This is a genomic window from Pseudomonas sp. UFMG81 (genome assembly GCF_015354575.1).
GTDB lineage: Bacteria > Pseudomonadota > Gammaproteobacteria > Pseudomonadales > Pseudomonadaceae > Aquipseudomonas.
Genome location: NZ_JACAFQ010000022.1, coordinates 1 through 115,026, shown reverse-complemented (window position 1 = coordinate 115,026; position 115,026 = coordinate 1). Strand labels below are relative to the sequence as shown.

The window sequence follows — 115,026 nt, the reverse complement described above, 5'->3', positions numbered from 1 at the left end:
GAGCAGTTGTTTATCGAGAACTACATCCCGTTGTTCGCCGCCGATGGTGACCAGGTCACCGCCATGGTCGAGGTGTACAAGGAGCCTCACGACCTGATCGTGCGTATCGAGCATGGCTTGATGTTGATCTGGCTGGCTGTCGCGGTGGGCGCCGGGCTGGTCTATGCCGGCTTGTACGGCATCATGCGCCGGGCCGCGCGGGTGATGGCGGTGCAGCAGAAGCACCTGATCGGCAATGAAACCTTCGTCGCCCTGGGCGAGGTGTCTTCGGCGGTGGCCCACAGCCTGCGCAACCCGCTGGCGAGCATCCGCTCCAGCGCCGAACTGGCCCAGGCCTTCGACGAAGGGCCGGCGCAGAAGCACGTCAATGACATCATCAGCCAGGTCGACCGCATGTCGCACTGGGTGCGTGAATTACTGCAGTCGCTGCGCCCGCTCAATGACGAAGCGGTGCCGGTCGACCTGGCTCAGGTCCTGTGCGAGAGCCTGCAGGCCTATGCCGTGCCGCTGCGACGGGGCAGCGTGCAGGTATGCCTGGCCGAACTGCCGCCGGTGCAGGTGCTGGGCCATCCCGCACTGCTGGGGCAGATCTTCAACAGCCTGATCGCCAACGCCCTGGAATCGATGGAGCAGGGGGGGGAGTTGCGGGTGGAGGTGGCGCGTCATGACCGGCGCCACCTTACCCTGCGCCTGTCAGATACCGGCAAAGGCATGAATGAGCAGCAGCAACGGTTGGCCTTTCGGCCGTTCTACTCCACCAAGCAGGGTGGGCTGGGGGTGGGGTTGATGCTGGTCAAGCGGATCATGGAACGTTTTGGTGGGTCGGTGAAGCTAAGCAGCGGCGAGGGCACTGGCACGCGGGTTTCGTTGAGTTTCCGGCTGGCTCAGAGCTGAAGCTGTTTATCTTAACTATCTTTTAACGTATTGAATATTAACGAATTAATGTTTTTGGGTAATAAACACCCAAATGTGGGGAATTATTCCAGATTGAAGTTCATGAATATCTTATAGCCTATTGATTCATATCGTTTTTTAGCAGGATTTCGATTACTGGCTGATTTCTTGCTTTTCCCCTTGAAACGACCTCGGCGACTGCCATGGTCCTGCTACCCCCGGTAGCAGCGCCAGAGTGGTCCTCCTCAAGCGGCATGCAGGCAGGAGCGAAGCGATGCAGATGCTGGAGAACCAAAGCGTCGACAAAGAGGCTTCCCCGCAAGTGGGGCCGGCCATGCCGCTGCACCAGTTCAACCTGCTGCGCTGGTTCTCGCTGGTCAGCCTGCTGATCATCGCCTCGGTGGCCGGTGGGTTGGGCTACGTGTCGACTCGCTTCGTGGTGCGTGACAGCGTCGAGCGCGACGCCATGCTCACGGCGCAGTTCATCCAGGCCATGGCCCAGGCCGAAGTGCGCCATTCGCAATTGCCCCCAGGCACCACGATGGGTGAGCTGCTCGACCCACGCCTGGACCAGCAGCACTTGCAGTTCAGCCCGCAACTGGCCGAATCGACCCGTGAGGAGTTCCTCGACCATGTCGAGCACCTGCCCGACACCTTGCTGGCCAACGTCTATGCCCGCGACCGCACCGTGGTCTGGTCGACCAACGCGAACCTGATCGGCAAGCGCATCGACGAGGACGACGACCTCGAACACGCCTTCCGCTCGCGCAAGTCGGTCTCGGCCAGCTACCACAAGGCCGACGAGGACCGTGAAGAGCAGAAGTTCGAGCGCGAGCCGCGGCACCTGTTCATCGAGAACTACATTCCGCTGTTCGACAGCCAGGGCGAGCAGGTGCTGGCCATGGTGGAAATCTACAAGGAGCCGCAGGACCTGGTGCGGCGGATCAAGCGCGGCTACGTGCTGATCTGGGGTTCGACCCTGGCCGGCGGGGCGCTGATCTATTTCGGGCTGTTCTGGATCGTGCGTCGCGCGGCGGGCATGCTGCACCACCAGCAGGACCGTCTGGTGGCCAGCGAAACCTATGCCGCCCTGGGCGAGATGTCCTCGGCGGTGGCCCACAGCCTGCGCAACCCGCTGGCCAATATCCGCTCCAGCGCCGAGCTTGCGCAGTTGATCGCCAACCCGGTGGCGCAGAAGAACATCGGCGACATCATCACCCAGGTCGACCGCATGTCGCGCTGGGTGCGCGACTTGCTGGTGTCGCTGCGCCCGACCAGCGACGAGCCCGAAGCGGTCGACCTGGTGGCGTCCATCGAAGACACCCGGCAGACCTTCGCCCCGCAAATCGAGCGCAACGGTGTCAGCTTCAGCTTCAGCGGTCCCACAGAACAATGGGTGGCCAGCCAGCCACTGCAGCTCACGCAGATTCTCAACAGCCTGTTTGCCAACGCCCTGGAGGCCATGCCCCGTGGCGGCGAGCTACGTGCTGAGGTAGTGGTGGACGGGGAGCGGGCGCAACTGACGGTTTGCGACACCGGCAAGGGCATGAGCGAGCAGCAGCGGCGCATGGTGTTCAAGCCGTTCTTCACCACCAAGCAGGGCGGCCTGGGTGTCGGCCTGGCCCTGGTCAAACGGATCATGGAACGCTTCGGCGGCTCGGTTGAACTGAGCAGCCGTGAAGAGGAAGGAACCCGCGTCAGCCTCATTTTCGATATCGCAGCGGGAGGGGACCATGTATCACAACATCCTGGTAGTCGAGGATGATGAAATCCTTGCCGAAAACATCAGCACCTACCTCAAGCTCAAGGGCTTCGAAGTCAGCGTGTGCCATAGCGCCGAGCTGGCCTTGGAGCAGGTGGCGCGGGCCCAGCCCGACGCGGTGCTCACCGACAACTCGCTGCCGGGCATGAGCGGCCACGACCTGCTGCGTACCCTGGCGGCCCAGGCACCGGAGCTCAAGGTGATCATGATGACCGGCTACGGCAACGTCGAAGACGCCGTGCTGGCCATGAAAGAGGGGGCCTTCCACTACCTCACCAAGCCGGTGGTGCTGGCCGAGCTCAAGCTCATGCTGGACAAGGCCCTGGCCACCGAGCGCATGGAGCGCACCCTGTCGTTCTACCAGGAGCGCGAGGCGCAGAAGTCGGGGTTGCAGGCGCTGATCGGCGAGTCGCCGGTGATGCTCGAGCTCAAGCACACCCTGCGCCAGCTGCTCGACGCCGAACGGCGCATGGCCAGCGACGACCTGCCGCCGGTGCTGGTGGAGGGCGAGACCGGTACCGGCAAGGAGCTGGTGGCCCGTGCCCTGCACTTCGATGGCAGCCGCGCCAAGGGGCCGTTCATCGAGTTCAACTGTGCCTCGATCCCGGCCAACCTGCTGGAGGCCGAGCTGTTCGGGCATGAGAAGGGGGCCTTCACCGATGCCAAGGAGCGCCGCGTCGGGCTGGTCGAGGCGGCGGACGGCGGCACCCTGTTCCTCGACGAAATCGGCGAGATGGACCTGGTGCTGCAGGCCAAACTGCTCAAGCTGCTTGAAGACCGCAGCATCCGCCGGATCGGCGCAGTGAAGGAGCGCAAGGTCGACTTGCGGGTGATCAGCGCCACCAACTGCAACCTCGAGCAGATGGTCCAGCAGGGCAAGTTCCGCCGCGACCTGTTCTTCCGCCTGCGCATCATCGCGCTGAAGGTGCCGCGCCTGTATGCCCGGGGGCAGGACATCCTGCGTCTGGCCCGGCATTTTCTCGCCCATCACGGGCGCCGCTACGGTAAGCCGGGCCTGCGTTTCTCGGCCGAGGCCGAAGCGCTGATGCTCAGCTACAGCTGGCCGGGCAACGTGCGCGAGCTGCGCAATATGCTCGAGCAGACGGTTCTGCTGGCACCCAGCGAGGTGATTGGCGCGCACCAGCTGAACCTGTGCATGACCCTGGTCGACGAACCCATCGTGCACACCGCGTCGGTGCTGCCGTTCGAGGCGCCACGGCATGAGCCGGAGAATACCGGCAGCTTGCCGGACATGGAGCGCGACATGGTCTGCCGCACGTTGGACCGCACCGACTGGAACGTCACCAAGTCGGCCAGGTTGCTGGGGCTGTCGCGGGACATGTTGCGCTACAAGATCGAAAAGCTCGGGCTGACCCGGCCTGATAAGCGTCAGTGGTGAGCCCGCGAGGACTCATCGCTGGCAAGCCAGCTCCCACAGCGGTCGTGCAAGCCATGCACATAACTGTGGGAGCCGGCTTGCCGGCGATAGGGCCGCAAGGTCTTCAGGGCTTGCCACCGCTGCCTGCATCATTGCCCCCGCGCCCCATCCCTTCCGAGCCACTACCCCCCATCCCCGGCAAATCACGGTCATCGTTCTGCTCGGCCGGCGGGCTGTCCGGGTCATTGCCCTTGATCCGTGGGTCGGTATCCCGCGGCATGGGCTTCTCGATCGGGTTGAGGGTACTGTCCACGCCCGGCTGGGGGGCCGGGTTGTGCGGATCGTCGGGGTAGGTGGCGCCGGTCCCGGCGGCCAAAGCCAGGGGTGAGGCGAGCAGGGCGGCGAGCAGCAGGGCATGTTTCATGGGGCAGGCTCCTGTCGATGGAAACAAAAAAGGCCCTGCCAGCGCAGGGCCTCTTGCTCACTTGGGCCATGCCCTCATCGAACAGGTGCCATCACCCCGATCAGCGGTCACACCACCATCGACAGCAGCATGATGAAGATGATGCCGACCACCGACAGAATGGTCTCCATCATGCTCCAGGTCTTGAAGGTCTCGGCCACGGTCATGTTGAAGTACTGCTTGACCAGCCAGAACCCGGCATCGTTGACGTGAGACAGGATCAGCGAGCCGGCGCCAGTGGCCAGCACCAGCAGTTCGCGATTGACCCCCGGCACCAGGTCGATCACCGGGGCGACGATGCCGGCGCCGGTGATGGTGGCCACGGTGGCCGAGCCCGTGGCGATGCGGATCACCGCCGCCACCAGCCAGGCCAGCATGATCGGCGAGATCTCGGCCTGCACCGCCATCTGCCCGATCACGTTGCCCACGCCGGTATCCACCAGCATTTGCTTGAAGCCGCCACCGGCACCGACGATCAGCACGATCGCGGCCGTGGGGGCCAGGCTCTGGTCGAGCATCTTCATGATCTGCTGGCGGTTGAAGCCGCGTGCCGAGCCGAAGGTATAGAAGGCCAGCAGCAGGGCGGCGAGCAGGGCGGTGATCGGGTGGCCGATCAGGTCCATCCACTGGCGCACGATGTGCTCGGCCGGTAGCACCACGTCGGCGAAGGTCTTGAGCAGCATCAGCACCACCGGCAGCAGCACGGTGATCAGGGTGACGCTGAAGCTTGGCAGGTTCTTCTGGTCCGATTCGCGGGCGATCTGGTCCATCAGCTCCTGCGACGGGTTGCCGGGGATGTAGCGGGAAATGAAGTTACCGAACAGCGGGCCGGCGATCACTGCGGTGGGCAGGGCCACCAGCAGGCCATAGAAGATGGTCTTGCCGATGTCGGCGTGGAAGATACCGATTGCCAGCAGCGGGCCCGGGTGCGGCGGCACCAGGCCATGCACCACCGACAGGCCGGCCAGCAGCGGGATGCCGATCTTCACCAGCGACACCCCGGAGCGCCGGGCAACGATGAACACCAGCGGGATCAGCAGCACGAAGCCGATCTCGAAGAACAGCGGAATACCCACCAGGAAGGCGGCGAACATCATCGCCCAGTGCACTTTCTGCTTGCCGAAGGCGCGAATGAGGGTCTGGGCGATCTGGTCGGCACCGCCGGAATCGGCCATCAGCTTGCCAAGCATGGTGCCCAGGGCGAGGACGATGCCGACAAAGCCCAGTACGCCGCCGAAGCCGTCCTGGAACGACTTCATCACCTTGGCCACCGGCATGCCGGAGGTCAGGCCGAGAAAGCCCGCAGCCAGGGTGAGGGCGACGAAGGGGTGAACCTTGAAATGGGTGATCAGCAGGATCAGCCCGACGATGGTGACCAGTGCGTCGAGCAGCAGGAAGGTATCAGTAGCCAGTCCGAACATGGGTTGTATGCCTCGGTCTTGTCGTTGTTGTTTTGGCGTTGCTTATGTTTATGCAGCATTTGCTTGATGAGACAGCGCTGTCTTTGGTGAGCCGGTAACCGCCGGTTCAGGCGGTCCGCGCCAGGCTCCGCTCACCGCAGGGCTTTAGCCATTGATCGGCGGCCTCGGCAAGGGCTGCGACCGGGTGCGTGGCATCCAGCGCCAGGGTCAGGGGTTCGCCGTGGGGTGGCTCCAGGGCGGCGAACTGGCTTTCGATCAGGCTGGCCGGCATGAAATGGCCGGGGCGGGCGAGTACGCGCTTTTCGGCTTCCTGCGGGGTCAGTTCGAGGAATACGAAGCACAGCGTCGGCACGGCTTCGCGCAGCGTGTCGCGGTAGCGGCGCTTGAGCGCGGAGCAGGTGAGGATGGGGCGCTCGCCTGCGGCGAGGGTGGCCTGCAGTTCCTCGCCCAGGCGCAACAGCCAGCCGGCGCGGTCGTCGTCGTCGAGGGGGATGCCGGCGCTCATCTTGGCGATGTTGGCGGCGGGGTGGAAGGCATCGCCTTCGATCAGGCGGCCGCCGCTGCGGGTGGCAATGGCGGCGCCGATGCTGCTTTTGCCGCAGCCAGCCACGCCCATGACCACGATCGCGGACAGGGAAGGGTTCATCTGTACCTCCTGCTGGGTGAGATAGCGCTGTCTTTGCAGCAACGAGTGAAACCCGTCAGCGCCACCCTCCCGGGTGTTATTGGTCTTGTCTTGTGCAGTATGGACGCGCCTTGAGGGGCTGCTACCAAGATTGCATTGCCTGCGTCCTGAGACAGCGCTACCTTAGTGACCGTTCCCCATTCCTGCAAGTAGTAAAATTACAACATCCATGGCACGTATCGGTTCGCGCACCACAGGTCGCCCCACCCTGGCAGAAGTCGCCAGGCTTTCCGGGGTTTCCCCCATCACCGCCTCCCGCGCCCTGCGCGGCGTCAGCACTGTGGCGCCGGAGCTGGTGGAAAAGGTCATGGCCGCGGCGTCCAGCCTGGGCTATGTCGCCAACCCGGCGGCGCGGGCGCTGGCTTCGGCGCGCAGCCAGTCGGTGGTGGTGCTGATCCCGTCGCTGTCCAACCAGCTGTTCATCGACACCCTCGAAGCCATTCACGAGGTGATGCGGCCACGCGGCCTCGAAGTGCTGATCGGCAACTATCACTACGATCTGGCCGAAGAAGAGAACCTGATCCGCAACTATCTCGCCTACCAACCGTGCGGCATGCTGCTCACCGGCTTCGACCGCAGCGAAGGTGCGCGGCAGATGCTCGCCGCCAGCGGCGTGCCTTGCGTGCACATGATGGAGCTGGGCGGTGCGGCTGGCGCCTTGTCGGTGGGCTTCTCACAGCACCAGGCCGGGCGCGCAGCGGCGCGCCACCTGATCGAGCGCGGGCGGCGGCGCCTGGGGTTCATCGCCGCGCAACTCGACCCGCGGGTAATGCAGCGCGCCGAAGGCTTCCGCCAGGCCCTGGCCGAGGCGGGGTTGCAGGCCCAGGAACTGGAGATGCTGGACCCGCAACCTTCCTCCATCGGGCTGGGCGGTGCGCTGTTCAGCCGCCTGCTTGAACAGGCACCCGATGTCGACGGCATTTTCTTCTGCAACGACGACCTGGCCCAGGGCGCGGTGCTCCAGGCCTTGCGCCAGGGGATCGAGGTGCCTCGGCAGGTGGCGATGGTCGGCTTCAACGACCTGCCAGCCTCAGCGCACATGGTCCCGCCGCTGACCTCGATCCGCACCCCCAGGGCGGCCGTAGGGCGCGGCGCGGCCCAGGCGTTGCTGGCGCTGCTCGACGGCAAGCGGGTGGCCTGCGAGCAGCAGGACCTCGGTTTCGAGCTGATGCAGCGCGAGAGTTCCTGACCGGGCACGCTATAGTCATTGGCGGTTGACGCTCAATGACAAGGAATTTCAATGTGTGCAGCCAGGAAACAGACTGAAGACGGCCTGTTCGCGCTGACCAGCGAACGGCGCGCGGTGGCGTTGTTCCGCCTGGTGCTCGGGTTCATGGCGGCGGTAATGCTGGCGTTCGTCGCGATCGAAGGCTGGCGGATCTGGCGCGACTACCGCCAGGTGTACAGCAACGCCGAGAACGCGGTGAGCAACCTGGCCCGGGCTACCGCCCAGCACGCCGAGGATGCCATCCGCCAGGTCGACGCCATCACCGCGGCCCTGGCCGAGCGCCTGGAGGGCGACGGCTTCGCGCACATCGACCGGCCACGCCTGCACGCGCTGCTCAAGCAACAGGCGCAGATCATGCCGCAATTGCACGGCTTGTTCGTCTACGCGCCGGATGGCAGCTGGATCGTCACCGACCAGGACGCCATCCCCCCCAACGCCAACAACGCCGACCGTGACTACTTCATCTACCACCGCACCCACCGGGGCCGCCAGGTGCGCATCGGCTCGGTGGTGCGCAGCCGCTCCACGGGCGACCTGATCATCCCTATCTCGCGCCGCCTGGAGCACCCCGATGGCCGCTTCGCCGGGGTGTTGCTGGGCACCATCAAAGTCGACTGGTTCGTGCGCTACTACGGTGACTTCAAGATCGACGAGCGCGGCGCGCTGGTGCTGGCCAAACGGGACGGCACCATCCTCGTGCGCCGGCCCTTCGTCGAACAGGTGATCGGCCGCAGCCTGGCTGGCAGCGAGATCTTCCGCCAATACCTGCCCTATGCCAGCGAAGGGGTGGCCGAGGCGGTGGCAGTGGTCGACGGCACCCCAAGGCTGTATGGGTTCCGCGCATTGTCGAGCTACCCGCTGGTGGTGGAAGCGGGCTTGTCGCGTGAGTCGATCATCGCGCCATGGCGCCACGACATGCTCAAGTCGTTGGGCGTGCTGGTGCTGCTGCTGGTCGGCCTGGCCGGTTTCGGCTGGATGGTGCTGCGCCAGTTGCGTGAACGCATTGCCATCGAACGCGCCCTGCACCAGGCGCACCAGACCCTCAAGGCCCTGGCCATGACCGACAGCCTGACCGGGCTGGGCAACCGCCGCCGCCTGGATGCGGTGCTGGAGCCAGAGATTCGCCGGGCGCACCGCCAGGGCTATGCGTTGGCCCTGGTGATGCTCGACCTCGATTACTTCAAGGCCTACAACGACCGCTACGGCCACCCGGCGGGCGACCAGTGCCTGCGCCGTTTCGGCGACTTGCTGCAACAGGTGCTCAAGCGCCCGGGGGACCTGGCAGTGCGTTATGGCGGTGAAGAATTCACCCTGTTGCTGCCCGCGACCGATGCCCAGGGCGCCAGCCTGATCGTCCAGGAGATCCTGCAATTGCTGCGGCGCCAGGCCATCGAGCATGGCGGCAGCCCGCTGGGGCAGGTGTCGGTAAGTGCCGGGATCGCGGTGGGCGCGCCAACGCTGGAGACGGTCACGCCGCAGAACTTGATCGCGGCGGCGGATGCGGCGTTGTACGAAGCCAAGCGCCAGGGGCGCGATCGCTATTGCCTGGCAGGGCGCGTGACGGTGGCCGCTGCGCCCTGAGCAGCGCTGTCGAGCGCCAGGCGCATGGCGCAGCGCCCCTCCAGGCCGTGGGCGCGCTCCGTGGCGAGCACTCCACGCAAGCGCACGTCCAGTTGTTCGGCCGTTAGCACGATGAACCCGTAGCGGCCGTAGAAAGGTGCATTCCATGGCACCTCGGCGAAGGTCGTCAGGGTCATGGCGCACAACCCTCGCTCGCGGGCCGCCTGCACCGCCCGATCCAGCAACCGCCGCCCGAGCCCTTGCCCCTGGGCATCCAGGTACACCGACAACTCATGGATGTGCAGCGTGTCACCGGCCAGCGCCGCGCACAGGAAGCCCAGCGGCCGGTCTTGCGCATCCACCGCCACCCAACTGCCGTTGCCCGCGACGAAGTCGGCGTGCGCGGTGCTGTCCATCACGTCACTGTCGGCCAGCCAGGCCAATGCCGGGTACTGCCGGAATGCCTGGGCGGCGGAGCGCTCGATGTCGGGAAGCCAGGCAAGGTCACTGGCAAGGGTAGGGCGTATGCGCATGGGCACGGGTCAACGGCTGCAGGCTGGGGAGTCACAGGGTACCTGAGTGCAGGGGGGTTGCAACTACAGTGTTATAACGTAACATTTAATGCCACCTCATCTTGCCAGAGCGCCCCTCATGATCCGCAGAAACCCATCCGGCCATCTCCCTGTCATCGCCGAGTCGGCCTATATCGACCACACGGCGATCATCTGCGGCAAGGTGATCATTCAGGACAACGTGTTCGTCGGCCCTTACGCGGTGATTCGCGCCGACGAGGTGGACGCCAGCGGCGACATGCAAGCGATCGTCATCGGCGCCAACTCCAATATCCAGGATGGCGTGGTGATCCACTCCAAGTCCGGCGCGGCGGTGCGTATCGGCCAGTACAGCTCGATTGCCCACCGCTCCATCGTGCATGGCCCGTGCGTGGTCGGCGACCGGGTGTTCATCGGTTTCAACAGCGTGCTGTTCAACTGCACGGTCGGCGACGGGTGCGTGGTGCGGCACAACTCGGTGGTCGATGGCCGTGACCTGCCGCCGGGCTTCTATGTGCCACCCACCGAGCATATCGGCCCGCACACCGACCTGGCCGGCTATCCGCCCGTCAGCGTCTCGGCGTCGGCCTTCTCCGAAGATGTGGCGCGCACCAACATCGACCTGGTCCGGGGCTACAAGGCCCTGCAGAACGAGTTCTGAGCATGGACACACTGCTGATACGCAACGCGCGGCTGGTCAACGAAGGGCGTGAGTTCGACAGCGACCTGCTGGTCAGGCGCGGGCGCATCGAACAGATCGAAAGCAGCCTCGTCAACTGCCAGGCCACCCGGGAGATCGATGCCCAGGGCGCGTACCTGCTGCCAGGCATGATCGACGACCAAGTGCACTTTCGCGATCCGGGCGCGCCGCACAAGGGCAGCATCGCCAGCGAATCGCGCGCGGCAGTGGCAGGGGGCATCACCAGCTTCATGGACATGCCCAACACCTACCCGGCGACGCTGACCCTGGACGCCCTGGCGGACAAGAAGCGCCGTGCGGCCGCCGGCTCACGGGCCAACTACGGCTTTCATTTCGGGGTGAGCCGCGACAACCTCGACACCATTGCCGCCCTCGACCCGCGTGAAGTGGCGGGGATCAAGGTGTTCATGGGCGCCTCCACCGGTGACCTGCTGGTGGATGAGCCACAGGTGCTGGAAAAGCTGTTCGTCTACGCGCCAACCCTTGTCCTTGCCCACTGCGAACACACCCCAAGCATTCTGCAGAACGAAGCCTGGTGGCGTGACCGGCATGGTGAGTTCATCCCGCCGGCGGCGCACCCGCTGATCCGCGATGCCGAGGCGTGCTATCGCTCATCCAGCCTGGCCGTCGAGCTGGCCCGGCGTTTTGGTACCCGGCTGCACGTACTGCACCTCACCACCGCCCGGGAACTTGCGTTGTTCGAACCCGGGCCTGTGACCGGCAAGCGCATCACCGCCGAAGTGTGCCTGCACCACTTGCACTTCGACGACAGCGACTACGCCAGCCTCGGCCACCTGATCAAATGCAACCCGGCGATCAAGACCGCCAGCGACCGGCAGGCGCTGCGCCGGGCGCTGGCCGAGGACCGTATCGACGTCATCGGTACCGACCATGCCCCACATACATTGGAAGAGAAACGTCGCGCCTACGCCCGTGCACCGGCCGGCCTGCCGCTGGTGCAGCACGCGTTGCCGGCGGCGCTGGAGCTGGTCAGCGAAGGGGCGTTGAGCCTGGCGCAGGTGGTGCACAAGACCAGCCATGCGGTGGCCGAGTTGTTTGCCATCCGTGAGCGAGGCTATTTGCGCGAAGGCTATTGGGCCGACCTTGCCCTGGTCGAGCGCCTGCCATCGCCGCGCCCGGTAGCCACAGAGCCGATCCTGGCCCATTGCGGCTGGACGCCATTCCAGCGGCACAGCTTCCACCATGTTGTGCGCAGCACCGTGGTCTCCGGGCAATTGGCCTGGCATGAGGGCCAGGTGCAGGAGGCTTGCCAGGGCTTGCCATTGATGTTCGAGCGTTGACCCGTTCGCCGGCAAACAGATACCTGAAGGAGCGATTCCCATGACCGAAGACGAACTGCTGCGCCAACCCGCCAGCGCCTATATGAACGAACCCCAGCGCCAGTACTTTCGCATCCTGCTGCTGGCCCAGCGTGACGCGCTACAGGTTCGCATCGACCAGGAGTTCCGCGCCTTGCGCGAACAGGAAGTGCACAGCGACCTGGCCGATATCGGCAGCGCCGAAGAAGAGCGGCACTGGCAACTGCGTACCCTGGAGCGGGAAAAAAAGCTGCTGGACAAGATCGACCAGGCGCTGGAACGCCTGGCCCGGGGGGATTACGGCTGGTGCGAGGAAACCGGCGAGCCGATCGGCCTGCGCCGCCTGCTGCTACGGCCCACCGCCAGCCTCAGTATCGAGGCCAAGGAGCGCCAGGAGCTTCGGGAGCGGCACCTGCGCGCAGGCGGCTAGTCGCAGCTCACGGCTTGGGCCTGCAATTGCCAGCGCACCGCGCTTACGCCTTTTTCCAGGCTCACCCGGCTGACCAGGCGCTCCAGCGCGGCGGGCGCCTGCGGGCTGCCGAGCAACTCGGCGCGCACTTCCAGGCGCGCTGGGTCGGCCAAATCCTCGCTGTGTAGCGATTGCAGGCGCAGGCCTGGGTCACTCAGGCTGTGCAGCATCAGGCTACGCACCTGAATCTCGTCCTCGGCGCGGCAGACGATGCGCACCTCGAAGCGCTGCTCGACCTCGCTGGCCGGCAGCACCTCCTGGCGATCGAGACGCTGGGCGATGTCGCGCAGCAAGATGTTGGCGCATAGCACCACCAGGCTGCCCAGTGCTGCCTCCAGCAGCAGCCCCAGGCTGCACAGCACACCCACCGCGGCGGTGCACCAGAGGGTCGCGGCGGTGTTCAGGCCACGCACGTTGAAGCCATCGCGCATGATCACGCCACCGCCGAGAAAGCCGATGCCCGACACTACATAGGCGGCGATACGCGAGGCATCGCCGGGAACCATGCCCGGCACGGCCTGGGTCATCAGCACGAACAGGCAGGCGCCGGTGCTGACCAGCGCGTTGGTGCGCAGGCCGGTCAGGCGCTGGCGCAGTTGACGCTCGGCGCCGATCAGCGCGCCGAGCAGCAGGGCCACGCTCACGCGCAGCAGAAAGATTTTCCAATCCATAGCGAACCTCGTTCCATGGGCCAATGCCCATGCAGGCGCCGCTTAAATGGCGGCACTAAATGAAAACGGTGAATGCGCAGGACCACGTGCCGACACGCCTGCAAAAGTGGCGGGGCGGGGAAGAGGAGGAAGGTTCGGCCATTGCAGGCCAGGAAAACCACCGTCTACCGAGTGCGGCGAGACAGGGGCAGGGACGCTGCCGGACTAGCTCGCCGTGTGGGCCTGTCGCAAGCGACTGGGGCTACTGTCCAATGCAGGGGTCTCCTGTGTGGGGGATGCGTGAATGCGCGGCGGACCATACGCCTTGACCTGGATGGGGTCAAGGCGCGGCGCATGACGATTGTGTTACACCAGCCGTTGGCAGACGAAGGCCTGGGTCTGGTAAGGGAAGGCAATGTGCGCGCGGCCCTTGAGGTCCGGGTGGCTGTCGATCAGCGCTTGCAGCTGGCCCATGACCTGGTCCTGCCTGGCCTGGGGCAAGGCGGCGATGAAGCTGACCGAGCGCAGGCGCTCGAGGATCACCGTTTCCGGGCTGCCTTCGTGGACATGGGGCAGGGTGGTCAACTGGGGCGCGCTGAACCAGCGGCCATCGAAAGCCTCACGCCAACGCCCGGTATGAAAGCGCGGCGTGTCGCCTTCGTAGGGGGTGATGACGGCGGTGATTCGCGCCACCCAATCCACCGACTCGTCACGCACGTTCCACACCAGCCCCAGGCGGCCGCCGGGTGCCAGCACGCGGTGGATCTCGGCCAGCGCGGCGGCGTCGGCGAACCAATGGAAGGCCTGGGCGCAAACCACCACCTGCTGGCTGGCGTCGGCGACCGGGATATGCTGGGCGCTGCCGTCCAGCACGGTCACGCCCGGCAGTTGTTCAGCGAAGCGCTCGCGCATGGCGGCCACCGGTTCCACCGCCGTGAGCCTGGGCGTGAGCGGGCAGAGCAGGCGGGTGAACTTGCCAGTGCCGGCCCCCAGGTCCAGCACTGCCGTGTCGCGGTCAATGCCCAGGCTGCCTTGCAGCCAATCGCGCAACGCGGCGGGGTAGCCCGGCCGGCCCTGCTCGTAGTTGCCCGAATGGCGGGTGTAGCCGGTGCTGGCCGAGGCGTGTACATCCTTCATGGAAAATCCCTCCGAATGACCTGTGGGCAATGTTACCCTTGCGCCTTTCGTTGCCAACCCCCGGACCGTCCCATGCTGTTCAATCTCGCCGTGCTGTTCGGCACCCTGGTGGCCATGGAGGGCGTCGGCACGCTGGCCCACAAGTACGTCATGCATGGCTGGGGCTGGTGGCTGCACCGCTCGCACCATGAACCGCAGCTGGGCATGCTGGAAACCAATGACCTGTACCTCGTCGCCCTTGGTTTGATCGCCACCGCGCTGGTGGTGCTGGGCAAGGCCGGGCATGCACCGTTGCAGTGGGTGGGTGGCGGTGTGGCGGGGTATGGGTTGGCCTATGTGCTGGCCCATGACGGCGTGTTTCACCGCCACTGGCCGCGGGCACCGAAGCCGGTCAACCGCTACCTCAGACGCTTGCATCAGGCGCACCAGTTGCACCATGCGGTGAAAGGGCGCCAGGGCAGTGTGTCGTTCGGGTTTTTCTATGCACCGCCGTTGCGGGTGCTGAAGAAACAGTTGCAACGCCGACAGGGCTAGGAGCATGTGGCGGCCCTATCGCCGGCAAGCTGGCTCCCACAGAGCGTGTGCCGGCGATAGGCCTTCGGATCAGCGCGCAACCTCGCTTTCACCGATCTTCTCGGCACCACGCCCCCGGCTCACCCACCAGCCAAATGCCCCCGCGGTAAAGAACATGATCAGGCTGTAGATCGCCGCCGGCACCGCCATGGTGGCGTTGTTCAGCAGCGACGGGCTTAGTGCCAGGGCGATGGCCAGCGTGCCGTTGTGAATGCCGATCTCCATGCCGATGGCGATCGCCTGGCGTTTCGGGATGCTCAACAACCGTGGCAGCCAGTAACCCACCCCCAGGCTCAGCAGGTTGAACAGCAACGCCGCGCCACCCACGATCGGCGCGTACTCGACCACTGTCTGCCAGTCCTTGGCCAGCGCCAGGACGATGGTGAAGGCCAGGAACAGCGCCGCCACCAGCTTCATGGGTTTCTCCATGCGCCCGGCGAAACGCGGCGCCCAGTGGCGGATCAGCATACCCAGCGCCACCGGCAGCAGGACGATGGCGAACACCTGCATCACCTTGGCGAATTGCAGGGGGATGGCCTGGTCCGATTCCATGAACCAGATCAGCGACAGGTTGACCAGCAACGGCATGGTGAGGATGGCGATCAGCGAGTTGACCGCCGTCAGGGTAATATTCAGCGCCACATCGCCATGGGCCAGGTGGCTGAACAGGTTGGCGGTGGTGCCGCCCGGTGAGGCGGCCAGCAGCATCAGGCCCACCGCCAGCGCCGACTCCAGGCCGAAGCCGTTGGCGATCAGGAAACACACCAGCGGCAGCAACAGGATCTGGCAGGCCAGGCCGATGACTACCGGTTTGGGGTATTTCACCACCCGGGCGAAATCGGCCAGGGTCAGCGACAGGCCCAGGCCGAGCATGATGATGCCCAGGGCCAGGGGAAGGATGGCGGTCAGCAAAGGCGAGGCAGTCATGGGTGGGTTCTCGGCCGAAGGATGCGAGGAGTCTAGGCGTGGTCTGAACGATAGCTAATTGCATCACTGGGTACTTGGTAACCGTTTGTTACCAAAGCCCCGTACCCCAGCGGCCCCCCGTCGCGTTGCGATGCCGCGCCGCGCGCAGTAGCATTCGCGTTTTGCCGAAGGATTAGTCTGTCATGCCGTTCCAGCAAGGTCTGCTTGCCACCCCGGTGCCGGCCCATGCCCGTCACCTGTTCTTCGCCCTCGATGCACGCGAGGCCCTGCCAGCCGTGCTCGACCAACTGATCGCCGAAGTCGACGGCCAGAGCCTGGTGCTGGGCATTGGCGCACCACTCGTCAAAGCCCTGGGCCGCGAAGTGCCAGGCCTGCGCAGCTTCCCGCAGCTGGACGCGGTGGTGGAGAACCCGGCGACCCAGCACGCGCTGTGGTTGTGGTTGCGTGGCGAGGAGCGTGGCGAGCTGTTCCTGCGTGCCCAGGCCCTGCAAACGATGTTGGCCCCGGCACTGCGCTTGGTCGATAGCGTCGATGGCTTCCTGCATCGCGGTGGCCATGACCTGACCGGTTACGAAGACGGCACGGAAAACCCGGTGGACGAGGACGCCGTGGCAGCGGCCATCGTCCCAGGGACGGTCGCCGGCCTGGCGGGCTCCAGCTTTGCCGCCTTCCAGCTGTGGAAGCACGACCTGAACTACTTCAAGGCACTGCCCCAGGACGAGCAGGACAACATCATTGGCCGGCGCCTGAGCGATAACGAAGAGCTCGACGATGCTCCTGAATCGGCCCACGTCAAACGCACCGCGCAGGAGAGCTTCGAGCCCGAGGCGTTCGTGGTCCGCCGCTCGCTGGCCTGGGCCGACGAGCGTGGCGCGGGGCTGGCCTTCGTCGCCCTGGGTCACTCGCTGGATGCATTCGAGGTGCAACTGCGGCGCATGAGCGGCCTGGAGGATGGCGTGGTCGATGGCCTGTACCGCTTCAGCCGGCCGCTCAGTGGTGGCTATTACTGGTGCCCGCCACTGGCTGAGGGTGGTGCGGACCTGCGTCTGTTGCTCGGCTGATCCACGCCTGCTCGGGTTTTGCCGGCCTTTGGCTGGCAAAACCCGCACCCTTGCTGCTCCCCACACCCCTTGCGCCCCAAATAAGCGCTCACCGCTTGTTTAGCGCCACCGGTCCGGCCAATCGGCAATAAACCGAATCCCCCGTTATCGCCGTACTCCCAAGCCATGTACGGCACAGCGCCGTGCACTCCCTTCGCTACAGAGGTGCAAGACCATGGCCAACAAAGACCACGAAAAAATGGGCAACCAGGGCGGTACCAAGAATCCTGGCAACTTCGCCAACGACCGCGAGAAAGCCTCAGAGGCCGGCCGCAAGGGTGGCCAGAGTTCTGGTGGCACGCGCCCTGGCACCGAACGCCCAAGCACCGAGTCCGGCCGCAAGGGTGGCCGTTCGTAAGTGAGGACTGGCAGCGCCGGGTCGTACCGGCGCTGCGCTGTTGTCCCGATACCGGAGGCACCCGCCATGCGCATCGCCCCCCTTGTGTACCTGCTGGGCAGCCTGAGCTTGCTGGGCGGTTGCTTCGACCGCAACGACCATCCGGCCAAGGATGCCGACCCCAGCAAACCTTCTCTGCAGATGCAGCAACCGAATCCGCCCACCACCAACCCCTCCCCAGAAACGAAGCCGCAGAATCCCTGAGCGAGGTGCCGGGCATGACGGTCATGACGCGCAAGCCCGCAGGCAGTGCACGGTTGCGTTATCACGCCCTGCTGGCAGGCCGCGACAGCGACACCCAGGCGTGGCTGGCGGGGCAGTTATGTCAAGTAACGCAGCGCCGTGACGACCTGCCCGACGACCCCGAACAACTCGAGCACTGGGCCGCGCGGCACGCCGCCATGGTGGCCCACCAGCACGCCGACTACCTGATGCAACGCCGCCAGGGTGCGCCGCGCCGCTACTTCGCCAACCGCGCCCAGGCGCTGTGGTTCCTGCAACAGGTGGCGCCCACCAAGGCGGTCGATGGCGCCTGGCTGCACGGCTGTTTGCGTCATTGGGGGGATCCGCGCTACCACGGCTTGATTCGTACTTACCTCGAAGAGCTGGGTGATGGCGACCCCTGGTGCAACCACGTGCTTATCTACCAGCGCCTGCTCAGCCGCCTCGGTTGCCTGGAGGGCCTGCCGCTGGATGATTCGCGCTACCTGCAAGGCGCGCTGCAATTGGCCCTCGGCCAGGCGGGCGAGGGCTACCTGCCCGAAGTCATCGGCTACAACCTGGGCTATGAACAACCACCGCTGCACTTGTTGATCACAACTCACGAACTGGCTGAGCTAGGGATCGACGGTCATTACTTCCAACTGCATGTGACCATCGACAACGCCGCCAGCGGCCACGCCCGGCGCGCATTGCAGGCGCTGCGCCAGTTGCAGCCGGAACAGGGCCAGGCAGCGTTCTACCAACGGGTGCGCCTGGGCTACCGGCTGAACGACCTGGGCGTCGACACACCCAGCTTGATTGCCAGCTTCGATCTACAGGGCGAACTGCTCGCAGCATTGGAGCGTAAGCGCGTGTTCGGTCAGTTCATGCACGCCGATCGCTGCCGCTTGCAGGGCCGCACCGTCAACCAGTGGCTGGCAGCGCCCGAGGGCTTGCCCGGTTTTCTCCAGGCGCTACAGGCCCAAGGCTGGATCGAGCGCAACCAGGACCCGCGCCGGTGCCGCTTCTGGCAACTGATCGACGGCCCCAAGGCCAGCATGTTCGGCGTGTTCAGCGCCTACGAAAAACAACTTTGGCACGATTGGATCGCCGCTGATTGGCAGCGGCCGATGCGCCGGGTGGCGCCTGGCCAGTGGGAAAGCGAACTGACGCTGGAAACCCCATGCGAGACCGTGCAAATGGACGGGTTTGTGCACCTGATCGCCGCCATGGCCGGTAACCGCCATGCCGAGCCCCCAGGCCTGCGTGCCACTCGCGCCTATATCCGTGCCACCGGGCTCACTGGCGGAGGACCTTGCTGATGCTGCTCGACCAGGACCAGACCCGCGCCGACCAGGCGCTGCTGCAATTGGGCCGGCGCTTGCGCGCCGACGGTTATCGCTTCACCTGTGTCTCGCCGGCCACCCAGGCTCGGGTCAACGCCCGCGACCAAGGGCAACGGGCGCGCGACCTGCGCGACGTGTTTGGTTGGAGCCGGCCGTTCCCGGCCTCGCTGATCAGCGCCGATCAGTTGCAACACCTGCAGGCGGCCGATGTGGTGCGGTACGACGGCGAGCTGCTGCGCAGTACGGTGCGCTGGTCCAGCCTGGACGACCTGCTGCTGGTGCATTCGGCCTGGCCCACCGACCACCAGGACGCGGTGTTCTTCGGCCCCGACAGCTACCGCTTCGCCCAGGTGATCCACGACCACCTGCGGCACTGCCCGCGCCGTGTGCAACATGCCGTGGACATTGGTTGCGGCAGTGGCGTGGGGGCGTTGTTGATTGCCCGTGCCGCCCAGCACGCCCAGGTCAGCGCGGTAGACATCAACCCGCTGGCCCTGCGCTTCACGGCGATCAATGCAGCACTGGCCGGGGTGGCCAATGTGTCGGTGGAGCCGAGCGACCTGTTGGACGGTATCAGTGGTGTGTTCGACCTGATCGTCGCCAACCCACCGTACATGCTCGACGCGGCTCGGCGCACCTATCGCCACGGCGGCGGCATGCTGGGCGCTGCGCTGTCGTTACGCATCGTCGAGCAGGCCCGGGAGCGCCTGGCGCCCGGTGGCACCTTGTTGCTGTACAGCGGCGTGGCCATCGTCGCGGGGCGCGATGCCCTGCTCGAAGCGGTGCGCCTGCGCCTGGCGGGACCAGCGTTCAGCTGGAGTTACCGGGAGATCGACCCCGACGTGTTCGGCGAACAACTGCTCGAGGCGGGCTACGAGCAGGTCGAGCGTATCGCCGCGGTGGCCCTGACCGTCACCCGCAACGGCTGACATGGCCATGGGCGCGGCGTGCACGTTCGGCATCGAGGAGGAATACTTGCTGGTCGACCTCGCCAGTGGGCGGGTACTGGCCAGGCCCTCCCACGCGCTGGCGCGGCGCTGCCAACAGGCGCTGGGCGCGTACTTCGCCGAAGAGATGTTCCACTGCCAGATCGAGCTTGCCTCGCCCGTATTCGACAACCTGCACCAGGCCAGCGAATGCCTGGGTGAACACCGGCAACGCCTGATCGGCCTGCTGGCCGAGGAGGGCGCGGGCCTGTACTGCGCTGCCAGCCACCCCAGTGCCCACTGGCTGCGTCAGCACCCGCGCGGTTCGCCCCACGTTCGCCAGCTGTTCGACGACTATCAATGGGTGGCCCGGCGCAGCTTGCTGAGCGGCCTGCATGTGCACGTCGGTGTGCCCGCCGGCTGCGATCGCATGGGTCTGATCAACCGTTTGCTGTACTGGCTGCCATTGCTGCTGGTGCTCAGCACCTCGTCACCGCTGTGGTGCGGCCACGCCACCGGCTACCAGAGCTATCGCCGGGTGGTGTGCGGCGAGTGGCCGCACATGGGGTTGCCCGAGCCACTGCCCGACTGGGCCGCCTACCAGCGCTACCGCGCCCTGTTGCAACGTACCGGCGTGTTGGCCGCCGACGGCGATTTCTGGTGGGCAGTGCGCCCGTCACGGCGCTTTCCCACCGTGGAGCTGCGCATCTGCGACGCCTGCCCCCGGCTGGAGGATGGCCTCGCCATTGCCGGATTGTTTCGCCATCTGGTCGAACAGTGCGCGGCGCCCCGCGGCGTTGCCTCACGGATCACCCGGGAACTGCGCTGGATCACCCAGGAGAACTACTGGCGCGCGTGCCGTTATGGCCGCCAGGGCAGGTTCATCGGCGTAGATCAGCAACAACCGGTGAATGCCGAAGGCTGGCTGGCGCAGCTGCGCGCCGAACTGCCCGCAGCCACCCTTGATGCCGAGCGCGCCTTCAACCATTGCGCGCGCATCCTGCGCGAAGGTACCAGCGCCGAACGCCAGCTTGCTACCCTCGCCGAGGCCCGCCGGCAGGGCCTCGACCAGCGCCATGCGCTGCGGGCCGTGGTGACGCAGGTGCTGCGCGAGGCAGATGCAATACCGACCTCACACCCAGCACAGGAGCCTCTCCCATGGCCAGCAAACCCCATGACCAGTACAGCCTGCAAAACCCCCTGACCCAGTACCCCCACCCGCCATTCCCGGCCCAGGGCCAGGCTGCGCCGGGGCTGGACGCTGAAATGAAGCCCAAGCCGGATCACGGTGAAAACACCTACAAGGGCTTGGGGCGCCTGGTCGGGCGCCGTGCACTGATCACCGGCGCCGATTCCGGCATCGGCCGGGCGGTGGCCATTGCCTTTGCCCGTGAAGGCGCCGACATCGCCCTCAACTACTTGCCCACCGAGGAGCGCGACGCCCGCGAAGTGGTGCAACTGATCGAGGCCGAGGGCCGCAAGGCCCTGGCCATGCCCGGCGACCTCAAGGACCCGCGCTTTTGCAGCCAGCTGGTCGACCAGGCCCACGAGCAGCTCGGCGGCCTGGATATCCTGGTCAACGTCGCCGGCAAGCAGAAGGCGCGCAAGGAAATCGGCCAGATCAGCCACACCCAGTTCGACCACACCCTCAAGACCAACGTCTATGCGCTGTTCTGGCTGTGCCAGGCGGCGGTGCCGCTGATGCCGGCGGGGGCGACCATCATCAACACTGCGTCGATCCAGTCATACCAGCCGTCGGCCACCTTGCTCGACTACGCCACCACCAAAGCCGCCATCGTCGGCTTCACCAAGGCCCTGGCCAAGCAGGTGATCGAGCGCGGCATCCGCGTCAACGCCGTGGCCCCGGGGCCGATCTGGACCGTGCTGCAACCCAGCGGCGGCCAGCCGCCGGAGAAAATCCCCGAGTTCGGTGCCCACACCCCCTACAAGCGCCCGGGCCAGCCCGCCGAATGTGCGCCGTTGTACGTGCTGCTGGCCAGCCAGGAGTCGAGCTACATCACCGGCGAAGTGTTCGGCGTTACCGGTGGCAACCCACTGCCGTAGGGCCAACCGGGCAAAACCTTCACGGCACGGTGCAGTCAGTTGCTGTAAGGGGCCTGTGCAGGGCCGCGTTCTACACACAGGAGCCAAGCCAATGGCCAGGGCAATCTGGAAAGGCGCGATCAGCTTCGGCCTCGTGCACATCCCCGTCTCGCTCAGCACCGCAGTACGTAGCGAGCGCATCGACTTCGACTGGCTGGACCAGCGCAGCATGGAGCCGGTGGGCTACAAGCGGGTGAACAAGGTCACCGGCAAGGAGATCGACAAGGCGCACGTGGTCAAGGGCGTGGAGTACGAGAAGGGCCGCTACGTGGTGATCAGCGAGGAGGAGATCCGCAAGGCCCGGCCCGAGGCGACCCAGACCATCGATATCTTCAGTTTCGTCGATGCCGGCGAGATCCCCTTGCAGCACTTCGACACACCGTACTACCTGAGCCCCGATCGGCGCGGCGGCAAGGTCTACGCGCTGTTGCGCGAAACCCTGGACAAGACCGGCAAGGTGGCCTTGGCCACCGTGGTGCTGCACACCCGCCAGCACCTGGCGCTGCTGCGCCCGCTGGAGGAGGCACTGGTGATGATCACCCTGCGCTGGCCCGACGAGGTGCGCGGGCTCGAAACCCTCGAGCTGGACAAGAGCGTGACTGCGGTCAAGGTCGACAAGCGCGAACTGGACATGGCCAAGCGGCTGGTGGAGGACATGAGCGGGGCGTGGGCGCCGGGGCAGTATCACGACGCATTTCGCCAGACGATCATGGACCTGGTCGAGGAGAAGGCCAGCAAAGGCAAGATTGCGACGGTGGAAAAAGCGCAAGGCGAGACGGCCGCCAAGAGCGCCGATATCGTTGACCTCACCGAGCTGCTCAAACGTAGCCTGGGTGGCAAGGCCAAGCCCAAGTCCCCCGCGCCCAAGCGCACGCGCAAGGCGTCCTGAGCATCTGCTGGGCCTTTGTAGGAGCGGCCTTGCCGGGGCGCCGGACCGGTCGGAAAGGGCTGCGAAGCGGCCCCAGGATTCTGTTGATTGGTAAACATGGCTGGGGCTGCTTGCGCAGCCCTTTCCGACCGGTCCGGCGCCCCGGCAAGGCCGCTCCTACAAAAGCTGCTCCTCCAACCCTCGCAGGTAATCCCCAAAACCTTGCGGTGCCCGGCTGTCCCGCCGGCTGCTGGTCGCCACGCTGTGCATCGCAGTCCAAACGATGTGCGCGCCACTGGCCTGTAGCGCCAACACCAGGTGCACATCCTCATGGGCGGGCAGCGGCAGGAAACCCCCGACCCGCTCATAGGCGCTGGCACAGACCCCAAGGTTGGCCCCATGGATATGCCGATGCCCCTCGCGTGCGTCGTAGCGGCTGCGGTACAGGGCACGCACGGCCGCGCCTTGCCACGGCTGCCAGCGATCGATATGTACTGTGCCGCACACCGCATCGGCATGCCATTGCACTTGCGACAGCAGCCAATGGTGCGGCACACGGCTGTCAGCGTCGGTAAAGGCCAGCCATCGGGCGCCGCGCTCGAGCATCAATGCAGCGCCCGCGCGGCGGGCGATACCGACATTGCCTGCGTCAAGTTCCAGCAGGTGCACGCCGTGGCGCCGGGCAATGGCAAGGCTGGCATCGCGGCAACGGTCGAGCACCACCAGGATCTCCACCTCGAGCCCCGCGGCCCGCGCCTCCCGGGCGGCCAGTTGCACCGCGCGCAGGCAATGGCCAAGGCGCCGAGCCTCGTTGTGGGCGGGGATCACCACCGCGATCACGGGCAGCTCTCGTCGAGGTCGACCACGCTGGGCTGGCACGACCAGTATTCGAGCAAAAAATCCGCCTCTTCATGGCGCAGCAGCGGATACAAGGGCAGGTGACGGGCCAGCGCCTCATGCACCTGGCGCCCTCCCTGCGGGCAGCCGATGATCGGGTGAAGCCAATGGCAGGCGAGCAGGGCGCCGTCGGGGGCGAGGCTGGCCACTGCGCGTTCGATCACCTGCAACCAGTCGGTGGGGCCCAGGTAATAGCCGACCTCACTCAGCACCACCAGGTCGAACTGCCCGCCCGGCCAGTCGCTGGGCAAGCGCGCCTGTTCGACGCGGGCATGGCGTACCCCCGCCAGGCGCTGGCGGGCGAGGGCGACGGCGGTGGGGTCGATGTCCTGGCACAGCAATTCGCTGCAGCGCTCGGCGAGCAGCGCACTGAGCTCGCCATTGGCGCAGGCGGGTTCGAAGATACGCCCATAGCACTGACGCGGCAGGCTGGCCAGCAGCAAGTCGCGCTTGCGCCGTTCGTACCAGCGGGTGCGAAATGCCCAAGGATCGTCGTTTTCGGCATACAGGTCGGCGAAGTACCGCGCATCGAGGCTCATGGGCAGGCTTTCCTTCATACAAAGACCAGTTCGAAAGGCTGCAGCAGGCATTCCACCAGGCGCGCCGGCAGCACGGGCGGGTGTTCGCCGTCGGGCTCCAGCTGGCTGGCATGGGCGGCCAGCGCCGCGCGCTTGCGCGCCAGGCGGGTTTCGTCGAGCTGCACCCGGTGGGCGCGCGGCCAGGGCAAGCGGTTGTCCTCCGGCGCGGCCCAATGCCAGGCCCAGACCGGCGCTTCAACCAGCTGGGCCTTGCGCGCCTGGGCGGCCTGGGCGCAGGCGCGGCCGACCGCTTCGTGGTCGGCATGGCCATCGCCGCGCCAGGTGCACAGCAGCAAGTCGTCAGGCTTGAGCAGTTGGTTGAGGTGGTTGACCAGGAACGCTTCGTCACGCGCCAGGGCGCCGTCCTTGAGATTGAGCCGGCGCCAGTCCAGCTGAGTCAGGTCAAGATTGAGCTGTTGCAGGGCATGGCGACTTTCCTGCGGGCGCTGGCGGCGCAGGCGGTGCTCGCTCCAGTGCCGGGAGTGCGGATGGCTGGCCTCGCCGTCGCTGGCGGAGATCAGCAGCAGGTCCTGTTCGCGGCCGCCGAAGCCGGCGAGCAAGCCGCCGGCCATGAGGATCTCGTCGTCCGGGTGCGGCGCCACCAGCACCAGCCTGCGGCCCGGCGGGCACAGTTGTTCGGGCGTCAGCCAGCCAGCGCGGGCCAGGTGCGCGGACTGTTGCCAGGCACTACAAGACGTGCTCTGGCTGGTTTGGATCAGATCGTCGCTCATAGCTGCCAGGCCCCCGCCGGTACTTCGGCCACCTGTTGGCCCAGTTGCGCCAGGTCGCGCTCGGCATGGCTCTGGCGCAAGTACACCGGCAGGTCGGCGCTGAGCCGGGCGAAATGGCTGTTGCGGCAGAACGGTGTGGCGCCCAGGGCGCGGCCGACGTGGTGGATCACCTGGTCGACCGCCTGTTCCACCTGGGCGCGGGTGCGGCGCACTTCGAAACCGGCGTCGGCGCCGGGCTGGCGGTCGATCCAGGCGGCGCATTCGCGCAGCGCGGCGCGGGCACCGTAAAGCGCGGCATCCACGGCGCCCAGATGCGCATCGGCATGCGGGTCGGGGCGCGGCTTGCGGCAGTGTTCGCGCAGGTAATCGGCCAGCGCCTCGGCGGCGCCGTACCAGCAGGCGGCGATGCCTCCGCCGCCGTGCCAGAAGCCCGGGCGCGACAGGTATTGCCCCGGGGCACCGATGGCGATGCCGGGGGCGTCGTCGAAGTCGATCTCCACGCTGGTGGTGGTGGCCATGCCCAGGGCCTGCCAATGGTCAGCCCGGATCCGCTGGCCGGGGTGCGACAACTCGATGGCCACCAGTTGCGGCTGGTCGTCGGCGGCCCAGGCGGTGATCAGCGCACGGTCGATCTGCAGCGCGCCGGAACACCAGGCCTTGCGCCCCTGCAAACGGACCTGATCGCCGTCGCGGGCGACAATGCGCGCCCGCGCGTCCGGTGGCTCGGCCGCCCACACGCCCCAGATGCCGTCGCCCACCCTGTGCGCCGCGTGGCACTCGGCAAGGATCGCCAGGGCGTCGGTATGCCCCTCATAGAGCTTGGCCAGCGACAGGTCGCAACCGGCCACCCGCGCCAGTGTCTGCCAGCGTTGTAGCGTGTGGCCCTGGCCGGGCAGCGGCAGCAGGTCGAGGTGATCGGCCTGCAGCGCTTGCAGCAGTTCGGGTAGCCGGGTGTCGAGGTCGAGCGCCTGGGGGCGGGCGCTGAAGTGGCGCAGCAGGCGGTCGAGGTGGGTCAGGTCGAAGTCCTGGACGATGCTCATCGATGGGTTCCCCCTGGTTGCTGTCAGGCCAGCCCAAGTTGCTTGCGCATGCGCGCGGTGATCGACTGGCGCACCTTGCCCATCTGCGCCCACGGGTCATCCACTTCGCCCAAGCGCTCGTGCAGGTTGCCGACATGCCACTGGTTGGCGCCTTTGAGCTGGTCCAGCTCCTCGCGCCAGATCGGTACCGACACCGGCAGGCCATCGCGGGCGCGCAGCGAGTAAGCCGAGACGGTGGTAGCGCCTTTACCGTTGCGCAGGTAGTCGATGAAGATCCGCCCGACCCGGTTTTTTGGCCCCGACACGGCGCTCAGGCGCTCGGGGAATAGCCCAGCCAGGTGCTCGACGATGGCGTGGCTGAAGTCCTTGACCTCGTCCCAGCCGGCACGCCGGGTCAGCGGCACCACCAGGTGCATGCCCTTGCCGCCACTGGTCTTGAGGAACACCTTCAGCCCCAGTTCGTCGAGCAGGGTCAGGGTGAGCTGGGTGGCTTCGAGCATGGCCTTCCACGGCAGTGCCGGGTCGGGGTCGAGGTCGAGGATGAAACGGTCGGGGCGCTCGAAATCCTTGGCGGTGGCGTTCCAGGTGTGCAACTCGAGCATGTTCATCTGCACCGCGCCCAGCAGGCTGTCGGCGCGATTGAGCAGCATCGCCCCCTGGCCAGCCTGGGCCTTGGTGTAGGTGACCACACCGGGCAGGTGCAACTGACCGGCGTTCTTCTGGAAGAACAGCTCCCCGGCCAGGCCGTCGGGTGCGCGCACCAGGGCCACGGGGCGGTCCTTGAGCTGCGGCAGCAGCTTTTGTGCGACCTGGGCGTAGTACTCGGCGACCTGGCGCTTGGTGGTGCCGGTGGTGGCGTCGATCACCCGGTCAGGGTGGGTCAGGCGCAGGTTGCCCAGCGCACCGCGCTGGGTCTTGGTCGCTGGGCGGGAAGGCATGGCGCGCTCCAGGTCGATGGCGGTGGCGGGCTTGTCGTCGCGCAGGCCATGGAACACCGAGTGGCGCACGATGCCTTCGCGGGTCATCTGCGCATACGCGACCTCGGCCAGCAGGTGCGGCTTGAGCCAGTGCACACCGCGGGCTTCGCTGCCGGTCGGCGGGTTGGCCAGTGCGGGCTTGGCCGTTTCCAGGGGTTTGAGACGGGCGTGGAGGCTGGCCAATGTGGTGGCGCTGAAGCCAGTGCCGACTTTGCCGGCATAGCGCAGCTCGCCCTTGTCGGGGTCGTGCAGGGCCAGCAGCAAGGCACCGAAGGCCGTGCGGCTGCCCTTGGGGTCGGTGTAGCCGACGATCACGAACTCCTGGCGCTGCTTGCACTTGAGCTTGATCCAGTCGCTGCTGCGTCGGCCCACATAGGAACTGTCGGCACGCTTGCCGATCAGGCCTTCGAGTTGCAGCCGGCAGGCGCTGTCAAGCAGCGCGTCCACGGGTTGGTCGAAGGTAGCGGAAAACGTGAGCAGCTCAGACGCATTGTGTTCCAGCAGCTGTTCCAGCGCCTCGCGGCGCTGGCTCAGCGGCAACGGACGCAGGTCGGCGCCGCCCAGGTAGGGCAAGTCGAACAGGTAATAGCGGATGCCCGCGTCCTGGCCGCTGTCGAAGGCATTCTGCAGGGCCTGGAAGTCCGCCACGCCGTTGTCGTCGGCCACCACCATCTCACCGTCGAGCCAGGCTGAATCCAGCCCCAGGGCCCGCAGCGCGGCAATCTGGCTGGGCATCCTGGCGCTCCAGTCATGGCCATTGCGGGTGAACAGGCGCACGTCATCACCGTCAATGCGGGCGAGCATGCGATAGCCGTCGAACTTGACCTCGTAGCGCCAGTCGCCGCTGGGCGGAGCGTCCACCAGGGTGGCCAGCTGCGGCTCCAGCCGCTGCGGCAAAGTGGCCTTGCGTGCCTTGCGCGCGGGCTTGGCCATGCCGGCCTGACTCGGCACCAGCGTGCGGTCGCTGAGCACGCTGTCGGGCTGGGCCTGGAGAATGTCGTAGGCGTCTGCGCCGCGGGCCTGTTCGTCGTTGGACTTGACCAGCATCCACTGCTCCTTCTTGCCGGCCAGGTGGGTGCGGAACAGGTTCCAGGTGCCCGAGAGTTTCTCGCCCTGCAAACGAAAGCGCAGCTTGCCCTTGGCATAGCCCTGGCGAGGGTCGCCCTCGGGCTCCCAGATACCCCGGTCCCAGACGATCACGTCGCCTGCGCCGTAGTGGCCTTCGGGGATATGCCCTTCGAAGTCGGCGTAGTCCAGCGGATGGTCTTCCACGTGCACGGCCAGGCGGCGCACCTTGGGGTCCAGTGACGGGCCCTTGGGGATCGCCCAGCTTTTCAGGGTGCCATCGAGCTCCAGGCGAAAGTCGTAATGCAGGTGGCTGGCGTCGTGTTTCTGGATGCAGTACTGCAGCGCATGGGCCTGGCGGCTACGGCCACGTTTGCCGGCGGGCTCGGGGGTGGCGTTGAAGTCGCGCTTGCGCTGGTAGTCCTGCAGGGGCTTGGCCATGGCGGGCTCCGAAGGGGCCGGGTGTTTGAATTGGGAGGCGGCGGGGGCGGGCAGAGTTCAAAAAGCCGCCTGGGAAAAACGCTGAATCATTGGCCCATCGGTGCAGTCGACTGGATGAACCTTCGATGCAGAGCCGGCATGGACCGACGATGTGATCGATGAACAGAACCAGGAGAAACCGTGATGAACGAGCAACGCTGTGCCTGTCACCACTGTTCCTGCACCGTGGACGCCAATGCCCTGGTGCAGGACGGCAAGGCCTACTGCTGTGAGGCGTGCGCCAGTGGCCACCGTCATGGCGAACCCTGCCGCATGGCGGACTGCAAATGCGGCGAGGCCAGCCAACCCAACGAGGCCAGCGTGGACAATGCGCTGGACGAGACCTTCCCGGCGAGCGACCCGATTTCGCCGTGAAACCACCGGGCCGCTCTGCGGCCCATCGCCGGCAAGCCTCCCACCATGAAGCTTGCACGTCCCCTGTAGGAGCGGCCTCGTGCCGCGAATGGGCCGCGTAGCGGCCCCAAGGATTTCAAGTACACCTCAAGACTGCCGGGGCCGCTTTGCGGCCTTCGCGGCACAAGGCCGCTCCTACAGGCTTCAATGGGCCTGCCACAGCCCATCGGCACGTTCGCAGTCGCTGCGGGCCTGGGCCAGGCTCGGGGTGTCGTAGTAGTAGGTGATGACCCGCGCATCGTCGGGCAACGCCGGGCGGGTCGAGGGCTGGTCACGGCCGGTGGCCTCAGGGTTGGCCAAGGCCTCCTGGGTCAAGGGCGCGATGCAGCGGCCCAGGCTGCCATCGGCGCAGCGCGGTACCCGGCGCTTGTCGCTGCTGACCATGGCCTTGCTCTCGTTGCTGCACGACCAGGCGATGGCTTCGGCCGGCATGCCGGTGAAGCTGTAGCAACTGTGTTGCACCACCGGCTGCACCGCACTGCTGGAGGAGCGGTTGAACACTTCGCAATCATCCGCCAACGCGGGCAGCCCGGCGCCGAGCAGGAGCAGCATGAACACGATTCGCATGGGTCACCTCCACAGTTTCAGGGTTTCTGTGCTGCCGCCTGGCGGTGTTGGCGCAAATGCCGGGCGCGCTTTTCCAGCAACAGGTAGGTGAGCACTGCCAACAGCAGCGGGATCAGGTAATACAGCGTGCGGTAGCCGAGCAGCGCTGCGACCAACGTGCCTTGTCCAAGCTGGCCGTGGAGCAGGGCGAGGAACACGGTTTCCAACACCCCCAGCCCGGCCGGGATGTGCGCTACCACCCCGGCGATGCAGCTGATCAGCAACACCCCCAGCACCGAGGGATAGAACAGCTCGCTGGGCAGCAGCAGGTGGATCAGCGCCGCCATCAACGCCCAGTTGCTCGCGCCCAGGGCTAGCTGGCACAGCGACAGGCGCAACGAGGGCAGGGTGACCTCGTGGCCGCGCAGGCTGAAGGTGCGGCGTGTGGCGAAGGCGCAGGCCAGCAGGTAACCCAGGGCGACCGCCACCATCAGCACGCCGATCAGGCGCAGGCCGCCGGCGCCCACCGCCCAGCTGGCCGGCAACTTGACGAAGCCCGCAGCGAACACGCTGCCCGCCAGCAGCAGGTAGCCCATCCAGTTGGTCAGCAGCCCCAGGGTGAGGATGCGGGTGATGGTTGCGGTGTCCAGCCCCAGGCGGCCATAGAGCCGGTAGCGCAGGGCTACGCCGCCGACCCAGGTGGTGAAATTGAGGTTGAAGGCGTAGCAGACGAACGCCACCGGCAGCACCTGGCGGGCCGGCAACCCATGCCCGGTGTAGGCGCGGGCCAGCAGGTCGTAGCTGGCGAACACCAGGTAACTGCACAAGGCCAGGCCTAGCCCAAGCGCCAAGGTGCCGGGTTTGTAAGCCAGCAACGACTGGTGCACCTCGTGCCAGTCCAGGTTGCGGGCCAGCAGGAACAGCAGGGTCGGGATCAGCACAAGGAACAGCAGGGTAGCCAGGCGCTTGCCCCAGGTCTTCCAGCGTTTGCCGTCCATCAGGTCTTGCCCCCGTTATAGCTGGCTGGGGTATCGCTATCGGGTTGCAGCGACGTGAGCCGTTGCCGGTGCGCCGGGAACCAGCCGGCGATGCGCGGGAAATAACGGGTGAGGTGGAAGCCCAGGAAGATCAGCGGGGCGCGCCACCAGTAGCCGCGCACCATGCGCTCGAGGGTCACCGCCTTGCACTGCTGCTCGACCAGCTGCATCAGGTGCTGGTGCAAGCCGTGGTTGAAGGCGCGGTCGCGGATCATCAGGTTGGCCTCCAGGTTGAACGACAGGCTCAGCGGGTCGAGGTTGCTCGACCCGACGGTGGCCCAGTCGTCGTCCACCAGCGCCACCTTGCCGTGCAGCGGGCGCTGGCAGTACTCGTGGATGCGTACCTGGTCGCGCAGCAGGTAGTTGTAAAGCAGCCGTGAGAGTGCCCGCACCCAGCGCATGTCGGGCTGGCCCTGGAGGATCAGGGTCACCTGAACGCCTCGCCGGGCGGCATTGCGCAGCTCGCGCAGCAACCGGTAGCCGGGGAAGAAGTAGGCATTGGCCACCACGATGCGCTGGCGGGCCTGGCGGAACACGTGCAGGTAGTGGGCTTCGATGTCGTTGCGGTGGTGATGGTTGTCGCGCTCCACCAGCAACGCCGAGGCCTGGCCGCTGGGCGTCGGCACTGGCCGGACCGTGCTGGGCGACGCCAGCACCGGGGCGAGCAGCCGGCAGCTGGAGGCATGCACCTGGGCCACCACAGGGCCGGTGACCTCGACGGCATAGTCCTGTTTGGCCTGCGGACCGAAATCGCCCAGGTGGTCGGCGCTGTAGTTGAGGCCGCCGATGAACGCGCGGCGGCCATCAATCAGCAGGATCTTGCGGTGCAGGCGGTGGAACAGGTTGGTGCGCATGCCGGCCAGGCGCGGCTGCGGGTCGAACGCATGGAAGTGCACGCCGGCCTCGGTCAGCGAGGCGATGAATTCGTCACCCAGGTCGGCCGTGCCATAGCCGTCCACCGCCACCTCCACCCGTACGCCGCGCCGGGCAGCATCGATCAGCGCCTGGCGCAGCGGCTGGCCCACCTTGTCGTCGTAGATGATGAAGGTCTCCAGCAGGATCTCCTCGCGCGCCTCGGCGATGGCGGCGAACACCCGCGGGTAGTACTGCTCGCCGTTGACCAGCAGTTCGACGTGGTTGCCCTCGCTCCAGTGGTCGTTCATAGGGACACCTGCGCCACCAGCGGGGCATGGTCGGACAAGTGCGACCAGGGGTAGCGGGTCAGCACCCTGGCGTCACAGGCGCGGGCGTTGCGCAGGTAGATGCGGTCCAGGCGCAACAGCGGCAAGCGCGCCGGGAAGCTGCGCGCCGGGCTGCCGAACGCTTCCACCAAGTGCCCGCTCAGCAGCGCGTCGCCCTTCAGGCGCCAGTCGTTGAAGTCGCCGGCGACGATCACCGGGGCCTGCGCGGGCAGGCTGTCGAGCAGCGCCAGCAGCAGGCGCAGCTGGCGCTGGCGGTGCGTTTCACGCAGCCCCAGGTGCACGCAGATGGCGTGGACCTGCTCATGCCCGGGTACCTGCAGGCGACAGTGCAGCAGCCCACGTTGCTCGTTGCCATGGATCGACACATCGAGGTTGTCGTGGGCGGCGATGGGGAACTTGGACAGCAGTGCGTTGCCGTGGTCACCGTGGGGGTAGACGGCGTTGCGTCCATAGGCGAACTGCGGCCACATGCTGTCGGCGAGGAACTCGTATTGGGGCGCCTGAGGCCAGGCTGGATGGCGCTGCGCGTGCTGGGCATGGCTGCCATGCACCTCCTGGAGAAACACCAGGTCGGCGCCGGTTGCGCGTACCGCCTCGCGCAGCTCGGGGAGGATGAAACGCCGGTTGAACAGAGTGAAACCCTTGTGCACGTTGAGGGTCAGCACCGTCAGCTGCTGCACGGCGGCCACCTTGTCGATCACGCAACCGTGGCGGGGCAGGGGTTCGTTCACAGAGGCTTCCTTTGGTTCGTCCATTCCAGTAACGACCGGGCGGCTGGGGGCAGGGTTCAGCAGGAATGACCAGTGGAGCCTTCGGAACTTTGCACCGCCCTGGGGCCTCCACCGCATGTCGGGTCGTTAATGCGCAGGAGATCTTGCGATGAAATTCGATCGTTTCGCCCAATGGCTGGCCAACTGGAGCGGTCGCCCCCTGACGTTCGCCGTGGCCCTGCTATTGATCGTGTTCTGGGCCGTCAGTGGCCCGCTGTTCGACTTCAACGACACCTGGCAACTGGTGATCAACACCTCGACCACCATCATCACCTTCCTGATGGTGTTCCTGATCCAGAACACCCAGAACCGCGACAACGACGAGTTGCACATAAAGATCGACGAACTGCTGCGCACTACCCAGCGCGCGCACAAGGCGTTGCTGGACCTCGAAGACATGGGCCCGGCCGAGCTGCACGCCTTGCGCAAGCAGTACCAGCTGATGGGCGAACACGACCAGCAGGCGCCGGGCGACGATGCTCCGGCCAAGGACAACCGTGACTGAGCGAGGAGGACGGCATGGCCAGGCACATCATCCACTACACCGGCCCGATCAATTCATCGACCTGTGGCAACCTGATCAACACCTGCTCACGGGCGTTGCAGCAGGGCGCCGAGCTGCTGCAGGTCAATATCGCCACCATGGGCGGTGAGTGCAGCTACGGCTTCACCCTGTACAACTTCCTGCGCTCGCTGCCGGTGCCGGTGCACACCCATAACCTGGGCACGGTCGAGTCGATGGGCAATATCCTGTTCCTGGCGGGCGAACACCGTACCGCCTGTGCCTTGAGCAAGTTTCTGTTCCACCCGTTCCACTGGACGCTTCATGGATCGGTGGACCATGCGCGCATGGCCGAGTACGCCATGAGCCTGGACTACGACCTGCGGCTGTATGCGCAGATCGTCGCCGAACGTACCCAGGGCGCGGAAGACGTGCTGGATGTGACGCGCTACCTGATGGCCTACCCGCGCATCCTGGGGCCGGAGGAGGCGTTGGCCAGCGGGATGATCCATGCCATTGACGAACTGCCGATCGCGGCGGATGCCACGCAGTGGAGCGTGCATGCCTGAGTGCGCATGAAGGTGCCATTCGTCAGAACCTTGTCATCGGCTTTGAGCAGTTGCCTGGGTACGGGGTTCGCAATCAGTGCGTGGCCAGGTTTTCGTGCCGCGTGCAATGAACGGGCAAAGGAGAAGCAACATGGCTGAAGAACAAGTGCGTACTGGCCATCGTGGCGGTACCAAGGAAACCAACCCGGGCAATTTCGCCAATGACCGTGAACGGGCCTCCCGGGCGGGGCACAAGGGCGGGCAGAATTCCGGGGGTAACTTCGCCAATGACAAGGCGCGGGCTGCGGAGGCTGGGCGCAAGGGAGGACGCAATAGCCATGGCCGGGCGGACAAGCCGTGACCGCAACTGCGCGGGCCTTGCGCAGCTGAGCGGGCGGTGAACGATTTTTTGAATTATTCAGCGCAGGGCCGATCAACGTTTTCAGTTGGCCATTGAACAAGGAGGGCGCCGCGTAATGCCAGGTCCGCAGTTGTACGTCATCGAGTATCACCTGCATGAGCAGCCACGGCGGTTCGTGATTCGGCTGGAGCGGCTGGATAATGCAGAGGCCTGGCATTGGGCCAGTTGTGATGCGGGGATCGGGGTGATTCCCAAGTTTGGGCGGGAGAAGTTACGGAAGGTGAGTCGGCCTATGGCGGAGCGGTATGGCATTACCGAAGTTCGGTGGCGTGTTTCAGGGTGAGTTGTTGTTATTGACGGTTAGCGCATGAGGCCACCAAGCGCTTGCCGATGGTTTTACAGCGCCCTCAAGATCGAGCGCCGCNGCAGTTGTACGTCATCGAGTATCACCTGCATGAGCAGCCACGGCGGTTCGTGATTCGGCTGGAGCGGCTGGATAATGCAGAGGCCTGGCATTGGGCCAGTTGTGATGCGGGGATCGGGGTGATTCCCAAGTTTGGGCGGGAGAAGTTACGGAAGGTGAGTCGGCCTATGGCGGAGCGGTATGGCATTACCGAAGTTCGGTGGCGTGTTTCAGGGTGAGTTGTTGTTATTGACGGTTAGCGCATGAGGCCACCAAGCGCTTGCCGATGGTTTTACAGCGCCCTCAAGATCGAGCGCCGCCCGCGCGGCGCATCGCTGGCAAGCCAGCTCCCACATCTGTTTCGGGCCAATCCATCCTGTGAGGTCTTCACTGTCCGCCTTGGTGCATGCCTCAAGTCAGGTGGTGCGGCATTAGCGCACACGCTGAAACCGCGTCGTACAAACAAGGCGGACAGTGGAGATGGACCAGAAATAAATGGCCAGAAACAAATGTGGGAGCTGGCTTGCCAGCGATGCGCCGCGCGGGCGGCGCTCGATCTCAAGAGCGCCGCAAAGTTTTCGACAAGCCCCTGGTCGCCCTCATGCGATAGCCATCAGGACCTCGAAAGGGATGACCGTAGGGCAAACCGAAAAACCTAAAGCTCAAGCCCCCGACTCAGGATCACTCGCCGGCACCCCAGGCCGATTCTCCTCGTCGTCGTCAAAGTTCGGATCGACATCCGGATCATCCGCCCGGTCATTACCTCTGTCAGGCTCCAGCTCCGGCCAGTCGCTCTGAACATCCCCACCACCCATCGAATATCTCGTGCCCATGACCATCACCTCCAAACACCAGGGAGTCGAGCGCCGCAAAGTTTTCGACAAGCCCCTGGTCGCCCTCATGCGATAGCCATCAGGACCTCGAAAGGGATGACCGTAGGGCAAACCGAAAAACCTAAAGCTCAAGCCCCCGACTCAGGATCACTCGCCGGCACCCCAGGCCGATTCTCCTCGTCGTCGTCAAAGTTCGGATCGACATCCGGATCATCCGCCCGGTCATTACCTCTGTCAGGCTCCAGCTCCGGCCAGTCGCTCTGAACATCCCCACCACCCATCGAATATCTCGTGCCCATGACCATCACCTCCAAACACCAGGGAGTACACAAGGTGAGAGTCGCCAACAAGGCCCGCCGCTCCGTCGAAACAAACCGGCCCCCGACCAGCGGCCAATGGCTCAGTGCCGCCGACGCAGCAACACGATGAAAAACAGCCCGCCAATCGCCGCGGTGGCGATCCCCACCGGCAGGTCCTGCGGCGCGATCAAGGTCCGCGCCCCCATGTCCACCCAGACCATGAACAACGCCCCCAGCAACCCACAGGCCGGCAGCAACCGCCGATGCTCGGCCCCCACCAGCCGCCGGGCCATGTGCGGCAACATCAAGCCAACGAAACCGATGGCCCCCGACAACGACACCAGCACCCCGGTCAGCAACGCCGTACCCACGAACACCTGGGCGCGCACGCGGCGGGTGTCGTAGCCCAGGCTCACGGCCGTCTGCTCACCACTCATCAAGGCATTGAGCGCCCGCGCCAGGCTCATCAGCAGGATGAAACCGGCCAGCACGCACACCGTCGGCAACCACAGCAACGACCATTGCGCCAGGCCCAGCCCGCCGAGCATCCAGAACATCACCGAGCTGGCCGCATGCGGGTCACCGGTGAACAGCAACAAGTTGGCCAGCGCCATCACCACGAACGACACCGCCACCCCGGCCAGCAGCAGGCGCTCGCTGTCCAGCCTCCCGCGCCGGCTGGCCACGCCCAGCACCAGCAGCATGCACCCCAGGGCACCCAGGAACGCCGCCAGCGGCAGGCTCAGCGGTCCGGCGAACGGACCGAGGAACAGCACCACCAGCACCGCCCCCAGCACGGCACCGGAACTCACCCCCAGCAGGTGCGGATCGGCCAGCGGGTTACGGGTTACCGCCTGTAACGCACCACCAACCAACGCCAAACCGGCGCCCACCAACGCACCCAGCAACACCCGGGGCGCACGGATCTGCCACACGATCTGCGCCTGGCTGCGGCTGAAATCGCCAGCTTCGCCAAACCCCAATTGGTGCAGAACAATCGCCAGCACCTTGCCTTGCGCCACCTCGGCCGCACCAAACCCCAGCGACAGCAGGCAAGACAACAGCAGTGCCAGGAGCAAGCCGCCCAGTACCAGGCGATAGGCCACGGGGCTGCGTACCGGAATCACGGCCGGGCCTCGGCGAACAGCTGCGGGTGCAGCGCCGCCGCCAATCGCTCGATGGCGCTGGCGTTGTCCACGGAGGGCGTCACTTGCAGGTAGGACAACACCACGAAGCGACGTTCGCGAATGGCCCGCACCTCGGCCAAGGCTGGATGCTGCAGCAGGAAATCGCGCTTCTGCTCCCAGGACGTCGGCCCGTAGTCGACGATGACGATCACCTCGGGGTCGCGCTCCACCACGCTTTCCCAGCCCACCTCGGTCCAGCTCGCCGCGACATCGGCCATGACGTTGTCACCGCCTGCTGCCTTGATCAGCGCTTGGGGCATGCCCAGCCGGCCAGATGTGGTGGGGCGGTCTTCGCCGCTGTCGTAGAGGAACACCTGTGGCCGGTCATGCACGCTGGCGAGCGAGGTGGTGACCCTGGCCACACGTTGGCGCAACTGGGTGATCAGTGCCTCGGCCCGTGGCGTCACGCCGAAGATCCGCCCCAGATTACCCAGGTCGGTGTACAGGTCCTCCAGGCTGGCGGCAGGGCGCGGCATGATCTTCGAGCACGACTCGCTCAGCTCGTAGACCGGCAGGCCGAATGGCGCCAGGCGCTCCGGGGTCAGCGGGCCGCCGACTTGCATGCCGTAGCCCCAGCCGGCGAACAGGAAATCGACGTTGGCGTCCAGCAGGTTTTCCACCGACGGATAGCGTGGCGCCAGTTCCGGCAAGCCATCCAAGGCCTCGCGCAACGACGGGTCCAGGGTTTTCCAGCCACTGATGCCGCTGTAGCCGATCATGCGCTCCTTCAGCCCCAATGCCAGGAGCATGCCGGTGAGGTTGATGTCGTGGCTGACCGCGCGTTGCGGGGCATGCTCGAAGGTCACGCTGCGGGCGCAGCTGTGCACGGTCACGGGGTAGTCGCTGGCCGGCGCGGCCAGGGGCAGGGTGGCGAGTAGCGAGAGGAGCAGTCGCTTCATGCGGGGTTTATCCAGGTGATGCGTGGGTGATCGCCCACGGGGTGACGGTCGACCAGCACGTGCACGCCGAACACCTCGGCCAGGCACCGCTCGGTCAGAACCTGGGCGGGCGTGCCGTGGGCGACGATGCGGCCCTGTTCGATTACGTACAAGCGGTCGCAGAAGGCTGCCGCCAGGTTGAGGTCGTGGAAACTGGCCAGCAGGCCCAGGCCGGTGGCGCGCAGGTGGCGCAGCAGGGCCAGCTGGTAGCGGGGGTCCAGGTGATTGGTCGGCTCATCCAGGATCAGCAGGCGCGGTTGCTGGGCCAGGGCGCGGGCCAGCAGTACCCGCTGTTTCTCGCCGCCGGACAAACTGGCGAAGTGCTGGTCGGCACGGCTGTCCAGGCCCAGCTGGCGCAGGGCATTGTCCACCGGCGCCGGGTCACCGTCGCCGTCCAGCCAGCCCAGGTGCGGGGTGCGGCCCATGGCAACGACATCGCGCACGTTCAGGCCAAAGTCATCGGGGAACTCCTGGGCCATCACCGCCAGACGCCGGGCCACCCAGCGCGGCGATTGCCGCCAGATATCCTCGCCGTCGAGCAGCACCTGGCCGCTGCACGGCCGGTTGAACCGGTAGGCGCAGCGCAGCAGGCTGGTCTTGCCGCTGCCGTTGGGGCCGATCAGGCCGACGAACTCGCCGGCAGCCACCTCCAGCTCGATACCGTCGAGCAGGGGTGACCCACCGGGTGAAGGTGACCAGTTCAGGCGTTCGAGGCGCAAAAGCGGCGAGGACATGTAAAGAAGCACCGTAGCAGCAAGGGTGAACGTTCTACGGTGGACGTGCGTGAGGCTGCCGCGGGCGGGTGCCCCGGAACCGGCGCGCACCCGCCCGCCGCGGGGGTAGCCAATGGCGAATCCAGGCCGGTCTCCGGGCTTGCGAGGGTCAGCGGGCCCGCACCTTCCCATGCCGTTGGCACAGTGGTCTTTTGCAGGCCCTGCTCGCTTACCGTTGCGGGGGCAGCGCCGGACTACCCGCTATAGCGGGGCACCGGCTTCCCGTTTAACCCCTGGCGCGGCGGCCAGGGACACCTGAAAACAAGGGGCGCATATGAACATCGAAGCCCGGGCGAGTCAAATCCAGCGCGAATCAATGCCCTGAATACTTGACCGCCGCTGCGGTGCGGGTCGTCACGTTGAGGGCCTTGAGCAGCGAGGAGACATGGATACGCACGGTGAACGGCGAGATTTCGAGCGCCCGGGCGATTTCCTTGTTGGTCTTGCCCTGGGCGATCAGCCGCAGCACCTCCTGTTGGCGCTGGGTGAGCTGTTGCAGCTCGCTGTCGGTGCCTGCCGGGGCCAACAGGCCGCTGCTGGCGTAGCGCACCACCACCTCGCCGGCACGGATGGCGAGAATCGCCGCGCCCAGTTCGTCCGGGGCGAGGCTCTTGCCAATAAAGCCGTCGACACCGGTGGCCATGACCTGATCGATGATGGCCGGTTCGTCGACCATCGACACGATGATCACGGTGGTGCGGCGCAACTGTTGGCGCAGCTCGGCCAAGCGGTCGATGCCCGTCAGCCCAGGGAAGCGCAGGTCGAGGATCAGGGTGTCGGGCGCATCGCCCAGCGCTGCCAGCCGCTGCACCTCTTGCAGGCTGCCGGCCTGTTCCAGCACCGCCTCGGGCAACAGGCGCCGCACGGTGGCAACCATGGCTTCGCGGAACAACGGGTGGTCATCCGCAACGATGATTCGGCAACTCACATCCCAACTCCCTGTCTGGCGGCCATGCTAATTTAGCAGCCACCGCCGGTCATTTCCTTGCATGGCTGGCGAAGTTGCCTACTGGCGCACAAGGAAGTGACTCATGAAGTTCGAGAAGAACAACGAACTGGACCAGGCCAACCTGCGCATCATCGTCTCCACCTGCGCCATCAGCTACGTGGCGCTGCTGGGCTTCCTGCCGGGCCGCGAAGTGGCCACCTACCTGCCGGTGCTGATCTACTACATGGCCTTCACCGTGGTGTCGATCGGCGTGCGCCAGGCCATCGTGCGCTGGCCGGGGCACTACCCGTGGCGGCGGGTGCTGGGCATGGTCCACGACTACAGCGCCACCTGCCTGGGCCTGGTGATCGGTGGCGAAGCGGCGTTGCCACTGTATGCGGTGATGGTCTGGATCAACCTGGGCAACGGCATGCGCTTCGGTTCGCGCTACCTGGCGGTTGCCACCGTGCTGGCCCTGGCCGCGCTGGTGGCAGTGTGGTGGCTGACGCCGTACTGGCAGCAACAGCCGTTCCTGCTGCCGATGCTGCTGACCACCAGCACCCTGATCCCGTTCTACGCCCACTTGCTGCTGGAGCGCACGCGCAAGGCCACGGCCCTGGCCGAGGCCGCAACCCGCGAGAAGTCGCGCTTCCTAGCCCAGGCCAGCCACGACCTGCGCCAACCCATCCACTCCATCGGCCTGTTCACCGCGTGCCTGCGCGAAAGCCGGCTGGGCGACGAGCAGCGGCGCCTGGTGGACAGCATCGACCGCTCGCTGCTCAACGTCTCGCAGCTGTTCCGTTCGATTCTCGACCTCTACACCCTGGACAACGGCCGGCTGCAACCGAAGTGGGAGCGCTTCGCCGTGGATGACTTGCTGCGTGAGCTGCTGCGCCAGAACAGCGAAGCGGCGCGCTGGGCGGGCGTGGAAATGCGCCTGGTACCCAGCCGTCACTGGATCCGCGCCGACCCCGGCATGCTGACGACAATGGTGCAGAACGTGCTGTCCAACTGTTTCAAGTACGCCGCCGGGCGGCCGCTGCTGATTGGCGTGCGGCCTCGTGGCGAGGGCCTGGCCATCGTGGTCTGCGACCAGGGGCGAGGGATTGCCCAGGAGCACCAGGCGCGGATCTTCGAGGAGTTCTACCGGGTGCGCGAAGTGCGCGACAAGGATGTGGAGGGGGTCGGCCTGGGGTTGTCGATCGTCAAGCGCCTGGGTGACCTGATGGGCCTGGACGTCAGCTTGCATTCGCGCCCGGGGCACGGCACCACCGTGACCTTGCAAGGGTTGGCGAAGGCTGCGCCGCAAGTATCACGGGCGAACGCCGATCCGGCTGTGCAGGTGGGCATGCTCGATGGGCTGCGGGTCTGCCTGGTGGAGGACGACCACAACGTGTTGCAGGCTACCTGTGCCTTGCTGCAACGCTGGGGCTGCGAGGTACAGGCCGAAACGTCGCCGGAGGGGTTGGTCAGCGACTGCGACGTCATAGTCGCCGACTACGACCTGGGCCCGCAGGCCACCGGCATCGACTGCATCGACCGGCTGCGTGCCCAGCGTGGTTACGCGGTGCCGGCGCTGATCATGACTGGCCATGAGATCGACCGCTTGCAGGGGGCGTTGCAGGCCCGCGGCATCGCCGTGTTGGCCAAACCGGTGCGCCCGGCGGAGCTGCGCCTGGCGCTGCGGGCGTTGCGCGACTCCCTGCTGGCGTCGACCCATTAGGCCGACGCGGTCACTGGAACACCGGCGCCTGGCCTTCTTTCCAGCAGGTCGGGGAGGGGGTGTAGAGACCCATGCCGGCCACTGCCACCAGGCCGCCGCTGGGCACTTGGCAATCGTAGCGGCCCTTGCTGGTGCTGGCGGTGTAGTAGGTGGTGTTGGAGTCGTTGCGCAGGTTGCTGACCTGGCTCACTGGGGTGCCGAGGGTGACCTCGGTGCGTTGCTTGAGGGTGTCCGCCGACGGGCTGGCGGTCTGGCAGCCGGCCAAGCTGGCGAGCACGGCCAGCAGGGCCAGGGATTTGAGGGCGGGGGGCATGGGCTTCATCGCGTGGCTTCCTTGGCAGTGTTCTCGGTACGCCACACGTGCGATGCGGGCGTTGGGCCGACTATAGCGCCGGGGCCTGCGTGGTGATGTAGGGCAGATGTGCGAGATGGCACATTGCCAATCGCCGGCAAGGCCGCCGCCCCCCTGTAGGAGCGGCCTTGTGCCGCGAAAGGGCTGCATCGCAGCCCCAGCCATTCAAGTAGCACAATCGATCGCTGGGGCCGCTCTGCGGCCCTTTTCGCGACACAAGGCCGCTCCTACAGGGATCCGCTGAGCGCTTTCATTGCGGACGCTTGAGCACCAGGGTCAGGATGTCGTAGCTCGCCACCAGTTCACCCAGCTGGTTGGTCACCTCCACATCCCACGCCACCACGCCTTGCGGCTGCCCCAGCGGGCTGGTCTTGCCCTGGTCGATCCTGCGCTTGCAGGTCAGCCGCGCCTGGATGGTGTCGCCGATCCCCACCGGGGTGATGAAGCGCAGGGTGTCCAGCCCATAGTTGGCCAGCACCGGCCCTTCACCCGGTGAGACGAACAGCCCGGCCGCGGCCGAGAGCACGAAGTAGCCATGGGCGATGCGTTTGCCGAACTGCGACTGCTTCGCCGCGATGTCGTCGAAGTGCATGTAGAAGTGATCGCCCGACAGGCAGCCGAAGTTCACCAGGTCCGCCTCGGTCACCGTGCGGCGGTGGGTGAGCAGCGATTCACCGATGCGCAGGTCGTCGAAATAGCGGCGGAACGGGTGCACTTCGGTTTCGATCACCTCGGCGCCGCGCACGTACTCACCGGTCACCGCCATCAGCATGCTCGGCGAGCCCTGCACTGCAGCACGTTGCAGGTAGTGTTTGACCGCACGCAAGCCGCCCAGCTCCTCACCACCGCCGGCGCGGCCCGGGCCACCGTGCTTGAGCTGTGGCAACGGCGAGCCGTGGCCGGTAGATTCCTTGGCCGCTTCGCTGTCGAGTACCAGCAGGCGCCCGTGCCAGGCCGCTGCGGCGGGGATGGCCGTGGCGGCAACGGTGCGGTCGGCGGTGACCAGGGTCGCCACCAGGCTGCCCTTGCCCCGGGCTGCCAGGGCCAGGGCTTCGTCGAGATCGTCGTAGGCCATCAGCGTGCTGACCGGGCCGAACGCCTCGATATCGTGGGCGCCGCCCTCGGCGTGGGGGTCGCGGGCCAGCAGCAGGGTCGGGGCGAAGAACGCGCCTTCGGCCACGCCGTCACCGACCGGGGTAAAGCCATCGCTGGCGCCCAGCAGTTGGTCGCAGCTGTCCAGCAGCCTGCGCACGCGTTCGCCGACATCGCGCTGCTGGTCGTGGGAGGCCAGGGCGCCCATGCGCACGCCTTCGACCGACGGATCACCGACCACCACCTTGCGCAGCCGTTCGCGCAGGCGGGTGGCGACGGCGTCGATGTGCTTGGCCGGGACGATGGCGCGGCGGATGGCCGTGCATTTCTGCCCGGCCTTGGTGGTCATCTCCCGCGCCACCTCCTTGATGTACAGCTCGAACTCCTCGCTGTCGGGGCTCACGTCCAGGCCGAGGATGGCGCAGTTGAGCGAGTCGGCTTCGGCATTGAACGGCACCGAATTGCGCACCAGGTTCGGCGTGACGCGCAGCTTGGCCGCGGTGTCGGCGGAGCCGGTGAAGGTCACCAGGTCCTGGCCTTGCAGGCGCTCGAGCAGGTCACCGGTGCTGCCGATCACCAGTTGCAGGCTGCCGGCCGGCAGCAGGCCGGACTCGTTCATCAGCCGCACCACGGCTTCAGTCAGGTAGCTGGTGGAGGTGGCGGGCTTGACGATGCACGGCATGCCGGCGAGGAAGGTTGGGGCAAACTTCTCCAGCATCCCCCAGATCGGGAAGTTGAAGGCGTTGATATGCACGGCCACGCCTGCGCGCGGGACCAGGATATGGCTGCCGGCGAAGTGGCCTTGCTTGCCCAGGGGGATCGCCGGGCCTTCATGCACCAGGTTGCCCGACGGCAACTCACGGCGGCCCATGCTCGAATAGGCGAACAGCGTGGCGTTGCCGCCTTCGATGTCGATCCAGCTGTCGGCGCGGGTGGCGCCGCTGTGGTGGGACAGGGCGTACAGCTGCTCTTTGCGCTCGGCCAGGTACAGCGCCAAGGCTTTGAGGCGTGCGGCGCGCTCCTGAAAGTCCATTGCCAGCAGCGTTTGCAGGCCCTGGGCACGGGCGAAATCCACGGCTTCGGCGAAGTCCGGGCGTTCTTCGTGGCTGTAGGCCAGGACGTGGCCGTCCAGGGCGCTGCGCAGCGCCTGGGCGCCGTGCTGGCCGATCCAACGGCCGGCGATGAAGCTTTGCAGGGTAGGGGAGGCGGACATGCTGTTCTCCTTGCTGTTCTGATAGACAGGGGCGCGCTTACCAGAGCGCCACGGTGTAGCCGATGATCAGGCGGTTCTCGTCCACGGCATTGGTCAGGCCATTGCCGGAGCGGAAGGTGACGTTGCGCCAGCGCAGGCTGACGTCCTTGAGCGGGCCGCTCTGGATGACGTAGGTGATGTCGGTGTCGCGTTCACGCTCGCGGCCGTTGCTGATGGTCGCGGTTTCGGCATGACGGCCGTCGGTGTAGCGGGTCATGAAGCTCAGCCCGGGGATGCCCATGGCGACGAAGTCGTAGTCGTAGCGCACCTGCCAGGAGTCGAGCCCGGCGCGGGTGAAGGTGTTGTAGGTGACCAGGTTGACGGTGTACGGGTCGCCGCCGTTGAGGAACGGGAAGGCGCTGTCGCCCGACATCTGCTGCCAGGTGGCGGTGAATTTGTGGGCTTTGACGCCCAGGGTGAACATGGCGTTGAAGTTGCGGTTGTCGATGTTGCCGGCGCGCTCGGCGCCATCACCACGGCTGTCGAAGTAGCGCAGGTCGCTGCGCAGGCTCACGCCCTCGGCCAGCGGCTGGGTGTGCAGCAAACCCACGTACTGCTGGCGGTAGATGTCTTCGAGCTTGGCGTAGTAGTAGCTGACGCTGGTCTGCGGGGTGATGGCGTAGCTGCCGCCGCCGAAATCGAAGTGGTCGCTGGTGGCGGCGCCGTAGCCGATATCGTCGCGCCCGGACGAGTCGCGCAGGTTGGCCTTGGTCAGGCGCCCGCCGTTGAACGTCAGGCCGTCCAGCTCCTGGCTGGTCAGCAGGCCGCCCTGGAAGGTCGAGGCCAGCAGGCGGGTGTCGTTGTACACCACCACCGGCAGGATCGGCTGCAGGGTGCCCAGGCGCAGGGTGCTTTTCGAGACCCGCAGCTTGCCGGTCAGGCCGAGCTCGCTGTAGTCGTCCACCGGTTCCTTGCTGTTGGGTCCGTACGGCAGCAGGCCAGTGCCGCGCCGATCGCGGCTGGAGTCGAGCTTGATGCCCAGCTGGCCCATGGCGTCTACCCCGACGCCAACCGGGCCGTCGGTAAAGCCCGACTCGAAACGCGCGGTAAAGCCCTGGCCCCATTCCTCGGCCTTGTTCTGTGGCGCGTTGTCCTGGCGGAAGTCGCGGTTGATGTAGTGGTTGCGCAGTTCGACGCGCGCGTGGCTGTCGCCGATGAAGTCCGCCAGGGCCGGCAAGGGCAGGGCGAGGGTGGCCAGCCAGGCGGCTGACGTGAGGTGGGTGCGGTTCATTGTTGTTGTACCCGTCGTTCTTGTTGTTATCGAGGTCAGTGCTTGCTGGCGCCGGCAGCGCCGATACCGGTCATGGAGCGGATGAACTGGGCCAGGTAGCGGCCACGTTCGTCCTGGGCGCGCGCCGAGCTGTCGGTGACCGAGAACGCCCAGGCGCCGAGGAACGCCAGCGACATGGAGAACAACGCCGGGTTGCTGTAGGGGAACAGCGCGTGCTCGTTGTGCAGCACGTTGACCCACACCGCCGGGCCCAGTACCACCAGCACGATCGCCGAGACCAGCCCGGCCAGGCTGCCGCCCACCGCACCGCGGGTGGTCAGGCCTTTCCAGAACATCGACAGCAGCAGCACCGGGAAATTGACCGAGGCGGCGACCGCCAGCACCAGGCCGGAGAGGAAGGCGATGTTCTGCGACTCGAACATCAGGCCCAGCAGCACCGCGAACAGGCCGATCACCAGGGTGGCGATGCGCGACACGCGCATTTCCTGCTGTTCGCTGGCCTGGCCTTTGCGCATTACGCAGGCATACAAGTCGTGGGACACCGCCGAGGCACCGGACAACGCCAGGCCCGCGACCACGGCGAGAATGGTGGCGAAGGCCACCGCCGAGATGAAGCCGAGGAACAGGTTGCCGCCCACCGCTTGCGCCAGGTGCACCGCGACCATGTTGCCGCCACCGATGATCGCGCCTGCGGCATCACGGTAGGACGGTTCGGTGCCGACCATGACGATGGCGCCAAAGCCGATGACGATCAGCAGCAGGTAGAAGTAGCCGATGAAGCCGGTGGCGTAGAACACGCTCTTGCGCGCTTCCTTGGCGTCGCTGACGGTGAAGAAGCGCATGAGGATATGCGGCAGGCCCGCGGTGCCGAACATCATCCCCAGCCCCAGCGAGATGGCATCCACCGGGTTGGACAGCAGCGCCCCCGGGGCCATGATCGCCTGGCCCTTGGCATGTACCGCCACGGCACTGGCGAACATCGCCTCGGTGCTGAAACCAAAGTGCTTGAGCACCATGAAGGCCATGAAGCTGGTGCCCGACAGCAGCATCACCGCCTTGATGATCTGCACCCAGGTGGTGGCGAGCATGCCGCCGAAGGTCACGTACAGCACCATCAGCACGCCCACCAGCATCACCGCGTACAGGTAGCTGATGCCGAACAGCAGCTCGATCAGCTTGCCGGCGCCGACCATCTGCGCCACCAGGTACAACAGCGCCACGGTCAGGGTGCCGAACGCCGAGGTGATGCGCACCGGGCCTTGGGCCAGGCGGTAGGAGACCACGTCGGCGAAGGTGTACTTGCCCAGGTTGCGCAGGCGCTCGGCGATCAGGAACAGGATGATCGGCCAGCCGGCCAGCACGCCCAGGGCGTAGAGCAGGCCGTCGTAGCCGTTCATGAACATCATCGCCGAGATGCCCAGGAAGGACGCGGCGCTGATCATGTCGCCGGCGATCGCCAGGCCGTTCTGCATGCCGGTGAGGCCACCGCCGGCGGTGTAGAAGTCACTGGCCGAGCGGGTGCGCAGCGCCGCCCAGCGGGTTACCAGCAGGGTGAAGCAGACGAACACCAGGAACATCGAGATGGCGGTCCAGTTCATCGTGCGCACTCCTGCTTGACCTTGTCGTTGAGCGGGTCGAGCACGGTGTTGGCGCGATGGGTGTAAATGCCGGTGAGGGCAAAGGACAGCAGCACCATCAGCACCCCGACCAGCATGCCGACGCTGGTCACCCCGCCACTGAGCGACTGGCCCAGCACGCCAGGGGCGAAGGCCACCAGCAGGACGAAGCCGTAGTAGGCGGCGAGCATGGTCAAGGTGAGCGTGCCGTTGAGGCGGCGCTTGCGCTTGATCAGTTGCTGGAAGTCGGGGTGGTTGTTGATGCTCTCGAGGTGTTCGGGGGTCATGGCTGGCGTTCTCTCTGGCTGTTGTAATTGTTTTTTCAGGTCACGCGGGTGTTGCTGAGGGCTTGCACAGTCCTTGTAGGAGCGGCCTTGTGTCGCGAAAGGGCTGCATAGCAGCCCCGGCAATCTTCGGGCTGGAGCCGAGATGTGGGCTGGACTCGAGATCCTGGGACCGCTTTGCGGTCCTTTCGCGACGCAAGGCCGCTCCTACAGGGATCAAGGCGCCTCGGTGTCAGAGCTGGTCGAAATCGAGCACCACCTTGTCGCTCAAGGGGTAGGTCTGGCACGACAGCACGTAGCCGGCGGCCACTTCGTAGTCTTCCAGGGCATGGTTGCTGTCCATCTCCACTTCGCCCTCGATCACCTTGCACTTGCAGGTCGAGCACACCCCGGCCTTGCACGAGTACGGCAGCTCGGCGCCGATGGCGTTACCGGCGTCGAGCACGCTGCGGGTGTTGCGTGGCAGGTCGAAGGCCAGGGCGCGGCCGTCGCTGATCACCGTCACCTGGCTGACCGCCGAATCCAGCTCGCGCGCTGCCTCGCGGGCCTCGCGACGGGCTTCGCTGCCGGCGGCGGCGAACAGTTCGTAGTGGATACGCGCCTTGTCCATGCCGTTGGCCTGCAGGCTGTCGCGCACGGTCTCGGTCATCGCCTGGGGGCCGCAGATGAACGCGGCGTCGAGCTGCTTCACATCCAGCCAGCGGGAGAACAGCTGGCCGCACTTGTCGGCGTCGATGCGGCCGTTGTACAGGTCGACGTCCTGCTGCTCGCGGCTGAACACGAAGATCAGGTTGAGGCGGTCCAGGTACTGGTTCTTCAAATCTTCCAGGCGGTCGCGGAACAGCGCGCTGTTGCTGGCGCGGTTGCCGTACAGCAGGGTGAAGCGGCTGTGCGGCTCGGTCGCCAGGGTGGTGGCGACCAGCGACAGGATCGGGGTGATGCCGCTGCCGGCGGCCACGCCCAGGTAGTTGCCCTGGCGCGCCGGGTCCAGCGGCACGAAGAAGTTGCCCGACGGCGGCATCACCTCCAGTTGCTGGCCGGCCTTGAGCACTTCGTTGGCAAAGGCCGAGAAGCGCCCGCCGGGCACGCGCTTGACCGCCACGCGCAGCTCGCCGTCCTGCACCGCGCTGCAGATCGAATAGGAACGGCGCACTTCCTCGTCATCGAGCTGGGTGCGCATGACCAGGTACTGGCCCTGGGTGAAGCGGAAATCTTCTTGCAGGTGTGCGGGCACGTCGAAGGCGATGGACACTGCGTCGCGGGTTTCCTGGCGCACTTGCTTGATGGTCAGGCTGTGAAACGGGCTCATGGCGTTCTCCACGGCTCAAAGGCATTTGAAATAGTCGAACGGCTCCAGGCACGCGCGGCAGCGGTACAGCGCCTTGCAGGCCGTGGAGCCGAACTGGCTGAGCAGTTCGGTGTGCGCGCTGCCGCACTGCGGGCAGCACACGCTGGGGACCGCACCGCGCAGGCTGGCGCTGCCCTCGGGCGGGGCGATGCCGTAGGCGCGCAGGCGTTCGCGGCCTTGGGCGCTGATCCAGTCGGTGCTCCAGGCCGGCATCAGCCGGCGCTCCAGCGCGGGTGCGGCGAAGCCGGCCTGCTCCAGGGCGTGGCGGATGTCACCCTCGATCACCTCGGTGGCCGGGCAGCCGGAATAGGTCGGGGTGACCACCAGGTGCAGGTGGCCGGCGCGCCAGTCGAGGTCGCGCACGATCCCCAGGTCGACCACGCTGACCACGGGTACTTCCGGGTCCATCACCTCGGCGAGCACGGCCCAGGCATGGGCCAGGTCGCCGTGTTGCTGGGCCCGGGCGCCGCGGTCGCCGGCGATCAGCTCACCAGGTCGCATCGGGGTAGGCTCGCGGCAGGAACTGCATTTCAGCCAGCAGCAGGCCGAGGTGTTCGCTGTGCAGGCCCTTGCGCCCATCCAGGTAGAAGTGGCTGGCGGCCTTGGGCAGCGGTAGATCGACCGAAGCGAAGATGGCGGTGACGGTGCTCAGCCAGTGCTGGGCGATCTGCGCCGGGTCAGCGCCGATACCGGCCTGGGCCAGCTGGACTTCGCCGTCGTTGGCGACGCTCAATTCGACCGTGAAGCGCCACAACGCAGGGATGGCCTCGAGCATGCGCCGACGGCTTTCTTCAGTGCCGCCACCCAGACGCTGCACCCATTCGCCGGAGCGGCGCAGGTGATAGGTAACTTCTTTCAGGGCCTTGGCGGCGATGCCAGCGATGCGTTCATCGCGGGAAGTGCTGAGCCCTTCGAGCGTGGCGTGGTGCCAGGCGTCGTAGAGGAATTGCTTGAGCAGGGTCACGGCGAAATCACCGTTGGGTTGCTCGACCAGCAGCAGGTTGCGGTAGGCGCGTTCATCGCGGCGGAACGCCAGGGCATCGGCGTCGCGGCCGTCGTCCAGCAGTTCGGCGGCGTAGTCCAGCCAGTTGCGGGCCTGGCCCACCAGGTCGAGGCCGACGTTCATCAGCGCCAGTTCTTCTTCCAGCGCCGGGGCCTTGCCGCACCACTCGCACAGGCGCTGGCCCTGGACCAGGGCGCTGTCACCGAGCAGCAGCAGGTATTGGATAAGTGCTTGCTTGTGCATGGCGGGCCTCACATGTGGCCGACTTCGGCGGGCAGCTCGTAGAAGCTGGCATGGCGGTACACCTTGTCGTCCGCCGGGGCGAACAGCGGGTCTTTCTCGTCGGGGGAGGAGGCGGTGATCAGTGCCGAGGGCACCACCCACAGGCTCACACCCTCGCTGCGGCGGGTGTACAGCTCGCGGGCGTTCTCGATGGCCATGGCGGCGTCGGCGGCGTGCACGCTGCCGACGTGCTTGTGGTTCAGGCCGTGCTTGCTGCGCACGAATACTTCGTAAAGGGTCCAGTCAGACATGCTCGATCTCCGCATCGATGGCCGCTTCAGGCGGCGTTCTTGTTCTGTTGCTTGCGTGCGTAGGCCACGGCGGCCTCGCGTACCCAGGCGCCATCCTCGATGGCCTTGCGCCGGGTGGCGACGCGCTCCTGGTTGCAGGGGCCATTGCCCTTGATCACCTCGTAGAACTCGTCCCACTGGATTTCGCCGAAGTCGTAATGGCCGCGTTCGGCGTTCCACTTGAGCTCGGGGTCGGGGGCGGTGCAGCCGAGCAGCTCGAGCTGCGGCACGGTCTGGTCGATGAAGCGCTGGCGCAGTTCGTCGTTGGTCTGGCGCTTGATCTTCCAGGCCATCGACTGGGCGCTGTTGGGCGAGTGCTCGTCGCTGGGGCCGAACATCATCAGCGCCGGCCACCACAGGCGGTTGATGGCGTCCTGGACCATGTCGCGCTGGGCCTGGGTGCCGTGGCGCATCATGGTCAGCAGCAGCTCGTAGCCCTGGCGCTGGTGGAAGCTCTCTTCCTTGCAGATGCGCACCATGGCGCGGGAGTAGGGGCCGTAGGAGGTGCGCTGCAGCACCACCTGGTTGACGATCGCGGCGCCGTCCACCAGCCAGCCCACCGCACCCATGTCGGCCCAGCTGAGGGTGGGGTAGTTGAAGATGCTCGAGTACTTGGCCTTGCCGCTGTGCAGCTTGGCGATCTCTTCGTCGCGGTCGGCGCCGAGGGTTTCCATGGCGCTGTACAGGTACAGGCCGTGGCCGGCTTCGTCCTGGATCTTGGCCATCAGCTGCAGCTTGCGCTTGAGCGACGGGGCGCGGGTGACCCAGTTGCCTTCAGGGAGCATGCCGACGATCTCGGAGTGGGCGTGCTGGGAGATCTGCCGGATCAGGGTCTGGCGGTAGGCGTCGGGCATCCAGTTCTTGGCTTCGATCTTGATCTCGGCGTCGATCTTTTCCTGGAAGGCGCGTTCTTCGGGTGACATCTCTTCCAGCGACTTGAGGCGTTTGACGCCGGTTTCTACGAGCTGTGCGTACATGGTCGGGCTCCCGGGGTGGGCTGCGTTGGGGCGTGGGGTATTTATAAGCGATACAAAACACAACATCAAACAGTATTTGATGTATCAAATAAGATTTCTGTATCACATTCATGGCCAATCGCTGGCAAGCCAGCTCCCACAGGGTCTTGTGGGAGCTGGCTTGCCAGCGAAAGGGGCGCAAAGCGCCCCCAGGCTTTCCTGCAGGCGAAAAAAAGCCCCGGACCATGCCAGGGCTTGATAGGTAGCGGCTGAATCAGCCAGCCAAACGTTTGTCATACACGTGGCAAGCCTTGCCTTCCGAGCGCTTCAGCGCCCCGCACGGCTGCAGGTGCACCTGCGTACTGATGCCGATATAGGTCTTGATCTGCTTCGCCAATTCACCCACCACCTGCTTGCGCTGGCCGTCATCCAGGTACTGGCTATCAGCCCGCAGCTCCACATGCACTTCGACCGTGTCAAGGTTGCCATTACGATACAGATGAATTTCATAAAGCTCTGAAAGCTGTTTTATTTTCAACACCTGCTCTTCGATCTGCGTGGGGAACACATTGACCCCGCGGATGATCAGCATGTCGTCGCTGCGCCCAGTGATCTTGCCGATGCGCCGCATCGGCCGCGCGGTGCCGGGCAGCAGGCGGGTGAGGTCGCGGGTGCGGTAGCGCACCATCGGCAGCGCCTCCTTGCTCAGCGAGGTGAACACCAGCTCGCCGAGCTGGCCGTCCGGCAGCACGGCGCCAGTCACCGGGTCGATGATCTCGGGGTAGAAGTGGTCTTCCCAGATGGTCGGGCCGTCCTTGGTCTCGATGCACTCCATGGCCACGCCCGGCCCCATGATTTCCGACAGGCCATAGATGTCCAGGGCGTCGATGCCCAGGCGCTGTTCGATGGAACGCCGCAGTTCATCCGTCCAGGGCTCGGCACCGAAGATGCCCAGGCGCAGCTTGAGGTCGTCGGGAGCGATGCCCTGGCGCTCGATCTCGTCGGCCAGGTTGAGCATGTACGACGGCGTGACCATGATGATGTCGGGCTGGAAGTCGCGGATCAGTTGCACCTGCTTCTCGGTCTGGCCGCCGGACATGGGGATCACCGTGCAGCCCAGGCGTTCGGCGCCGTAGTGCGCGCCCAGGCCGCCGGTGAACAGGCCGTAGCCGTAGGAGACGTGCACCTTGTCGCCCTTGCGCCCGCCGGCGGCGCGGATCGAGCGCGCCACCACGTTGGCCCAGGTGTCGATGTCGTTCTGGGTGTAGCCGACCACGGTCGGCTTGCCGGTGGTGCCGCTGGAGGCGTGCAGGCGCACCACCTGGTCCTGGGGCACGGCGAACATGCCGTAGGGGTAGTTGTCGCGCAGGTCGTTCTTGCCGGTGAAGGGGAACTTGGCCAGGTCGTCCAGCGTGTGCAGGTCGTCCGGGTGGGCACCGCAGGCGTCGAAACGCTGGCGGTACAGGGGAACGTTCTGGTAGGCGTGCAGCAGGCTCCAGCGCAGGCGCTCCAGCTGGTGCTGGCGCAGCGCGTCGATACTGGCGGTTTCCATTGGGTCGAGCAGGGCACGTTCGGCTTTGGCGTAGTGGTTCATGGTTTCACTCGAATTGTTCTTGTCATGGGCCGGGGCCCTGAGTGTCATGGGGGCAGCATACTGCCCGCCGTGCATTGCGTCTGCGGGCGGCTGATCAGAGGCGCTCGATCACCAGGGCGATGCCCTGGCCGACGCCGATGCACATGGTGCACAGGGCGTAGCGGCCACCGGTCTGTTCCAGCTGGTGCAAGGCGGTGGTGACCAGGCGCGCGCCGCTCATGCCCAGCGGGTGGCCCAGGGCGATGGCGCCGCCGTTGGGGTTGACCCGTGGGTCGTCGTCGGCCAGGCCCAGCTCACGCAGCACGGCCAGGCCCTGGGCGGCGAAGGCTTCGTTGAGTTCGATCACGTCCATGTCGGCCAGCGCCAGGCCGGTCAACTCCAGTACCTTGTGGGTCGCCGGCACCGGGCCGATGCCCATGATCCGCGGTTCGACACCGGCCACTGCCAACCCCAGCACCCGGCCACGGGCCTTGAGGTTGTGTCGGCGCGCAGCTTCCGGGCTCGCCAGCAGCAACGCGCAGGCGCCGTCGTTGACCCCGGAGGCATTGCCGGCGGTGACACTGCCGCCCTCGCGGAACGGCGTACCGAGGCGCGCCAGTTGCTCAAGGGTGGTGTCGCCGCGCGGGTGTTCGTCGTGCTCGACGCATTTGGCCGGGCCTTTGCGCTGGGGGATCTCGACCGGCACGATCTCCTGGGCCAGGCGCCCGTTGGCTTGGGCAGCGGCAGCTTTATGCTGGCTGCGCAGGGCGAAGGCATCCTGGTCCTCACGGCTGATAGCGAACTGCTCGGCGACGTTCTCAGCGGTCTCGGGCATCGAGTCGATGCCGTAGTGCGCCTGCATCTTTTTATTGACGAAACGCCAGCCGATGGTGGTGTCATACAGCTCGGCGCTGCGACCGAACGCCTGCTCGGACTTACCCATCACGAACGGCGCGCGGGACATCGACTCGACCCCACCTGCCAGCATCAGCCCGGCCTCGCCGCAGCGCAGGGCGCGGGCGGCATTGCCAATGGCGTCCAGGCCCGAGCCGCAAAGGCGGTTGATCGTGGTGCCAGGCACGCCGATCGGTAACCCGGCCAGCAAGCTGGCCATGCGCGCGACGTTGCGGTTGTCCTCGCCGGCCTGGTTGGCGCAGCCGAGGATCACATCGTCGACCTGGCTCCAGTCCAGCTCGGGGTGGCGGGCCATCAGGGCCTTGATCGGCACGGCGGCCAGGTCGTCGGGGCGCACGCTGGACAACGCACCGCCGTAGCGGCCGATGGGGGTGCGCACGGCGTCGATGATCAATGCGTGGGGCTGGAGGGTGTCAGTCATGGGAAGTCTCCGGTGCCAGCACGCTGCCGCGCACCCTGTAGGATTTGCCGTGGAACAGGGCGATCAGCTCGCCATGCTGGTTTTCGATGCGCACGTCGTAGTTGCCGGTACGGCCCTTGCGGCTCAGCTCTATCGCGGAGGCCACGAGCTGGTCGCCGCGTTTGGCTGGGGCGATGTAATCAATACTGCATCCCAGGGCCACGGTGGCTTCGTCATGGCTGTTGCACGCGAAGGCGAAGGCCGAATCGGCCAGGGCGAACAGAAAGCCGCCGTGACAGGTGCCATGGCCCTGGATCATATCGGCACGCACGGTCATGCCCAGCCGGGCGCTGCCGGGGCCGGCGTCGAGCAGTTCGATGCCCAGGCCCTGGCTGGCCGCGTCACGGGCGAACATGGCCTCGGCGCAGGCGCGCGCCAGGGTTTGTTGGGAGTGGTCAGGCATGCAGGCGGCCTCCTTCGGCGTGGGTACGGCGCAGCAGCAGGGAAGGGCGGTAGCGCTCTTCGCCATAGCTGCGTTGCAGGTTGTCGAGCACGCGCAGGGTGTAGCCGACGCCGAGGCTGTCGGCCCAGGACAGCGGGCCACGGGGGTAATTGACCCCGGCGCGCATGGCCAAGTCGATGTCCTGCGCGGTACCCACCCCTTGCAGCACGGCGTCGGCAGCCTCATTGGCCAGCATCGCCACCGTGCGCAGTACCACCAGGCCGGGCAGGTCGGTGATGGCGCTAACCTCGAGCCCGGCCTTGCGCAGCAAGGCAACCACCTGATCGCGGGCCTCGGCTGTGCAGTTGGCGGCCTGGCTGATGGCAATACGGGTGGCGCTGGCATAGTCCAGGGCTAGATCGAGCAGGACCAGGTTGCTCAGGCCGTCGTCGCGGGCACGCTGGCTGGCCAGGCGGCCGTCGGACAACGCCAGGGTGGCGTCGCCGACACGTAGCAGGCCGGTGCCTGCGCGTTCGGTGATACCAATACCTGCGGCGCGCAAGCGGTCCAGCAGGGGGTGCAGCACGCCGAGGTCGCCTTCTACCACGCAGCAATCCACGTTCGCCTGGCTGGCCAGGGTCAGCGGCTGTGGTTTTTGTGCGCCCTCAGCATAGCTATAGAAGCCTTGGCCGGATTTACGGCCCAGGCGCCCGGCATCCACCAGCGCCTTCTGCACCAGCGACGGCTGGAAGCGGAAGTCGCCGTAATAGGCCTCGAACACCGAGCAGGTCACCGCGTAGTTGACGTCATGGCCGATCAGGTCGGTGAGTTCGAAGGCGCCCATGCGAAAGCCGCCGGCGTCGCGCAGCAGCGCATCGAGCGTGGCGCAGTCGGCGGCGCCTTCTTGCAGCAGGCGCAGGCTTTCGGCGTAGAACGGGCGGGCCACGCGGTTGACGATAAAGCCCGGTGTGGATTGCGCGTGCACGGGCTGCTTGCCCCAAGCCTTGGCCGTTTCATACAAGCTGGCGGCCACGGCCGGGTCGGTGGCCAGGCCCGAAACGACCTCCACCAGGGCCATCAGCGGCGCCGGGTTGAAGAAGTGCATGCCGATCACTTGCTGGGGGCGCTTCAGGCCGGCGGCCAGGCTGGTGATCGACAGCGACGAGGTGTTACTGGCCAGGATGCAGTCGGTGCCGCACAAGTCTTCAAGCTGGCGCAACAGGCCTTGCTTGATCGACAGGTTTTCGACGATGGCTTCGATGACTAGGCGCGCGGGTGCCAGCGCATCGAGCGTGTACGCCGGCTGCAAGCGGGCGCTGATGGCTTCACGCTCGACGGCTTGCAGCTTGCCTTTCTCAACCAGGCGGCCGAGCTGCCGGTCGATGCCTTCGACGGCCTGCGCGGCGGCGCCTGGGCGATTGTCGTAGAGGCGAACCGGATGACCGGCCTGGGCGGCCACCTGGGCGATACCTGCGCCCATGGCGCCGGCACCGATCACCGCCACCAGGGTGTTGCGGTCGAGTGCGGCCATGGTCAACGCCCCTTGAACGCAGGGGCGCGCTTGTTCATGAAGGCGCTGACGCCTTCGCGGTAATCCTCGCTGCGCCCAGCCAGCCGTTGCAAGTCGCGCTCCAGCTCCAGCTGCTGGTCGAAACGGTTGTCGTAGCTCTGGTTCAGCGCACGCTTGATCAGGGCCAGGCCGTAGGTGGGTTGGGTTGCCAGTTGGCGGGCGAGGGCAAGTGCTTCGTCGCGCAGCGCGGCATCGTCGACTACGCGGTAGATCAGGCCCCATTGCTCGGCTTGTTCAGCGCTCAGGCGTTCGCCGAGCATGGCCAAGGCCTTGGCTCGGGCCATGCCGACCAGGCGCGGTAGCAGCCAAGTACCGCCGGAGTCCGGCACCAGGCCGATCTTGCAGAACGCCTGGATGAAACTGGCCGAACGCGCCGCCAGCACCAGGTCGCAGGCCAGCGGCAAGTTGGCCCCGGCGCCGGCGGCCACGCCGTTGACGGCGCAGATCACTGGCAGCGGCAGGTCGCGCAGGCTGCGCACCAGCGGGTTGTAGAATTTTTCGATGGACTCGCCCAGGTCGGGCATCTCGGCGCCGGGGGCGACGTTGCGATCAGACAGGTCCTGGCCTGCGCAGAATCCACGGCCTTCGCCGGTCAGCAGCAGTACTCGGGCGTGTTCGCTCTGGCGCACTTGCTTGAGGGCCTCGCGCACTTCCAGGTGCATGGCGCTGTTGAAACTGTTCAGTTGCTCGGGCCGGTTCAGGCTGAGCAAGGCGACGCCGTCGTCGTCGATGGAAAACAGGATGTGCTGGAAAAGCATGACAGAGGCGCTCCGTCGGTGGAGGGGAAGGGTCACTGGCCGAGGAAATGGGCCGGGCGTTTTTCCTGGAAGGCACGGATGCCTTCGTCGCGGTCGGCGGTACCGGCCAGCAGGGTGAAGGCGTGGCGTTCGAAACGCAGGCCGCTGGCAAGGTCGGTGTCCTGAGCCTTGAGCAGCGCTTCCTTGGCCAGGCGCACGGCCAGCGGGGCCTTGGCGGCGATGGCGCGGGCCGCTTGCAGGGCGCGCTCCACGGTCAGCTCCGGCTCGGTGATTTCGCTGACCAGGCCAGCCTGCAGGGCATGGCGAGCGTCGATGGCCTCGCCGCTGAGCACCATCTGCATGGCCAGCGGCTTGCCTACCGCGCGCAACAGGCGCTGGGTGCCTCCAGCGCCGGGGATGATGCCGAGGTTGATTTCGGGCTGGCCAAAGCGTGCGTCGCTGCCAGCGATGACGATATCGGCGCACATCACCAGTTCGCAGCCTCCGCCCAGGGCGAAGCCGTTTACCGCGGCGATCAGCGGCTTGGAGAAGGCGGCGATGCGCTGCCAGTGGGCCACGCGAGGGTCGTTGAGAATGCCGACCAGATCGCGCTCGGCCATTTCATTGATGTCGGCGCCGGCGGCGAAGGCCTTGCGGTTGCCGGTGATGACCACGGCGCGGGTGTGCGCGTCGCGCTCGGCGGCGTCGAGTTCGGCGGCCAGCTCGGCCAGCAACTCGGTGTTCAATGCGTTGAGGGCTTGCGGGCGGTGCAGGGTGACCAGGCGGACGCCATCCGCTGGGGGCTGCACAACGAGATTGCTTGGCATGGTGGTACCTCAGGCTGCACGTTCGGCGCCGGCTGCGGCCGGCTTTTTTTGGAGTTGTTGGCGGTGCTGGGGCGAGTATAGGCTAAATGCGATACTAAATATCAATACATAAATTGATTGTGTGTATCCATTTGCTTTTTGACTGCCTATCGTCGGCAAGCCGGCTTTCGTAGCCGTATGTCCTGTATATGTGTGCAGAAACCCGTGTGATGACTGGCTTTTCAGCGATCAGTGCTGCCGACAGAAAGCGATACACGTCAAGATAAATTGACTGAAATATTTGAATTGATACATGATCGGGCAGTCCTTTGAATCACATCGGGAGCCACCCCATGCCTTGCTACCGCCTCGACGGCCTGACCCCCGTGGTCCATCCCAGCGCCTATGTCCACCCCAGTGCAGTGCTGATCGGTGACGTGATCGTCGGCCCCGATTGCTATGTCGGCCCCTTGGCGTCGTTGCGCGGCGACTTCGGGCGCATCGTCCTGGAGCAGGGCGCCAACCTGCAGGACACCTGCGTGATGCATGGCTTCCCCGGGGGCGACACGGTGGTCGAACGCAATGGGCACGTTGGCCACGGTGCGGTACTGCACGGTTGCCGGGTGGGTGAAGATGCTTTGGTGGGGATGAATGCGGTGGTGATGGATGGGGCGCATGTCGCGCCGCGCTGCATCGTCGCCGCCACAGCGTTCGTCAAGGCCGGCTTCCAGTGCCCGGAGCAGAGCCTGGTGGTGGGGTCGCCGGCGCAGGTCAAACGGCCGGTCAGCGATGAGGAACTGGCCTGGAAACAGCGTGGCACTGCCGAATACCATGCCCTGACGCGACGCTGCATGACCTCGATGGTGGAGTGCTCTGCATTGAGCGAAGCAGAGGTGCAGCGCCCGCGCATGGGTGATTCGGGCTTCCGACCCAAGTCCGAGGGCGGCGCATGAGCCTTGCGCGGTCACGGCAGGCGGGTATAGTCGAGGCTTTAGCCGCGCCGCGCCCCCTCATGAGCAGCCTTGCCCCTCTGAATCACCTGATCACCCGCTTCCAGGAGCAGACGCCGATCCGCGCCAGCTCGCTGATCATCACCCTTTATGGCGATGCCATCGAACCCCATGGCGGCACGGTCTGGCTGGGCAGCCTGATCAACCTGCTGGAGCCGATGGGCATCAACGAGCGGCTGATCCGTACCTCGATCTTCCGCCTGACCAAGGAAGGCTGGCTGACCGCCGAGAAGGTTGGTCGACGCAGCTACTACAGCCTCACGGGCACCGGGCGGCGGCGTTTCGAGAAAGCCTTCAAGCGCGTCTACAGCGCGAGCCTCCCGGCCTGGAACGGTGCCTGGACCCTGGTGTTGCTGTCGCAGCTCGACGCCGGCAAACGCAAGGCTGTGCGCGAGGAGCTGGAGTGGCAAGGCTTCGGCGCCATGGGCCCGAACCTGCTGGGCTGCCCGCGCACCGATCGCGCCGACCTGGTTGCGACCCTGCGCGAGCAGGACGCCGAGGACGACAGCATCGTCTTCGAAACCCTGGCTCAAGAGGTGCTGGCCTCCAAGGCATTGCGTGCACAAGTGCGCGAAAGCTGGAATATCGATGAGCTGGGCCAGCACTACAGCGAGTTCATTCGCCTGTTCCGCCCCTTGTGGCAGGCGATGAGTGCGTTGGAGACACCCGACGCCAGCGACTGCTTCCTGGCCCGCACCTTGCTGATCCACGAATACCGGCGCCTGCTGCTGCGCGATCCGCAACTGCCGGATGAGCTGTTGCCGGGGGATTGGGAAGGCCGGGCGGCACGGCAACTCTGCCGCAACCTGTACCGGCTGGTGCAGGGCAGGGCAGAGGAGTACCTGGCCAATGCGCTGGAGACGGCGGATGGGCCGTTGCCGGATGCCAACAGCAGCTATTACCAAAGGTTCGGTGGATTGAGCTGATATCACGAAGGACCTGAAGCGCATTCAACCTCAGGCCGGTCCATAGGGCGACTGGCCGACTAGAAGAGCCGAATCCCTGCGGCCACCTCGACGGCTTTGCTGATGTTGTAGCCGACCACGCGCCACTGGTCAGCGTCTTCAACGAGCAGCACAAGCTCGGTCACGGCCATGTTCGCAAACGTCGACTGGGTCTGGATGGCGGCGTAATGGCCAGGCGGCGCATCCGGCAACTGCCGGGTGTAGGTGATCTGAAAATGATCACGTTGCTGCAGTTCGCCAAGCCCCATGCGCAAGCCGCTGATGCCGTTGACCCAGTTTGACTCGGACGTTGTCGCCTTGAGTGCCGAGCCAGTCGACGACCAGGTCATGTCGGCTCTTCCCGCATCAAGCAACAGCAGGAACGCATTCGCAGTACCCGCCACCTGTCGCTGCTGTTGTGCTGAGCCAGGTGGGGAGACCGTTACTGCCGACGTACTCGTCGCGGGCGCGTTGGTATTGATGGAGACATCGCAGCCAGCGAGCGCCAACACGCTGACCAGCAAGGTGAAACAGTGCTTCATGCAAAACCTCGAGGATGAGGGGTCCAGCGAATGATTAAAGCGAAAACCGAACGCGCTGGCCAGTCGCAAGGGCACCCACAACCCTTCAGGGCGAAACTCGTGCCAGCCGGAAGGGGTTTAACTTTGCCATTCAATGGCGGCGAGTAGTTGCAGGGTGCTTATTTGCTGTTTGTTCGAGCATTCATAACTTAACTCAACTAAATGCTTATTTAGTCGAGTTATCGTAGACGTTCATGAAAGTAAGCGACTTTTAAGCCCGTGAACTTGAGCCTGTGTTTCAGGTTCAAACCCCTGGATAACTTTCGCGCAAACGGGTAGCGAACCATTCCATGAACCACAAGGCGTCGGCAGACGGCGGCTGGGGAGGGGTCAGCAATTGATAACTCTCAAGCGGTACCGCCGGTGCAACACAGCGCACCAGGTTACCTTCCTGCAGTTCGCGATCGACCAGCACCGCGTTGGCCAGTGCGATGCCGTGGCCGCGCTGGGCCAGGGTCAACACAATGTCATTGCTGACATGTGAGGTCTGGGCCTTGACCCGAATGCGCAACCCAATGGCGGCGAACCAACTGTTCCACCAGGTGCCATCGTCCACGTGGATCAGCTGGTATTTCGGCAAGTCGGCGGCCTCCAGGCCTGCCGGCAGACGCGCCAGGTAATCCGGCGCGCAGACCGGAAACACCTCGGGGCGGATCAATACTTCGCGCACGCCGGACAGCTCACCAGGCAGGCCATAGGCAATGGCCAGGTCAGCCTGGCGGGCATCGACGCTGGTGAAGGTGGAGTTGGGCTCGATGGCAATCTTCAGGTCTGGCCGCAGGCTGCGCAGGGCTTCGATGCGTGGCGTCAGCCAGCGCGAGGCAAACGCAGGCCCGCAGAGAATGCGCAACCAGCGTTCGTCGCCGCGCTTGGCCAGGCGTGTACCGGCATCCGCGAGGATCTGCAGGGCCTCAGTAGCAGCCTGATAGTAGTGGGCGCCTTGCAAGGTAAGGGTGACGCCCCGGGGCGAGCGCTCGAGCAGGCGCACACCCAGCCAGTCTTCGAGGTTCTTCACGTGCCGGCCGATCGCCGGCTGGGTCACGTGCAGCGCCTGCGAGGCCGCTACATAACTGCCCAGCCGCGCCGCGGCTTCGAAGGCACGCACGGCGTTGAGGGGTGGCAAGCGATCGCGGGTCATGGGCGGCCAGGCTGTTAGTTTTTTTAATAGTGAGGGCAAATTTATTGTGCTTTTCCGTACAGTTCAAGTTGCCGACACTCCAGGAAGCGTAATTCCACGCTTTGAGGAACCATCGATGCGGCCTACAACAATAAAGAAGTCGTTCACCGGTTCAGGCCTGCTGGCCCTGACCCTTGCCGTCGGCCTGGCGCATGCCGCCGATACCAGAGGGCCATGCGGCGTGCCAGGGCTTGAACCCTGTCCGCAGCCCTTCGACAAGGTGCTGCCAGCCGCCAAGGACATGCTCAGTTGGGACCAGGACACGCGTGTCGTGGGATTCCGTAATACGTATCGCCTGTACGAGGGAGATGTGTTTAGCACCCACGGTGCCAAACCCTATCCGTTGCCGACAGCCAGCAGCCCGCTCAAGGAGGTGAGCTATAGCATGGAAGGCAAGCAGCGCGGCCTGGCCGATTACCTGGCAAGCCAGAGCGTGACCGGCTTGCTGGTGCTCAAGGATGGCAAGATCGCCTACGAATACTACGGCAAGGGCAACACGCCACAGACCCTGTGGACCTCGCGTTCAGTGGCCAAATCGGTGGTCAGTGTGCTTGTCGGCATGGCGGTAAAGGAAGGCAAGATCAAGTCGCTGGACGACAAGATCGCAATCTACATCCCGGAGCTCGAGGGCTCCGAGTGGCAGGACGTGACGCTGCACCAGTTGATGCAGCACACCTCAGGCGTGCAATGGGATGAGAACTACGCCTCGAAAGACTCCGATTTCTCGCACATGACTCAGTGTGAAGCCAAGCCGGACCCGTATGACTGCGTGCTGAACCTGGTGCGCTCGGTCAAGCGCAAGCCTGGCGTCAAGCCAGGTGAAGTCTGGTCCTATAACACCGGTGGCGCCTGGCTTGTCGGCCGCGTGCTGGAGAACGCCACGGGTATGACCTTGGCCAAATACCTGGAGAGCCGCCTCTGGAGTCGCTATGGCATGCAACAAGATGGCGTCTGGCATGCACTGGTGCCGGGCAAGGTCGACATGGGCGGCCATGGCTTCAATGCCACGCTGCGCGACTGGGGCCGCTTCGGCGAGTTCGTGCTCAGCGGCGGGCAACTGGCCAATGGCGAGAAGCTGCTGCCGGACGACTGGATCGCGCGCTCGACACATTGGACGACGGCCAAGGGCTCGGTGACCGCGGCGGCGCCGAACGGTCAGTACGGCTATCAGTGGTGGTACAACGCGCCGGCGTCCGATACCGACGCTGAACCTAAACAGACGACGAACAGCGACAAGACGTTCTGGGCGCTGGGCATCTATGGACAGACGATCGCGATCAATCCAGCCGAGCACCTGGTGATGGTGCAATGGTCGACGTGGAAGAACGCCGAGACGCCAGCTTCGCTGTATGACGAACAGGCAGTGTTCGTGAATGCGCTGAGCAAGGCACTGACTCGGTAAAAAGCACGCTGGCGTGGCTTCGATTGTGGCGATAACCGGAGCCACGCCAATATACGAATTAGCGCATAATGCATATTATGTTAAACCAGATGCTATGTCAGAAATGTTCATGTAGACCTTTTCAACAATCACCGGAATCGTTGTCAGTATTCACCGAACTCCTTTGCACTCAGCTGCTTAGCTCCGCTTCTGAACCCTAGTCCTTAGAAGCCAATTCACCTATCGCCGACTAGAACGCTGCTAAATCCGGTGATATTTGACTGGGCCTGAGATCACAGCTAAACCTAAATCACCTGTTGCATCGCACCTCTTCATTATACTTCTCTAGAGGTCGCGGCGATGCACCCCTTCGTCTTCTTCCCGATCATCCCTCCATATAGCCAATGGCACCCAGAGCTCGGAACCCACGTCCCCGAGTGCACCGCGGTTTGCGAACAAATGGAAAAAGTCTCTCCGGATGCTCAGCCATTCATAAGCACCTGGTACTGCATGGAGTTCCTCAAGCACAGCGCAATCACGACCCCCTCTGGCTTCAAGTACAACCAATTGGCGTGCAACCTTGACGCTATGCTGCTTTGGAGCTTTCACACCCATATGCCGCTGCTTGACTGGGGCGAACAACAGGTACGGTGCTTTCTTGACTTCTATTGCGATCCCCCCGTGGGTTGTACGGCAGTAGCCGCACATAGTCGATTTATTGAGGAATGCTCAGTGCCGTTTAAGGACTGGACGATCAATCCAGAATGGAGACTATTCCGAAGGACTCCTAGCGGGGCTGGGTCGCTGATGCCCATCACTCGAGATCCGTGTACACGCTTGGTTTCTCATCTCCAGCACTTTTTTGACTTTTACAGGTGGTATACAGGTAGCCAGCGAGCCAATCCTGCTGAGGATGCTTCAAGCATCACTGGGAAACTTCCAATGAGCAGAGGCTCGGTCGTATTGAGCGAAAAGCAGCTGAACTGGCTCTTTACGATTGCGTTGTCGTCTCGCGTTCATGCCCGCCAATGCCTACAGTTGGCGGTTTACCTGGGGCTTGCACGCTATACCAACCTGACCGCTAAACAAATCATCGGTACCTTTAACACGGGTTTTACACTCGACCGTCTCCGGCTCGAATCAAACGGGGACTGGAGCCTTTCTGAGGTTTCAAGCGGCGTGCCGGAAACCTGGAGGCGCTTGCCCAAACCTATGAGTCCACTGATTCAGCGATACCTTCAGTCACGGCATGTCGATTTAAGCCGTCCATTGCCAAATCTGCCATTGTTCACTCACCTGAATGGTGTTGACGGCTACAAGGCCGATTCGATGTCGTCCAACCTGCGGCTCCTGCGCGAGCCGGTTGCCAATGCAGCGAGTGCTGACAGTGATCCAGTCATTGCTGCTTCGGCAGAGGTTTTCCGGAAAGTGTCATTTCGCATGGTGCGTCGGTCGTCCCGTTGCGTCCAAGGCTGCCCCCTATGATGTATCGGGAATGAGCTCGGAATACGCTCAGCCCTTACCCGTTTTCATCCCGACCCAGCGACCGATAATCGCTGCTATCAGTCGATTCGCCATCCTTCAACCACGGCACCGCCATAGGTGGACTTCCACTTTTTGAGCGCAGTGTGGTTTCCCCCTCGCGTTTCTATCAGAGCGCCGGTATGGGGATTTTTGTAAATTTTGACAGGATACTCCCGTGGACTGCGCGTAACATTCGTAGTAACCGTTTTTGCCGGAACTTTCTCAATCACGCCTTGATCGGCTTGTGGGAGATGGGAAGATTCTTTTCGTGGTGCGAGATACATGAGAATCTCACGAGGCGTAAATTGAAATTTGCAGGCCAGCTCGTCAAGGTCGTTCAAAAAACGCAAGGCGCGCACGACTTCTGCGTCGTGTAACAATGCAGCGGCAGTTTGAAGCTCGGATTCAATACGGCGGTTGATTTTAAAAATTTCAGCTATCTTATTCATAAAACCACCTCGTACTCGCCCTCACAACAGCGTCCTTCAATTCATCCTTTATTCGTGCTAGTTTTGTGGTTGTTGGTTGCTGCAGCTTGCATGCGTGATCGAAAATCTTCCGGACTGTAGCCCTCATAGCAAACGTCTGCTGGCTCGGGCTTGATGAGTTCGCTTTCGTCCAAAATGACGAATTCGCTTAAATTCTCCAAGTAAGACATAGTCGAGTAATTGTGTTCTGGAGAATTGATATCTGGATCACGGGCAAGCAGTAGTCGTGCGACATCTGCAGCGTTGAAACCATATGTATCCATCAAAATATGAAGAGCCTTGAAAAATTGCTCATCTAGCATAAAATCGCGAGAGGTGCGGATTTTCTCCACCTCACTCGCGGCCTCCGCCAAACGCCATTCCGCTTGCCTGAGTGCTAAAAATTCGTGAGATCTGGGCATGCTCACCAGCTCCGTCGCGCGAATGCTCTTTCTGAGTTTAGCGTATCAAATGGTTGCTCGGAAGGATGCAAAGAAATTGTCCGATTCTGATGCATCCAGTCATGCCGCTTCGTAGCTCGCCAAAACCGCGTAATATCAGTGAGATACGAGCAATGTCGATTCTTGTCGACCTTTAAGTGATTTTTTTCAATGATGCACCTTTCGGTTCCACGCTCACCTTGGTGTAACGGTAGTTTTGCTACAGGAACGCCCTTCCCTCTGCTCCAGGTTGGTGAAAGCTTATTGATTACTGGCGCCTCGTTTTATAGTGATAAATTGACGTAGGCTCAGCCGCATTATGCCGATTTTTGTCGATCTTTAGTGGTTTTAACGATGAACCTTTGGCCTCAAAGGCCATGCTGGTGATGGTGCCAGCGGGCGCAGGCGCGCCAATCCCTCTGCTCAAATTCATCAAATTTGTAGCCTGCTGACGCCTCGCTTAATACTGGTAAATTGACGAGCGACCAAACGTATTATCTCGATTTTTATCGACACTTAATTTAAGTTAGTGCTGCACTCGCGGCGTCCTTCACGCTGGTTAAATGATAGATTTACTATAGGCAAACGTTTTTCATGGCCAGGCTTTAAGGCACATGATTTGCTCAAATTGAGATAACCCTCCATTGATGGCAAAAGCATCAATGGATTTAACTATATTGCGAGCTTCCGAAGATATCTTGCAGCTGACGGCAGCCATGTCCACCACATCGTTCCTCTGAGTACGATCGGCGCAGAGTACAAGCTTGATCCAATAAAGGATCTGATCCCGCTGTGTCCGAATTGCCATGCGGTGGTGCGTCGTGGTTCTGAGGTCATGAGCATTGAGACTCTTAAGGAGCACCTAGCTGAAGCAAAGAGGCGCTCTGCTCTAGCGACCCGACCTCATAGTTTGTAACGCGGTTTTTGGAATGTAACGCGGCCGATGTTACATTCCAAAAACTAAGTTACAAGCCCGGGCCTGTAGGCTCGTCATCAGGTGGCTGCTGCAGCAATAGATGCCAATGCTCAGTCGGAACGGGCCGCATCCCGATGCGCTTGAAGATGAGCCATCTCCCTCCCCCATTCCTCGAAAAATTTTCAAAGTCATCCAAGTAAGGGCCCGCCGCAACTCGAGTAGACCCAACGCTGGCTTGAGAAAGTCGCTCCCGCCAGGGCATCGGGGTCGTGTGCTCGTCAACTATCAAACGGCCTGAGGATCGAGGCGATTTAGTGACCAAGTCGAGGAGATGATTGCAGGACAAAGCCACGTCGCAGAGGTCTCGTTCAACAAGATCCAGTTCCTGGAGGACAGCTACCGCCTTAGGGTCGCCAGGGCGGAGATCGGAGAAGCAGCCGCCTGAATCGACGCTCGCCTTCAATGAGATCGGCCAAGGTTTTACCCCTCCTCGCTCAGGCCGGCTTCCACCTGGTTGGCCTTGATGGCTTTGGCTGCTGCCTGTCCTCCCCGCTTGGTAAGGTCGATGCCGATGACTTTTATGTCCTCAGCGCCAGGATATCTAGAGGCGATACTCAGCCAGTGTTCCTGCAACGCTGCTACCAAGCCCTCAAGTCCGACACGATCACCGTTTTGGGTCTCCCATCTGGTTTGATCATCTCGGCTGACAAGCAAAAAGATCCCGCAGCTCGACCTGTCATCGCGAAGGTAATCCCCGCATAGCTGATTCTCAAGTCGCTCGAAATGCTGCGGCCCGCTCCAGTTCTGCGAGAGCTTCAGTTCGACCGGTACGGGAGCATCGAACTGGGTGTTCAGGAACCTGTAGTCAGGTCGCTTGTCGTCCGCAAGCTGCTCCTCCTGGACTACGCTGTAGCGGCCTGCAGCGCGCTCTCTACACCAGTCACCGATGTATTTGCGAACCGAGGTTTCTTGACTTGAAGGCAACAGAAGCTCTGCCCAACTTGAGTCACTCTCTTCCAGCACATGCTTCAAATCCATTAGGCGATCGATAGCGAGATTCCAAAGCTCTCGGTGCGTGGTAGGAGTGCTTTCCAGTGAGTTATGGAAATCGATGACTTTCTCTGGTGGCCAAGGCGGCGTATGAGAGTCTGCCGTGGCTTTCTGTTGCGCGTAGAAAGCACTCCAGGGGCGAAGGCTCTCGGAAGGATGCGCCCGAGCAATTTCCTCTAAAGCCAGGAACGCTTCCTTACCAGGTGTTTCTCGAATGAGAGCAAGTAATCCGTCACGTGCATTCTGGGCGTCGTCCCTCAGGCCTGGCGAGTAGACGCCTGTTCCTGCGCGCTGGATGTCATCCGCGATACGTACGTACTCGTTAACGAGCAGATACAGCGCTTTGGCATGCGCAACTGTCTTGTAATTTTGCCGGCAACGGTGTGCATTGTGACCACCAACAATGCCAATCAGGCACAGCATCGCAAATTGCGCTTTTGCGTCATCTGAAGGCAGCGAGTCGAGACGAGCCGCCAGCGCCGGGATACCTTCAGAAGGTTCCGATCCAATCCACATAGCAAACCAAGACGGCGCGATATCCAGATCGCTCTCTGCGATAGCACGCTCGCTGGCGAGATCAGCTAGTGCCTGATCACTGATGGGGGACTCCACTACGACGCTCATGACGAGTTGAAGGGATTCCAGGGTTTTCACAGGTTGAGCCAGCCGAGTCATGAGCGGGGTTGCTAGTGCTTCATACAGCCATTCACCACCGTAGCGCAGCCTGCGTAAGACATGGTTGCCACCTGAGTCCGAGTTTGGCTGACCCAGCTCGTAACAGATCTCACGATCTACGATTTCTAGAAGAGATTGCGGCCAGCGCTTGAACAACGTAGGGAGCCACTCTGGGAAGCCATTCAATTCAAGGAGAGCATAACGAACGGCATACTCAGCATCCCTGCAAGACATTTGGAGGAAACTGGACGACTCCTCCCTGGCTTCTATAGCAAGCCCCGTCAACCCCAAAATCACCTGGTATGGAGTCGTATTAGCCGGCGCGCCTTCTGATGGAAGTTGCGGGCAATAGCCCCTCCAGAAATTAATCGCCCCTACACGGAACGCTTGAGCGACCGGCATTCCGAACTCGAGAACGAGTGACTGCCAGTTGCCGTTGCTCCATGTACTTGAGGATGACGTACCATCACGCATCTCCTCGAGTAGATAGGCTTGACAGCGAGTCATCACACCCGGCTCGGGACTGTTGATGTGCGCTACATCGGCGGCAAGACCTTCACGCCACTCGCGACGTCGATTCGCTTCCTCACTCTTTCGTAGGGCCGCCTCTTCTTTCCACTGGGCTTGCTGGATCTCCCATTCCTCGACTTGTCGCGGCGGCGGATTCAGCATGAGTTCCAGCTTATCGCTTAGCTCGGCGTAGGACTCAGTGCCCCTTCGAAGCTGCACCTGCCATTCAATCGGCGTGCCATGCTGCTTATAAATTTCAAAGGCCATACTCATCGCCATGTGGCGATCTTGGAATTCAGTAAGGCTGACAATTTGGTCGCAGGCGCGACAAAAATTCTGTTTGTTCAGCGTCCAGAATGGTCGGAAACCGATCAATTGCCAGACGTTGATCACTGGCGAGTTGCGGTGCACACGCCCCTTTCGGGCAACCTCGACGTCATGCCAGAACAGTTTGTAATCAAGCTCAGGCCAAGCGGGCACCGCTATTCGGAGGTTTTCACCTAGCTCTTGAATTTCCCGCTCATCGTACACATGAGCTAGAGCGAGCTTGCTCAAGATGCCTAGGGCGGCTTCATCGAGCGCAAACGGATCGCGCTCATGGATCAGCCGGAGCACACATTGACCAGCAATTTCGGCAAGCCAGATGTACTTTTTCGAGATGGCAATGAAACCGTGATCTTTGGTAGGCGACTTGGCCAGAAGCTCCCCTAGCCCATGGATAAAGGTAGGGAAATACTCCAGCGGCAAACCTACTGCCAAGCTTGAAAGGTTAATCGCTAGGCTGTCCCTACCGCTGTAACGCTCCTTCTTGGCCGCTCGCTGGATCGCATCTAGCAACCAACGAATTGAGTCATCGTTCGGCGGCACGATATCGACGAGCTCTGCCAGCCACTCCCGATTAATGTCCTTGTCACCATTCAATAACCCTTGGCGTAGGTCAGCGACGTCCTGGGGCGTACCCAAATCGATGACGGCACGTATGGCTGCCAAACGCGTGTGCTTGTGCTGTGCAGTGAGAGCGAATTGCTTCGCTTCTGCGAGCGCGCCCACCACCTCCCCTTGCCAAACCATGCGTAACAGGAACCAGGTGATATCGTCGTTTGTGCTGTAGAGCGCCAGCAGGTCTTTGATATCTTCGGTGAGGTCATGGTGAGCGAATCGCTGTACAGCTGAATAGTCAGTCATTGACCAGCTATGGGCCGGCTGCGCCAAGTGCTCGCAAGTTTTACGCAACACGTTCCGGCGAGTCGTTAATGGGAGTTGGCCTGGATCACCACCCTCGAAGAATACCTCTGGAGCAACCTCCTCCAGCCGTGCGCAAATACGATCATCCAATAGCGCCAGCCAAGGCAAGACTGGACGCAGCGAGGGGTTGATTACCTGCAGTCCGTATTGGGTGCGGAAGAACAGATTCTCGATCTTGACGCGAGAGGCCGCATATCGAATTAGCTCGTGAAGCCATTCAGCTGTAAGGTATTCACGGACAGTGCGATGGTGAAAGCGTACCGTTCCATAAATGCCCGGCTCGAAAATCGGGCGGGTCAACAGAGTACCAGCGTCTGCGTCATTCCAGTCCTTAAGGACAGATCGAACTGGAATACCCTTTTTGTTGGCATCGCCATCGGGGACGCGGACGGCAGAGACCTGTCCAAATGTAGTCGCGGCAGCTATAAGACGGACGCCTTCGCGAAGCTTCTCTGGTGCGATAGGCTTGATCTCGGCGCGATTTTGGTCTCGCTCTTCCAGGCGACGATCGATACTGCTTTTCATCAGCTCCAGGCGCGAGCCTATACGATGGTGTGCCTGCCAATAATCGACGAGCTCCAAGAAGTCCAGCGGGCGCGTCGTCAGCGACCATGCATCCCTACGCTCAAGTTCAGCGTGAAATGCTTTGCCATCTTCGACACCAGTGGCTGCTAAGAACTGATCGACTTGTTTCCCATGAATGTCGTCGAGAGTCACTACGAGAAACAACACACCTGACTTCGATTCTGTTGAAACCGTGTGCGCTGAGTCTGCAAGCACATCAGACTCAGAAGTAGGTGCTTGCTGGGCTATGGGCTCAAAGGCAAAGTTCTCCTCACAGATCGCTAGATCCGTCCTGGCACGCCACGCTGTGCTCCGCCCGGTGATGAGTATGTGCGCCTGGGCCCCTAGACGTTGAGTCAAACGGCCAATTTTACGGATTGCACGCTCGAAATCTCTCGGGTCTTTTAACCGAGCTTCGTCTACTGAATCCATAAACAGCCACCCTTCGGTGCCTGAATCTAACCAGCTTTCAAACTCACTGAAGCTACCTTCCTCGATTGCGTCTTCCAAATCCGGGGAGACGTTCTCAATTCGTAGAAAGAAGGCCGTCTTCCCTTTACTACGTAGCTGGCGAGTCACGTTCCGGATTTCAGCGGTTTTGCCTGATCCCGCCTCGGACAGCAGTATCACTCGGTGGTGCTGAAGCAAGTCTGGCCAGCGAAGTTCTCCGTTCCCGCTATGCCGACCGCTCATATCTACGTCGTCGGACGCATCAGAATCGAAGGGGATCTTGGAGAAAGTACGATCAAGGTCGATAAAGGCGTCCGAGTGTCCGTTCATAGGTGTATCTCAAGCAGGTCAGATGCAGTCCCGAGCTGGGCTGCAGAGGCTCTGCCATCCTACCTGAATTGGTGCCAGCATCGGTGCCCTCCGCAGTTGTGCGACCAAGTTCCGTGAGCGCCAGCTTGGTCGACTCAACTACACCTGCGATAGGGGGTACGCGCTTTCCTTGGTTCCGCAGCATACGCTAATGGTGTGTCGGAGACCGACCACCGAGTGCTTCAAGTTGGTAGTCGGTGACTGACTGAAATGCGTATTCGGCCTCCAGACGGAGGCACTCCACCTCAGCGTCAGGCCTCCCATCCACTTTGGCTTGATCGTAACGTTTCATGGCCTCTAAGGCCTGCTGATACAAAGGATCATCGGGCAGGACTGGTTGCCGTTTTTTTCGCTGCATATGCTCAACCTCACATTGCTTCTGTGCTGCGAATTAGCGGTGCGGAGTTACCTCTACATACGAGTGCTCCTTTCCAGCCATGATAGTCTAGAAGCAGGATACGTAGCCCCCTATCAAAATGGCCAAAAGCGCAGAGAACGAAGCATGACGCTCAAAGCCTCCTTCGCCAACGTGCTTCGTGCACTGCGCAGCAAGCGTAATATCACACAGCGAGAATTTGCTGACACGACTAGCCGCACCTACCTATCAAAGCTTGAATTAGGGAAATCAAGCATCACTCTGGACAAGCTTGAACAAATCAGTAACCGACTCGAACTGAGCCCGTTGACGCTCCTCACGCTGACACTGAGCGAGGATACTGGAAGGTCTGCATTGGACTTGATGTCAAAAATGCGAGCCGAGCTTGATGAGCTTCAGCACGATGGTGGCTTGCCTGGCGTGAGCATCCAGCTGAACGATTCAAGCACCATTCAATTAGCTGGTCGTCGCCCGCCTCGTGCAGTTAAACCCGGAGAACAACGCTCAATGCAGACCGAGCTAGCTTTCACGAACTAACAAGCTCACGCTAGACGAACGATAGTCCGGGGCCCATACGGAGATGTGCTTTTGCTATCATCTGCGTCATTTTTACGGCGGGCAGATGATGGAAAAAGCTGTAGCAGAATTCTTGCGGGAGAAAAAAGATGATCTGCCGTCTCTTTACGATTGGGCATTCGATGATCACTTCGTGACCGCAGAGTTTGGTATCGCTTTTACAGGTAAAACCTCATTCGATCGCACTCTTGAGCTGAAAGCAGGTCTTCGAGATCTTGTTCTCTCAACCCGTTGTGAGGCTGAGCATGGCAGAGTAGCCACCTATTTCATCAAGGTATGGGGTGGTATCACGCGTTTCTCAAAAGTCCGCGAGACGCTTGAGCTCTTCTCCCCTCACAAGGGTTCCCCAGCAGTGCCGGCGGGGCTCAAGCCTTCCTTCAAACTCATCAGCAGCTGGTCGAAGTGGGCGTCTATCGTCTGCCCAGATTGGGCATGCATCTATGATGCACGCGTGGCGTACTCTCTGAATGCCATCAATTACCTTACCGGTGCTGCGCACCCTATTTTTCCGATGCCTGAAGGTCGTAATACGCGGCTGAAGATGCTGGATGTCACCACATTGTTGTTGGGTGAACGGTTACTTCAAGGCGAAAGCAGTGACCCGAAAAGTATGAGGAAAAAGCATTTTGTGCCAGAGCAGGATGCCTACCTTCGATACCTATCCATCGTGCGCAAGGTGAGCAAGGATCTGTGGGGCGATGAAAAGCATATTCATGAGGTAGAGATGCTGCTCTTCGCTCTGGCTGACGGTGAAATCTACCAAGAGGTATTCAATCGTCTCGCAAAAGCTTGAGAGCTCCCACGCCGGGTTCATATTCAAGCTATACGTGCTTGGAGGCGGAAAAGTGAGGTCAACCTTTTGCCTGGCAATAGGCCCTCTCTAGTCGCCCCTGAGCAATGCTTTGCCGATGAGTTGGGTAGCTTCATGGTTCGCAACGAGGAGCCGGCCTTCCAAGTCTTTGGCATAGACGACTCCAGGCACCGCAGCAGTAAAAGTCTGGAGTAAGGCTGGCATCCTGTCACGCTCCGTCTCGGCAGAGCGGCGTGACTCCATGTCCATGAGAATCCCAGGGAAGCGTACAGCTTGGCCTTCTGAGTTGAGCTCGGCGCGGTCATTTGCCTCGATCCACCGATAGCCACCATCTTCTTGCCGTACCCTGTACTCACACCGGTATGCTCCACCACGATTCATCGCTTCCTGGATGTCGGCGGAGACACGATCACGGTCATCTGGGTGAATGAGGAGAATGGCTCTTCGATCGGAATGCCGGCCATGCACCTCTGCGCCGGCAGCCCGAATGATCGTGAAAAACGCTCATCGGCCGTTAGCCGGTTTTCCAGAATGTCCCACACCCACCCACAAACTATGCGATCGCTGCCTGTAAGAATCAGTCGCCAAGCAATGTCTTAAGTATTGAGGAAGCGAACGGGATCGCAGCCAGGCATAGGAGTGCGGCCTTGAATTCGCCCAACTGCTGCCAGGTGAATGCTTGTACGAGGAGCCCGGAGATGATCACGATAGCTACAAATGCCGGCCAGGCTTTGACGAACAGTCTAAGCAGGCTCGCTTTCGTATGCGAAGCCATGATGCGCGGGAAGGCCCGGCGATAGTCCGTACCGATGTAGGCAAGGTACAGCGCAGCGGTTACTCCGATGCCAACGAGCACAGACATGCTCACGTTGATTGTCGACAATGCCCAGCAAAGCGCCAACAGCTTGCTACCCAGCCAGCCGAGCCGATTGATGTACTTGTTGGCAGTTCCCATCTCTGGGATGGGAAATCGAGGATCGTATGATGAGCCGAACATGTGTTTTCCTAACATTCTGGCGAGCCCCATGCTCGCACTACACCCATCGTAATGGTGTAGGACTCGTTCGCCTAACCGAAATGGGCCCCCGAAATTCTGGCGGTTATGGCTTGGCTCGGTGACATCACACAAGCCTAAATAGAGCTAGTCAATAGCAAGTCTCGATTCAGATTGAGCGTTTGTCGTGGCTGGGGGGGCTTCACCGCTAGCGAACCTTGCGAAGCATGCTCACGCTTTGGTAGTTTTATGGGCAAGGTTGCCGTGAGCCGCCCTGCTGCGTGGGAAATCTCGGCTCGTTGCTAACCACACAACTCCCTGTGGCCTGCTCAGCAAGCAGCATGTTCAGCGAAGTGCAAATGCGCTTTTGTGGCCGTGACAGTGGAGTCATGCCATCATGTTTTGTACCAAATCTGTCCTGGTTGCCTTCAAGTCAATGGAGGTCGCCGATCCCCCTGAAAACCTCACTCACACCCAATACCTTGACTATAAGGCGAAGATCCTCGGCTTCGCTCATTACCATCATCTCAAAACTAATCTCAAGAAAGCGCCAGCAGATAGAGCCGTTCACATCCACGACGCGCTCATGCGAAAAATCTGTGCTGCTCGGCTTCCACATCCGGAGGCTAGCCATGTCCGGATGGTCGTCCACGGCGATGGAGATGTAGGTTTCGATTCCTACTGGATCGGATGGGATGAACAAGGCGATGAAGTCCGTGAAGCGAGAGCGGGATTCGGTAAGTCTCGGATTGAAGCTTTTCGCGCGCGTGATCTACAACCGCTCTACCTTCTCAACGATGGCCAGGAACTGATTGCATGGCTTAAAGCTTGGCACTCGTTTGCAGCCGTACCAGTGGACTTGGCCAAAGAATACTTTCCGGACATGTTTGATCAGAAACACCTCGTGGCAGAAAACCCGCCCTACGAGCTGATAGACGAAAAGGTCAAAGCCGACATGCTACGTCGCGGACGGATGCGCTGAGCTCGCGCTTGAGCACAACAAGGAAGGGGGCGTTCCCCCTTCCTCTCGCAGATCACCAGTGTCAGATCTTTGCCTGACCACCGTCCACGAACAATTCAGCATAGCTTGTGATGCATACTGCTGCATTGGCTTTCTCGACGGGCTCTCCCACCGCCTGCGAAGCCAGGTAGTCGGGTAATCCTCGCTGTTGCGCTGCATCTGGGCCAGTCAAGTCGGCCGGGCCGAAATCAAGGTGGAGAACCTCTCGAACAATAGCGGTCAGTCGAGTGCTGGGTTAGTTATGCAGGCAAACCTCGACAATTTTCTGGAAAATTGAGCTCTTGGCCGCCTCGCGAAGCCTAACGATGTCATAGGTGAAGCTTGAGAAGAACAACTCACCCAGTGGGTGGCTCAGCACAGGCATGCGCGTACCTGCCTCGTCGGTGATTACAACGTTGTACATCAAACTTTGCTTTGCGATGGTTCCGTTTGCGGCTTTGTTCGACGCCACAAAATACAGCGCCCCTTCAAAACCGTTGTCCTGGATGAAGACGCTGTGACGCTGCTTCTGTTTGGTGGGTGTGAGGTAGTAAGGCAGTGAAGCCACCTCGGCGCGAACCTGGCGAGACGGTGAAGCACCCTCGTCGTGGCGCTCCTGGTTGTCGAATAGCATGTTACCGATGATTGAAGGCACGCGGATGCTGTTGTAGGCGTTCAGCCAGGTATTCGAACGCATGTCCCGAATTAAAAACGCCTTGTTCCAAAGGACGTCGAAAGCCTTGGTTCCTTCCTTTCCAAAAACGGCGCCCAGCTGCTTGTATTCATAATTGAACTCCCCCTTGCAGGTCTCATCAAACCGGCGCGAGCGTTCAATCTTGATGGTCTCACCGCTTACAGTCACATCGAGCACTTGGATGTAGACGTGCTCGTTCCAGTCCTTTCGGCAGCTCACCAGTTGCAGCACATGATCAGGCAATGTTGCGCCGCTGATAGTCACGCTCTTGTCTCGGAAAATCGACTCTTTTAGTGCCAACTCCTGCAAGCATTTCTCGATAGCCGATGCAGAAGGCTTTTTTTTGAGGTCGACGTCGAAACCTTGGCTGATGGTATCGACGGATGCCGTGAAGCGATGCAGCTTCACCGACGTGTAGTAATCGAACTGCGCATCAGGACGGCGTTGGCTCTCGCTGAGTGCTTGCCAGAAGCTATTGTACGCCTCCGTTTGCTCCCCCTCGGTTTTCGAAATGCTGGAGCCGTTCTTGCTCTTACCGGCTGTCTTGACCTTTGTGCTGACGACTAGATAGTTGGTGTACCCGGCCTCCAGCTCAGTCGGAAGCGGCAGCCCTTCGCCGCTTAGCACCTTAGATGCACCGAACTTATCAGCCAGCGTTGCGATAGTGCTTTGCCAGGCTTCATTGTCCGCGTTGGCAGTGTCGAGCAACCAAAGTGGATTTGACATGCTGGGCAGCCCCTCTAGGAACGCCCTGACCTGATGGGTGGCTTCATACACGAGAGGACTGAACTCTATACCGGCACGGCTGAGAAGCCTCTCAATGCGATTCAGGCAGTCCGTTTGATGGTAATTGATGCTGTTGTGATAGAGGTCAAGCGCCTTCGCCTCAGGATTGTTCGTGGCAAACGCCATGTAGTTGCGATCTGTATTCGTGGTCGCGTTGAGAGGGCGTACACGCTGGTATCGTTTGCCACTCCAGTCGAACATCAACATCCCGGAATCAGTGACTGGCCGGCTAACAGCGTCCGCAGACGCAGCACACTCCATCACTGCCCGCTTAAGGTTGACCACAAGCTCCTGTTCTTTGGAGAAAAACAGGTCGTATTCCAAGGCTTCGAAGACGTCATTGCCATTTTTTGCCGTACGACTGAACACCAGGCCAAGGTACAGATTCGCGTTGTATTCGACCGGAGCGATCTCGTAATGCTTGTGCACGTCAGAGAGGTACGAAAGCTTCAGCTTCAGATCCACCAATGCCTGAATGACATAACTGGAATTGAGTGAGTGTTCGGATATTACTTGGCGCACGTGGCCAGGTGCAGGCGCATAGGTACTCAGATAGAGTAAGCCAAAGATCCCCTTCCTGCCACTAAATTTGCTGTAATGCACCTGAGTCGACGGAGGAACACCCAGCGTTTTGCGGATGAAGTCCTTGATGGTCGCATCGACCCGCGGGTAATACACCTCAGGCCCCTCACCGATTTGCCTAGTCACCTCAACCACTGCTGCCTGGATGTGCCCGTGTCCATCTTCAAGGACTGACAAGCGATCAATGATGTCACTGAGCTCACCGGGCAGTTTCAGCATGTTGGTACGTGCCCTGGCGGCAGCGCCAGCTTCGAGAAGATTGATTGGAGTCATTGCGCGTTCCTTAGCAGCTTTACCAATGTAGGGTTAATCAATAGGCGGTCATCCACCCTGTGGGTGCTTCCTGCTGCATGCAGCGGCACATACCGGGTGATGACTTTGAAGGCGTTGAGGAAATGGATCGACTCACCGCGAGTACTCTCTCGCTCAGCGTTGAGGGCGTTGTCGTCCGGTTGTGTGTTGACGTAAAGAAAGCGAGGGACGAGCTTCAACCGGTCACACAGCACCTGCATGTTCGAGCGCTTCGTTTCCGCTAGGCTAAGTGTTTTCAAAGAAAGCTCCTCACTGTCCAGACCGGCCGACCAACGCTTCACATCGATGCAGATGATCGTATCTTGGGCCCTTACAAACATGTCGTAGCTTTCGTATACCGTCGGGCCCAAGAGCTCGATAAGTTCATCGAGAGCTAGGGGTGTAATCCCGAGCGTCGACAGCACTCTGGCGAAGATGAACTCGCCGACATTGCCCTTAAGCAAGGGAATGAGCGCGGGATTCGGGAGATGAACATCAATGCCCTCAGTCGCCATGTTGCAGGCCAGATTGATGATCCCCGTCCCCGAATCTCGGTCGTCTCCGTCGTTGCGAACGTAATCTGGGACAAGCCATTTGCCTGGCTGATAGACCGCGTGACCATGCAGCAGGTCGCTCAGGTGATGAGGGCTTTCGGAGGTCGTGCAGACGGTGACGCGCTCCGTTATCGCCTTTGGCAAGTAGAAGGTGTTAATGACGTCCTGATAGTAAGGGGACGCTTTCACCAGTGGAGAGGACTGCAGCTTGCGTAGGTACTTCTCTGGTGCCGTGATGCTCTCCGGCAACCTGAGCATTTCGTTGAACATCATGGCATCTCGATCACCTTCCCGAGCGGCCTTCAGGATCTTGTTTCGGAAGGCGCCTGTGAAGAAATCTTCAATGTCCACAGCATCAGCGGCAACCTTCGCAGTGAACTGTTCACGCTCCTGCGGATCGGCGAAGCAGCGACCCTCAGCTTGCTCTAGGCAAAACTGCATCAGCCTATGATTGAGTAACGAGAGGCCGTTGATGAGCAGGTCATTACCCTCTCGTCGAAGCCTGCTGTACCTCACCACTAGGTCATCAATGACGTCACTGGGTAGGAAAATCTCGGTGTGGAGGTGGGTATCTCGACGCTCAACACGTCCGACGGCCTGGATGATGGCCTTGAGCACTGCCAGGTCATGCTCGTCATTCAAAATGCGTCGATTCTTGGGCTGCATTAGATTGGAGTCGAACTGCGACAACTGAACCCCCTCGTTCTCCCCCGAAGCGATGTGTTTGAGCAGTAGGATGTGGTTTTTGACGGTATTGAGCCCCGTGTCCTTTTCCTTGACGGCGCTGTAAAAGGGCGTGTTGACCAAGATGAGTCGGTCAAAATCGTGGTGGAAGCCATCCTCGGCACGCTCAACGAATAGGTTGAGCCCAGTACCTGCGCTGCCATAAGAGGAAATCAGACAAATACGGGTGTCGACATCAACTTTGAGGTACTCATCGATATTGACCTCTCTGGCCAGCTGAGCGCTGAACAAGATGACCCGTATCTTGGTTTTACCTTCGAATGGTTTGAGCTCGAATATTTTGTCCTGATAATACCGGGAGAGTCCTTTGATACGGCCCTCGACACCTTGAGCAAACAGCTTTTTGAATAGGTCAGCGAAGCGATTGTTGAGTGAGAGAACAAAAGTGTGCTTGCCGTCCCACGCCGCCATAAGCATGGCTTCGATCTGCCGGCGGTAGGCAGACATCCGATACTTGTTGTCGCGAAAACCCGGTGGCAAAAGGCTGGTTGACCAGAAGCTGAACGCGCCCTTGAAGGTCGGATCACTGCGCAATCCACTGATGTTATCAGCCGATGTCTTGCGGAAGGGCCTAACCTCCATCGTCCTGGCTTTGGCACGAGCCGCTCGGAGATCTGACATTGCCCCTACATCCGCTTCGGAGCGTTCAACGACGCGGATGTCCAGGTTTTCCGGTTGGGCCTCACCATATCGGGCCAGCATCCTTCTTGAGAAATTACCGGAGTAGGAGTTCCTGAAGCCCGTCGTTGCACTCAAGCACATCGCGCTGTTCTGAGTTGCATGCAGGATACGCAGCAGCTTGACCTCGGGAAGCTCGAGGATCAGGTCAAGATGGAAGTCAACGAAGACCCGATTCTTCACTGTCTCGCCACCGAAAGGGATTTCTTCGACCTTGATGAGCGAGAAGACAATCTTGGGTGCGAAAAAGGTGAAGAACGCATCGACGAAAATTTCTGAGGCCTTGGCACGATCAAACACCGAGGCTACGTAGGAACGATGCTGTCTTGAGGTTTTGATGAACTCCAACAGCGGGGCGTTCTGGCTGGCCTCATGGCCAAGCTCCAGGAGCTGCCTCAGTTGGCTTTGTTGAGGGACTTTGGAGCAGGCATACAAAGCGCAAAGCATGACCTGCAGAAAATCGTGCAAGGTGGGGTCTTGAGAATCACCCCCGTCATCAAAATACAGGCGGATCTCACTTTTACCGCACACCGATCGCATTCTGATTCGCTTGAGGGCTTCCTCGTTATAGAAGCGCCTCGGGGTGAGGCTGAAAATATTCCGTGATATGGCTAGGATCTGTTCAACATCACGATTATCGATCGTGATATGACCGACGTTACCGGAGCACATCATCAAGATGGCGCTGAGGGGAACACTGCCTTCGCAGTCCTGCTCATAGTGCCGACGCAAATCCTGCATGAGCTCCATCGTTTCGTCATACGCGATGGGTTCGTCATCATCCGGGCCGTATGCGTCCGAGATCACCTCCATGAGGCGATGTAGGCCAGCGATCACGTGGGGCGGTTTAACCCTCTCGTTGACCAGCTTTTTCTTGCTCTCCTCAAAGATCCTGTCGTAACTGTCGTGCTCTTCGTCGATGACAAGGTTGAAGGTGATTCCGTGAATCTTGAAAAAATTGGCTTCGTCCGAAATGAAGAAATCGTCCTTGAGGTATCCGATTTGCTCTTCGTGCGACAAGCTGCACGCCGCACCGATGGGAGCGATTGCCTCTTCTTCGGCATTAGTGGGCGAACGCTTGGCTCCCAGAATCACATCGAAGCTCAGTTTCTTGATGTTTGGCTCACGTTTTCTGTCGATGTAAACAATGAACGCGCGCTTCAGGAATCTGGCCGTGGTAGCAATGAAGATGGTGGGCCCCACCTTTGCCCGCTCGAACGGTAGCACATGGTCGATCACCTCGATCTTCGTGCGCTCCCGGTGAGTTTGAGCATCCTTAAAGCGGTCTTCAGTGGTCACGAATTGAGAGCCGACCTTTTCCCTAATCACCGCTTTAGCCAGCCCCTGTAGGGCAAACAGCAGTCGGTTCTTCGAGACGTCAATTCGGCGCCGCAGTTCCAGGTCACGCAGGTGATCAGGATCCTCATATTTCAGGTAGCGCGTGTGCTCTGCTTCGGTCGCTTTAAGGCCACTGATGGCACTGCTTAACTCGCTGACGGGGTCTCGGTAGTAGTCGGAATTGAGGGCAGTGATCCAGCCTAGGTAGAGGTCTTCGTTGCGTACCTTTGAAACCCAACCGACGAAGTTCAGATCAGACAGGTCTCGCTCGGCCAGAAAGCTCAAGATACTGACGCCGCGCTCTGTGGCCTTTGCTTGAGTGACCTGAGAAACGTCAATCTGCGCCTTGTGTGGCGTTATGAAGAACAGATTCCGATGACCACCGCTTTCGTTACGAACAGCGGAATGCTCGACGAACTGATCGAACACGTTGTAGGACTTGCCAAAACCAGTGCCATCGTTGGCGAAGCTCACGGACGGGTTGGGTTTGGCATTACCGTCGAAAAAGGGCGCCAGGCAAGCCCGGTGCGAGTTGATTTCGTGGCTGAGAGCAGCACTGATACGACCGTCCATGGATGTGACCTCACCAACTTCAATATGATGGCAATTTAGTGCTTGAGCCATCGAGGGTGCTGAGATAACCGAAAAATTGCAAGTCGTTAGGCTCAGACTTTAGGTGAGGGCCAAAGCCAAGGCAGGGGCCCTAGCATGAACCTCAGTGACATTCGTGAAGCGCTTTTGCCCCCCCCCAGCGTTCGGTTTCATAGCCTCAAGGGATCTAAAAAGGCACGTGCTCGGTAGGCGTTCGTCGCTAAGTTGACATCCTTCGCTCAGACGACTTGGCCGACCATGGAAAATCCGTAAGAATGTCATTTGGCCATTATCAACTGTACGGAGCACTCATATGCCACGGAAGCGCAAAGGGAGCGGCGGCGGGCCGATCGCTCTGTACGCCTTGTTGTTCGTCGTTGCCCTTTTGGCACAGATTCCAAAACAGGTGTGGATCGCCCTAGGGGTTATCCTCGGCATAGGCGTATTGGTATGGGCCGTCAGACGCGTCACCCGGGCAAATCCTTACGTTCCTGAAGATGACATTGTTGCCGACATCGCTGCGGCGTCTCGACAAGCAACCTCCCCCACTGTCACTGTCCAGTTCAGCACCAGTACCCGCGAACGAGACTTCCATACTGTCCAGGTCGGTTCGTCCAGCGACAGTCAGAGTTACGCCATCCCAAAGCCAAGTGCCAAGCCCACGGGGGTTCGTTGGCTTGCTGAAGATGAGTCCATTAACGTAGCTGGGTTGGCCATTCCCGGCGGACTGCTCTACATCACCGAGCGGGCGACACAATTCGGCCAATCTGAACCGTCCCTGATCGATGCCACGCTTCGTGTCGCGCGCTCACCGATGAACCTCATCGAGCGACAGATGCCGTACTGGCCAAGCTACCGGAGCATCACGCCCGAGGCGCGGCGAGCGTACCTGCAATGGTTGGCAGGAGGTCGTTGCCAGCCTGCTGATGCGGGTTACGTGTTCCTGTTTTTCTATGGCCTTGAACGCCGCGCGCTGATCGATGCACCGAGCGACCCTCAGGCCAAGGCAGAAATCCCGGCCATCAAGGCCGAGGTCGAGCGTTTACTTGGTCTCTACGGCGATAACAATTCTTTCCGCGGTTACGCTACCCGTTTCCTCGCCCATATCGACGCGGGCGCTGTTCAGCCTCAGAGCTACATAAGCGAGCCCGGCGCCAGCCACGCAGATGGGTACGAGCTACCGATGTCCCTGCGCGTTGCGCTGGGCCAGATGACAGTGGACAAGTATCCGCTTAACCCGAGCTGGGCATTGGCCTGGGCGCTTGCAGAGCCCAACATCTCCAGGCGCACACCTGTGACGCGGTGTCCCGAGCAATTCGCAGCGCTCTTCAAACACGAATTCGCGAAGCGCTATCCCAACGGCATTGTGCTTCCTCAGAACAAGACCAAGCTGAAGGTAGCCTATCGACCCGCTTCTGCCGGATTGAACATTCCGGCAGTGGCCGTAGGTGACCTTCCTGATGTCGCGGCTACCTCAGGAACGCGTAACAAGCTGCAGGTCATTGTCGAGGACTGCGCCACCGTACTCGACGCTTTCAGTCGGTACCTGGGGCGCAATCCAGACGCCGGGGATAGCCTGGAAGCCATCCTGCAGTTGCCAACCGAACTCTGGCCTACTGATGCAAAAGCAGAGCTCGAGCAGTTGGAGCAACGCGTCGGGGGCGAAACCATCTGCATGAGTTTTGGAGAGCTGGCAGGTCGATTCAAATCGGCCGGCGCGCTTTCCCGCGACAAAGTGATCGCCCTTGCCCGAGCGCTGGAGAGCAAGCGGATCGGATTGGAACCCGACGTCCTGTCTGGCAGCCGCACACCCAAGGCAGAAGACATCATCGCGCTGTTCGCGGCGGGCTCTGACGAAGGCACCCTTCGCTCTACCGATGCCTACAGCGCCGCAGCAGTGACGTTAGACCTAGCGAGTGCAGTCGCTGCGGCAGACGGTGACACCTCGCTAGAAGAGGTAAGTCTGCTGTCAGGCCACATTGACTCGTGGGATCACCTCTGCGTCGCGCATCGCAAACGCTTGAAAGCGCACCTCCAAATCCAGCTGAAGCAACCGCCCACGCTGGCCAGCCTCAAGAAGAAGCTTGAGCCCCTGACCCTCGAGGCCAAACGAAAAATTGCCAGCTTCCTGGCCCACCTGGCACATGCGGACGGCGAAGTGACGCCGCAGGAAGTGAAGCTTCTTGAGCGCGTGTACAAATCTCTCGCCCTCGATCCGCAGTTCGTCTACAGCGATCTCCATAGTGCAGCCGTTCGCCCTTCCCAGGTCGTCGAGGCAATGACTTCGACCGCCGCGTCGGCGACTGCGACAGAGGCGGCGGAAAGTATGGGTTCAGGTTTTGCACTGGACATGAGTAAGGTCGCTCGTCTGCAACAAGAAACGGCAGAGGTGTCGGCGCTTCTGGCCAGCGTCTTCAATGAAGAGTCTCCCACTGAAACATCTGCCTTGGAACCAGAAGCGCCCCAGGAACAAGAAGGCAGTAGCGCCAAACAGCTTGCTACCGTTCATGGCTTGGACGTCGAGCATTCTGCGTTCCTCCGCCTGTTGGTTTCTCGGACTGAATGGAGCCGCGCTGAGCTGGAAGACGCAGCCAGTGATATGGAACTGATGCTGGATGGCGCCCTGGAACGGATCAACGACACAGCGTTTGAGCTGTTCGACATGCCTGTGACTGAAGGCGATGATCCCATCGAAATCAACCCCGAAATTCTGGATGAATTAGCCCTATGAGTAAGATACGAGCCAAGGATCGCGACGCGGTCATTCAATCGCTGCGTGCGGGTGTTGTGCCCCGTGTAGGGCAGCACCTGATCCAGGTCGGTCGAGCAGGTGAACTCGACTCGCTGCTCAAGGATGTAGATCGTCTCGCAGATGGCGGCTCGGCATTCCGTGTCGTCGTTGGCGAGTACGGCGCGGGTAAAACCTTCTTCCTTAACCTAGTACGCGGCATCGCCATGGAGCGCAAGCTCGTCACCATGCACGCCGATTTGAACCCAGACCGCCGCCTTCACGCCTCGGGCGGTCAGGCGCGCTCACTTTACTCGGAGCTGGCCAAAAACATGGCCACGCGTACCAAGCCTGACGGCGGCGCACTCCAGGGTATCGTTGAGAAATTCATCTCCCAGGCTAAAGCGGAAGCCAAAGCCAAAGGGGTGGAGAGTGAAGTGGTCATTCGTGAGTACCTGGCGGAACTCACCGAGATGGTCAACGGCTATGACTTTGCCGACGTCATTGCTGCCTACTGCCGCGGTTTCGAAGAAGGCAATGAGCAGCTCAAAGCTGATGCCATCCGCTGGCTGCGCGGCGAATTTGCCACGAAGACCGATGCCCGGGCTGCGCTCGGTGTGCGTACGATCGTCGACGATGCTTCCGTCTACGACCAGTTGAAATTGCTGTCTAGGTTTGTGCGCCTGGCCGGTTTCGGCGGCTTAATGGTCTGCCTGGATGAATTGGTCAACCTGTACAAACTGGCAAACACCCAGGCCCGCAACGCCAACTACGAACAGATTCTGCGCATCCTCAATGATTCGCTGCAGGGTTCGGCTGAAGGTCTGGGCTTTGTCTTGGGCGGCACACCAGAGTTTCTGATGGACACGCGTCGGGGACTCTACAGCTACCCTGCCCTGCAATCGCGTCTCGCGGAAAACAGCTTTGCGAAGTCTGGCCTGGTTGACCTTTCTGGGCCTGTCATTCGGCTCAGCAGCCTGACCCCTGAAGACTTCTACGTGCTGCTGCAGAAGCTGCGCAACGTATACGCCTACGGTGACGCTGAGAAATTCTTGCTGCCAGATGAAGCCATCCCCGCTTTCATGGCGCACTGCAACCAGCGCTTGGGCGAGGCCTATTTCCGGACGCCGCGCACGACCATTACAGCTTTCATCAACCTGCTCGCGGTAATCGAGCAGAACCCTACAGCGGACTGGCGCACCTTGCTGGGCGCCGTGGAGCTGGCCAAGGATGAGGCTGGCCAACAGGATCTTGAAGTTGAGGCCGACGATGAGCTCGCCAGCTTCAAGCTCTGACTCTTCTTCGTTTGAGCGTCTTCATCCCGAGGTTCAACAATGGGTCTGGTCACAGGGGTGGACATCGCTACGTGATGCCCAGGAGTGGGCGGTACCGGCGTTGGTGGGTGCTGATCGCGATGTGATCATTGCAGCGTCCACAGCGGCAGGCAAAACGGAGGCCGCATTCCTCCCCATCCTGACCAACCTCCTCAATGACCGCGAGCCCGCCGGCGCAGTGCTGTATATCAGCCCGCTCAAGGCACTGATCAATGACCAATGGGATAGGCTTAGTCGGCTGTGCGAGCGGCTAGAGCTGCCCGTCGTTGCCTGGCATGGTGATGTGGCAGCAAGCAAGAAACAACGGTTCTTAAAATCGCCTGAGGGCATCTTGCTGATCACACCGGAGTCCCTCGAAGCCCTCTTAGTAAACAAAGGCTCGAGTTTACTTGGGGCTTTTCAGAACCTGCGCTACATCGTCGTCGATGAGCTTCATGCCTTTATTGGCAGTGAGCGCGGTAAGCAACTGCAATCGCTCATGCAGCGGGTTGAGATCGTCGTAGGCAGGGCTCTGCCTCGTGTAGGACTTTCCGCGACGCTTGGGGAGATGTCGCTGGCCCGAAAGTTCCTGAGGCCGGTTCGCCCTGATGACATCACCATCATCGAGTCGAAATCCTCTGGCCAGGAACTCCAAGTGCAGGTACGCGGCTACCTTGAACAGCCGATGCAACAGATGGTGCCTGAATACCCTGGGAAATCTTCAACAGATGAAGGCGACGAGCAGGAGGAGACCTCTGGTACCAAGGTGGCAATTGCAGGCCACCTGTACAAGGTATTGAGAGGGCACAACAACCTGATCTTCCCCAATAGGCGCCAAGAGGTTGAATGGTTTGCCGACCGTCTGCGCTCACTATGCGAGAACGATGGAGTGCCAAACGAGTTCTGGCCGCACCACGGTAGCTTGTCCAAGGAGCTGCGCCAGGATGCCGAGCGCGCGTTGAAGGTGGGAGATCCTCCAGCATCTGCCGTATGCACTACCACCCTGGAGCTGGGTATCGACATCGGTAACATCAGGACGGTCGCACAGATCGGCTCCCCACCCTCTGTGGCAAGTCTCAGGCAACGGCTTGGCCGCTCAGGTCGTCGACCCGGTGAGCCTGCCATGCTCAGGGTGTACTGCCGAGAGCGCCCCTTAACGGATCAGTCTGACCTCTCCGATCAGTTGCGTGAAGGCCTTGTCCAAACGGTCGCCATGATCCGCTTGCTGATCAGTGGATGGTTTGAGCCGCCTAGGTCGGGAGGCTTGCACGCCTCGACACTGGTGCAGCAGTGCTTGTCGTCTATTGCTCAGCTCGGCGGTGCCTCGGCGGCGCAATTATGGGGCAATCTTATAGCAAGTGGCAGTTTTGCGAGCGTCACCAAGCCTGATTTCCTGTCTTTGCTCAAAGGTATGGGTGAGAAGGAGTTGATCGTCCAGGACAGCTCTGGACTTCTGCTGCCAGGCGAACTTGGGGAGCGTCTGATCAACCACTATGAGTTCTACACCGCCTTCACGAGCGATGAAGAGTTTCGTTTGCTCCGGGATGGCAAGCCACTTGGCTCGCTGCCCGTCAGCAAACCCCTGACCAAGGGCCAACGCATCATTTTCGGCGGAAGACGCTGGCAAGTTCAGGATGTCGACCTTGAAGCGAAGGTGATCGTGGTCACGCCGGCGCGGGGCGGCGAGCCCCCTCAGTTTGATGGGCTAGGTGCTCAGGTGGATGATCGCGTCAGGCTTGAAATGCGAAACGTGTTGATGGAAACCACCCCCTGCCCCTTCCTGGACAAGCACGCTCAAGCCCTTCTGGAGGATGCTCGGAGTAACTTCCGTGCCCTCGGCTTGGGTAGCACGGCAATTGTTGGCTCCGCCAGTGTCAGCTACGTGGCGACCTGGCGAGGGGACTACACCAACGATGCGCTGGCCTTGCTGCTCCAGCATGTGGGTATTCAGTGTGAAAACACAGGACTCTTCCTGCAAGTTGCATTCAGTGTGGAGGACACGATGCGAGCGTTGCGCGTGGTCGGTCAAATGGATATTTCAGATATAGAGCCCATCTTGGAAAGCGTCGAAAACATGATCCGAGAAAAATGGGATTGGGCCCTTCCCCGCTCACTCCTAATGAAGTCGTTTGCCTCAAGCCAGCTTGATCTCCAAGCCGCGGTCACCGCAGCTCGACTCCTTACTCTGGAATCGTAGAGAGAGGAATGCCCATAGCGCTACTCTCCTACGATCCGTCGCCCATTTTTTCGAGGTCGGCTTCTACATTGGCAAGCTTCTGCATCAACTCAGCTTCTCTCAGCTTCCCTGCGGCGGCCTCGGAAAGGGCATCACTAGCCTCTTTAGCCTTGGCTTCCAATTGCTGAGAGAGCAGTTCCTTAGCACCTTCTGCTCGAGCAGTCGCAGCATTGGCAATGCCGAGGTCGCCACGCAGGGCTTCTACGTCCTCACGACGCTGTGAGGCTTCCCTGGCATGCTGGCGATTCTCGGCAATCATGCGCTCGTTATCCCTGATCAGGCGGGAGATCTCTTCCTGCTTGACCATCAATGTCTGCTGCAGGACGGTCACCTCTTGCTGCATCTGATAGACCTGGGACTCATGGCGACTCAAATCCTGGTCTCTCTGCTCTTTCACGGAAGCGCGATAGTGTTCAAGAGCCTCACGGGCGTGCGCATGCTTTTGCTCCAGGGACTGAATCTGCCCATCCTTCTCTTGCACCCGAACCTCTAGGTCAGTGCAGCTCTGGCTGAGCCTGGCATTCCTCGTGATCTCGGTTTGCAGCGTGGAATGAGTCGTTTTGAGCTCTTCATCCTGAGTTTGCAGAGCTGACTGCAGCTTGGCAGTCTGGTCTTTCGCTTGTTCTAGCTGACTTTGAAGTGTACCGACCTCCTGCTTCATCGCCTGGCGCTCAAGATCGAAGGAAGTGCGCTCATGCGTCAGCTCCTCGCTCCCCTCTTCCAGCAAGCGCTCCAGCATTTTGCCCACGAGCTCAGTCAGCTCATCGCTTAGCCTTGCAGGAGAAACGGATGGCCGAGGGTCATAAGCCTCTATTTCCTTCAAATAGCGCTGAATTGTCGTCTTTGAGCCGGTATTTCCAAGCTCTATCCGAATCGCGTCAATGCTTGGATTCTGGCCTCGGGCAACCAGAGCTTCACGAGCTTTTTGCACCAACGCTAGGTTAATGCCGCCTCTAGCCATGATCCCTCCTACGATTTCGTACTGTTTTACGTGTCATGTAATTACGTGCCACTTTATCACGTAGAAAGTCATTTTCTACCTAGAATACTGGCAAGACATAATCGAGGTTTATGGCTTGTCAGGTTCAGGAGCAGGGGTAAAATGGCCAGGAAGTCGGTACAAACGGCAAAAGCGGGCCACCGAAGGATTGAAACGGGGAAAACACGTGGCTGAAGTGGTCAGCAAGGCAGATAGGTACCTAGAGGCGAGCGTTCGTCAGAACACGTCGAAGAGCTATGCGGCCGCCCTCTCCCATTTCGAAGTGACTTGGGGTGGGTTCCTGCCTACGACCACCGAATCAGTTGTGCGGTACATCGCTGAGTACGCCGACCAGTTAGCGCTCAGTACGCTCAAGCAGCGCCTGGCGGCACTTGCTAACTGGCATCAAAGTAACGGGTTCCCAGACCCCACCAAGGCCCCCAAGGTCAGGCAGTTACTAAAGGGCATCCGGGCGCTGCATCCCGTTCAGCAGAAACAAGCGGCCCCGCTGCCACTGCTGCAGCTCGAAAAAGCAGTAGCCCACCTCGAAGGTGAGATTGTTGAGGCAAGAGCCACAGACAACATGGCTGCCCTGCTGAAAGCGACCCGCGACATTGCCCTCCTCACTATCGGTTTTTGGAGGGGCTTCCGCGGGGATGAGTTGTCCCGGCTGACGATAGAGAACACCCATGCCGAACGTTATGTAGGTATCCGGTTTTATCTGGGATCAAGCAAAGGCGACCGGCAGAACATCGGGCGCGAGTACAAGACACCATCGCTGAGCATGCTTTGTCCAGTAGAGGCCTACCTCAACTGGGTCGAAGCTGCTGGCCTAACTCGAGGTGGTGTATTCAGGGGAATTGATCGCTGGGGGAACATCAGCGATCGGCCCCTAGTAGCTCATAGTCTGATCCCCCTGCTTCGTGACACATTAGAGCGCTGTGGCCTGCCATCACAGATCTATAGTGCTCACTCGATCCGACGCGGGTTTGCCACGTGGGCCGCAAGCTCAGGCTGGGACATCAAAACGCTCATGGAGTACGTGGGCTGGAGCGACATGAAATCAGCACTTCGCTATGTGGAACCGGCTCAGCAGTTTGGTGGCCTCATCAGGAAGCTGGAGGGGTGAGCCAGGGTACTGACCGTGAGCAAGAGGGAGATGCCTGAAATTCTTCATAGGTGTACCTCACGTCTATTGTCAGGCCAGGCAGTACCACTCAGTCGGCCTCTTCCAATTTGGAAGTGAAAGCTAAAGGCCCTGCGGGGGTAGCGCGATAGATTTCCTGCCCTCCTTCAAACCACTTCTCGTAGCCGCTCCTCCGCCACAATGATATGGGCCCTGGTGCTGCGTCTTCGGACTACACCCGGTTTCGGTTAAAATACAGTCACTTTTCCTTTGCATTGGCCTACGGACACGTCAAATGCCCGGTATCAAGCGCAGCAATAGCACCCTTGCGTATTATGAGCACTTCACACAGACCATCACGCTGAAGCGAGCTGAAAAGCCCGACGTCGTAAATCTTGCGAATGCGGTCTTCAATCCCGATTGGAACGCCGGTCTGTTGCTCGTCGATGGCGCCGAAAAGGTGCTTACTCCGCTAGCGCACGAGATGCGGCATTGGGTAGACATGAACTGCTCCATTAGAGGCCTGAGAACCCTTGAAAACATTTTTCGACTGATCGCAGACCCCAGCGACACAAATGCTGCAATCAGGCCCTTGAAGCAGGACTTGAAGCTGGATCATTTCGTTCAACCGTATGACCACACTGATCCTGCAGTGCAGTACCCGTGGCAGGTGGGGTTCAGCCTCAGTCAGCCGAACTTCCACGAGCCAATCGAGCATATCTCGTTATGTTTCTTTGACAGTCGTGACCTTCAGCGCAGGCGCGTGCTCTTCAAATCGCCTATTTACCTCGGCAGCATGCTCGAGACCTGCGCAACCTATCAGGAACAACGGGATGTCTTGCCGCTCTTTCTGGGCGAAAAGCTGCCAAAGAATGCACGTCGCGACGCCGAGCAGGCGGCCTTGAGTTTTCTCCAGAATTCGAGAGTGCCGGAGTACCACTCCATCATCCACGCAATTTCTGCCGCTGCGAAGCAGAGCGAAGCCGTTCACGGAGTATCCCTCGCCGCAGGTCTCTGCACACTGCTCCTCAATATGCCGCCGCAGATGCTTAAAGAAAGCTGCCGACGAGTAGAGGATGCTTTGAAGAACCGCAGGTACGGTGACGGGGCAGTTTCGGCCGCAGCCCAAATGCGCGCAATGGCTGCAATCAGTCCCGAGGCTGCGCTGATTCATAATGCAGTGACAGAGCTCGCCCGCCGCTCAAAATCGGGTGCCCTCCCCTATAGTGATGACCTGCTTTTCGACCTAGTGCCTTTTTGGAAGAAGCGACAGGCCGAGTTCTTCGAGCGCAGCCATACACATTTTGTATCTCAGATCAATGCCATCCAGGGGCCAGAGTATTTCCGTAGCTCCATCCCTGCGCTGATCGAAAACAACAAATGGATCATGGAGCAGAAAACTCTAGCACTGACGCTCAACCGGCTGCCGAAACGCCCCCCGATAATTTTTGGCGATGGCTTTGTCTTGGACGGTGCTACAGAGTTTTGCGGGGTTGTACCTCACTACCAAAATGCCGATTTCTCGCTGGCTGGATCCAAGCTGGAAATCCTCGAGCTAGCCCCTAAGGTTGCATAAATCCGGGATCGACTGCTCCGTAAGTGACCTGAGCCCACAGGCGGCAATTCCCCGGTTTTGTCGCCCTTTTCACGGGAGCTCAAACACACTCCTGAGCAAAAAAACCTGCTTGAAACCAACCTCTTTGCGTGAACGGCTGGGTATATCAAATGATCGCCGACTCGGTAGTTTTGGCTAATCCAGAGATTCGTCGTCAGAGTTTTGCGGGTAACTCTCGCGGGTCAACGGGTGGAAACGCAGCACCTCAAGCGAAAACAAGCAATCAATGCGCATGGCCACCGCCTGGTAGGGCGGGGACTTAATGCCCGCCTCCCGGCACTTGGCCCTTACGTTTTCCCACACAGCCCGCTTACTGATGTTTTGGTCGAGCCAGCACGAGCGGAAAGCACATTTCACGATCGCCTCAGCCTCTGGATGAATCATTGACGGTTCATGGGCGACGTCCATGATTCCGCGCAGTGAGCCGGCATCGAGGGATTGCAGGTCGAATGGAGTTTTGTGAGGCCACGGATTAGCAGTCATGGACTGGTAAACACCCGCTGGCTCGTTCACTTCCATAGGCGCGAGTACGATCTTCGCCGGATTGCGAAAGAAAGGCATGCTAAACTTGGTGCCCGTCTTGATAAGCCTTAGCTTGGGTCGGTTATCATTGGCCATGCATAGCCTATTCTATCAATTTTGCTACTAGGTAGAGGATCGGGTGCCCAGTTCACTGCATCCATTACTATCCCGCGTAAGCATCACTTCATGGAGAAGCTATGTATGGTTAACCATTAATGGCGTTGCGCCATAATTATCTAAAACCTTTAGCCTAATTTGAGGTTTAGCACGCAAATCTAGCTAGTCAATCTGTGACTGTATCGCCCGTGATTCCCTAGCCACTTCCAAGCCACATTCGTAAGGCCCGTTATACAAACTGAATGTAGAAGGCCTAGCAACGATCCAGCCGGCCTCTTCGAGCCCAAAGTGTCGATGACTATGATGAAGCGGATCACCGCCCGTCGCCTCAGCTGATGACCGACCCATCGATGGCCATTATGGATCTGAACGCTATCCCATAAGCCTAAAATCCCAGCCTCGGCCACTTAGACCTGTAGTCGAGAGATTCATAATGGTGCCCGTGAACAACCATTCTTGCGCCCATTGCCCGGGCGAGCTCATCGAGCTATGAGTAACCATACGGGTGGCAGCTGGGAGCTTCGTGACAAACCAGAATTTCCGCTTTCTCCATTGCGAGCGTGAAGTAGTCGTCCGGATAGCCAAGGACTGCCACCACGGCTAGGGCAGACGCAATCGCTTCCGTTGGCAGGGGCTTAAGTTCGATGTAAGAGAAGTTTGGCGCTTCGGCGGCGCCACCATAGTGTCTGTGTGTCACAGGCCATAAATCCCCTAGTGCACTTTCTTCTCATCCACCGCAGCTCGAGCGGCATGCAGCCTCACGGCTCAAGCCTCTGCTAAGCACCCGGTTATACATCGTCGACATTGGCAAATTGCACATCCTTTGGGCATGTGCGTTCGCATCCAATGGTATGTCAACCTACTTCTGCAGAGGGATCACCATGGCAGGAGTAGTGAACGCTACTACCATCATTGCGCGCCTGCCTTATTCGGAAACCATTTACAAGATCAGCACCGGTGGCGAAACCTACGATCGATAGCCAAGGGAAACCTTGTGTTCAGACCACCCCAGTGCCGCCCCCCCCTTACAGCTTAAGCCCATCCATTACCCGTGTTGCTCGGGTTCTGGTGCGATGATAGGTTGCCAGGGTGTTTCACCACTTCCTCGACCTTGAAGCATAGCGTGTGACTCGAAAGCACTACATTACCGGTATACTCGACGGCTCACATACAGGAGTGTCAAATGTCTCGTCTCGCAGAATTCCGCGCCCTGGAGCAGCAATTGGCTGCTCAGTTGGCCGAGCTTGAATCCCTCAAAAACGATGATGGCCTGAAACGCGAAATCGAATTCGAAAAGAAGCTTCGTGACTTACTTGGTGAGTACGGCTACAGCCTGCGCAATATCGTGGCCATTTTCGACCCACAAGCGGCAAGCCGCCGGGCGCCAGCCACTGCAACTGAAAAAGGCAGCCGGAAGCCGCGTCAGCTCAAGGTTTATAAGAACCCGCACTCCGGCGAAGTCGTCGAAACAAAGGGTGGCAACCACAAAACCCTCAAGGAGTGGAAAGGCCAGTACGGTTCCGATGAAGTCGAGCGCTGGTTGGCTCAGTAAGACTTTTTGAGTACAAACGAAGGGGCCTCGCAAGGGCCCTTTTCCATTTCCCGGAGAGGCAGGATCAACGCACCGCAGCACCTCTAAGTGTTCCGAAACCTGCCGACAGCCATGCCCCCGCTGACTTGTGAGTCGCTCGGATCTACCTGTAGCGAACGCGCGGCAACAAGTGCATAGAGGCTCGCTGTTTCACGTCGACGGCGCCAGCAATGATGGTACCTCCGTGTGATCACCACTCGTGCATGTTGATCAGGCGATCCTTAAGCTCCGGCACCAAGAATGCGAATAGATGGTTGTATTGCCGGTCAGGCCGATAAGCTTCATCTCGCCTTTTCAGTGCTGCACGGATGATCTCGCGCCGCTTCGCCCATGTACCCTTCTTGTCCTGTTCGACCAACATTTCGTTCTGCTCAAAGATTTCCAATGTCCAGCCGAACTGCAGCAGAAAAGGTTTGTAGGAGTCGAACGCCTGGTTGCTGACATTGAGCAGGCGCTCGAATCGGTACCCGATGGGGCGCCCGTAGCGTGCGCTCAGCACAATCGAGACAGCCCCTTGAAATGGATCTGACCAGTGGAAGTTCGGAAGCTTGATGGCTGGATAAGCACTTGCCATACGCTCTCGCAGATCGCCCCAGCGCTCCCGGGCTTCTGGCGTGTCATCCCTGCCGTACTCCGCCCAGAAAGAGTGGAAATCGCGACGTAGCACGTCAGTGTTTATCGAGGTCTCCAAGGCCTTTCTCTGTGCCTGGTAGTCGTTATAGAACACGACCTGCTTTTGCGAGCTGAACGTCAGTTCGTCCAGAAACACTTCTGTCCTCCTCCACTCATTGACTATGGTGCGACCGGTCAATTGGGGGACTGCGTACCAGCAATCAAACACCATGCGTCCAGTAGCTCTGGATCGCGCCAGCGTACGATCATTGACGATGAAGACGTTCAGGTTGTTCAGGAAGAAAATGTCTTCCTCAGCTGTCTTGGTTGAGCTGGGATCAAAACTTTGGAATACCCAGATCATCGATCCACCATTGGCTCGGTAAAACTCCCGTCGACCGACGATCTCGGTCAGGAAGGTCGTCGACAACTGAACTTCAAACGCGATGCGTTCATCCCCTCTAGCGACTTGAACATCTGGCTTGCGCCAAGTGGCACGGTCGGCAACCGCTTGGCCTTTCCAGACTTTTTCGACCTGGGGCTCACCACACGATCGATCGGCAATCAAACTGTCGCGGATGATCCCTTTAAGCCGGATGTGTGCCTGGCTCTCCTTCTGCGCGTTGTACTTGATCGCTGTGATCTGAGCTGGGCTGAGCTCTCCCTTGGTGGAGATGTCGCACTTGATGAGCCCCTCAATAGTCGGGTGATGGCGAAAGTGGAAAAAGCGATGCTGGGTGCGCACCAGCAAGAGAGCGGCACCGCACAGCTGACAAACCAGCCAAGGCCTGTCTCGATCCAGTAGGAACCGCGACGCCAGCTCCGCTCTATCCTGTATGACCAGGGACAACTCCCGGGTCAGGAAGCTGTTAATTTCGATGGGAGCCGCGCTGTCTAGATCCATTACATCCGTCAGCTTCATCTGTTCGGTAGGCTGAGCGTATTCCAAGGTGCGCACGAATTCCCTCCATAAGCACTGCCCTCGTTGCCGTGCAGACCATGACTTCCGCCGGGCTAGTACATTGCTAGCTTCATGTTATGGCCATATTAAGTGTCATCAGAACGCTGACCCGCTCCCTCCACCGCTCGTCCGCGTCACCTACATTTTCGCTCGTTGTACTTAGCAGCGACCACCTCTCCGTCACCATGATCATCCTCCCCGTCGAGAGCTCTTACTTGGCCATTAGGCACTGCCGCCCCTCGCATGGCGCATTGGTGTCTTGCAACCACTCAGCTACAGTTCAGTGACTCTAGCTGGCGCAATGCTACCAGCCCTCCCCTGATCAAGGATGTCCCCATGCGTATCCAGCATCTGGAGCTCGCGAATTTTCGCAAGCTGAAGTCCGTCAGAATTGATTTGGCTGCCGAAACGACTCTATTGGTAGGCGCTAATAACAGCGGTAAGTCGTCAGCGATGCTGGCGCTTCGAAAGTTTCTGGTTAAGCCGACTACGTTCAGGTTGCAGGATCTGACCCTTTGTCACATCGCCACCCTTGATGCGATCGGGCGGGATTGGGAGCAGGCAGATGATGGTTTCACGATCCCTGAAACGAACACTTGGGCCGAGTGGCTACCGACGCTGGACGTTTGGATACACGCTGCGCAGGGTGAGCTCCACTACATTCGCGATCTGATTCCGAATTTTGCTTGGTCAGGTGGGATGGTGGGAATGCGGTTCCGCTTAGAGCCGGACGACCTTCCAACACTCTATACCGACTACCGTTGGGAGCGTGCGCGTGTTGCCGCCCTGCAGCAGGAAATTCAGAACCAGGCTGCGGATGGGCACGAGAGACCTCCTCTGCAGCTTTGGCCGCAAAACCTTCACGACTACTTGAATCGACGCCTAGTGAAGATGTTCAAGGTGAGGTGGTACCGCCTGGATCCCAGCGAGATTTCATCCCCCAATCCTGTTACCAGGACGGCGAACCTCCAGTTGCTAGCCGACACCGCCGTGCCACTGGAACGAAATCCCCTTTTGAATCTCATCAGGGTTCACGAGATCAATGCGCAGCGCGGCTTCGGGGACAGTGCCGATGAAGGTCAAGATGAAAGCAAAGTAGGAAGCGGCAGGAAGCTTTCTGAACAGCTGCGAGTCTACTACCGTCGTCATCTTGATCCTGGAGACAGTCCTGACGTGCGTGATTTGGAGGCGCTGAGGGCGATTGAGGCGGCTCAAAGCGCTTTCGACAACAGGCTGACAACCAGCTTCGCACCGGCACTAAAGGAAGTTGCTGGGCTCGGTTACCCAAACAACAACGACCCCAGTATCAAGGTTGCGACGCGCCTCACACCAACGGACGGACTGGATCATGAGGCCGCTGTGTTATTTGAGTTGGATTCAGTTGCCGGCGCCCCAGGTGAGCCGCGCTTGAGCCTTCCTGAGACATCCAATGGACTTGGCTACCAGAACCTCATTTCGATGATTTTCCGTTTAATGGCGTTTCGTGATGGCTGGCTGAGAAAATCTCGTATCCCAGAGGAGCGCGCAACGGCCAACGTCGAGCCAATCCACCTGGTGCTGGTCGAAGAGCCCGAGGCACACCTGCATGTTCAGGTTCAACAGGCATTCATCAAGCATGCATATCACGTACTGTGCAATGACCCGTTATTGGAGGAGTTTCCAAACCTAAGAACCCAGCTGGTCGTCAGCTCACATTCAAGCCATGTTGCGCATGAGATTGAGTATGAGCACCTTCGGTACTTCCGGCGGCTTCCATCCGGGATGGCGAATGTGCCCATTCCGGTGTCAACTGTCTCGAACCTGAGCACTGTGTTTGGCCAACCTGGGAAGACCAAGGAGTTCGTCACACGGTACCTAAGGGCTCATCACGCAGACCTCTTCTTCGCGGACGCAGTGATCTTGGTAGAAGGCGCTGCGGAGCGGATGATCCTTCCTCATTTCCTTCGCCAGCACTTCAAGTTTCTCGATCAGTGCTACATCACCATCCTCGACATTGGAGGAAGTCATGCACACCGCCTGAGGCCATTGATCGACGCGCTGGGTATCGCCACGCTTGTGATCACCGACCTCGACGCTGGGAAAGATAGGGCAGCTCACCCCGTGGCCAGGGGGGACGGCCAGATCACCAACAACCCGACTGTCCGCCATTGGATGCGGCGGACAGGGCTCGGTCATGACGTGGACACATTGCTCGACTTGGATGACGCGCACAAAGTGGAAGAGATCGATGCCCTTTACTCGATACGGGTTGCTTATCAGACCCCTATTACCATTCAGCTTCCAAAAAACGGGCAACAAGCCGAGGCGCTGCCAAACACGTTTGAGGACAGCCTGGTATTGAGCAACGTTCAACGCTTCACCGAAAGCCCCCGGCGTGGGCTAATGCGAGCGTTCAGTGAAGCTATCCAGAACGCTGACACGGCACCAGAGTTGGGAGCGGCAATGTTCGAGAAGCTGCGCACCGGCGACAAGGCCGAATTTGCCTTGGAGGTGCTGGGCGATCCAGATTTCGGAAACCTCGTGGTGCCTGCCTATATCCACGAAGGCCTCACGTGGCTGCAATCGAAATTGGAACTGAAACGCAAAGATCTCCTGGTCGTTCCACCCGCTATCGTCGAGGTGAACGAGATATGAGTCCGGCAGCGACAGAAGGTGCTGATAACACTCGCGATGCTGATGAGGTGATCCGCGAATGCCTGGACTTGGATCGCCCACAGAGCTTCTTCCTTTATGCCGGCGCAGGGTCAGGGAAGACTCACTCGTTGGTGACAGCAGTCAGCGAGTTGAAGGCGCGTGAGCACAAGAGGCTTACCTTTGAAGGACGCCAGGTAGCGATCATCACCTACACCAACGCTGCGTGTGAGGAGATTGCTCGCCGGCTGGAGCACGACCCATTGGTTGTCGTCTCCACCATACACTCGTTTTCCTGGCGGATGATCCAGGGCTTCAATGAGGACATCCGTGAATGGCTGCGCATCAAACTCACTGAGGATATCGCTGAACTAAACGATAAGCTCGCCAGAGCCAGGGGAGATAACAAAACCTCGCGTGCAAATCGCGCCTCCCTCGAAAGCAAAACGCGACGGCTCGCAGCACTGGGTGAAGTCATCAACTTTACCTACAGTCCGACTGGGGACAACCGAGGGCGCCAGGCACTGAACCACGCCGAGGTTATCCAGATGGCAGCCGCCTTCATTCAGCGTCCTCCGCTGCTGGATGTGATGGCCGATCAGCACCCAGTACTCCTGATCGATGAAAGCCAGGACACCTACGGCCCTCTCATGGATGCCTTCCTGAGCGCTCAAGCTCAGATCCCGAACCGGTTTTGCCTTGGACTGTTGGGCGATACCATGCAGCGAATCTATAACGATGGGAAAGAGCGTTTAGAGGATTCAATCCCTGGTGATTGGGCCGTTCCCGAGAAGCCCGTGAATAGGCGTTGTCCGACCAGGGTGGTTGATCTGATCAATGTCGTCCGCCGGGCTGCCGACGATCACCAGCAAACCCCACGGCCAGATGCCACTCGAGGGGCTGTACGGATGTTTTGTACTCGACAGGCTGCTGCTGGTGGATTTGAATTAGAGGCGCAGGTCGCTCTGCAGATGTCCGTGGCTACTGGTGATCCGGAGTGGGCCGCTGGAGCCTCGGCACGAAAAACACTTATCTTAGAGCACAAAATGGCTGGCAGACGCCTTGGCTTTGAGGGTGTCTTTGCGCCGCTCTACGCAGCTGAGCATCTGCGCACAAGCTTACTAGATGGCACGCTACCAGTACTCCGGCTTTTCTTTGATGTGCTCATGCCTATCCTGGAGGCTGCCAATACCAGTGAGTTCGCCCTCATGGAAGCTGTACGGTTGAGGTCTCCTCTGCTCGATGCTGAGCACATGAAAGTTGCTCCCAACCAATTCGCATTGCTTCAGCAGGTGGACGCAGCCTGTCAAACCTTATGTGGGTTGTTCGTCAACAATGACCCAGCTCTGGCTGACGTTGTGGGAGTATTGGCCGAAACCGGGCTACTCGATATCCCCGATAGGCTCAGGGCCGCTCTGATTCAGGGCGTGACCGCCGATGAGCCTCCTGAAACCGCTGATCGTGAGGCCCTTGAAGTTCATGCCTACCGGGTAGTGCTGGGTCGACGTTACTCCGAAATGGCGGCATTCGCCGTTTATGCCAAGGGCTTGTCCCCGTTTGATACCCACCAAGGGGTGAAGGGATTGGAGTTTCCAAGGGTCATGGTGATTCTCAATGACGAAGAGGCTGGCGGGTTTCTCTTTAGCTATGAAAAACTCCTAGGTGTTGAGCCTCCCTCGGATAATGACCTCAGGAATGAGCGCGCCGGTAAAGACAATGCGTTATCTCGGACGCGACGCTTGCTCTACGTCACCTGCAGTAGGGCTGAGGAAAGCCTCGCAATTGTGGTGTACACCGCACAGCCTGAGATCGCCAGGCAACGGGTTATCGAGGCCGGATGGTTGACTCCGGAAGAGGTCGAAATCATTTGAACTCTGCCCATCATCGATGTCGCAGACGGTAATACTCCTCTCATGCAGCTGACGGCGGCCTCTTTGTATGATGCAACCATGAAGTTGCACTGTAGTTGGTGCTAGGGAGACCACCTTTCTTTGGCGTCTTCGCCGCAGCCTTCTCTTTGCCTACAAAGGGCACTTCCTCACTCAGAAAATTCGGTACAGGGCACCTGCGGTGGGCGATATGCAGGTGCTCGTATCTGTCCTTAGTATCGTTTCTCAGTGAGGGTACGGGAAATAGACCTCGGGCAAATTAGCCACCTATCCACTGATGCGGCAGCAGTTGTTCGATCTGATTTGCCTTTTGCGTGGGCATCCCGCTAACGATGTCCTTTCATATGACGTTGGTGCTGGATCTTCGTTCGGTTTAACTAGCCTTGAAATTTCTCGAGACCAGGCCATTAAACCTTGTCTTTTTCAATCATCTGTCTTGAGCGAAAGCGTCCAGAGAGGATAGGAGCTTCTCTAGATCCATAAGCCTCGACGCCTTGATGATGTCGTACTCACCGCGACTACTTAACTTGTAGACCTCACGGGCCTTTTTGACACGCTCAAGTAATGGCACGACTACACCAGAGGCCATTTCCAGGAAGTCATTGATGTCGGCTCTTGTCTGGGGAATTTTGTAGCCTTTGGATGTACTTGTGATGATGACATCAGCATCCCGAAGCTTCGCAATACCACTTGACCGTACCCGCTGCTCCGACAGGTCGCCAAAACCTCTGTCACCCAGATGGGCCAGAATGTCGGCTGTAGGGATGTAGTCCTTCGTGACGAACTCGCTCTGGAATCTCAGGTAATCCAGGATGCTGACCTGCAGACGTTCATCCTCGTCCGGGTATTGGCCGGCCTTCTCGATGAAACGGTCTGCCTGGCGGAGAGCTTCCTGATGCACCTGGTAGTCCGCGTAGCTGGACTCATCCATCGGTGGAGCAAGCAGCGAATTGAACTTGGGTGGCCACTCCAGAAGGCCGAGGGTCTGCTCACGGAGGAGCTTTTTGTAGACCTCAGCAATATCGCCAACAGCCTTCTGCTCATAGAGTTGGGCTACAGATCCCGCGAAGAAATCAGCGACCTGAATCAGGACATCATCCTTGCTGGATATCGTCTGGAACGCATGGTCGTCTCCGAAGAGATCATCCACGTAGCGATCTTGGACGTATGCCTTCAGGCTCTCCTGAAACTCGACGCCGCCATGCTCATCCACGGTCATCTGTAGATTGCGGCAGTTCCTGAAAAGCCGCCCGTACAGCAGTCCGTTGACGTGCTTTACGAACGAAGTCTTGAATTGCAGGCCTCCATCTTTGTAGATTCGCTCCTTGTCCACCACCACGAAATAGAGCTTGATCGGCAGCTTTGTCAGGTCGGTCAGGATACGAACACGTCGATCAGCATCCTTCGCTCGTACCTTACTAGACTTAATTTCGCCTGTCTGGAAGTGCTGCCGGCGAAGCTCCTCGGCACGCTGGTAAGCGCCCTGCAGATCTTTCTCAGCCACAAGGATGGAGCAAACCACGAAGAAGCCAGAGCTCCCTGGCTTGGATGTGTCTAGGTCAGAGTTTCCTGACTCATCAACATAGGAATACGTTCTGTCCAATCAGGCGCCTCCCTCATCAATAGGTGGCTGTACTGCTGCCAGGAGCGGGGCCTTCGCTGAACGTGTAGTTGATGACTACATCACCGCGGATCAAGACATCAAGCGTCTTCTGGATGCCGGTGGTTGTGACCTTCATTGTCGCCACGTAGCTCTGAGCCTCACCCTGCGCTGCCTCAAATGCGATGGAAAGCAGCCTGTTCAGCCCACAGACTTCATCGCAAATTACTGATCACCTGCAGAAGTTGTGGCGCCCTTGGTCATCACGGCTATCTGGTCGAGGCTGCAGGTCTGCGACTGATGGCCGAGCTCAAGCAGCAGCTCAAAGCAGACTAATTGACGATGCAGGAAGCTTCACTGAACCACGCTGCTCACTTGAAGCTGATACCCCGCCTGGGTCAATTCTGTCTCCGCCTGCTGCTCCACTTTGACGTCCCTTCCACATCGAAACTAAGGTTGCGATCTTCTGGCGAGAGGCCGTCAATCCCCCATCACGGCCAGCTCGTTCTCAAGTAACAGGCAGCGCAGCTCGAGCAGCTCCTCGCGTGAGAAATAAGCAAAGCGGGCTTCACCGGTCTGGTTCTTCCTGGCGTTCTCACCGAGAGCAGTACAAATGTTCTCCTGACGAGCTTAGCGAGATACACTGTATGTATCAACAGTGCCTCGACGAAACGGCAGTTCCTGCTCATCGATCCTTAGCCAGCCGCGTAGACGTTAGAGGGCGGCGGTTCGGATCTACGTAGATGTCGCTGTAGACCTGCTCAACCGGAGAGTACACATATGTCACTGAAGTCGTCTTTTGCCATCGTCCTTCGGGCGCTACGCTGCAAGCGAAATATCACTCAGCGGGACTTCGGGGACATCAGTCGGACTTTCCTGTCCAAGCTAGAAGGTGGCCGATCCAGCCCGACACTGGATAAGCTCGAACAGGTCAGCCAGCGGCTGGAGCTAAGTCCATTGACGTTGCTGACGCTTACCCTGAGCCTGGAGTCTGGTAAAACTTCAGCCGAACTCATTGATGACCTTCGCCAGGAGATCGATGGCTTAGGTCGTGATTGCGGCGTGCCTGGACTGGAACAGGCTACTCGTTGCAGCACTCCCCAAATCTCTCGTGGATCTGAGATATCCCAGGTTGCGTAGAACCTGCGTTAGCACCAACAAGGTTAGGACTTTTCTTTCACTCAATTTTCACGACATGTTGGCGAAACTCGTGCTATCCCTACGTGTGATAGAAGCCCCCTTAGCCCGCCTAACAGCGGGCTTTCTTTTGCCTGACCGCCGACCAAAATCCCTACCTTTCCAGATGGTCTAAGAATTCCACCGTGTTGATCTCATCGCAGCTCAGGCGCTGGAAGGATAGGTCATTTCGTCTTGAGTAGACGGAGGCAGCCCGCAGCGGCATAGTGGAGAATTGCCTGGGACGTCACCCATTCGGGGCACGGTTGTCGCAAACCTCTCCCCAGCTTCGCCAGGTAGCGGCCCTCGTGGGCCTCCATCCTTACGCCTCCGGCTCATCCTTGGGCCGGCGCGCTCCACTCGCAAGGGCGCAGATTTGAGCATCATGGAGAGAATCAGGTCGGCTTTCATTCAGATGGCCGCGACATTTATTACGCAAGACGTCGCGCGTTATGATCTTTCGCGCACCTGGTCGGCTAATACGAAAGTAAAGGGAGCGGCCAGAACTCGCCAGCATCTGAACAGAACACAGACCCTCTGTGTGATACATGAGGTGCGAGATCATGGCTAACGATCAAGACAAAGTGGGAATGTCCGCATCCTAGGTACACAAATGAGTCGGTACTCAGCTACCGTTGACGGTGCCCCTGTGCCCAAAGCTTCGCATCACCACCTAGCATTGACACGACATATCGACTAGGTGTGGCGCATGCGCTATACCTGTACTGTTGTGAAGAGACCTCTAATAGGCCGGTTACGCGGAGGTGCCAAGTGATCAACCCAAGCACGGCCAAAATGCTTGCTAATTATAAGCATTGGGCAGACAAGCTGATGTACGAAAGTTTGGCTGCACTTCCGCCCGAAGAACTCGCTAAAGAACACGCAGGGCCGCTCAAAAACATCATGGGGATCCTAAACCACGTCTATGTAATAGATCGCATCTGGCAGGGACATGTGCTGGAGCGTGACCATGGTCACCTGTCCAAAATGGAGATTCCGTACCCAGACTTTACAAATTTGCGCAAAGCACAGAAAGAGATCAATGAATGGTTTGTCTCTTGGGCTGCGCATCAAACAGATTCCTCGTTGAGCAGGGAGTTACATTTTAATTTCCTCTCTGGGCGACCCGGAGTGATGACTATAGGAACAATGTTTCTGCATACGGTCAACCATTCCACTTTTCATCGGGGTTGGCTAACACAGATTTTTTTCGAAATCCCCGCGCCCCCTCCAGCAACCGATCTTTGTGTATATCTGACGGAGGTTTATTCAGAGCGCGCAAACACTTTCTAGTTGTCAGAGCGAGTGAATATTAGCGCCAGACGAATACGGGATTCTGATCTGCGCTAGCGCAACGTACGCGGATCAATGCATTGGGGATTTCTGTGATCTAGTCAGAAGGCAATAGAGTGGAAAAATCACCTCGAATATTTGCGTTTTTCTCAAGCCAGTATTTCGGAAATTTCGAGTGATCAGAGCATCAGAGCTGCGCGATATTTAATTGATATCGCAGGGCGATGGCCAGTCAGCGCAGTACCGCATCGACAGTGTCGCTTCTGCACTAATTAGACCGACTGCAAACGAATTTCGAACAATACCGGGCTCCGCCCCCTTTACCTACTGCCGATTTGGGTGGGGCTGGCTCTGCTCGTCGATGAACGGATCTCACAGATGCTAAAGAACATTAGGTTTAGCCACAAGATTTTAATGGCGACCTCGTTGGTTGTGACCGCTGCTTTTGTACTTTTCACTGCTTACAACTATCAACATCAGAAAAATTCCCTTCTGACCAATTTAGAAAGCTCTTTGGAAGACATGGGCGACGTTACGGCTAGGAGCATTCAAGGCTGGCTTTCTGGTCGGATCGGCATGATAGAGAGTGTGGCCGAGTCGCTCGCTTCCAATCCGCAACAGTCAATGGTCGATGATCTACTCCGACAGAAAGTACTGAACTCCACCTTTACCTTCACTTTCCTTGGAACGCAGGAAGGTCGTTTCAGTGTCAGCCCGCCCAGCGCCATGCCCGATGGCTACGATCCTCGCTCCCGCAGCTGGTACCTAGGCGCGCAGGCGGCCGGCACTACAACCCTCACTGAGCCATATACTGATGCGGCTACCAAAAAACTGATCATCACGATTGCGACCCCAGTCCCCTCGGTAGGCGTTGTAGGGGGCTCCCTGAGCTTCGAGACCCTTGTTCGAATCATCAATACACTGGATTTCGGTGGCATTGGCTACGCTTTCTTGGTTAGCGCCGATGGAAAAATATTGATTCACCCGAATAAAGACATTGTTGGCAAACACCTCAAGGAGCTTTATCCCCACGACACCGGAGGCATTAGCCACAAAATCCGAGAGGTGGATACCGCGAAGGGCAAAGAGTTCCTCACTTTCACGTCCGTGGAAGGGTTACCTTCTGTGAAGTGGTACATCGGCCTGGCAGTGAGCAAAGATAAGGCTTATGCGCCGCTCATTGAATTCCGAGACTCCGCTGTAATAGTAACCCTCATCGCATTGGCAAGCGTTATTCTGGCCTTAAGCCTTTTGACCCGCGTGTTGATGAGACCCCTACAGGCGATGGGCAGTGCCATGCAGAACATCGCTCGGGGTGAAGGAGATCTCACTATGCGTCTAACGATCCATGCCCGCGATGAATTCGGTGAGCTAGCAGATGCCTTTAATCGCTTCGTAGAGCGCATCCATGGATCAATCCGCGAAGTGTCCTCCACTACTCAACAGCTCAATGAGGTCGCTCGTCTAGTGGTTGACGCCTCAAATTCCTCGATGAGCAATTCCGACGTACAGGCGAGCCGCACCAACAGTGTCGCCACGGCGATCAACGAGCTAGGCGCCGCTGCCGAAGAAATTGCCCGCAGTGCCGCAGACGCCTCGCAGCAAGCCTCTTCCGCGCGCAACCAGGCCGAAGACGGCCGCAGAGTGGTGGAAACAACGATCAATGCGATAAACGAACTGTCCACTAAGATTCGCGTCTCCTGCGGCAACATTGAGGCGCTCAACAGCAAGACAGTGAATATTGGTCAGATCCTTGAGGTGATTAAAGGCATCTCCGAGCAAACCAACCTGCTAGCACTCAACGCGGCGATTGAGGCTGCACGCGCTGGGGAAGCTGGTCGTGGCTTCGCTGTTGTAGCCGATGAAGTACGCAGCCTCGCTCATCGCACGCAGCAGTCCGCTCAGGAGATCCACCACATGATTGAAGAGTTACAGGTAGGAGCTCGCGAAGCGGTCATCACTATGACCGAGAGCCAGCGCTACAGCGAACAGAGTGTCGCAATCGCTAACCAGGCAGGCGAGCGTTTGGGTAGTGTCACTCAGCGCATTGGCGAAATTGACAGCATGAACCAGTCAGTGGCAACCGCCACAGAAGAACAGACGGCTGTCGTCGAATGCCTCAACATGGACATCACAGAGATCAATACCCTCAATCAGGAGGGAGTGGAAAATCTCCAAGCTACCCTTCGCGCCTGCGCTGACCTCGATCATCAAGCCGCACGCTTGCAGCAACTGGTGGGCAACTTCCGCATCTGACATATACACCGTTTGCCAGGCGAGAGCTGAAGCATTCGGTAAACAGTCTCGTAGGCGATTTCGTGTATAAGCCGCGAGACAGGACTAATCTGATATCCAGTCAGAGCGAAACGGGACTGCTGCCCATGAGCGACGTTGACAAATTACTGGACGCTCTGGAGGAGCTAGCCACCCAGGAACAGGAAGCGGTGCTGGCCACAGTCGTAAAAGTTGAGGGTTCAGCCTATCGGCGTCCTGGTGCTCGAATGCTGATCTCTCAGATCGGCAGTGCTGTAGGTACGGTCAGCGGAGGTTGCCTCGAAAGCGACCTAGCCAAGAAAGCTTGGTGGTTAACAGAGCACAGGCAACCGGTGATTCGCACCTACAGCACGGGCATTCCAGGAGATGAGGCGGGTGAAGAAGAGGAGCTAGCTTTTGGACTGGGCTGCAATGGCACAGTCCATATCCTGCTAGAGCGGGTGCGAGTCGGACAGCCTTTTTTACCTGCGCAGTTGTTGCGGCAGGTCATCAGGGAGCAACGCCCCGCCGCGCTGGCGACGGTTATTTCTGGCACCGGGGAAGCAGCTGCATTGATTGGCGCCAGAGCTGCGATATCGCCATCAGGAACCCTACTTCAAAATGGAAGCCCCGCAGTGTTGGTAGGACTGCTAATGGACGACCTGCAGGCTGCATTTGAATACCAAAAAACCGCCCTGCATCGCTACAAAATGGGAGCAGAACAAATCGAGGTTCTCCTTGAGTATCTGGCACCACCGCGAAAGCTGGTCATTTTTGGCGCGGGGCACGATGCTCAACCGCTGGTCGCCATGGCGAAGCAACAGGGCTGGCAAGTGACTGTGATCGACGCAAGAAGTCACTTCATCAGGCGTGAACGCTTCCCAAATGCAGACCAAGTTATGCATTTATCGCTGGAATTTGGGCAGGTTCCTAGCGAGCTGATAACGAATGCTGCTGTGGTCATCATGTCTCACAGTTACTTACAAGATCGTCACTGGCTGGCTCAGAGCCTAAGTCAGGCCCCCTCTTATGTAGGTCAGTTGGGGCCGCGTAGCCGCACAGAGCGAATGCTCGCTGAGATACCCAACAGTCACTCACAAGCGGCATTCGAGCAACTGCACTATCCAATGGGGTTGGATATAGGCGGGGATACCCCTGAGGTTATAGCGTTGTCTCTTTTGGCAGAGATAACCGCTCACTTCAACGGTCGTATTGGTGGAATGCTGAAGGCCCGTGAAGCCCCCATTCATGATGCAGTGCCCGTGACGCAACACTAGAAACGTGTACGCGCCCTGCCCCGATAGCTTGCAACGGCAGCTGGATTAGACGTTTGAACCAATACCAACCTGGCAGCCACATTCTCCTCCCTACGAAACCAAAAGCCCTACAGGGTTCAGCCTGCAGGGCTTCTTCGCCATTCTGTCCCCTTCCGATGGGGGTTGCCACAGTAGTTTATGCTTGGCGACGGCCGAGGGTACGATCTGAACCACCTTCGGCGACTTTGAAGCCCGGGGTGCGATCCGAGCCACCCTCAGCGACTTTGAAGCCTGGAGTGCGATCCGAGCCGCCTTCAGCGACTTTGAAACCTGGGGTGCGATCCGAGCCACCCTCAGCGACTTTGAAGCCTGGAGTACGATCCGAGCCGCCTTCAGCGACTTTGAAGCCCGGGGTGCGATCCGAGCCGTCTTCGGCGACGGTCTGTTGTCCTTCGGTAGCTCGAGACTGGGTTTGAACGCTCTGATTGCTCGGTACGGCGAATGCGTTAACGCTCATAGCGAAAGTGGCGGCGGCGATCAGTTGGCTAATGGTTTTCATGGCGGTGACTCCGGTCGTAATCAAGGATTTAGGGCCGGGTCGTTCAGATCAGCATCGTCTGGTTAACCCGTTGCAGGTGTGTTTCTGCATGGGTTCAGACTACGGCCGGGGTCGGTGCCGAAGTTAGTCGAGTACTGCTCTCGATTTGCCTGATTCTGTTTGCTGACAATGGTGTTCTGAGCTTGACCCACGCGTCGCAAGACGTCTGGCTCAGTCGCATACACAGGTTCGAGAGCAGCTCTCAACGTCTCCACCAGTCGACGTCGTTCCTTCGGCAGTGTATGTAGTAGAGCAACCGCAAGCCCCTGCTCACTTTTACGCAAGCTTGGCTCTCAGCTGCTTCAGGTCTTTTTCAAGGCGGATTCGCAGCGCGCCTATAAAATGGCGTGCGCTTTCAGGCAAAGGTTTACCAGGACGGAACACCAAAAGGCTAGCGAACCGGACATCAACACTGAAGCGCTTGACAACCAGGCCTCGATCTAGAAAATCACGAGCCGCTACGGGGTTTACAAATCCCACACCTACCCCAAGCAAGGCCAACTCGCACAGCGTGTGGGAATACGGTGTTTCGACTCGAATTTTCAATTCAACGCCCTCCTCTCGCAATGCTGCCTCTAATCGGTGACGGCTGCTGTCCTCGGGATTCAATGCGAGGAAGTCCACGTCGCTCAAGTCACTGGGAGTGATCAACGGTTGCTTTGCCAATGGATGGCTTGCGTGCATGACGATAACACCGTTGCTATCCAGAAACGCTGAGTGTTCCAGGCCAGCAACGGGCATTTCATCGGCCATCAAACCAAAATCACATTGCCCGGAAGAGACCTGCTGGTGCACCTCCTTCGAACTCAAGACTCGTAACGAGACCTGCATGCCGCGCTTGGCAAGGTCTAGGTCAGCCATCACTCGAGGAAGAACCGAAACGCCAAGCGCAGGGTGCACGGCGATGTTCAAGCGCCCGATGCCCAGATCCCGAAGGCTTTTCAGCCGATGCTCAATAGCCTCAAAGCCCATGAAGAAGCGATCCACATCTGCCATCAACGCAACCGCTTCTTGAGTAGGGACTAGCCTGCTCCGAGAGCGAACGAACAGTTGCAGCCCGGCACTGGCTTCAAGCTTCCTGATCGCCTGGCTAACCGCCGGTTGGGATACACCCAGCATTGTTGCTGCCTTACTGGTCGTGCCGGCAGTCATCACGGCACGAAACATTTCAATCTCTCGAATGCCCACTTAGTCGCTCCAGTCTATAATCTTGGCTTATAGACTAAATAATTTTGTGTCTTGCTCGCAAGATTTTCACGCCCTTAGAATCAGGCCACAACCAACCGCCTCTGGGGGCACATTCACAATGAGTTTCACCGATCACGCGGACAATCCCTTTGCGAGTTTGTCACCTGCTGTATGGCGTGGTTCGACTGTAGTCTTCGATACCTTCGAAGATTTCGTCGCCCGTAAATCTCGTCAACCTGATGGCTACAGCTACGGTATTACCGGTACACCAACAGCACGGAGCCTGGAGCACAGGATTGCGCAACTGGAGGGCGCCAGTCACTGCGTGGTCACCCCATCAGGTGCGTCTGCCCTTATCACTGCCGTGATGGGGTTCGTGCGTAGCGGTGATCACATCTTGATCTCAGATGCTTGCTATGGTGCCTTGAAAACCTTCGCTCGAAATTGGTTGGCGAATTTAGGTGTAGAGGTGGAGTTCTACCCGCCCACTATCGACTCCAATATTGAGCGCTTGATTAAACCAAGCACAAAGATGATCTGTCTGGAGGCGCCAGGCACGATCACGATGGAAATGCAGGATATCGTCGGTATTGCGGCGGTCGCCAAACGTCATGGTGTCATGACTATGATGGACAATACTTGGGCAAGCCCGCTGTATTTCCGCCCCCTTGAGCATGGTGTCGACCTATCGGTTGAAGCGGTCACCAAGGTATTTGGTGGTCACTCGGATGTGCTCATGGGCAGTATCAGCATGCTCAACACGTCGTACTACGAGTGCTTACGTGAGACTCAAAGTATTCTGGGCCAAGCGGTCAGCCCCGATGACTGTTTTCTGGTCATGCGAGGAATGGATACGCTTCAGGTACGGATGAAGGAGCAGAGCAAAAATACCTTGAAAATTGCCCGCTGGCTGGATGCCCACCCTATGGTTGGCGAGGTGATGTTCCCCGCGCTGGAGTCCAATGCTGGGTTTGCGCTATGGAAGAAACAGTTTGAAGGCAATGGCTGCCTGTTCTCGTTCACTCTCCAGCCAGCTCGTGAGGCAGCCTTCAGTGCTTTCTTCAATGCGCTCAGGCACTTCCCAATAGGCGCAAGCTGGGGAGGGACGCACAGTCTAATTGCTTACTACCCTGCCAGTCAGCAGCAGGCGCGCCAATACCCGCCTACCAACCAGCCAATCGTTCGGGTTTCCATAGGTCTTGAAGACCCAGAGGTGCTGATCGGTGATCTCGACAATGCATTGAAGTGCTACGAACAAGCCCGTCTTGAGCACGCAATCGTGTAACACCCACGGGGTAGGTGAAGCGCAAGATTTCGCCGCCCTTTTCCTTCGAAGTGCTGCCGCCTTTCGCCGCCCAATCTTGGGGCGGTGATCAATAAATTAAGGATGGATTATGAAAACAATCACCGGCATTCGATTTGCAATTTCTTTGCTCGCATTGGCAACCCTGGGCGTCAGCTCCGCAAGCGCGGATGACTCTCTGCAGCGTATCAAGGAGGCTGGCGAGATTCGTATTGCCAATACACAGACCAGTCCCCCCTGGAGCTTCATCGACGCTGAAAACAAACCGTCAGGTTACGACGTGGCCATGGCGAAGGAAGTGGCCAAGCGTATCGGTGTCCCAAAAGTCGTTTTCATTGCCGATACTTACAAAAACTTCGTAGAAGGCCTCAAAGCTGACAAGTACGACTTGGTGATGAACGATCTCACTCCCACTAAAGAGCGGGCGCTGCAAGTCGATTTCTCCGATCCATACGGCGTGGAAGAATTTCGGATTTTCCTGCTCGCCAAGAACACCGATATCCATGAGCGAGCAGATCTGGTCGGTAAGTCAGTGGGTGTTACCGCGGGCTCCAGTAATGAGTCGTGGTCTCATAAGAATCTGACCCAGTCGGTTATTCGCACTTATGACAACGGCGGGTTGGTGTTCAATGACCTGGCCAACGGTCGCGTCGACGTGGTGATCGCGTCGTGGTTCAGCGGTGAAAACTACCGCGTGGTCAACAAGCTGCCGTTGAAGGCAGTAGGCGCCCCCCTCACCTACCAGGTGTCTGCCGCGGCAATGCGCAAGGGCAGCGAAAGTCTGAAAACAGCGGTCAACAAGGCGATTAGTGAAATGATTGCCGATGGCACCGTGGAAGCCTACTCCAAGCATTACGTTGGTGCGGACTACCAAATGCTCTCGGGTATCAAGAAAGCCCTGGCTGAGGAGTGATTGATGCTGGAATTATTCCTGCGCGCTTGGCCACTGCTTCAGCAAGCTGTACTGGTCACGCTTGGACTAGGGTTGGGCGCTTTTATATTGGGCAGTTTGCTCGGTATGTGCGTTGCGCTTATGCGCAACTCAAACCTCGCAATCTTGCGGTCAGTTGCGTTCATTTATGTGTCGATTTTCCGTGGGACACCGTTGCTGGTTCAGCTTCTGTTGATCTACTTCGGCCTGCCTCACTATGGCATTACGATGACGCCGATCCCTTCGGCCCTGCTGGCACTGACACTGTTCTCTGCCGCTTACCTGAGCGAGAACTTTCGCTCAGGTATCAATGCCGTGGATCCCGGTCAGTGGGAGGCTTCGCAGGCTATGGGGATGGGTTACTGGACGTGCCTTCGTCGAATCATCTTTCCCCAGGCCACCCGCATTGCGCTGCCACCCGTAGGGAGCCGTTTGATTGCCCTGATCAAAGACACCTCACTCGCGTCAACTATCACTGTTGTTGAGATGACCCGTGTAGCAGAACAGGTAGGTGCGTCGACGTTCCGCTACATGGAAATGTTCCTGATGATTGGTCTGGTCTACTGGCTCATCAACCAGATTCTGACGTTAATTCAAACCTATCTTGAAGGGCGTATGACGAGGCGCTACCGATGAGCAACACTAAAATCAAGGTCACTGCCGTCTCCAAGTCCTTCGGTGACAATGTTGTTCTGAACAAAGTGGACTTGAGAGTAGAGGCTGGCGAGGTAGTGGTTATTCTGGGGCCATCAGGCTCAGGGAAAACCACGCTGTTGCGCTCACTGAATTTTCTGGAGCAGCCCGATAGCGGGATTCTGGAGATTTGCGGGCATCGGATTGACCTGATTGCCGGGCGACGTATGAGTCGCGCAGACAAGCATGATCTTGCTCAGCTACGTCAGAAGACAGCCATGGTGTTTCAGGCCTTCAATCTCTTTCCACACCTCACGGCCCTTGAGAACGTTATCGAAGGACTTGTCAGCGTCAAGAAAGTCCCAAAGCAGGAAGCAGTAAAAAAAGGAATGGATTTACTGGAACAGGTTGGCCTGGCTGCTAAAGCAGACTTCTACCCTGCCCGGCTATCTGGTGGTCAAAAGCAACGTGTGGCCATAGCACGGGGCTTGTCCATGGATCCTGAGGTGATCTTCTTTGACGAGCCTACGTCCGCTCTCGACCCTGAGTTGCGAGATGAGGTGCTTCTAGTCATGCGAAATCTTGCTGATGCGGGAATGACAATGCTGGTGGTAACCCACGAAATGCGCTTCGCCCAGGAGGTAGCGGATCGTGTGATTTTCATGGAGGGTGGCAACATCGTGAAGAACGCCTACGCAAGCGACTTTTTCGGGGTTGATAGCGGGGAGCGAGTCCAACAGTTCTTGAGGCGTTACTAAGCCACAATGATCTGATGCACCGGGACTGGCGCTCGAGTCGGTGGAATCATTTCCCCCTCCGACTCAAGCGTCAGGTTTCGATGTTGGTTTTACGCCTCTCCACAGCGGCGAGCCACAGCACGTGCTCGTCATACTGGCCTGCTAGAGTTACTAATCGCACATCGACCGTGCCCTGCCTCAGTCATCTGCACCGCAACCTGAGAACCGAACGAGATGAACCTGCATTCATCCATCAAGACGAGTTCAACGCCTTTGCGCCTGGCGCATCCCGGCTGCTGTGAGCACCTTGTCGACACCTGGGAGAGTAAAAGCCGCACCTCACAGTGAAGTAGTTCCTGTTCGACACGCAAGCAACCTTAAATCCTTTCCCCTGATTTTGAGGTGTCCGATGAGCACTGATATCACCACCTTCACTGGCTGGGCTGCCACGTCGGCAGGCGCACCCTTAGAACGCTTCAGCTACGACCCAGGCTTGTTGGGAGATGAGGATGTAGAGGTCGCGGTTGAATTTTGCGGTGTCTGTCATTCGGATCAGTCACTGATCGACAATGAATGGGGTATCAGCAAGTACCCCTTCATACCTGGCCATGAGGTAGTAGGCAGTATCGTCCGAGTTGGTGCCCAGGTGCATGCGCTTAAGGTGGGGCAACGGGTAGGTATCGGCTGGTTCAATGGTAGCTGCATGCATTGCACCTCATGCATGGGCGGTTCCCATCACCTATGTGGTACAGCAAAACCGATCATCATCGGGAGTCATGGCGGTTTTGCAGACCGCGTTCGCTCGCACTGGGCCTGGACATTACCGATTCCTGATGGCATTGATCCTGCCGCGGCAGGGCCGCTATTTTGTGCGGGCTCAACTGTGTTCAACCCTCTTGTGGAGTTCAACATAAAGCCTACTGATCGAGTGGGCGTGGTGGGCATCGGCGGCCTTGGCCACCTGGCACTGCGTTTTCTCAATGCATGGGGATGTGAGGTTACGGCCTTGACTTCGTCATTGAGCAAGCAAGATGAGGCTAAGCGACTGGGCGCACACAAAGTTGTCGCTTCCACCGACAGTGATGCTGTGAAGGCAATCGCTGGAACCTTGGACTTCCTCTTGATTACTGCCAACGCCAACCTGGACTGGACGGCGATGATTGGCACCCTTCGTGCCAAGGGCCGGCTGAACTTCGTTGGCATCGTTCCCAGTGCTATTCCGGTGCATGTGTTCGACTTGATCCCCCAACAAAAAACCTTGTCTGCCTCTCCGGTCGGGTCGCCAAGTAGCACGGCAACCATGCTGGAGTTTTGTGCTCGCCATCAGATCGTTCCGCAGGTTGAATATTTCCCCATGAGCAGAGTTAATGAGGCAATCGATCACCTGCGAAGCGGTAAGGCCCGGTACCGTGTTGTGCTGGATGCCAGCAAATGACTCACCACCGCTAGGCCATGATCATGGCCTAGCGGGTATCCTGCCGATTTCAGGAGCCCAACAATCCGCTGCCCGGATGGCAATTGATATACTCAAAGCACTGAGAGTCGGCCGGGATTACAGAAACCTCATGGTAAAGTCGCAGCGCCACCTGGAAATCTAACGCCCGCACATAGCGCATGAATCCACCGAAAATGGCCAGATGCGTCGGATGGGTCTTAGCCCAAGCCTCTAAGTTCGCCAGCTCATCGAAATGTGCGAGCCCAAAACTTTTTTCCAGCGGTTCGCCGGTAGTGGTGTCCAGTACCCTCATGAAACGGCATGAAAGGCAGCCGAGTGGCCCGCCTTGGTCACGAAGGTAGGTCATGCCCTCCTCCAGTACAGGCTGAATGTCGTGTAGATACAAGTTTCGTTCTTTATCACGAGTAGCACCCCAATCTTGGCCAGAGCGGATCAAACAAAGATTTTGCCTACCTGACAGGTGGGTACGTGACGAGTCTTGTTGGCTGGAATTTGCTTCAGGCTTGGTGCCTGTAAGCGGATCAGTCTGAGCAAGTGCAAACCGATCCCGAACGCTGCCCCAATATCCATGCTCCTGGACGGTGTCACTTAAAGACTCGGCCAGGTGGGCGACTCCTTCTGGTGCGCCGAGCGATGCCTGGAGGGTTTCAAAGCGATCCGCAGTAGGGCTTACTATTTCAATGAACCATCCCACCGTCTCCCCAGCGCGTTGTGGGTCGTTCCACCAAACATCGAAACCACTCTGCTGGCGCCACCTCAGGAAGTCAGCAGGTGCTGACCAGTAGGCAATGGCGATGAGGTTATGGAAGCCTGCTGCGTCTTTACAGTGCGCTAGATCCCAGTGTTTCGGGCCACTGGAAGAAACGAAGCGATGGGTGATCGGCTTCATATCTTCAATGCTGAGCTCAGCTGTTGATTGCACGCCGAAGTAAGCCATGACCACTTGCCCCACCAACGGATCAAATCGCGCTGTCCAAGCGGGAAATGGAGGAATATGACTGGGAGGCATGGTGGACGGTTGAGTGCGCTCAGTACGCAGATACGGAGGGATTGCCGATTCCATGATGCGTCTCCAATGGGCGGTAAAGACCGGGCTGGAGCCTTTCACTATAGCTTCCCTTTCCAGCTCCCTATTTAGTAAGCGGTTACCTCAAGACATTCCGCCCTCCAGAAACACAAAAACCGGGCAAGCCCGGTTTCTGTGTCTTAATTACGCTTGTGGTCGACTTACACCGTGAAGTCAGTAGAAAGCGCCAGCTCTTTCCACTTGCTCAGCTCTGCCTCGACAAAGCTGTGCTTCTCACCGATGCGTGCAACGGTGTCGCTGCCAAGGGCCAGGCGCTGTGGCGGCTTCGGAGCGTTCACCAGGGCCAGGATGGCTTCGGCAAACTTCACCGGATCACCCGGTTGTGCATGGTTGGCCGCTTCGGCGAATTGACGCATCTTGCCGACGGTTTCGTCGTAGTCCGACAGCTCCAGAGCGGTCTTGATCAGCGACTGTTCGTCCAAGAAGTCCGTGCGGAAGAAGCCCGGAGCAACGACCGTTGCGTGGATGCCCAGGGGTGCCAACTCCTGGTGCAGCGCTTCGGTGATTCCTTCGACTGCGAACTTGGTGGAGCCGTAGACACCCCAGCCCATGTATGCCTGGTAGCCGCCGATCGACGAGATGTTGACGATGTGACCACTGCGCTGGCGACGCATGTGCGGCAGGACAGCGCGGGTGACGTTCAGGACACCGAACACGTTGGTAGCGAACAGTCGCTCGGTTTCGCTGGCGCTGGTTTCTTCCACCGCACCCAGTACACCGAAACCGGCATTGTTGATGACGACATCGATACGACCAAAACGCTTGATGCCTTCCGCGACAGCCTGATGCGATTCTTCTTCGCTGGTCACGTCCAGGCGTACAGCCAGGAGGTTCGGGT

At 60.6% G+C, this 115,026-nt stretch carries 101 protein-coding genes, 2 pseudogenes and 1 riboswitch (1 of these 104 only partly in view); of the genes and pseudogenes, 50 read left to right on the top strand and 53 right to left on the bottom strand.

Annotated features, from left to right (window positions below):
• From IX761_RS17440 to IX761_RS17430, 3 genes are all read left to right on the top strand, one after another.
• On the top strand, positions 1-894 hold the 3' portion of the coding sequence (locus tag IX761_RS17440; protein WP_194790814.1) for a sensor histidine kinase. The gene continues 555 nt to the left of window position 1, outside the view; the window shows 894 of its 1,449 coding nt (coding positions 556-1,449); its start codon lies off the left edge, out of view; it ends in the stop codon at positions 892-894.
• Positions 895-1,168: 274 nt separating this feature from the next.
• The gene (locus IX761_RS17435) at positions 1,169-2,659 is read left to right on the top strand and encodes a sensor histidine kinase (protein ID WP_194790813.1); all 1,491 of its coding nucleotides are present in this window, start codon (positions 1,169-1,171) and stop codon (positions 2,657-2,659) included.
• The gene (locus IX761_RS17430) at positions 2,628-4,055 is read left to right on the top strand and encodes a sigma-54-dependent transcriptional regulator (RefSeq protein WP_194790812.1); all 1,428 of its coding nucleotides are present in this window, start codon (positions 2,628-2,630) and stop codon (positions 4,053-4,055) included. Before IX761_RS17435 ends, IX761_RS17430 begins: the two co-directional genes overlap by 32 nt.
• Before the next feature lie 103 nt (positions 4,056-4,158).
• On the opposite strand, the gene IX761_RS17425 is transcribed toward IX761_RS17430, so the two are convergent.
• The 3 genes from IX761_RS17425 to IX761_RS17415 form a co-directional block, all read right to left on the bottom strand.
• Positions 4,159-4,458 (bottom strand): hypothetical protein, encoded by a 300-nt coding sequence (locus tag IX761_RS17425; RefSeq protein ID WP_194790811.1) that lies wholly within the window; start codon positions 4,456-4,458, stop codon positions 4,159-4,161.
• Positions 4,459-4,565: 107 nt separating this feature from the next.
• On the bottom strand, positions 4,566-5,918 hold the full coding sequence (locus IX761_RS17420; RefSeq protein WP_194790810.1) for a GntP family permease: 1,353 nt from the start codon (positions 5,916-5,918) through the stop codon (positions 4,566-4,568).
• Between the two features lie 106 nt (positions 5,919-6,024).
• The gene (locus tag IX761_RS17415; protein WP_194790809.1) at positions 6,025-6,564 is read right to left on the bottom strand and encodes a gluconokinase; all 540 of its coding nucleotides are present in this window, start codon (positions 6,562-6,564) and stop codon (positions 6,025-6,027) included.
• Positions 6,565-6,772: 208 nt separating this feature from the next.
• On the opposite strand from IX761_RS17415, the gene IX761_RS17410 reads away from it, so the two are divergent.
• Both IX761_RS17410 and IX761_RS17405 read left to right on the top strand, forming a co-directional pair.
• The gene (locus IX761_RS17410; RefSeq protein WP_194790808.1) at positions 6,773-7,792 is read left to right on the top strand and encodes a LacI family DNA-binding transcriptional regulator; all 1,020 of its coding nucleotides are present in this window, start codon (positions 6,773-6,775) and stop codon (positions 7,790-7,792) included.
• Positions 7,793-7,843: 51 nt separating this feature from the next.
• Entirely contained in the window at positions 7,844-9,412 is a 1,569-nt protein-coding gene (locus tag IX761_RS17405) for a sensor domain-containing diguanylate cyclase (RefSeq protein ID WP_194790807.1), read from the top strand.
• Here the strand turns inward: IX761_RS17405 and IX761_RS17400 are convergent.
• Positions 9,370-9,924, bottom strand: a complete 555-nt coding sequence (locus IX761_RS17400) for a GNAT family N-acetyltransferase (RefSeq protein ID WP_194790806.1) — start codon at positions 9,922-9,924, stop codon at positions 9,370-9,372. The two genes, IX761_RS17405 and IX761_RS17400, sit on opposite strands and share 43 nt — an antisense overlap.
• A gap of 118 nt (positions 9,925-10,042) precedes the next feature.
• On the opposite strand from IX761_RS17400, the gene IX761_RS17395 reads away from it, so the two are divergent.
• The 3 genes from IX761_RS17395 to dksA are packed head-to-tail and all read left to right on the top strand — an operon-like array spanning position 10,043 to position 12,391.
• Entirely contained in the window at positions 10,043-10,603 is a 561-nt protein-coding gene (locus IX761_RS17395; RefSeq protein ID WP_194790805.1) for a DapH/DapD/GlmU-related protein, read from the top strand.
• A gap of 2 nt (positions 10,604-10,605) precedes the next feature.
• Positions 10,606-11,943 (top strand): dihydroorotase, encoded by a 1,338-nt coding sequence (locus IX761_RS17390; protein ID WP_194790804.1) that lies wholly within the window; start codon positions 10,606-10,608, stop codon positions 11,941-11,943.
• Between the two features lie 40 nt (positions 11,944-11,983).
• Positions 11,984-12,391: an RNA polymerase-binding protein DksA gene (dksA, locus tag IX761_RS17385; RefSeq protein WP_194790803.1), complete on the top strand. Its 408-nt coding sequence runs from the start codon at positions 11,984-11,986 to the stop codon at positions 12,389-12,391.
• Here dksA and IX761_RS17380 read toward each other — a convergent pair.
• Together IX761_RS17380 and IX761_RS17375 are read right to left on the bottom strand one after the other, a co-directional pair.
• The gene (locus tag IX761_RS17380; RefSeq protein WP_194790802.1) at positions 12,388-13,101 is read right to left on the bottom strand and encodes an MgtC/SapB family protein; all 714 of its coding nucleotides are present in this window, start codon (positions 13,099-13,101) and stop codon (positions 12,388-12,390) included. The genes dksA and IX761_RS17380 overlap by 4 nt on opposite strands.
• 345 nt (positions 13,102-13,446) lie before the next feature.
• The gene (locus IX761_RS17375) at positions 13,447-14,217 is read right to left on the bottom strand and encodes a class I SAM-dependent methyltransferase (protein ID WP_194790801.1); all 771 of its coding nucleotides are present in this window, start codon (positions 14,215-14,217) and stop codon (positions 13,447-13,449) included.
• 72 nt (positions 14,218-14,289) lie between these two features.
• On the opposite strand from IX761_RS17375, the gene IX761_RS17370 reads away from it, so the two are divergent.
• On the top strand, positions 14,290-14,751 hold the full coding sequence (locus IX761_RS17370; RefSeq protein ID WP_194790800.1) for a sterol desaturase family protein: 462 nt from the start codon (positions 14,290-14,292) through the stop codon (positions 14,749-14,751).
• Between the two features lie 69 nt (positions 14,752-14,820).
• On the opposite strand, the gene IX761_RS17365 is transcribed toward IX761_RS17370, so the two are convergent.
• Positions 14,821-15,717, bottom strand: coding sequence for a bile acid:sodium symporter family protein (locus tag IX761_RS17365; RefSeq protein ID WP_194790799.1), 897 nt, complete (start codon positions 15,715-15,717; stop codon positions 14,821-14,823).
• A 182-nt stretch (positions 15,718-15,899) separates the two neighbouring features.
• On the opposite strand from IX761_RS17365, the gene IX761_RS17360 reads away from it, so the two are divergent.
• The 8 genes from IX761_RS17360 (at position 15,900) to IX761_RS17325 (ending at position 22,679) form a co-directional block, all read left to right on the top strand.
• Positions 15,900-16,778 carry a Dyp-type peroxidase gene (locus IX761_RS17360; RefSeq protein WP_194790798.1) on the top strand — a complete coding sequence of 293 codons (879 nt, stop codon included), beginning with the start codon at positions 15,900-15,902 and terminating at the stop codon, positions 16,776-16,778.
• A gap of 214 nt (positions 16,779-16,992) precedes the next feature.
• Positions 16,993-17,175 (top strand): general stress protein, encoded by a 183-nt coding sequence (locus tag IX761_RS17355; RefSeq protein WP_194790797.1) that lies wholly within the window; start codon positions 16,993-16,995, stop codon positions 17,173-17,175.
• A 66-nt stretch (positions 17,176-17,241) separates the two neighbouring features.
• Positions 17,242-17,418, top strand: a complete 177-nt coding sequence (locus IX761_RS17350; RefSeq protein ID WP_194790796.1) for a hypothetical protein — start codon at positions 17,242-17,244, stop codon at positions 17,416-17,418.
• Between the two features lie 14 nt (positions 17,419-17,432).
• Positions 17,433-18,737 carry an iron-containing redox enzyme family protein gene (locus IX761_RS17345; RefSeq protein ID WP_194790795.1) on the top strand — a complete coding sequence of 435 codons (1,305 nt, stop codon included), beginning with the start codon at positions 17,433-17,435 and terminating at the stop codon, positions 18,735-18,737.
• Complete coding sequence (locus tag IX761_RS17340) at positions 18,737-19,690, top strand: methyltransferase (protein WP_194790794.1); 954 nt, start codon at positions 18,737-18,739, stop codon at positions 19,688-19,690. The genes IX761_RS17345 and IX761_RS17340 overlap by 1 nt, the downstream gene beginning before the upstream one ends.
• A gap of 7 nt (positions 19,691-19,697) precedes the next feature.
• Positions 19,698-20,891 (top strand): carboxylate-amine ligase, encoded by a 1,194-nt coding sequence (locus IX761_RS17335; protein WP_194790793.1) that lies wholly within the window; start codon positions 19,698-19,700, stop codon positions 20,889-20,891.
• On the top strand, positions 20,846-21,751 hold the full coding sequence (locus IX761_RS17330; RefSeq protein ID WP_194790792.1) for an SDR family oxidoreductase: 906 nt from the start codon (positions 20,846-20,848) through the stop codon (positions 21,749-21,751). Before IX761_RS17335 ends, IX761_RS17330 begins: the two co-directional genes overlap by 46 nt.
• A gap of 91 nt (positions 21,752-21,842) precedes the next feature.
• Positions 21,843-22,679, top strand: a complete 837-nt coding sequence (locus IX761_RS17325) for a Ku protein (RefSeq protein WP_194790791.1) — start codon at positions 21,843-21,845, stop codon at positions 22,677-22,679.
• A 156-nt stretch (positions 22,680-22,835) separates the two neighbouring features.
• Here IX761_RS17325 and IX761_RS17320 read toward each other — a convergent pair whose 3' ends face one another.
• Genes IX761_RS17320 through ligD form a run of 5 tightly spaced genes read right to left on the bottom strand, consistent with a single transcriptional unit; the run spans position 22,836 to position 28,387 of the window.
• On the bottom strand, positions 22,836-23,498 hold the full coding sequence (locus IX761_RS17320) for a glycosyltransferase (protein ID WP_194790790.1): 663 nt from the start codon (positions 23,496-23,498) through the stop codon (positions 22,836-22,838).
• Complete coding sequence (locus IX761_RS17315; RefSeq protein ID WP_194790789.1) at positions 23,495-24,094, bottom strand: class I SAM-dependent methyltransferase; 600 nt, start codon at positions 24,092-24,094, stop codon at positions 23,495-23,497. Before IX761_RS17315 ends, IX761_RS17320 begins: the two co-directional genes overlap by 4 nt.
• 14 nt (positions 24,095-24,108) lie before the next feature.
• On the bottom strand, positions 24,109-24,864 hold the full coding sequence (locus IX761_RS17310; RefSeq protein WP_194790788.1) for a PIG-L family deacetylase: 756 nt from the start codon (positions 24,862-24,864) through the stop codon (positions 24,109-24,111).
• Positions 24,861-25,904 (bottom strand): acyl-CoA dehydrogenase family protein, encoded by a 1,044-nt coding sequence (locus IX761_RS17305; RefSeq protein ID WP_194790787.1) that lies wholly within the window; start codon positions 25,902-25,904, stop codon positions 24,861-24,863. Before IX761_RS17305 ends, IX761_RS17310 begins: the two co-directional genes overlap by 4 nt.
• A 23-nt stretch (positions 25,905-25,927) precedes the next feature.
• Positions 25,928-28,387 (bottom strand): DNA ligase D, encoded by a 2,460-nt coding sequence (ligD, locus tag IX761_RS17300; protein WP_194790786.1) that lies wholly within the window; start codon positions 28,385-28,387, stop codon positions 25,928-25,930.
• A gap of 183 nt (positions 28,388-28,570) precedes the next feature.
• On the opposite strand from ligD, the gene IX761_RS17295 reads away from it, so the two are divergent.
• Entirely contained in the window at positions 28,571-28,801 is a 231-nt protein-coding gene (locus IX761_RS17295; protein ID WP_194790785.1) for a metallothionein, read from the top strand.
• Positions 28,802-28,984: 183 nt separating this feature from the next.
• On the opposite strand, the gene IX761_RS17290 is transcribed toward IX761_RS17295, so the two are convergent.
• The 4 genes from IX761_RS17290 to IX761_RS17275 are packed head-to-tail and all read right to left on the bottom strand — an operon-like array spanning position 28,985 to position 32,380.
• Positions 28,985-29,407 (bottom strand): hypothetical protein, encoded by a 423-nt coding sequence (locus IX761_RS17290; RefSeq protein WP_194790784.1) that lies wholly within the window; start codon positions 29,405-29,407, stop codon positions 28,985-28,987.
• Between the two features lie 17 nt (positions 29,408-29,424).
• On the bottom strand, positions 29,425-30,384 hold the full coding sequence (locus IX761_RS17285) for a lysylphosphatidylglycerol synthase domain-containing protein (RefSeq protein WP_194790783.1): 960 nt from the start codon (positions 30,382-30,384) through the stop codon (positions 29,425-29,427).
• A complete protein-coding gene (gene clsB, locus IX761_RS17280; protein WP_194790782.1) occupies positions 30,384-31,586 on the bottom strand; it encodes a cardiolipin synthase ClsB in 1,203 nt (400 codons plus the stop codon). Before clsB ends, IX761_RS17285 begins: the two co-directional genes overlap by 1 nt.
• Complete coding sequence (locus tag IX761_RS17275) at positions 31,583-32,380, bottom strand: endonuclease/exonuclease/phosphatase family protein (RefSeq protein WP_194790781.1); 798 nt, start codon at positions 32,378-32,380, stop codon at positions 31,583-31,585. The genes clsB and IX761_RS17275 overlap by 4 nt, the downstream gene beginning before the upstream one ends.
• 124 nt (positions 32,381-32,504) lie before the next feature.
• Between IX761_RS17275 and IX761_RS17270 the strand changes: the two genes are divergently transcribed.
• From IX761_RS17270 to IX761_RS27165, 5 genes are all read left to right on the top strand, one after another.
• Positions 32,505-32,900, top strand: a complete 396-nt coding sequence (locus IX761_RS17270; RefSeq protein ID WP_194790780.1) for a low affinity iron permease family protein — start codon at positions 32,505-32,507, stop codon at positions 32,898-32,900.
• A gap of 14 nt (positions 32,901-32,914) precedes the next feature.
• On the top strand, positions 32,915-33,466 hold the full coding sequence (locus IX761_RS17265) for an ATP-dependent Clp protease proteolytic subunit (RefSeq protein ID WP_194790779.1): 552 nt from the start codon (positions 32,915-32,917) through the stop codon (positions 33,464-33,466).
• A 130-nt stretch (positions 33,467-33,596) separates the two neighbouring features.
• The gene (locus IX761_RS17260; protein ID WP_194790778.1) at positions 33,597-33,806 is read left to right on the top strand and encodes a general stress protein; all 210 of its coding nucleotides are present in this window, start codon (positions 33,597-33,599) and stop codon (positions 33,804-33,806) included.
• Positions 33,807-33,921: 115 nt separating this feature from the next.
• Positions 33,922-34,149: a DUF6555 family protein gene (locus tag IX761_RS27170; RefSeq protein WP_228533651.1), complete on the top strand. Its 228-nt coding sequence runs from the start codon at positions 33,922-33,924 to the stop codon at positions 34,147-34,149.
• A 47-nt stretch (positions 34,150-34,196) separates the two neighbouring features.
• Complete coding sequence (locus tag IX761_RS27165) at positions 34,197-34,448, top strand: DUF6555 family protein (protein ID WP_228533649.1); 252 nt, start codon at positions 34,197-34,199, stop codon at positions 34,446-34,448.
• A gap of 994 nt (positions 34,449-35,442) precedes the next feature.
• On the opposite strand, the gene IX761_RS17255 is transcribed toward IX761_RS27165, so the two are convergent.
• The 4 genes from IX761_RS17255 to IX761_RS17240 all read right to left on the bottom strand — a co-directional run bounded on the left by IX761_RS17255 (position 35,443) and on the right by IX761_RS17240 (position 39,167).
• Positions 35,443-36,465, bottom strand: a complete 1,023-nt coding sequence (locus IX761_RS17255) for a FecCD family ABC transporter permease (protein WP_416366798.1) — start codon at positions 36,463-36,465, stop codon at positions 35,443-35,445.
• Positions 36,465-37,427, bottom strand: a complete 963-nt coding sequence (locus IX761_RS17250; protein ID WP_194790776.1) for an ABC transporter substrate-binding protein — start codon at positions 37,425-37,427, stop codon at positions 36,465-36,467. The genes IX761_RS17255 and IX761_RS17250 overlap by 1 nt, the downstream gene beginning before the upstream one ends.
• Positions 37,424-38,200 (bottom strand): ABC transporter ATP-binding protein, encoded by a 777-nt coding sequence (locus tag IX761_RS17245; RefSeq protein ID WP_194790775.1) that lies wholly within the window; start codon positions 38,198-38,200, stop codon positions 37,424-37,426. Before IX761_RS17245 ends, IX761_RS17250 begins: the two co-directional genes overlap by 4 nt.
• A 106-nt stretch (positions 38,201-38,306) precedes the next feature.
• Positions 38,307-38,513: riboswitch (cobalamin riboswitch) on the bottom strand.
• A 39-nt stretch (positions 38,514-38,552) separates the two neighbouring features.
• On the bottom strand, positions 38,553-39,167 hold the full coding sequence (locus IX761_RS17240; RefSeq protein WP_194790774.1) for a LuxR C-terminal-related transcriptional regulator: 615 nt from the start codon (positions 39,165-39,167) through the stop codon (positions 38,553-38,555).
• 103 nt (positions 39,168-39,270) lie between these two features.
• Here IX761_RS17240 and IX761_RS17235 point away from each other — a divergent pair, with 103 nt between their 5' ends.
• Positions 39,271-40,890 (top strand): hybrid sensor histidine kinase/response regulator, encoded by a 1,620-nt coding sequence (locus tag IX761_RS17235; RefSeq protein WP_194790773.1) that lies wholly within the window; start codon positions 39,271-39,273, stop codon positions 40,888-40,890.
• A 10-nt stretch (positions 40,891-40,900) separates the two neighbouring features.
• Here IX761_RS17235 and IX761_RS17230 read toward each other — a convergent pair whose 3' ends face one another.
• The 16 genes and pseudogenes from IX761_RS17230 to paaF all read right to left on the bottom strand — a co-directional run bounded on the left by IX761_RS17230 (position 40,901) and on the right by paaF (position 57,060).
• Positions 40,901-41,212, bottom strand: coding sequence for a hypothetical protein (locus IX761_RS17230; RefSeq protein ID WP_194790772.1), 312 nt, complete (start codon positions 41,210-41,212; stop codon positions 40,901-40,903).
• Positions 41,213-41,492: 280 nt separating this feature from the next.
• Complete coding sequence (paaZ, locus tag IX761_RS17225) at positions 41,493-43,547, bottom strand: phenylacetic acid degradation bifunctional protein PaaZ (protein ID WP_194790771.1); 2,055 nt, start codon at positions 43,545-43,547, stop codon at positions 41,493-41,495.
• A 37-nt stretch (positions 43,548-43,584) separates the two neighbouring features.
• Positions 43,585-44,817 (bottom strand): OprD family porin, encoded by a 1,233-nt coding sequence (locus IX761_RS17220; RefSeq protein WP_194790770.1) that lies wholly within the window; start codon positions 44,815-44,817, stop codon positions 43,585-43,587.
• Between the two features lie 35 nt (positions 44,818-44,852).
• Positions 44,853-46,421, bottom strand: a pseudogene (locus tag IX761_RS17215) (cation acetate symporter); the annotation flags it as partial.
• Positions 46,412-46,720, bottom strand: coding sequence for a DUF485 domain-containing protein (locus IX761_RS17210; protein WP_110993846.1), 309 nt, complete (start codon positions 46,718-46,720; stop codon positions 46,412-46,414). The gene IX761_RS17210 and the pseudogene IX761_RS17215, both read right to left, overlap by 10 nt.
• Positions 46,721-46,949: 229 nt before the next feature.
• Complete coding sequence (gene paaE, locus IX761_RS17205; protein WP_194790768.1) at positions 46,950-48,026, bottom strand: 1,2-phenylacetyl-CoA epoxidase subunit PaaE; 1,077 nt, start codon at positions 48,024-48,026, stop codon at positions 46,950-46,952.
• 15 nt (positions 48,027-48,041) lie between these two features.
• Positions 48,042-48,566 carry a 1,2-phenylacetyl-CoA epoxidase subunit PaaD gene (gene paaD / locus IX761_RS17200; protein ID WP_194790767.1) on the bottom strand — a complete coding sequence of 175 codons (525 nt, stop codon included), beginning with the start codon at positions 48,564-48,566 and terminating at the stop codon, positions 48,042-48,044.
• On the bottom strand, positions 48,553-49,311 hold the full coding sequence (gene paaC, locus IX761_RS17195) for a 1,2-phenylacetyl-CoA epoxidase subunit PaaC (RefSeq protein WP_194790766.1): 759 nt from the start codon (positions 49,309-49,311) through the stop codon (positions 48,553-48,555). Before paaC ends, paaD begins: the two co-directional genes overlap by 14 nt.
• 8 nt (positions 49,312-49,319) lie before the next feature.
• The gene (gene paaB, locus IX761_RS17190) at positions 49,320-49,601 is read right to left on the bottom strand and encodes a 1,2-phenylacetyl-CoA epoxidase subunit PaaB (protein WP_023631078.1); all 282 of its coding nucleotides are present in this window, start codon (positions 49,599-49,601) and stop codon (positions 49,320-49,322) included.
• A 26-nt stretch (positions 49,602-49,627) separates the two neighbouring features.
• Positions 49,628-50,617, bottom strand: a complete 990-nt coding sequence (paaA, locus tag IX761_RS17185) for a 1,2-phenylacetyl-CoA epoxidase subunit PaaA (RefSeq protein ID WP_125464038.1) — start codon at positions 50,615-50,617, stop codon at positions 49,628-49,630.
• 253 nt (positions 50,618-50,870) lie between these two features.
• A complete protein-coding gene (gene paaK / locus IX761_RS17180; RefSeq protein WP_194790765.1) occupies positions 50,871-52,190 on the bottom strand; it encodes a phenylacetate--CoA ligase PaaK in 1,320 nt (439 codons plus the stop codon).
• A 94-nt stretch (positions 52,191-52,284) separates the two neighbouring features.
• Positions 52,285-53,505 carry a 3-oxoadipyl-CoA thiolase gene (pcaF, locus tag IX761_RS17175; RefSeq protein ID WP_194790764.1) on the bottom strand — a complete coding sequence of 407 codons (1,221 nt, stop codon included), beginning with the start codon at positions 53,503-53,505 and terminating at the stop codon, positions 52,285-52,287.
• A complete protein-coding gene (paaI, locus tag IX761_RS17170; protein WP_194790763.1) occupies positions 53,498-53,947 on the bottom strand; it encodes a hydroxyphenylacetyl-CoA thioesterase PaaI in 450 nt (149 codons plus the stop codon). Before paaI ends, pcaF begins: the two co-directional genes overlap by 8 nt.
• A complete protein-coding gene (gene paaH, locus IX761_RS17165; RefSeq protein ID WP_194790762.1) occupies positions 53,940-55,457 on the bottom strand; it encodes a 3-hydroxyacyl-CoA dehydrogenase PaaH in 1,518 nt (505 codons plus the stop codon). Before paaH ends, paaI begins: the two co-directional genes overlap by 8 nt.
• Before the next feature lie 2 nt (positions 55,458-55,459).
• Positions 55,460-56,254, bottom strand: coding sequence for a 2-(1,2-epoxy-1,2-dihydrophenyl)acetyl-CoA isomerase PaaG (gene paaG, locus IX761_RS17160; RefSeq protein WP_194790761.1), 795 nt, complete (start codon positions 56,252-56,254; stop codon positions 55,460-55,462).
• Between the two features lie 32 nt (positions 56,255-56,286).
• Positions 56,287-57,060, bottom strand: coding sequence for a 2,3-dehydroadipyl-CoA hydratase PaaF (gene paaF / locus IX761_RS17155; protein ID WP_194790760.1), 774 nt, complete (start codon positions 57,058-57,060; stop codon positions 56,287-56,289).
• 332 nt (positions 57,061-57,392) lie between these two features.
• Here paaF and paaY point away from each other — a divergent pair, with 332 nt between their 5' ends.
• Positions 57,393-57,992: a phenylacetic acid degradation protein PaaY gene (gene paaY, locus IX761_RS17150; protein ID WP_194790759.1), complete on the top strand. Its 600-nt coding sequence runs from the start codon at positions 57,393-57,395 to the stop codon at positions 57,990-57,992.
• A 59-nt stretch (positions 57,993-58,051) separates the two neighbouring features.
• On the top strand, positions 58,052-58,975 hold the full coding sequence (paaX, locus tag IX761_RS17145; protein WP_194790758.1) for a phenylacetic acid degradation operon negative regulatory protein PaaX: 924 nt from the start codon (positions 58,052-58,054) through the stop codon (positions 58,973-58,975).
• Positions 58,976-59,034: 59 nt separating this feature from the next.
• On the opposite strand, the gene IX761_RS17140 is transcribed toward paaX, so the two are convergent.
• Together IX761_RS17140 and IX761_RS17135 are read right to left on the bottom strand one after the other, a co-directional pair.
• A complete protein-coding gene (locus tag IX761_RS17140) occupies positions 59,035-59,535 on the bottom strand; it encodes a DUF4019 domain-containing protein (RefSeq protein WP_194790757.1) in 501 nt (166 codons plus the stop codon).
• 283 nt (positions 59,536-59,818) lie between these two features.
• The gene (locus tag IX761_RS17135; protein WP_194790756.1) at positions 59,819-60,712 is read right to left on the bottom strand and encodes a LysR substrate-binding domain-containing protein; all 894 of its coding nucleotides are present in this window, start codon (positions 60,710-60,712) and stop codon (positions 59,819-59,821) included.
• 115 nt (positions 60,713-60,827) lie between these two features.
• Between IX761_RS17135 and IX761_RS17130 the strand changes: the two genes are divergently transcribed.
• A complete protein-coding gene (locus tag IX761_RS17130) occupies positions 60,828-62,153 on the top strand; it encodes a serine hydrolase domain-containing protein (protein WP_194790755.1) in 1,326 nt (441 codons plus the stop codon).
• 339 nt (positions 62,154-62,492) lie between these two features.
• Positions 62,493-63,617, top strand: a complete 1,125-nt coding sequence (locus IX761_RS17125) for a hypothetical protein (protein ID WP_194790754.1) — start codon at positions 62,493-62,495, stop codon at positions 63,615-63,617.
• A gap of 77 nt (positions 63,618-63,694) precedes the next feature.
• On the opposite strand, the gene IX761_RS17120 is transcribed toward IX761_RS17125, so the two are convergent.
• Positions 63,695-64,105 carry a histone-like nucleoid-structuring protein, MvaT/MvaU family gene (locus tag IX761_RS17120; protein ID WP_194790753.1) on the bottom strand — a complete coding sequence of 137 codons (411 nt, stop codon included), beginning with the start codon at positions 64,103-64,105 and terminating at the stop codon, positions 63,695-63,697.
• Between the two features lie 41 nt (positions 64,106-64,146).
• Positions 64,147-64,545 carry a hypothetical protein gene (locus IX761_RS17115; RefSeq protein ID WP_194790752.1) on the bottom strand — a complete coding sequence of 133 codons (399 nt, stop codon included), beginning with the start codon at positions 64,543-64,545 and terminating at the stop codon, positions 64,147-64,149.
• A 661-nt stretch (positions 64,546-65,206) separates the two neighbouring features.
• Between IX761_RS17115 and IX761_RS17110 the strand changes: the two genes are divergently transcribed.
• Positions 65,207-65,479, top strand: a complete 273-nt coding sequence (locus tag IX761_RS17110) for an HNH endonuclease (protein ID WP_416366797.1) — start codon at positions 65,207-65,209, stop codon at positions 65,477-65,479.
• Positions 65,480-65,959: 480 nt separating this feature from the next.
• On the opposite strand, the gene IX761_RS17105 is transcribed toward IX761_RS17110, so the two are convergent.
• Positions 65,960-70,303, bottom strand: coding sequence for an NACHT domain-containing protein (locus IX761_RS17105; protein ID WP_194790751.1), 4,344 nt, complete (start codon positions 70,301-70,303; stop codon positions 65,960-65,962).
• A 541-nt stretch (positions 70,304-70,844) separates the two neighbouring features.
• Here IX761_RS17105 and IX761_RS17100 point away from each other — a divergent pair.
• Complete coding sequence (locus IX761_RS17100) at positions 70,845-71,255, top strand: helix-turn-helix domain-containing protein (protein WP_194790750.1); 411 nt, start codon at positions 70,845-70,847, stop codon at positions 71,253-71,255.
• Positions 71,256-71,340: 85 nt separating this feature from the next.
• On the top strand, positions 71,341-72,087 hold the full coding sequence (locus IX761_RS17095; protein ID WP_194790749.1) for a hypothetical protein: 747 nt from the start codon (positions 71,341-71,343) through the stop codon (positions 72,085-72,087).
• Positions 72,088-72,174: 87 nt separating this feature from the next.
• On the opposite strand, the gene IX761_RS27420 is transcribed toward IX761_RS17095, so the two are convergent.
• Positions 72,175-72,486 (bottom strand): PAS domain-containing protein, encoded by a 312-nt coding sequence (locus IX761_RS27420; RefSeq protein ID WP_323744579.1) that lies wholly within the window; start codon positions 72,484-72,486, stop codon positions 72,175-72,177.
• A gap of 196 nt (positions 72,487-72,682) precedes the next feature.
• Positions 72,683-73,102, bottom strand: coding sequence for a hypothetical protein (locus IX761_RS17085; RefSeq protein ID WP_194790748.1), 420 nt, complete (start codon positions 73,100-73,102; stop codon positions 72,683-72,685).
• A gap of 394 nt (positions 73,103-73,496) precedes the next feature.
• On the opposite strand from IX761_RS17085, the gene IX761_RS17080 reads away from it, so the two are divergent.
• Positions 73,497-74,081, top strand: coding sequence for a hypothetical protein (locus IX761_RS17080; RefSeq protein WP_194790747.1), 585 nt, complete (start codon positions 73,497-73,499; stop codon positions 74,079-74,081).
• A gap of 274 nt (positions 74,082-74,355) precedes the next feature.
• Here IX761_RS17080 and IX761_RS17075 read toward each other — a convergent pair whose 3' ends face one another.
• A complete protein-coding gene (locus IX761_RS17075) occupies positions 74,356-76,434 on the bottom strand; it encodes a hypothetical protein (RefSeq protein WP_194790746.1) in 2,079 nt (692 codons plus the stop codon).
• Positions 76,431-80,339: a hypothetical protein gene (locus IX761_RS17070; protein WP_194790745.1), complete on the bottom strand. Its 3,909-nt coding sequence runs from the start codon at positions 80,337-80,339 to the stop codon at positions 76,431-76,433. Before IX761_RS17070 ends, IX761_RS17075 begins: the two co-directional genes overlap by 4 nt.
• Positions 80,340-80,670: 331 nt before the next feature.
• On the opposite strand from IX761_RS17070, the gene IX761_RS17065 reads away from it, so the two are divergent.
• Genes IX761_RS17065 through IX761_RS17055 form a run of 3 tightly spaced genes read left to right on the top strand, consistent with a single transcriptional unit; the run spans position 80,671 to position 86,595 of the window.
• On the top strand, positions 80,671-83,088 hold the full coding sequence (locus IX761_RS17065; RefSeq protein ID WP_194790744.1) for a TerB N-terminal domain-containing protein: 2,418 nt from the start codon (positions 80,671-80,673) through the stop codon (positions 83,086-83,088).
• Entirely contained in the window at positions 83,085-84,380 is a 1,296-nt protein-coding gene (locus IX761_RS17060; protein WP_194790743.1) for an ATP-binding protein, read from the top strand. The genes IX761_RS17065 and IX761_RS17060 overlap by 4 nt, the downstream gene beginning before the upstream one ends.
• A complete protein-coding gene (locus tag IX761_RS17055; RefSeq protein ID WP_194790742.1) occupies positions 84,355-86,595 on the top strand; it encodes a DEAD/DEAH box helicase in 2,241 nt (746 codons plus the stop codon). The genes IX761_RS17060 and IX761_RS17055 overlap by 26 nt, the downstream gene beginning before the upstream one ends.
• Before the next feature lie 28 nt (positions 86,596-86,623).
• Here IX761_RS17055 and IX761_RS17050 read toward each other — a convergent pair whose 3' ends face one another.
• A complete protein-coding gene (locus tag IX761_RS17050) occupies positions 86,624-87,595 on the bottom strand; it encodes a DNA-binding protein (protein ID WP_194790741.1) in 972 nt (323 codons plus the stop codon).
• 205 nt (positions 87,596-87,800) lie between these two features.
• Between IX761_RS17050 and IX761_RS27415 the strand changes: the two genes are divergently transcribed.
• The gene (locus IX761_RS27415) at positions 87,801-88,742 is read left to right on the top strand and encodes a tyrosine-type recombinase/integrase (RefSeq protein ID WP_194790740.1); all 942 of its coding nucleotides are present in this window, start codon (positions 87,801-87,803) and stop codon (positions 88,740-88,742) included.
• A gap of 292 nt (positions 88,743-89,034) precedes the next feature.
• A complete protein-coding gene (locus tag IX761_RS17040; protein WP_194790739.1) occupies positions 89,035-90,315 on the top strand; it encodes a hypothetical protein in 1,281 nt (426 codons plus the stop codon).
• A 174-nt stretch (positions 90,316-90,489) separates the two neighbouring features.
• Here the strand turns inward: IX761_RS17040 and IX761_RS17035 are convergent, their stop codons facing one another.
• Positions 90,490-90,972, bottom strand: a complete 483-nt coding sequence (locus IX761_RS17035) for a hypothetical protein (protein WP_194790738.1) — start codon at positions 90,970-90,972, stop codon at positions 90,490-90,492.
• Positions 90,973-92,176: 1,204 nt separating this feature from the next.
• Between IX761_RS17035 and IX761_RS17030 the strand changes: the two genes are divergently transcribed.
• Positions 92,177-92,545, top strand: a complete 369-nt coding sequence (locus IX761_RS17030; protein WP_194790737.1) for a histone-like nucleoid-structuring protein, MvaT/MvaU family — start codon at positions 92,177-92,179, stop codon at positions 92,543-92,545.
• 229 nt (positions 92,546-92,774) lie between these two features.
• Here IX761_RS17030 and IX761_RS17025 read toward each other — a convergent pair whose 3' ends face one another.
• A complete protein-coding gene (locus tag IX761_RS17025; RefSeq protein ID WP_194790736.1) occupies positions 92,775-94,154 on the bottom strand; it encodes a DUF6035 family protein in 1,380 nt (459 codons plus the stop codon).
• 339 nt (positions 94,155-94,493) lie between these two features.
• On the opposite strand from IX761_RS17025, the gene IX761_RS17020 reads away from it, so the two are divergent.
• On the top strand, positions 94,494-96,791 hold the full coding sequence (locus IX761_RS17020; protein WP_194790735.1) for an AAA family ATPase: 2,298 nt from the start codon (positions 94,494-94,496) through the stop codon (positions 96,789-96,791).
• A complete protein-coding gene (locus IX761_RS17015) occupies positions 96,788-98,659 on the top strand; it encodes a UvrD-helicase domain-containing protein (protein WP_194790734.1) in 1,872 nt (623 codons plus the stop codon). The genes IX761_RS17020 and IX761_RS17015 overlap by 4 nt, the downstream gene beginning before the upstream one ends.
• A 445-nt stretch (positions 98,660-99,104) precedes the next feature.
• Here IX761_RS17015 and IX761_RS17010 read toward each other — a convergent pair whose 3' ends face one another.
• Complete coding sequence (locus tag IX761_RS17010) at positions 99,105-100,280, bottom strand: DUF3800 domain-containing protein (RefSeq protein ID WP_194790733.1); 1,176 nt, start codon at positions 100,278-100,280, stop codon at positions 99,105-99,107.
• A gap of 777 nt (positions 100,281-101,057) precedes the next feature.
• On the opposite strand from IX761_RS17010, the gene IX761_RS17005 reads away from it, so the two are divergent.
• From IX761_RS17005 to IX761_RS16990, 5 genes and pseudogenes are all read left to right on the top strand, one after another.
• The gene (locus IX761_RS17005; protein WP_194790732.1) at positions 101,058-101,417 is read left to right on the top strand and encodes a helix-turn-helix domain-containing protein; all 360 of its coding nucleotides are present in this window, start codon (positions 101,058-101,060) and stop codon (positions 101,415-101,417) included.
• A gap of 807 nt (positions 101,418-102,224) precedes the next feature.
• Positions 102,225-102,746 carry a DinB family protein gene (locus IX761_RS17000; RefSeq protein ID WP_194790731.1) on the top strand — a complete coding sequence of 174 codons (522 nt, stop codon included), beginning with the start codon at positions 102,225-102,227 and terminating at the stop codon, positions 102,744-102,746.
• A gap of 378 nt (positions 102,747-103,124) precedes the next feature.
• A pseudogene (locus IX761_RS27675) lies at positions 103,125-104,144 on the top strand (cache domain-containing protein); the annotation flags it as partial.
• A gap of 93 nt (positions 104,145-104,237) precedes the next feature.
• Positions 104,238-105,002 (top strand): methyl-accepting chemotaxis protein, encoded by a 765-nt coding sequence (locus tag IX761_RS27670; RefSeq protein ID WP_416366796.1) that lies wholly within the window; start codon positions 104,238-104,240, stop codon positions 105,000-105,002.
• A gap of 125 nt (positions 105,003-105,127) precedes the next feature.
• Entirely contained in the window at positions 105,128-106,276 is a 1,149-nt protein-coding gene (locus IX761_RS16990) for an XdhC family protein (protein WP_194790729.1), read from the top strand.
• Between the two features lie 175 nt (positions 106,277-106,451).
• On the opposite strand, the gene IX761_RS16985 is transcribed toward IX761_RS16990, so the two are convergent.
• Entirely contained in the window at positions 106,452-106,814 is a 363-nt protein-coding gene (locus tag IX761_RS16985) for a hypothetical protein (protein WP_194790728.1), read from the bottom strand.
• Positions 106,815-107,129: 315 nt separating this feature from the next.
• Positions 107,130-108,041: a LysR substrate-binding domain-containing protein gene (locus IX761_RS16980; protein WP_194790727.1), complete on the bottom strand. Its 912-nt coding sequence runs from the start codon at positions 108,039-108,041 to the stop codon at positions 107,130-107,132.
• A gap of 118 nt (positions 108,042-108,159) precedes the next feature.
• Here IX761_RS16980 and metC point away from each other — a divergent pair, with 118 nt between their 5' ends.
• From metC to ahr, 5 genes are all read left to right on the top strand, one after another.
• The gene (gene metC, locus IX761_RS16975) at positions 108,160-109,326 is read left to right on the top strand and encodes a cystathionine beta-lyase (RefSeq protein ID WP_194790726.1); all 1,167 of its coding nucleotides are present in this window, start codon (positions 108,160-108,162) and stop codon (positions 109,324-109,326) included.
• Positions 109,327-109,435: 109 nt separating this feature from the next.
• Positions 109,436-110,257 (top strand): transporter substrate-binding domain-containing protein, encoded by an 822-nt coding sequence (locus tag IX761_RS16970; RefSeq protein WP_194790725.1) that lies wholly within the window; start codon positions 109,436-109,438, stop codon positions 110,255-110,257.
• 3 nt (positions 110,258-110,260) lie between these two features.
• Complete coding sequence (locus IX761_RS16965; RefSeq protein WP_194790724.1) at positions 110,261-110,911, top strand: amino acid ABC transporter permease; 651 nt, start codon at positions 110,261-110,263, stop codon at positions 110,909-110,911.
• Positions 110,908-111,666, top strand: a complete 759-nt coding sequence (locus IX761_RS16960) for an amino acid ABC transporter ATP-binding protein (protein ID WP_194790723.1) — start codon at positions 110,908-110,910, stop codon at positions 111,664-111,666. The genes IX761_RS16965 and IX761_RS16960 overlap by 4 nt, the downstream gene beginning before the upstream one ends.
• Before the next feature lie 388 nt (positions 111,667-112,054).
• Complete coding sequence (ahr, locus tag IX761_RS16955) at positions 112,055-113,080, top strand: NADPH-dependent aldehyde reductase Ahr (protein ID WP_194790722.1); 1,026 nt, start codon at positions 112,055-112,057, stop codon at positions 113,078-113,080.
• Between the two features lie 49 nt (positions 113,081-113,129).
• Here the strand turns inward: ahr and IX761_RS16950 are convergent, their stop codons facing one another.
• Both IX761_RS16950 and IX761_RS16945 read right to left on the bottom strand, forming a co-directional pair.
• Entirely contained in the window at positions 113,130-114,164 is a 1,035-nt protein-coding gene (locus IX761_RS16950) for a phenylacetaldoxime dehydratase family protein (RefSeq protein ID WP_194790721.1), read from the bottom strand.
• A 164-nt stretch (positions 114,165-114,328) separates the two neighbouring features.
• Positions 114,329-115,026, bottom strand: a 698-nt coding sequence (locus IX761_RS16945; protein ID WP_194790720.1) for an SDR family NAD(P)-dependent oxidoreductase, incomplete at its 5' end; no start/stop codon positions are given.

Bases quoted from the DNA above. Each gene is read 5' to 3' on its own strand.
- IX761_RS17435 (WP_194790813.1), top strand. From the start codon at position 1,169: ATGCAGATGCTGGAGAACCAAAGCGTCGACAAAGAGGCTTCCCCGCAA.
- IX761_RS17430 (WP_194790812.1), top strand. From the start codon at position 2,628: ATGTATCACAACATCCTGGTAGTCGAGGATGATGAAATCCTTGCCGAA.
- IX761_RS17425 (WP_194790811.1), bottom strand. From the start codon at position 4,458: ATGAAACATGCCCTGCTGCTCGCCGCCCTGCTCGCCTCACCCCTGGCT.
- IX761_RS17420 (WP_194790810.1), bottom strand. From the start codon at position 5,918: ATGTTCGGACTGGCTACTGATACCTTCCTGCTGCTCGACGCACTGGTC.
- IX761_RS17415 (WP_194790809.1), bottom strand. From the start codon at position 6,564: ATGAACCCTTCCCTGTCCGCGATCGTGGTCATGGGCGTGGCTGGCTGC.
- IX761_RS17410 (WP_194790808.1), top strand. From the start codon at position 6,773: ATGGCACGTATCGGTTCGCGCACCACAGGTCGCCCCACCCTGGCAGAA.
- IX761_RS17405 (WP_194790807.1), top strand. From the start codon at position 7,844: ATGTGTGCAGCCAGGAAACAGACTGAAGACGGCCTGTTCGCGCTGACC.
- IX761_RS17400 (WP_194790806.1), bottom strand. From the start codon at position 9,924: ATGCGCATACGCCCTACCCTTGCCAGTGACCTTGCCTGGCTTCCCGAC.
- IX761_RS17395 (WP_194790805.1), top strand. From the start codon at position 10,043: ATGATCCGCAGAAACCCATCCGGCCATCTCCCTGTCATCGCCGAGTCG.
- IX761_RS17390 (WP_194790804.1), top strand. From the start codon at position 10,606: ATGGACACACTGCTGATACGCAACGCGCGGCTGGTCAACGAAGGGCGT.
- dksA (WP_194790803.1), top strand. From the start codon at position 11,984: ATGACCGAAGACGAACTGCTGCGCCAACCCGCCAGCGCCTATATGAAC.
- IX761_RS17380 (WP_194790802.1), bottom strand. From the start codon at position 13,101: ATGGATTGGAAAATCTTTCTGCTGCGCGTGAGCGTGGCCCTGCTGCTC.
- IX761_RS17375 (WP_194790801.1), bottom strand. From the start codon at position 14,217: ATGAAGGATGTACACGCCTCGGCCAGCACCGGCTACACCCGCCATTCG.
- IX761_RS17370 (WP_194790800.1), top strand. From the start codon at position 14,290: ATGCTGTTCAATCTCGCCGTGCTGTTCGGCACCCTGGTGGCCATGGAG.
- IX761_RS17365 (WP_194790799.1), bottom strand. From the start codon at position 15,717: ATGACTGCCTCGCCTTTGCTGACCGCCATCCTTCCCCTGGCCCTGGGC.
- IX761_RS17360 (WP_194790798.1), top strand. From the start codon at position 15,900: ATGCCGTTCCAGCAAGGTCTGCTTGCCACCCCGGTGCCGGCCCATGCC.
- IX761_RS17355 (WP_194790797.1), top strand. From the start codon at position 16,993: ATGGCCAACAAAGACCACGAAAAAATGGGCAACCAGGGCGGTACCAAG.
- IX761_RS17350 (WP_194790796.1), top strand. From the start codon at position 17,242: ATGCGCATCGCCCCCCTTGTGTACCTGCTGGGCAGCCTGAGCTTGCTG.
- IX761_RS17345 (WP_194790795.1), top strand. From the start codon at position 17,433: ATGACGGTCATGACGCGCAAGCCCGCAGGCAGTGCACGGTTGCGTTAT.
- IX761_RS17340 (WP_194790794.1), top strand. From the start codon at position 18,737: ATGCTGCTCGACCAGGACCAGACCCGCGCCGACCAGGCGCTGCTGCAA.
- IX761_RS17335 (WP_194790793.1), top strand. From the start codon at position 19,698: ATGGGCGCGGCGTGCACGTTCGGCATCGAGGAGGAATACTTGCTGGTC.
- IX761_RS17330 (WP_194790792.1), top strand. From the start codon at position 20,846: ATGGCCAGCAAACCCCATGACCAGTACAGCCTGCAAAACCCCCTGACC.
- IX761_RS17325 (WP_194790791.1), top strand. From the start codon at position 21,843: ATGGCCAGGGCAATCTGGAAAGGCGCGATCAGCTTCGGCCTCGTGCAC.
- IX761_RS17315 (WP_194790789.1), bottom strand. From the start codon at position 24,094: ATGAGCCTCGATGCGCGGTACTTCGCCGACCTGTATGCCGAAAACGAC.
- IX761_RS17310 (WP_194790788.1), bottom strand. From the start codon at position 24,864: ATGAGCGACGATCTGATCCAAACCAGCCAGAGCACGTCTTGTAGTGCC.
- IX761_RS17305 (WP_194790787.1), bottom strand. From the start codon at position 25,904: ATGAGCATCGTCCAGGACTTCGACCTGACCCACCTCGACCGCCTGCTG.
- ligD (WP_194790786.1), bottom strand. From the start codon at position 28,387: ATGGCCAAGCCCCTGCAGGACTACCAGCGCAAGCGCGACTTCAACGCC.
- IX761_RS17295 (WP_194790785.1), top strand. From the start codon at position 28,571: ATGAACGAGCAACGCTGTGCCTGTCACCACTGTTCCTGCACCGTGGAC.
- IX761_RS17290 (WP_194790784.1), bottom strand. From the start codon at position 29,407: ATGCGAATCGTGTTCATGCTGCTCCTGCTCGGCGCCGGGCTGCCCGCG.
- IX761_RS17285 (WP_194790783.1), bottom strand. From the start codon at position 30,384: ATGGACGGCAAACGCTGGAAGACCTGGGGCAAGCGCCTGGCTACCCTG.
- clsB (WP_194790782.1), bottom strand. From the start codon at position 31,586: ATGAACGACCACTGGAGCGAGGGCAACCACGTCGAACTGCTGGTCAAC.
- IX761_RS17275 (WP_194790781.1), bottom strand. From the start codon at position 32,380: ATGGACGAACCAAAGGAAGCCTCTGTGAACGAACCCCTGCCCCGCCAC.
- IX761_RS17270 (WP_194790780.1), top strand. From the start codon at position 32,505: ATGAAATTCGATCGTTTCGCCCAATGGCTGGCCAACTGGAGCGGTCGC.
- IX761_RS17265 (WP_194790779.1), top strand. From the start codon at position 32,915: ATGGCCAGGCACATCATCCACTACACCGGCCCGATCAATTCATCGACC.
- IX761_RS17260 (WP_194790778.1), top strand. From the start codon at position 33,597: ATGGCTGAAGAACAAGTGCGTACTGGCCATCGTGGCGGTACCAAGGAA.
- IX761_RS27170 (WP_228533651.1), top strand. From the start codon at position 33,922: ATGCCAGGTCCGCAGTTGTACGTCATCGAGTATCACCTGCATGAGCAG.
- IX761_RS17250 (WP_194790776.1), bottom strand. From the start codon at position 37,427: ATGAAGCGACTGCTCCTCTCGCTACTCGCCACCCTGCCCCTGGCCGCG.
- IX761_RS17245 (WP_194790775.1), bottom strand. From the start codon at position 38,200: ATGTCCTCGCCGCTTTTGCGCCTCGAACGCCTGAACTGGTCACCTTCA.
- IX761_RS17235 (WP_194790773.1), top strand. From the start codon at position 39,271: ATGAAGTTCGAGAAGAACAACGAACTGGACCAGGCCAACCTGCGCATC.
- IX761_RS17230 (WP_194790772.1), bottom strand. From the start codon at position 41,212: ATGAAGCCCATGCCCCCCGCCCTCAAATCCCTGGCCCTGCTGGCCGTG.
- paaZ (WP_194790771.1), bottom strand. From the start codon at position 43,547: ATGTCCGCCTCCCCTACCCTGCAAAGCTTCATCGCCGGCCGTTGGATC.
- IX761_RS17220 (WP_194790770.1), bottom strand. From the start codon at position 44,817: ATGAACCGCACCCACCTCACGTCAGCCGCCTGGCTGGCCACCCTCGCC.
- IX761_RS17210 (WP_110993846.1), bottom strand. From the start codon at position 46,720: ATGACCCCCGAACACCTCGAGAGCATCAACAACCACCCCGACTTCCAG.
- paaE (WP_194790768.1), bottom strand. From the start codon at position 48,026: ATGAGCCCGTTTCACAGCCTGACCATCAAGCAAGTGCGCCAGGAAACC.
- paaD (WP_194790767.1), bottom strand. From the start codon at position 48,566: ATGCGACCTGGTGAGCTGATCGCCGGCGACCGCGGCGCCCGGGCCCAG.
- paaC (WP_194790766.1), bottom strand. From the start codon at position 49,311: ATGCACAAGCAAGCACTTATCCAATACCTGCTGCTGCTCGGTGACAGC.
- paaB (WP_023631078.1), bottom strand. From the start codon at position 49,601: ATGTCTGACTGGACCCTTTACGAAGTATTCGTGCGCAGCAAGCACGGC.
- paaA (WP_125464038.1), bottom strand. From the start codon at position 50,617: ATGTACGCACAGCTCGTAGAAACCGGCGTCAAACGCCTCAAGTCGCTG.
- paaK (WP_194790765.1), bottom strand. From the start codon at position 52,190: ATGAACCACTACGCCAAAGCCGAACGTGCCCTGCTCGACCCAATGGAA.
- pcaF (WP_194790764.1), bottom strand. From the start codon at position 53,505: ATGACTGACACCCTCCAGCCCCACGCATTGATCATCGACGCCGTGCGC.
- paaI (WP_194790763.1), bottom strand. From the start codon at position 53,947: ATGCCTGACCACTCCCAACAAACCCTGGCGCGCGCCTGCGCCGAGGCC.
- paaH (WP_194790762.1), bottom strand. From the start codon at position 55,457: ATGGCCGCACTCGACCGCAACACCCTGGTGGCGGTGATCGGTGCCGGC.
- paaG (WP_194790761.1), bottom strand. From the start codon at position 56,254: ATGCTTTTCCAGCACATCCTGTTTTCCATCGACGACGACGGCGTCGCC.
- paaF (WP_194790760.1), bottom strand. From the start codon at position 57,060: ATGCCAAGCAATCTCGTTGTGCAGCCCCCAGCGGATGGCGTCCGCCTG.
- paaY (WP_194790759.1), top strand. From the start codon at position 57,393: ATGCCTTGCTACCGCCTCGACGGCCTGACCCCCGTGGTCCATCCCAGC.
- paaX (WP_194790758.1), top strand. From the start codon at position 58,052: ATGAGCAGCCTTGCCCCTCTGAATCACCTGATCACCCGCTTCCAGGAG.
- IX761_RS17140 (WP_194790757.1), bottom strand. From the start codon at position 59,535: ATGAAGCACTGTTTCACCTTGCTGGTCAGCGTGTTGGCGCTCGCTGGC.
- IX761_RS17135 (WP_194790756.1), bottom strand. From the start codon at position 60,712: ATGACCCGCGATCGCTTGCCACCCCTCAACGCCGTGCGTGCCTTCGAA.
- IX761_RS17130 (WP_194790755.1), top strand. From the start codon at position 60,828: ATGCGGCCTACAACAATAAAGAAGTCGTTCACCGGTTCAGGCCTGCTG.
- IX761_RS17125 (WP_194790754.1), top strand. From the start codon at position 62,493: ATGCACCCCTTCGTCTTCTTCCCGATCATCCCTCCATATAGCCAATGG.
- IX761_RS17120 (WP_194790753.1), bottom strand. From the start codon at position 64,105: ATGAATAAGATAGCTGAAATTTTTAAAATCAACCGCCGTATTGAATCC.
- IX761_RS17115 (WP_194790752.1), bottom strand. From the start codon at position 64,545: ATGCCCAGATCTCACGAATTTTTAGCACTCAGGCAAGCGGAATGGCGT.
- IX761_RS17105 (WP_194790751.1), bottom strand. From the start codon at position 70,303: ATGAACGGACACTCGGACGCCTTTATCGACCTTGATCGTACTTTCTCC.
- IX761_RS17100 (WP_194790750.1), top strand. From the start codon at position 70,845: ATGACGCTCAAAGCCTCCTTCGCCAACGTGCTTCGTGCACTGCGCAGC.
- IX761_RS17095 (WP_194790749.1), top strand. From the start codon at position 71,341: ATGATGGAAAAAGCTGTAGCAGAATTCTTGCGGGAGAAAAAAGATGAT.
- IX761_RS27420 (WP_323744579.1), bottom strand. From the start codon at position 72,486: ATGAATCGTGGTGGAGCATACCGGTGTGAGTACAGGGTACGGCAAGAA.
- IX761_RS17085 (WP_194790748.1), bottom strand. From the start codon at position 73,102: ATGTTCGGCTCATCATACGATCCTCGATTTCCCATCCCAGAGATGGGA.
- IX761_RS17080 (WP_194790747.1), top strand. From the start codon at position 73,497: ATGTTTTGTACCAAATCTGTCCTGGTTGCCTTCAAGTCAATGGAGGTC.
- IX761_RS17075 (WP_194790746.1), bottom strand. From the start codon at position 76,434: ATGACTCCAATCAATCTTCTCGAAGCTGGCGCTGCCGCCAGGGCACGT.
- IX761_RS17070 (WP_194790745.1), bottom strand. From the start codon at position 80,339: ATGGACGGTCGTATCAGTGCTGCTCTCAGCCACGAAATCAACTCGCAC.
- IX761_RS17065 (WP_194790744.1), top strand. From the start codon at position 80,671: ATGCCACGGAAGCGCAAAGGGAGCGGCGGCGGGCCGATCGCTCTGTAC.
- IX761_RS17060 (WP_194790743.1), top strand. From the start codon at position 83,085: ATGAGTAAGATACGAGCCAAGGATCGCGACGCGGTCATTCAATCGCTG.
- IX761_RS17055 (WP_194790742.1), top strand. From the start codon at position 84,355: ATGAGCTCGCCAGCTTCAAGCTCTGACTCTTCTTCGTTTGAGCGTCTT.
- IX761_RS17050 (WP_194790741.1), bottom strand. From the start codon at position 87,595: ATGGCTAGAGGCGGCATTAACCTAGCGTTGGTGCAAAAAGCTCGTGAA.
- IX761_RS17040 (WP_194790739.1), top strand. From the start codon at position 89,035: ATGCCCGGTATCAAGCGCAGCAATAGCACCCTTGCGTATTATGAGCAC.
- IX761_RS17035 (WP_194790738.1), bottom strand. From the start codon at position 90,972: ATGGCCAATGATAACCGACCCAAGCTAAGGCTTATCAAGACGGGCACC.
- IX761_RS17030 (WP_194790737.1), top strand. From the start codon at position 92,177: ATGTCTCGTCTCGCAGAATTCCGCGCCCTGGAGCAGCAATTGGCTGCT.
- IX761_RS17020 (WP_194790735.1), top strand. From the start codon at position 94,494: ATGCGTATCCAGCATCTGGAGCTCGCGAATTTTCGCAAGCTGAAGTCC.
- IX761_RS17015 (WP_194790734.1), top strand. From the start codon at position 96,788: ATGAGTCCGGCAGCGACAGAAGGTGCTGATAACACTCGCGATGCTGAT.
- IX761_RS17005 (WP_194790732.1), top strand. From the start codon at position 101,058: ATGTCACTGAAGTCGTCTTTTGCCATCGTCCTTCGGGCGCTACGCTGC.
- IX761_RS27670 (WP_416366796.1), top strand. From the start codon at position 104,238: ATGAGCAATTCCGACGTACAGGCGAGCCGCACCAACAGTGTCGCCACG.
- IX761_RS16990 (WP_194790729.1), top strand. From the start codon at position 105,128: ATGAGCGACGTTGACAAATTACTGGACGCTCTGGAGGAGCTAGCCACC.
- IX761_RS16985 (WP_194790728.1), bottom strand. From the start codon at position 106,814: ATGAAAACCATTAGCCAACTGATCGCCGCCGCCACTTTCGCTATGAGC.
- metC (WP_194790726.1), top strand. From the start codon at position 108,160: ATGAGTTTCACCGATCACGCGGACAATCCCTTTGCGAGTTTGTCACCT.
- IX761_RS16970 (WP_194790725.1), top strand. From the start codon at position 109,436: ATGAAAACAATCACCGGCATTCGATTTGCAATTTCTTTGCTCGCATTG.
- IX761_RS16965 (WP_194790724.1), top strand. From the start codon at position 110,261: ATGCTGGAATTATTCCTGCGCGCTTGGCCACTGCTTCAGCAAGCTGTA.
- IX761_RS16960 (WP_194790723.1), top strand. From the start codon at position 110,908: ATGAGCAACACTAAAATCAAGGTCACTGCCGTCTCCAAGTCCTTCGGT.
- ahr (WP_194790722.1), top strand. From the start codon at position 112,055: ATGAGCACTGATATCACCACCTTCACTGGCTGGGCTGCCACGTCGGCA.
- IX761_RS16950 (WP_194790721.1), bottom strand. From the start codon at position 114,164: ATGGAATCGGCAATCCCTCCGTATCTGCGTACTGAGCGCACTCAACCG.